Origin of the sequence: Shewanella sp. 3_MG-2023, from assembly GCF_030548765.1 — a bacterium.
GTDB lineage: Bacteria > Pseudomonadota > Gammaproteobacteria > Enterobacterales > Shewanellaceae > Shewanella.
The window spans coordinates 57672-173014 of record NZ_JAUOSH010000003.1 but is presented as its reverse complement, the minus strand read 5'-3'; the positions used below and the strand labels follow the sequence as shown (position 1 = coordinate 173014).

The 115343-nt window shown below is 40.9% G+C and carries 103 protein-coding genes, 1 pseudogene and 1 riboswitch (1 of these 105 only partly in view); of the genes and pseudogenes, 77 read left to right on the top strand and 27 right to left on the bottom strand.

Annotation, left to right across the window (positions count from 1 at the left end; translation table 11 throughout):
• Positions 1-160: 160 nt before the first annotated feature.
• The 6 genes from Q4591_RS03005 to Q4591_RS02980 all read left to right on the top strand — a co-directional run bounded on the left by Q4591_RS03005 (position 161) and on the right by Q4591_RS02980 (position 8855).
• Positions 161-2752, top strand: coding sequence for a TonB-dependent receptor (locus Q4591_RS03005; protein ID WP_303459297.1), 2592 nt, complete (start codon positions 161-163; stop codon positions 2750-2752).
• Between the two features lie 788 nt (positions 2753-3540).
• The gene (locus Q4591_RS03000) at positions 3541-3954 is read left to right on the top strand and encodes an N-acetyltransferase (RefSeq protein WP_303459295.1); all 414 of its coding nucleotides are present in this window, start codon (positions 3541-3543) and stop codon (positions 3952-3954) included.
• Positions 3955-3997: 43 nt separating this feature from the next.
• Positions 3998-4576: an HD domain-containing protein gene (locus tag Q4591_RS02995; protein WP_303445599.1), complete on the top strand. Its 579-nt coding sequence runs from the start codon at positions 3998-4000 to the stop codon at positions 4574-4576.
• 218 nt (positions 4577-4794) lie between these two features.
• Positions 4795-5985, top strand: coding sequence for a porin (locus Q4591_RS02990; protein ID WP_303459292.1), 1191 nt, complete (start codon positions 4795-4797; stop codon positions 5983-5985).
• A 448-nt stretch (positions 5986-6433) separates the two neighbouring features.
• Positions 6434-8059 (top strand): hypothetical protein, encoded by a 1626-nt coding sequence (locus tag Q4591_RS02985; protein ID WP_303459289.1) that lies wholly within the window; start codon positions 6434-6436, stop codon positions 8057-8059.
• A 202-nt stretch (positions 8060-8261) separates the two neighbouring features.
• Positions 8262-8855, top strand: coding sequence for a pentapeptide repeat-containing protein (locus tag Q4591_RS02980; protein ID WP_102476421.1), 594 nt, complete (start codon positions 8262-8264; stop codon positions 8853-8855).
• A gap of 99 nt (positions 8856-8954) precedes the next feature.
• Here Q4591_RS02980 and bioA read toward each other — a convergent pair whose 3' ends face one another.
• Positions 8955-10313: an adenosylmethionine--8-amino-7-oxononanoate transaminase gene (bioA, locus tag Q4591_RS02975; RefSeq protein ID WP_303459286.1), complete on the bottom strand. Its 1359-nt coding sequence runs from the start codon at positions 10311-10313 to the stop codon at positions 8955-8957.
• 111 nt (positions 10314-10424) lie between these two features.
• Between bioA and bioB the strand changes: the two genes are divergently transcribed.
• The 36 genes and pseudogenes from bioB (at position 10425) to Q4591_RS02805 (ending at position 50097) form a co-directional block, all read left to right on the top strand.
• On the top strand, positions 10425-11477 hold the full coding sequence (bioB, locus tag Q4591_RS02970) for a biotin synthase BioB (RefSeq protein WP_102438017.1): 1053 nt from the start codon (positions 10425-10427) through the stop codon (positions 11475-11477).
• Positions 11478-11511: 34 nt separating this feature from the next.
• The gene (locus tag Q4591_RS02965) at positions 11512-12696 is read left to right on the top strand and encodes an 8-amino-7-oxononanoate synthase (RefSeq protein ID WP_102531573.1); all 1185 of its coding nucleotides are present in this window, start codon (positions 11512-11514) and stop codon (positions 12694-12696) included.
• Positions 12696-13487, top strand: a complete 792-nt coding sequence (locus tag Q4591_RS02960) for a methyltransferase domain-containing protein (protein ID WP_303459282.1) — start codon at positions 12696-12698, stop codon at positions 13485-13487. The genes Q4591_RS02965 and Q4591_RS02960 overlap by 1 nt, the downstream gene beginning before the upstream one ends.
• 44 nt (positions 13488-13531) lie before the next feature.
• The gene (gene bioD / locus Q4591_RS02955; RefSeq protein WP_198589311.1) at positions 13532-14248 is read left to right on the top strand and encodes a dethiobiotin synthase; all 717 of its coding nucleotides are present in this window, start codon (positions 13532-13534) and stop codon (positions 14246-14248) included.
• 699 nt (positions 14249-14947) lie between these two features.
• Positions 14948-17218 carry a TonB-dependent hemoglobin/transferrin/lactoferrin family receptor gene (locus Q4591_RS02950; protein WP_303459279.1) on the top strand — a complete coding sequence of 757 codons (2271 nt, stop codon included), beginning with the start codon at positions 14948-14950 and terminating at the stop codon, positions 17216-17218.
• A gap of 656 nt (positions 17219-17874) precedes the next feature.
• On the top strand, positions 17875-18738 hold the full coding sequence (gene htpX / locus Q4591_RS02945; RefSeq protein ID WP_102438007.1) for a protease HtpX: 864 nt from the start codon (positions 17875-17877) through the stop codon (positions 18736-18738).
• A gap of 286 nt (positions 18739-19024) precedes the next feature.
• Complete coding sequence (locus tag Q4591_RS02940) at positions 19025-19360, top strand: cytochrome c3 family protein (protein WP_102438005.1); 336 nt, start codon at positions 19025-19027, stop codon at positions 19358-19360.
• Positions 19361-19737: 377 nt separating this feature from the next.
• Complete coding sequence (locus tag Q4591_RS02935) at positions 19738-22542, top strand: nitrate reductase (protein WP_102531571.1); 2805 nt, start codon at positions 19738-19740, stop codon at positions 22540-22542.
• Positions 22542-23399: a uroporphyrinogen-III C-methyltransferase gene (gene cobA / locus Q4591_RS02930; protein WP_102438001.1), complete on the top strand. Its 858-nt coding sequence runs from the start codon at positions 22542-22544 to the stop codon at positions 23397-23399. The genes Q4591_RS02935 and cobA overlap by 1 nt, the downstream gene beginning before the upstream one ends.
• Positions 23392-24567 carry a glycosyl transferase gene (locus Q4591_RS02925; protein WP_303459276.1) on the top strand — a complete coding sequence of 392 codons (1176 nt, stop codon included), beginning with the start codon at positions 23392-23394 and terminating at the stop codon, positions 24565-24567. Before cobA ends, Q4591_RS02925 begins: the two co-directional genes overlap by 8 nt.
• Before the next feature lie 4 nt (positions 24568-24571).
• Positions 24572-25216, top strand: coding sequence for an ANTAR domain-containing response regulator (locus Q4591_RS02920; RefSeq protein ID WP_102476412.1), 645 nt, complete (start codon positions 24572-24574; stop codon positions 25214-25216).
• A 398-nt stretch (positions 25217-25614) separates the two neighbouring features.
• The gene (nirB, locus tag Q4591_RS02915) at positions 25615-28230 is read left to right on the top strand and encodes a nitrite reductase large subunit NirB (protein WP_303459273.1); all 2616 of its coding nucleotides are present in this window, start codon (positions 25615-25617) and stop codon (positions 28228-28230) included.
• On the top strand, positions 28227-28550 hold the full coding sequence (gene nirD, locus Q4591_RS02910; protein ID WP_303459271.1) for a nitrite reductase small subunit NirD: 324 nt from the start codon (positions 28227-28229) through the stop codon (positions 28548-28550). Before nirB ends, nirD begins: the two co-directional genes overlap by 4 nt.
• A 70-nt stretch (positions 28551-28620) precedes the next feature.
• Positions 28621-30030, top strand: coding sequence for a NarK family nitrate/nitrite MFS transporter (locus Q4591_RS02905; RefSeq protein WP_303459352.1), 1410 nt, complete (start codon positions 28621-28623; stop codon positions 30028-30030).
• 117 nt (positions 30031-30147) lie between these two features.
• A complete protein-coding gene (locus Q4591_RS20145) occupies positions 30148-31317 on the top strand; it encodes a protein phosphatase 2C domain-containing protein (RefSeq protein WP_368501197.1) in 1170 nt (389 codons plus the stop codon).
• A 3-nt stretch (positions 31318-31320) separates the two neighbouring features.
• A complete protein-coding gene (locus Q4591_RS20140) occupies positions 31321-31977 on the top strand; it encodes a serine/threonine protein kinase (protein ID WP_368501196.1) in 657 nt (218 codons plus the stop codon).
• 171 nt (positions 31978-32148) lie between these two features.
• Positions 32149-32703 (top strand): curlin, encoded by a 555-nt coding sequence (locus Q4591_RS02895; protein WP_303459268.1) that lies wholly within the window; start codon positions 32149-32151, stop codon positions 32701-32703.
• A 28-nt stretch (positions 32704-32731) separates the two neighbouring features.
• Positions 32732-34309, top strand: coding sequence for a hypothetical protein (locus tag Q4591_RS02890; RefSeq protein ID WP_303459265.1), 1578 nt, complete (start codon positions 32732-32734; stop codon positions 34307-34309).
• An 89-nt stretch (positions 34310-34398) separates the two neighbouring features.
• The gene (locus Q4591_RS02885; protein ID WP_303459262.1) at positions 34399-35238 is read left to right on the top strand and encodes a hypothetical protein; all 840 of its coding nucleotides are present in this window, start codon (positions 34399-34401) and stop codon (positions 35236-35238) included.
• A 572-nt stretch (positions 35239-35810) separates the two neighbouring features.
• A complete protein-coding gene (locus Q4591_RS02880; RefSeq protein ID WP_102531777.1) occupies positions 35811-36341 on the top strand; it encodes a curlin in 531 nt (176 codons plus the stop codon).
• Between the two features lie 33 nt (positions 36342-36374).
• A complete protein-coding gene (locus Q4591_RS02875; RefSeq protein WP_303459258.1) occupies positions 36375-37958 on the top strand; it encodes a curlin in 1584 nt (527 codons plus the stop codon).
• Positions 37959-38087: 129 nt separating this feature from the next.
• Positions 38088-38720: a LuxR C-terminal-related transcriptional regulator gene (locus tag Q4591_RS02870; protein ID WP_102439587.1), complete on the top strand. Its 633-nt coding sequence runs from the start codon at positions 38088-38090 to the stop codon at positions 38718-38720.
• On the top strand, positions 38717-39370 hold the full coding sequence (locus tag Q4591_RS02865; RefSeq protein ID WP_241901032.1) for a curli production assembly/transport protein CsgE: 654 nt from the start codon (positions 38717-38719) through the stop codon (positions 39368-39370). The genes Q4591_RS02870 and Q4591_RS02865 overlap by 4 nt, the downstream gene beginning before the upstream one ends.
• 15 nt (positions 39371-39385) lie before the next feature.
• Complete coding sequence (locus Q4591_RS02860; protein ID WP_102439588.1) at positions 39386-39793, top strand: curli assembly protein CsgF; 408 nt, start codon at positions 39386-39388, stop codon at positions 39791-39793.
• 2 nt (positions 39794-39795) lie between these two features.
• Positions 39796-40647 carry a CsgG/HfaB family protein gene (locus Q4591_RS02855; protein WP_076536135.1) on the top strand — a complete coding sequence of 284 codons (852 nt, stop codon included), beginning with the start codon at positions 39796-39798 and terminating at the stop codon, positions 40645-40647.
• Between the two features lie 581 nt (positions 40648-41228).
• On the top strand, positions 41229-41585 hold the full coding sequence (gene hinT / locus Q4591_RS02850) for a purine nucleoside phosphoramidase (protein ID WP_102439590.1): 357 nt from the start codon (positions 41229-41231) through the stop codon (positions 41583-41585).
• A 10-nt stretch (positions 41586-41595) separates the two neighbouring features.
• Positions 41596-41979, top strand: a pseudogene (locus tag Q4591_RS20135) (PaaI family thioesterase); the annotation flags it as partial.
• A 171-nt stretch (positions 41980-42150) separates the two neighbouring features.
• Entirely contained in the window at positions 42151-42621 is a 471-nt protein-coding gene (locus Q4591_RS20130; RefSeq protein WP_347230783.1) for a PaaI family thioesterase, read from the top strand.
• 89 nt (positions 42622-42710) lie between these two features.
• Complete coding sequence (locus Q4591_RS02840; protein WP_102531778.1) at positions 42711-43100, top strand: YcfL family protein; 390 nt, start codon at positions 42711-42713, stop codon at positions 43098-43100.
• A 158-nt stretch (positions 43101-43258) separates the two neighbouring features.
• Positions 43259-43367: riboswitch (TPP riboswitch) on the top strand.
• Positions 43368-43515: 148 nt separating this feature from the next.
• Positions 43516-45702: a TonB-dependent receptor gene (locus Q4591_RS02835; protein WP_102476405.1), complete on the top strand. Its 2187-nt coding sequence runs from the start codon at positions 43516-43518 to the stop codon at positions 45700-45702.
• Positions 45703-45872: 170 nt separating this feature from the next.
• Positions 45873-46133, top strand: a complete 261-nt coding sequence (locus Q4591_RS02830; protein ID WP_076536145.1) for a hypothetical protein — start codon at positions 45873-45875, stop codon at positions 46131-46133.
• A 40-nt stretch (positions 46134-46173) separates the two neighbouring features.
• Complete coding sequence (gene pnuC / locus Q4591_RS02825) at positions 46174-46824, top strand: nicotinamide riboside transporter PnuC (protein ID WP_102439594.1); 651 nt, start codon at positions 46174-46176, stop codon at positions 46822-46824.
• A 14-nt stretch (positions 46825-46838) separates the two neighbouring features.
• Entirely contained in the window at positions 46839-47849 is a 1011-nt protein-coding gene (locus tag Q4591_RS02820) for a phosphotransferase (RefSeq protein ID WP_303459254.1), read from the top strand.
• A 44-nt stretch (positions 47850-47893) separates the two neighbouring features.
• Complete coding sequence (locus Q4591_RS02815) at positions 47894-48742, top strand: DUF6279 family lipoprotein (RefSeq protein WP_102531781.1); 849 nt, start codon at positions 47894-47896, stop codon at positions 48740-48742.
• Positions 48743-48822: 80 nt separating this feature from the next.
• Entirely contained in the window at positions 48823-49410 is a 588-nt protein-coding gene (locus Q4591_RS02810) for a DoxX family protein (RefSeq protein WP_102476402.1), read from the top strand.
• A gap of 138 nt (positions 49411-49548) precedes the next feature.
• Positions 49549-50097: an NAD(P)H nitroreductase gene (locus Q4591_RS02805; RefSeq protein WP_102439615.1), complete on the top strand. Its 549-nt coding sequence runs from the start codon at positions 49549-49551 to the stop codon at positions 50095-50097.
• Positions 50098-50284: 187 nt separating this feature from the next.
• Here the strand turns inward: Q4591_RS02805 and Q4591_RS02800 are convergent, their stop codons facing one another.
• Positions 50285-50491 (bottom strand): hypothetical protein, encoded by a 207-nt coding sequence (locus tag Q4591_RS02800; protein WP_076536156.1) that lies wholly within the window; start codon positions 50489-50491, stop codon positions 50285-50287.
• A gap of 202 nt (positions 50492-50693) precedes the next feature.
• Complete coding sequence (locus tag Q4591_RS02795; RefSeq protein WP_303459251.1) at positions 50694-51383, bottom strand: glutathione S-transferase; 690 nt, start codon at positions 51381-51383, stop codon at positions 50694-50696.
• A gap of 290 nt (positions 51384-51673) precedes the next feature.
• Between Q4591_RS02795 and Q4591_RS02790 the strand changes: the two genes are divergently transcribed.
• The 4 genes from Q4591_RS02790 (at position 51674) to Q4591_RS02775 (ending at position 55393) form a co-directional block, all read left to right on the top strand.
• Positions 51674-52654, top strand: a complete 981-nt coding sequence (locus Q4591_RS02790; protein WP_102439599.1) for a rhodanese-related sulfurtransferase — start codon at positions 51674-51676, stop codon at positions 52652-52654.
• 249 nt (positions 52655-52903) lie between these two features.
• Positions 52904-54268 (top strand): molecular chaperone, encoded by a 1365-nt coding sequence (gene yegD, locus Q4591_RS02785; protein WP_102439600.1) that lies wholly within the window; start codon positions 52904-52906, stop codon positions 54266-54268.
• 144 nt (positions 54269-54412) lie between these two features.
• A complete protein-coding gene (locus tag Q4591_RS02780) occupies positions 54413-54868 on the top strand; it encodes a CreA family protein (RefSeq protein ID WP_303445646.1) in 456 nt (151 codons plus the stop codon).
• 42 nt (positions 54869-54910) lie between these two features.
• Positions 54911-55393, top strand: a complete 483-nt coding sequence (locus Q4591_RS02775; protein ID WP_102439601.1) for a zinc ribbon domain-containing protein — start codon at positions 54911-54913, stop codon at positions 55391-55393.
• A gap of 122 nt (positions 55394-55515) precedes the next feature.
• Here the strand turns inward: Q4591_RS02775 and Q4591_RS02770 are convergent, their stop codons facing one another.
• The 3 genes from Q4591_RS02770 to Q4591_RS20125 form a co-directional block, all read right to left on the bottom strand.
• Positions 55516-56997 carry a peptide MFS transporter gene (locus Q4591_RS02770; protein WP_303410007.1) on the bottom strand — a complete coding sequence of 494 codons (1482 nt, stop codon included), beginning with the start codon at positions 56995-56997 and terminating at the stop codon, positions 55516-55518.
• 397 nt (positions 56998-57394) lie between these two features.
• A complete protein-coding gene (locus Q4591_RS02765; protein WP_303459249.1) occupies positions 57395-57982 on the bottom strand; it encodes a YrhK family protein in 588 nt (195 codons plus the stop codon).
• On the bottom strand, positions 57948-58112 hold the full coding sequence (locus Q4591_RS20125; protein WP_368501194.1) for a YrhK family protein: 165 nt from the start codon (positions 58110-58112) through the stop codon (positions 57948-57950). Before Q4591_RS20125 ends, Q4591_RS02765 begins: the two co-directional genes overlap by 35 nt.
• A 328-nt stretch (positions 58113-58440) precedes the next feature.
• On the opposite strand from Q4591_RS20125, the gene Q4591_RS02760 reads away from it, so the two are divergent.
• Positions 58441-58785 carry a hypothetical protein gene (locus tag Q4591_RS02760; protein WP_303459246.1) on the top strand — a complete coding sequence of 115 codons (345 nt, stop codon included), beginning with the start codon at positions 58441-58443 and terminating at the stop codon, positions 58783-58785.
• 128 nt (positions 58786-58913) lie between these two features.
• Here Q4591_RS02760 and Q4591_RS02755 read toward each other — a convergent pair whose 3' ends face one another.
• The 3 genes from Q4591_RS02755 to pdsR all read right to left on the bottom strand — a co-directional run bounded on the left by Q4591_RS02755 (position 58914) and on the right by pdsR (position 63048).
• Positions 58914-60110: a cystathionine beta-lyase gene (locus Q4591_RS02755; protein WP_303459243.1), complete on the bottom strand. Its 1197-nt coding sequence runs from the start codon at positions 60108-60110 to the stop codon at positions 58914-58916.
• An 80-nt stretch (positions 60111-60190) separates the two neighbouring features.
• The gene (gene pdsS, locus Q4591_RS02750; RefSeq protein ID WP_102439605.1) at positions 60191-62356 is read right to left on the bottom strand and encodes a proteobacterial dedicated sortase system histidine kinase; all 2166 of its coding nucleotides are present in this window, start codon (positions 62354-62356) and stop codon (positions 60191-60193) included.
• Complete coding sequence (gene pdsR / locus Q4591_RS02745; RefSeq protein WP_102439606.1) at positions 62356-63048, bottom strand: proteobacterial dedicated sortase system response regulator; 693 nt, start codon at positions 63046-63048, stop codon at positions 62356-62358. The genes pdsS and pdsR overlap by 1 nt, the downstream gene beginning before the upstream one ends.
• Before the next feature lie 218 nt (positions 63049-63266).
• Between pdsR and pdsO the strand changes: the two genes are divergently transcribed.
• The 3 genes from pdsO (at position 63267) to Q4591_RS02730 (ending at position 67081) form a co-directional block, all read left to right on the top strand.
• Positions 63267-64076, top strand: coding sequence for a sortase-associated OmpA-like protein PdsO (pdsO, locus tag Q4591_RS02740; protein WP_102439607.1), 810 nt, complete (start codon positions 63267-63269; stop codon positions 64074-64076).
• An 81-nt stretch (positions 64077-64157) separates the two neighbouring features.
• On the top strand, positions 64158-66470 hold the full coding sequence (locus Q4591_RS02735) for a marine proteobacterial sortase target protein (protein ID WP_102531787.1): 2313 nt from the start codon (positions 64158-64160) through the stop codon (positions 66468-66470).
• Between the two features lie 26 nt (positions 66471-66496).
• A complete protein-coding gene (locus Q4591_RS02730) occupies positions 66497-67081 on the top strand; it encodes a class GN sortase (RefSeq protein WP_102476395.1) in 585 nt (194 codons plus the stop codon).
• Between the two features lie 48 nt (positions 67082-67129).
• On the opposite strand, the gene Q4591_RS02725 is transcribed toward Q4591_RS02730, so the two are convergent.
• The 3 genes from Q4591_RS02725 to Q4591_RS02715 form a co-directional block, all read right to left on the bottom strand.
• The gene (locus tag Q4591_RS02725; protein WP_102439610.1) at positions 67130-68149 is read right to left on the bottom strand and encodes a GGDEF domain-containing protein; all 1020 of its coding nucleotides are present in this window, start codon (positions 68147-68149) and stop codon (positions 67130-67132) included.
• 188 nt (positions 68150-68337) lie between these two features.
• Entirely contained in the window at positions 68338-69225 is an 888-nt protein-coding gene (locus tag Q4591_RS02720; RefSeq protein WP_241901034.1) for a hypothetical protein, read from the bottom strand.
• A 317-nt stretch (positions 69226-69542) separates the two neighbouring features.
• Positions 69543-69920, bottom strand: a complete 378-nt coding sequence (locus Q4591_RS02715) for a diacylglycerol kinase (protein ID WP_102439618.1) — start codon at positions 69918-69920, stop codon at positions 69543-69545.
• A gap of 186 nt (positions 69921-70106) precedes the next feature.
• Here Q4591_RS02715 and Q4591_RS02710 point away from each other — a divergent pair, with 186 nt between their 5' ends.
• Both Q4591_RS02710 and Q4591_RS02705 read left to right on the top strand, forming a co-directional pair.
• Positions 70107-71021, top strand: a complete 915-nt coding sequence (locus Q4591_RS02710) for a DNA ligase (RefSeq protein WP_303459237.1) — start codon at positions 70107-70109, stop codon at positions 71019-71021.
• A 43-nt stretch (positions 71022-71064) separates the two neighbouring features.
• Complete coding sequence (locus Q4591_RS02705) at positions 71065-71592, top strand: low molecular weight protein-tyrosine-phosphatase (protein ID WP_303459234.1); 528 nt, start codon at positions 71065-71067, stop codon at positions 71590-71592.
• Positions 71593-71721: 129 nt separating this feature from the next.
• On the opposite strand, the gene ylqF is transcribed toward Q4591_RS02705, so the two are convergent.
• On the bottom strand, positions 71722-72666 hold the full coding sequence (gene ylqF, locus Q4591_RS02700; protein WP_076536189.1) for a ribosome biogenesis GTPase YlqF: 945 nt from the start codon (positions 72664-72666) through the stop codon (positions 71722-71724).
• Positions 72667-72796: 130 nt separating this feature from the next.
• Positions 72797-73636, bottom strand: coding sequence for an isopenicillin N synthase family oxygenase (locus Q4591_RS02695; RefSeq protein ID WP_102439613.1), 840 nt, complete (start codon positions 73634-73636; stop codon positions 72797-72799).
• Positions 73637-73820: 184 nt separating this feature from the next.
• On the opposite strand from Q4591_RS02695, the gene Q4591_RS02690 reads away from it, so the two are divergent.
• Complete coding sequence (locus tag Q4591_RS02690; protein WP_303459232.1) at positions 73821-74735, top strand: bifunctional methionine sulfoxide reductase B/A protein; 915 nt, start codon at positions 73821-73823, stop codon at positions 74733-74735.
• Between the two features lie 78 nt (positions 74736-74813).
• Here the strand turns inward: Q4591_RS02690 and Q4591_RS02685 are convergent, their stop codons facing one another.
• Both Q4591_RS02685 and rne read right to left on the bottom strand, forming a co-directional pair.
• Positions 74814-76373, bottom strand: a complete 1560-nt coding sequence (locus tag Q4591_RS02685) for a SulP family inorganic anion transporter (RefSeq protein ID WP_076536194.1) — start codon at positions 76371-76373, stop codon at positions 74814-74816.
• A gap of 334 nt (positions 76374-76707) precedes the next feature.
• Entirely contained in the window at positions 76708-79983 is a 3276-nt protein-coding gene (gene rne / locus Q4591_RS02680) for a ribonuclease E (protein WP_303459229.1), read from the bottom strand.
• A 601-nt stretch (positions 79984-80584) separates the two neighbouring features.
• Here rne and rluC point away from each other — a divergent pair.
• Genes rluC through Q4591_RS02665 form a run of 3 tightly spaced genes read left to right on the top strand, consistent with a single transcriptional unit; the run spans position 80585 to position 82380 of the window.
• On the top strand, positions 80585-81541 hold the full coding sequence (rluC, locus tag Q4591_RS02675) for a 23S rRNA pseudouridine(955/2504/2580) synthase RluC (RefSeq protein WP_102520007.1): 957 nt from the start codon (positions 80585-80587) through the stop codon (positions 81539-81541).
• On the top strand, positions 81538-82194 hold the full coding sequence (locus tag Q4591_RS02670) for an HAD family hydrolase (RefSeq protein WP_303459227.1): 657 nt from the start codon (positions 81538-81540) through the stop codon (positions 82192-82194). The genes rluC and Q4591_RS02670 overlap by 4 nt, the downstream gene beginning before the upstream one ends.
• An 18-nt stretch (positions 82195-82212) precedes the next feature.
• Positions 82213-82380 (top strand): hypothetical protein, encoded by a 168-nt coding sequence (locus Q4591_RS02665; RefSeq protein ID WP_303459225.1) that lies wholly within the window; start codon positions 82213-82215, stop codon positions 82378-82380.
• On the opposite strand, the gene Q4591_RS02660 is transcribed toward Q4591_RS02665, so the two are convergent.
• Positions 82375-82983 carry a nucleoside triphosphate pyrophosphatase gene (locus tag Q4591_RS02660; protein WP_102440290.1) on the bottom strand — a complete coding sequence of 203 codons (609 nt, stop codon included), beginning with the start codon at positions 82981-82983 and terminating at the stop codon, positions 82375-82377. The two genes, Q4591_RS02665 and Q4591_RS02660, sit on opposite strands and share 6 nt — an antisense overlap.
• A gap of 240 nt (positions 82984-83223) precedes the next feature.
• On the opposite strand from Q4591_RS02660, the gene yceD reads away from it, so the two are divergent.
• From yceD to fabF, 8 genes are all read left to right on the top strand, one after another.
• The gene (gene yceD / locus Q4591_RS02655; protein WP_076536204.1) at positions 83224-83748 is read left to right on the top strand and encodes a 23S rRNA accumulation protein YceD; all 525 of its coding nucleotides are present in this window, start codon (positions 83224-83226) and stop codon (positions 83746-83748) included.
• A 17-nt stretch (positions 83749-83765) separates the two neighbouring features.
• Complete coding sequence (gene rpmF / locus Q4591_RS02650; RefSeq protein ID WP_011496728.1) at positions 83766-83936, top strand: 50S ribosomal protein L32; 171 nt, start codon at positions 83766-83768, stop codon at positions 83934-83936.
• 14 nt (positions 83937-83950) lie between these two features.
• Positions 83951-84979 (top strand): phosphate acyltransferase PlsX, encoded by a 1029-nt coding sequence (gene plsX, locus Q4591_RS02645; protein ID WP_303459222.1) that lies wholly within the window; start codon positions 83951-83953, stop codon positions 84977-84979.
• Between the two features lie 9 nt (positions 84980-84988).
• A complete protein-coding gene (locus Q4591_RS02640; RefSeq protein ID WP_102440291.1) occupies positions 84989-85948 on the top strand; it encodes a beta-ketoacyl-ACP synthase III in 960 nt (319 codons plus the stop codon).
• A gap of 106 nt (positions 85949-86054) precedes the next feature.
• Positions 86055-86981, top strand: coding sequence for an ACP S-malonyltransferase (gene fabD / locus Q4591_RS02635; RefSeq protein ID WP_102440292.1), 927 nt, complete (start codon positions 86055-86057; stop codon positions 86979-86981).
• A 9-nt stretch (positions 86982-86990) separates the two neighbouring features.
• Positions 86991-87737 carry a 3-oxoacyl-ACP reductase FabG gene (fabG, locus tag Q4591_RS02630; protein ID WP_102477237.1) on the top strand — a complete coding sequence of 249 codons (747 nt, stop codon included), beginning with the start codon at positions 86991-86993 and terminating at the stop codon, positions 87735-87737.
• A 160-nt stretch (positions 87738-87897) separates the two neighbouring features.
• Positions 87898-88131 (top strand): acyl carrier protein, encoded by a 234-nt coding sequence (acpP, locus tag Q4591_RS02625; protein ID WP_011496723.1) that lies wholly within the window; start codon positions 87898-87900, stop codon positions 88129-88131.
• A 197-nt stretch (positions 88132-88328) separates the two neighbouring features.
• The gene (gene fabF / locus Q4591_RS02620) at positions 88329-89564 is read left to right on the top strand and encodes a beta-ketoacyl-ACP synthase II (protein ID WP_102440294.1); all 1236 of its coding nucleotides are present in this window, start codon (positions 88329-88331) and stop codon (positions 89562-89564) included.
• 70 nt (positions 89565-89634) lie between these two features.
• Here fabF and Q4591_RS02615 read toward each other — a convergent pair whose 3' ends face one another.
• Both Q4591_RS02615 and Q4591_RS02610 read right to left on the bottom strand, forming a co-directional pair.
• The gene (locus tag Q4591_RS02615; protein WP_157936432.1) at positions 89635-90330 is read right to left on the bottom strand and encodes a TrkA C-terminal domain-containing protein; all 696 of its coding nucleotides are present in this window, start codon (positions 90328-90330) and stop codon (positions 89635-89637) included.
• Positions 90331-90684: 354 nt separating this feature from the next.
• Complete coding sequence (locus Q4591_RS02610) at positions 90685-91587, bottom strand: LysR family transcriptional regulator (protein ID WP_102477239.1); 903 nt, start codon at positions 91585-91587, stop codon at positions 90685-90687.
• Positions 91588-91821: 234 nt separating this feature from the next.
• On the opposite strand from Q4591_RS02610, the gene Q4591_RS02605 reads away from it, so the two are divergent.
• The 10 genes from Q4591_RS02605 to lpxM all read left to right on the top strand — a co-directional run bounded on the left by Q4591_RS02605 (position 91822) and on the right by lpxM (position 103411).
• Positions 91822-92034 carry a DUF1656 domain-containing protein gene (locus tag Q4591_RS02605; RefSeq protein WP_102437895.1) on the top strand — a complete coding sequence of 71 codons (213 nt, stop codon included), beginning with the start codon at positions 91822-91824 and terminating at the stop codon, positions 92032-92034.
• Positions 92035-92047: 13 nt separating this feature from the next.
• A complete protein-coding gene (locus Q4591_RS02600) occupies positions 92048-92911 on the top strand; it encodes an HlyD family secretion protein (protein ID WP_102437893.1) in 864 nt (287 codons plus the stop codon).
• A gap of 16 nt (positions 92912-92927) precedes the next feature.
• A complete protein-coding gene (locus Q4591_RS02595) occupies positions 92928-94325 on the top strand; it encodes an FUSC family protein (RefSeq protein ID WP_303459218.1) in 1398 nt (465 codons plus the stop codon).
• Positions 94326-94704: 379 nt separating this feature from the next.
• Positions 94705-96399 (top strand): hypothetical protein, encoded by a 1695-nt coding sequence (locus tag Q4591_RS02590; protein WP_198589307.1) that lies wholly within the window; start codon positions 94705-94707, stop codon positions 96397-96399.
• 239 nt (positions 96400-96638) lie between these two features.
• Entirely contained in the window at positions 96639-97124 is a 486-nt protein-coding gene (locus Q4591_RS02585; RefSeq protein WP_102437889.1) for an acyl-CoA thioesterase, read from the top strand.
• Between the two features lie 113 nt (positions 97125-97237).
• Positions 97238-98110: an NAD(P)-dependent oxidoreductase gene (locus Q4591_RS02580; protein WP_102437887.1), complete on the top strand. Its 873-nt coding sequence runs from the start codon at positions 97238-97240 to the stop codon at positions 98108-98110.
• 497 nt (positions 98111-98607) lie between these two features.
• Positions 98608-99591, top strand: coding sequence for a phenylalanine--tRNA ligase subunit alpha (gene pheS / locus Q4591_RS02575; RefSeq protein ID WP_076536230.1), 984 nt, complete (start codon positions 98608-98610; stop codon positions 99589-99591).
• A gap of 15 nt (positions 99592-99606) precedes the next feature.
• Positions 99607-101994 carry a phenylalanine--tRNA ligase subunit beta gene (gene pheT / locus Q4591_RS02570; RefSeq protein WP_303459215.1) on the top strand — a complete coding sequence of 796 codons (2388 nt, stop codon included), beginning with the start codon at positions 99607-99609 and terminating at the stop codon, positions 101992-101994.
• A 4-nt stretch (positions 101995-101998) separates the two neighbouring features.
• Positions 101999-102298 carry an integration host factor subunit alpha gene (gene ihfA, locus Q4591_RS02565; protein ID WP_102437883.1) on the top strand — a complete coding sequence of 100 codons (300 nt, stop codon included), beginning with the start codon at positions 101999-102001 and terminating at the stop codon, positions 102296-102298.
• Between the two features lie 177 nt (positions 102299-102475).
• A complete protein-coding gene (gene lpxM, locus Q4591_RS02560; RefSeq protein WP_102437882.1) occupies positions 102476-103411 on the top strand; it encodes a lauroyl-Kdo(2)-lipid IV(A) myristoyltransferase in 936 nt (311 codons plus the stop codon).
• 96 nt (positions 103412-103507) lie between these two features.
• On the opposite strand, the gene Q4591_RS02555 is transcribed toward lpxM, so the two are convergent.
• The 6 genes from Q4591_RS02555 to Q4591_RS02530 form a co-directional block, all read right to left on the bottom strand.
• On the bottom strand, positions 103508-104638 hold the full coding sequence (locus Q4591_RS02555; RefSeq protein ID WP_102477243.1) for a cupin domain-containing protein: 1131 nt from the start codon (positions 104636-104638) through the stop codon (positions 103508-103510).
• Positions 104639-104718: 80 nt separating this feature from the next.
• Entirely contained in the window at positions 104719-106089 is a 1371-nt protein-coding gene (purB, locus tag Q4591_RS02550) for an adenylosuccinate lyase (protein ID WP_102437878.1), read from the bottom strand.
• 55 nt (positions 106090-106144) lie between these two features.
• Complete coding sequence (gene hflD, locus Q4591_RS02545; RefSeq protein ID WP_076536241.1) at positions 106145-106765, bottom strand: high frequency lysogenization protein HflD; 621 nt, start codon at positions 106763-106765, stop codon at positions 106145-106147.
• Between the two features lie 3 nt (positions 106766-106768).
• Entirely contained in the window at positions 106769-107887 is a 1119-nt protein-coding gene (gene mnmA / locus Q4591_RS02540) for a tRNA 2-thiouridine(34) synthase MnmA (protein ID WP_102520013.1), read from the bottom strand.
• 120 nt (positions 107888-108007) lie between these two features.
• Entirely contained in the window at positions 108008-108484 is a 477-nt protein-coding gene (locus Q4591_RS02535) for an NUDIX hydrolase (protein WP_102437909.1), read from the bottom strand.
• Positions 108485-108523: 39 nt separating this feature from the next.
• Entirely contained in the window at positions 108524-109177 is a 654-nt protein-coding gene (locus Q4591_RS02530; RefSeq protein ID WP_102477245.1) for an rRNA large subunit pseudouridine synthase E, read from the bottom strand.
• Positions 109178-109459: 282 nt separating this feature from the next.
• On the opposite strand from Q4591_RS02530, the gene Q4591_RS02525 reads away from it, so the two are divergent.
• Positions 109460-111685, top strand: coding sequence for an NADP-dependent isocitrate dehydrogenase (locus tag Q4591_RS02525; protein ID WP_102437872.1), 2226 nt, complete (start codon positions 109460-109462; stop codon positions 111683-111685).
• Positions 111686-112044: 359 nt separating this feature from the next.
• On the opposite strand, the gene cspD is transcribed toward Q4591_RS02525, so the two are convergent.
• On the bottom strand, positions 112045-112251 hold the full coding sequence (gene cspD / locus Q4591_RS02520) for a cold shock domain-containing protein CspD (protein WP_055024439.1): 207 nt from the start codon (positions 112249-112251) through the stop codon (positions 112045-112047).
• Positions 112252-112444: 193 nt separating this feature from the next.
• Here cspD and clpS point away from each other — a divergent pair, with 193 nt between their 5' ends.
• Positions 112445-112753 (top strand): ATP-dependent Clp protease adapter ClpS, encoded by a 309-nt coding sequence (gene clpS / locus Q4591_RS02515; protein ID WP_102437870.1) that lies wholly within the window; start codon positions 112445-112447, stop codon positions 112751-112753.
• Between the two features lie 58 nt (positions 112754-112811).
• The gene (gene clpA, locus Q4591_RS02510) at positions 112812-115070 is read left to right on the top strand and encodes an ATP-dependent Clp protease ATP-binding subunit ClpA (protein ID WP_102437868.1); all 2259 of its coding nucleotides are present in this window, start codon (positions 112812-112814) and stop codon (positions 115068-115070) included.
• A 182-nt stretch (positions 115071-115252) separates the two neighbouring features.
• Here the strand turns inward: clpA and infA are convergent, their stop codons facing one another.
• Positions 115253-115343, bottom strand: the 3' end of a protein-coding gene (infA, locus tag Q4591_RS02505) for a translation initiation factor IF-1 (RefSeq protein WP_011496276.1). 128 nt of this gene lie beyond the right edge of the window; the window shows 91 of its 219 coding nt (coding positions 129-219); its start codon lies beyond the right edge, outside the window — the gene reads right to left on this strand; its stop codon occupies positions 115253-115255.

The window sequence follows — 115343 nt, the reverse complement described above, 5'->3', positions numbered from 1 at the left end:
TCGCTATAAATTAGTTGATATTTTATCCCACAGATATCCCAACCGAACAAATGTGGCAGTTTATTGTACAGCGCTAGCGTTACCCTCAAATTAACCCGTATTTCTTTACAAATAATTAACATGGGTTGAAAAATAATAATAGTCAATTTGGGGATTAACTATGTCAAATGTTCAAGCAAACGGAAATTTTAAAAAGTCGTTAATTGCGACAGTGCTGCTATCAATAATTCATGCGCCAGTAATGGCAAATGAGCCACAACAAGAACAAACTCAGTCAGAAAAAAAACAATTTGAAGTGATTGAAGTGACCGCGCAAAAACGCAGCCAGTCTATTAATGAAGTGCCTATGTCGATTTCGGCCTTTAATGCCGAGACATTAGATGAAATAGGTATCGATGACACCACTGATTTAGCCAATATTGTACCTGGGTTTAATTTCAGTGATAGCGCATTTGGGGCACCGGTTTATACCTTACGTGGGGTGGGTTTCAATGAGTCAAGCGCTCAAGCGACATCAACGGTTGGAGTGTATGTTGATGAAATTGCAGTACCATTTCCTATTATGACCAAAGGCACTAACCTTGACGTCGAACGGGTGGAGATTTTAAAAGGGCCACAAGGCACGCTTTATGGCCGTAACTCAACGGCTGGCGCGGTCAATTATATTGCGGCGAAACCCTCTAAGGATTTTGAAGCCGCCATCAAAGCGGGTATTGCTTCTTATGAAACCATTTCTGCTGAAGGTTACGTGACAGGCGGAATTAGCGACATGGTAAGTGGTCGTCTGGCACTTAAAACGATTCAGTCAGACGAGGGCTGGCAGGAAAGCATTAGCCGTGATGAAACCTTAGGTCGACAAGATAAACTGGCTCTGCGTGGTAGCTTAAACTTTGACTTCAGTGAGGCAACTCAAGCATTGCTGACTATCGGTTATGCTAGCGATAATTCAGAAACAATTGCGCCGCAAAATATTGATTATATTCCCGGTAAAGCAGGAGGCGCGCCGTTTACTGTTTCGATATATCAAACCCAGTTAGATATGGCACAAAATCCACAGAATTTTACCGGCTTAATGGATGATAATGCCAAAGCAGATTGGACTGCTGGGCGCACACCGAGCCTTGAACACACCAGCACGAATGTGTCATTGAAAGTTGAGCACGACATTAATGATCAAACCTTATTTACCTCGCTGACTGGCTACTCAAAATTTGAAGATGATGGTTCAGAATACGAGCGAGCTGGTTTTGCAGGGGAAACCATTGCTAATATTAAAAATAACCCACTGAGTGCCGCTACTGAACAAGCCTTTGGAGCAGGATTTGACGGCTACTTATTAGGTCGTTATCAAAATGCCGCCGATTCCGAATACGTTACCATGGACTATGTTTATCAAAATGGTGAAATTGATTCCATATCCCAAGAGTTTCGAGTTAGCCAACAACTTGATAGCCTGGTGTGGATTGCAGGGCTTTATTACAGTAAAAGCGAAGTCGATTACCAAACCCAGCAGGATTGGGGCATAAGTAGTAACGTAAATATTCTGCCAATTCCTGGCTTTGGCTTTAATATTGCTGAAAATGATATTAATCAACAAACCACAACCGCCTCAGTGTTTGCCAGTGCTGACTGGTTTATTACAGATCAATTCACGCTTACCACCGGCTTGCGTTATTCAAAAGATGAAGCGGATTTTACTGGCTGCTCAAGAGATGTTGATGGCGGTTTAGCTGATACTTTTTTTAATTTCTTTTTCGGAACAACGCCCACTAGTGACGTCATCAAAGGTGATGGTTACAACGCAGGCAGTTGCGTTACGGTATTAGATTTTGGAACGCCAGAGGCGAGTGTTGGGGAGGTTAGTGACACATTAAGCGAAGACTCACTTTCATGGCGCCTAGCTGCTAATTATGAGTTTAATGATGATTTATCAGTCTATGCATCTTATAGCCGTGGTTTTAAAGCGGGTAGCTTTCCTTCTTTAGCGGCAGTGACTGATCAACAGTTAGTTCCCGTTGTTCAAGAGCAACTTGACGCTTATGAAATAGGTTTTAAATCAAGCCTAGCCGAGCGTACTCTGCAGTTAAATGGCGCGGCTTTTTATTATGATTACCAAGATAAGCAATTGCTTACCAAAAAAATCGCCCCAGTATTTAACACCGTATTTACCCTGGGTAATATGCCTAAATCTTCGATCACAGGGGTTGAACTTGATGGGCGCTGGTTAGCGACAGATAACTTGACCTTAGGCGCTGCCTACGGCTGGTTAGATTCACAGATTAAACAAGGTGTCGGCTATAACCAACCAGGGCAATATTTAGACTTTAAAGGTTCGCCACTGCCTTTTACGCCAGAGCATCAGTTTAATTTATTTGCCCGTTTTGACTTTGAAATTTCAGCCGGGCTGCAAGGCTTTGTTGGCGCAGATGTAGCATATTCAAGTGAGTCACATGCCGATTTTGAAGGCTCAGTTGATCAAACTCTTGCCGTGTCAGATTTTGTTGGTGAGCCTTATGCCGTTGAAATACCAGCAACCGATTATGAGTTTGATGAGCGTTTTATTAACCCGTCTTATACCCTAGTGAATTTACGTTTTGGGGTTGAAGCTGATAGTTGGAAAGCCTTTGCATGGGGTAAAAATATCACTGACGAGTACTACACCAATACCACAGTCAAAAATAATGAAATGTATGCCAAATACCCAGCAATGGGCGCCCAATACGGGGTGACATTTGAATACACATGGTTTTAGTTAAGTATGAGTTAATTGTTAATCAGGCTTAATGCCGAACTAAAGTCATCTCAACAATTACTGCGTTTTGGGATTTTGTTGGGGTGATTTTTAACTTTTAGCAGCGCTAATTTTTACATCACAGTTTTAGGGCGGGGTATAACAAGTAAGTATCGCGAGGGAAATGTTGGTAGCTATTCAGGCCACCGAAGGAACTCGATGGCCACATCTTGCTTAATGCTCTAGAAAACCTTTGTTAGCTTTCTTGGCAGTCTTTGCTGCTTTCTTTTCTTTTGCAGTTAAAAGTGGTTGCTTTTTAGTGTTTTTCTTACTGTCTTGTCCTTTGCTCATGATACTTTCCATTTGTTGTCATGTAACACACCTGAGGCTAGTTTTAATCAACCGGAGGACCCTGTTACTAGTACATTAGACTCAATTGTCGAATATATAAGTAACCATCTTAGTATGGCCCTATAGCAGGGCAATTGATAGTAATAGTTGATATACACTCAGTATATTAACCCCTTTATGTGTTGCTAGGGGGTAGATAAAGCTGTTTGCGTTAAAGTTGGGCCGTAGATATTTTAGTAAACGATGGATCTAACAATTTGATAACCAAGCTTAATGTGTAAAAATATTGAAGACTGCTATAAACAAGGACATGGAGTGAGTCAGTTGCAAAAATGAGTTAAGTAATTACAGGTGTATGGCTTTAAGGCGAGTTTCAGTGGCAATAAAATTCACATTAAATTCGAAGGCTAAGCTAATTTAGTTTGAATAACCCAAGATATTGGCTTGGAGGCCAGCAAATGATGTTAGAAGTAAACCATCAAGAAGATAGCGTTATTTTTGACACCCTAGTCGCAGGGGTTAGAGAGCACAAATATGAACATATGGGGCCAGAAGAAACCAAGCCCTTATCTGTGGTTTGTCGTGATGAACAAGGCACTATTATAGGTGGAATAGCAGGGCGAACTATATACAGAAACTTTCTTATTGAAGTGCTCTGGGTCGACAAAGCAAGCCGAGGCTCAGGTCTTGGCCGTCAATTAATGGCATCGGCAGAACTGGAAGCCAAGAAAAGGGCTTGTGTTGTTGCCCAGCTGGATACCTTAGATTACCAAGCGCCAGAGTTTTATAAAAAGCTGGGTTTTAAAGTTGTCGGCAGTGTGGCAGCTTTTCCTGGTAGCCCTGAAAGGATTTTTCTCACCAAAGAATACTAATGTTCACTGAATATTATGGGATTCATTTACAAGGAGGTTAGGTTTGAATGAGATCAAAGGCATTGTTGAATTTATTGTAGAAATAGAAAAGTTAAAGTCGGTAACACGTAATACTAAACCTGTAGGTTTAGAACGCTATGAGAATTCAGCTGAACACAGCTGGCATGTGTGCATTAGTGCGCTGATGTTAAAAGAGTTTGCTAATGAACCCGTTGATATCAATCGGGTGATTAAAATGCTACTACTGCATGATCTTGGTGAAATCGATGCAGGCGATACCATAGTTTATGCCAGCAGCAATACGCATTCGATTGCGGAGCAGCAAGGAGTAGAGCGGTTATTCAAAACCTTGCCAGAATATTTAGCTGACGAATATTTACAGCTTTGGCTTGAGTTCGAAGCAGGTAAAACTGCCGATGCTATATTCGCTAAAGCCATTGATAGAGTGCCGCCGTTACTGCATAACATTCATGGCGGTGGTCATAGTTGGAAAAAGCATAACATTTCAAAGCAGCAAGTCATGTCATTGAATGGTGATCGAATCGCTAAAGGTAGTCATAGTCTATGGACTGAGCTTGAAAAACAGTTAATCAGCGCCGCTGAGCAAGGTTTACTTAAATAGCGCTGGCTCGCTTTAGGTAACAACCGATAATTTTTTCTCATTACTCTTATTACTCTTATTACTCTTATTACTCTTATTACTCTTATTCTCATCGCTCTTCTCACGACTTTTATTGAATAAAAAATAAAAACAATTTCTTGTGTATCTTTATAGTTGCGAAAAATTAGCTACATTTATAAAGAGGCGAAAAATTAGTCACAGAGAAGGATTTCGCCAAAATGACTACAAATGGGAGTGTCATTGAGATGATGAAAAAATTATTAGGGGCTTGCTTACTGGTAACCGTGTTACCGCTAGAGGCAGTTGAAGTTTATAAGTCTGATCTATTAAATTTAGACGTCGGTGGCAATATTCAATTAGGTGTTATCAATAGTGACACTAACGATGGTGACAATACCACCACTGTGTTTGATAACGGCTCTCGATTACATTTTGATTTTAGCAGTTCGGTAAATTCAGACCTAAAATTTAGAGGTTTTTTTGAGTGGTATATTAATGCGGTAGCCCGCAATAGCATTGATAGTTACAACGTTGGTCATAATGCAATCTCGCTAAGTGATGGCAGGAATGAGTTTATGTCACTCAGGCAAGGTTTCTTTGCTGCTCAGCACACTAAATGGGGAGAGCTGTCTATTGGTAAAAGAATGGGAGCTTATTCGGCAGTGACCTCGGTAACCGATAGGTTTAATGTTTATTCGGCGCTGGCATCATCAACTTATGTATACGGTGATGGTGGCTTAAGTGGCACGGGTCGAGTCGATAATGGTGTTTTCTGGAATAAGCCGTTCGATTTCGATAATCATAGTTTAACGGTTAACCTTCAAGGGCAGTTTATCGACGACACCACAGTGCTTAAAGACGATGAAGATATGCCAGTATTAGATGATGACGGTAATGAAGTCACTCTAACAGCTAAAGGCGGTGAAGCGGCCAGTGTTATTTATGCTTATGATGTAGACAAATTTACCTTTGGCTTAGCGTATGTTAATGACGAGGCTGAAGGGAAAGGTATTAGGATCAGTAACCCTAGGGCCTTAGCAGTTTCTTTTAGTTCAACCATGGGTGACTGGTATTTATCTGCGGTAGCCGCACATTCAGAAGGCATGTATCAAGACAACAGTAATCAAATTTTTGAAGGTAAAGGCTACGAAATAGCACTGAGCCGAGACATAGGAAATTGGACTCCAATGATCGGTTGGAACCATATCGAGCCAGATAATTATGATATTGCAGAGCAGAGTCAAGCTAGCCAATATGAGCTTGATTTGTTTATCCTTACCCTTAATTACAATGTGCCATCGTTGGGGTTTTTTGCCTTTATTGAGGGAGTGGTCGATAACGGTAAAAATGCCGACGGCAGCAATAGTAACGACGACTATATTTCAGTGGGTATGTATTACCCTTTTTAAGACAAAGAGGATACTCGCTTCACTCTACCATTGATGCTTTGAGCGTGGTAATGCACAGGCTCAAAGCATTGTTAGTTTGCCTTCAAATACCTTTAATAACGCCTAAATTCTACCGATTATTACCCGTAAGCATTTCCCCTTGTCATCGTTTAGCGTGTGGGTTTTAGTCACAGTTTTACCTTTATCGTTCAGCTTAATTGTTCTATTAGAACAACAGCTAATACTGCCAATCAGGTAAATGTAAAAAAATGTAGGTGAAACTTTGCAGTTTTGTTGTTAGCGCGTACAATTTACCTAGTAGCTCAATAAAAATGACTTTATGCATCAATTAGGTAGCGCTTATATGGATACTAATAAAAGATCGTTAAACGGAATAACGTTTAATTATGTTCTAGCAAAGGTGGGATTTTTCAGACTTAACAAGGTAATAAAAGTTTCAAGTTTAGTTGTGAGTTCATTGTTACTAAGTAATGTGGCTTTTAGTGAAGAAATTGCTAGTGAAGATATCAATAATTTAGAGTTTATTAGCGTCCCCAAGGGGATGAGTGTATTTGAAAAGTATGGTCTTTCTGATGATCTCCCAAAATTTGGAATGAGTTCATTATCCCAAGGTGAAAACCTGGTTGAACATGCATCTCGAGTCACTGAGTTTGAAGGGAAACAAACAACGTCGGACATATTTTTAGTCCAAAGTACTGACACTAAAGGCAATATTGATTTAAGAATTAAATATGACCCAATTAAGTTAGATAAAGACGAAGATGTCATTGCACGTATCGAAAATCTGACAAAAACCGAGTACCTTTTGCGCCAATACGCTAAAAGCTATGATGAGTCATCAGTTAAGGTGGCTGAAAAAGCCAATGGAGAAGTGGTGATTCGTTTTAACTACTCCAAATACCAACTTCCGCAAAACATTGCTTATTTTCGTTTTATGCAGGTATCCATCACGGCTAAAGACGGCAAGCCAATTAAAATGGAGATTACCAATTCAAAAGACTTCGATTACGAAGGCGTGAAAGTTAAAGACTATTCGCAAACGATTTATTTTACTGAATTGGAAAACGGTAAGCCTTATATCAAAAAGAAAATTGAAATTACCAAGGGCACTAAAAAAGACAAACCGATCACCTTAACTACAACGGTTACCACAATTGCTTTATATGATAATCAAGATGCCGTGGTGGTGATTGATGCTGACTTACTCGCAACGGTTTCAGATCCGCGCATGCGAGAAGAAAAAGTAGAGCTACAAGCGATGTTCCCAATACTTGCTGACTTGGTGCGTCGACAAGGGATTGATGTGCCATTACCTTACGGTATTTCAGTCGCCTATCGAGATCAAAGTATGGATGTAGGTTTCACTTCATTTGATATTATGGGGTTGGAGTTAGACGAGTTTTTTGACCCAGAAACCACCTTCGGAACCGTAGACGCTAAAAGTGTGTCCCTAAGGGCCGATTTAAATATTTTTCCATTTTGGAATGTGTATGCATTAGTCGGTAAAATTAAAGTCGATGCGGTTATCGATGCCCAGTATACCGGTAATATTCGTGATGTGTTTGTCGATAAATTAGGCTCAGAGTTTAAAGCTGATATTGCTTGTGCCTTTGCTGCTGAAGTCGGAGTACCACTTTGTGAGCCAACCCGTTTTGATGTTCCTTTGGAACTTAATTATGATTTAGTGGGCGCAGGTACCACACTTTCGGTGGGTTATAGGGAGTTTTTTGCTTCAGTTACAGGTACCTATTCGTTCACTAAATTAAGTGGCCAGGATTGGGGCGACGGTATTCTCACCGTGCAACCTATGTTGGGTTACCAGTTACTGGATTACCGTGCTCAGTTTTTTGTTGGTGCAGAATATCAAGCATTAAAAGCTAACATGGAAGGTAATTTAGGTTTTGTTGAAGAGTTGAACCGTGAGTTTACTTTCGATGTAGGTGTTAAGTTGAACCAATGGGCTTATCTAGTCGGCTTTAATAAGCAAATTGGTAAACATTACAATTTAAGTGTGCTGTATAACAAAGGTGAAACCCGTGATGCATATACAGTAAGCTTTAATTATCGCTTCTAAATTAGATAAGTAAGTATTCGGTATCAAGGTAACCGATAGTGAGTAAGTTTTTTACTTAACCACTATCGGTTTTTTTGCTCATTTTTAGTGAGGCCGTAGCAATCAGTGGGGTCTTAATAATATTTTTGCGCTATTTTCTCTGTTATCAGGGCAAGTGTTATAAAATACGCCTCAAGTTTGAATAATCGAGCATGGGGTTTTAATGAGTCAGATCGTCACACATGAGCAGTACTTTGATAAAAGCTTCAATAAACAACCCATAGACTCAACTGAGGGCTGTGAATTTGAAGAGTGTGAATTTAATGATTGCGACTTTACTGAAGCAGTATTAAAAAATACTAAGTTTTTAAGTTGTACGTTTAATCGCTGTAATTTGAGCTTAATTAAGGTGCCCCGTAGCCGTTTTTTTGAGGTAGATTTTAATGACTGCAAAATGGTGGGTATTGATTGGACTAAAGCGGATTGGCCGTCATTTCATCGTGATGCACAATTAAGCTTTAGCCGTTGTATTCTTAATGACAATTCATTTTTTGGCTTAGTACTAAATGAGTTAAAGCTGATTGAATGCAAGCTGCATGATGTGGATTTTCGTAATGGTGACTTTGCCAATTCCACCATGACTTTTTGTGATTTTACGAATAGTATTTTTATGAAAACCAATCTACAAGCTGTCGACTTTAGTGATTCAACTGACTTTACTATCGATGTGCTACAAAACCGCATTGCCCAAGCTAAGTTCTCACGTTTTGAAGCGCTAAACTTACTTGAGAGTTTAGCTATCGAGCTGGTGGATTAATACAGAATATAAAAAGCGCTATGAGTACACTCTCACTGTCATAGCGCTATCAGTTTTACACTGCTTTTACGTCAATCAACCAGCTTATTTACACCCCAACTAACCATTACTAAAGCTATCTGCAGCGGCTTGCTCTTGAGTAATATTTGCGGCAATAGTTTTCATGGCTTGGGTTAGTGTCGTCAGTTGCTCTTTGGTAATAGTATAAGGCGGAGTAATGTATATCACGTTGGCAAAAGGTCTTATCCACACACCTAACTCAATAAAGTCTTGCTGCAATTTAGCCGTGTTAACCACGCTATCCATTTCAATTACGCCTACTGCGCCTAATACTCTGACATCCACCACATGTTGATAATCAATAGCTTCAGCAAGTTCAGTCTTCATTTGCAACTCAACATCGCTGACCTGTTGTTGCCATGCGCCAGTTTGTAAAATACTCATACTGGCACTGGCTGCAGCGCATGCTAGCGGATTGCCCATAAAGGTTGGTCCGTGCATAAACACACCAGCAGGGGAGTCACTGACGCCTTTGGCGACTTCATCACTACATAGTGTGGCGGCTAAGCTGATGTAACCGCCGGTTAAGGCTTTACCTAAACACAAAATATCGGCTTCGATATTGGCATATTCATAAGCAAATAACTTGCCGATACGGCCAAATCCCGTAGCGATTTCATCAAGAATGAGCAGGACATGATACTGGTCACATAAGGCTCTAATGGCAGATAAATACTCGGCTGAATAAAAGTGCATTCCGCCAGCAGCTTGCATCACAGGTTCAATAATTATGGCGGCAATATCTTGATGATGCTCAGCTAAAATAGCCTCAAGCGCATCAGTATCACCTTGCTTTAATGCTTCACCGAAAACAGATAGTGGCGCTGGGGCAAAAAGGTGTTCAGTAACCGCTGCGCTAAACATGGTATGCATGCCATTATCAGGATCGCAGACGCTCATCGCGGCAAAGGTATCACCATGATAACCACGCTTAACGGTTAATAAACGCTGCTTTTGTGGTAGCTGTTTACCTTGCCAGTATTGCATGGCCATTTTAATGGCCACTTCAACGGCAATAGAGCCAGAGTCGGCTAAAAAGACTTTGGTTAAATTGGGGCTGGTCATCGCCACTAATTGCTTGCAGAGGTTAACTGCAGGGGCGTGGGTAATACCGCCAAACATTACATGGCTTAGGGTCGTGAGCTGCTGCTGCATCGCTTCAATAATTTCTGGGCGGTTATAGCCATGAATACAGGCCCACCAAGAGCTGGTGCCATCAATGACCTTTTGACCGCTGCTTAAGGTCAGTTCACACCCATCGGCACTATGGACTCCAGTTACGCTGGCAGCTTGACTCATCGAAGTATAGGGATGCCAAATATGCTGTTTATCAAACTCAAAGTCTATAGCTTGAGAATCGATTGTCTGGGATGCTTGCTGATAAAATGAGTTGTTCATATTTTAACCGTTAGTCAAGGTGTAATGCGCGATAGCATTGACAGTTTACGTGCTGAAGGTATCCTAACCCAATATAAAGTGAATATAAAACGAATAACAAAGGATTAATCAATGTCATCATTAGCCATCCGTCATGACTGGACCAAAGCTGAAATAGAAGCGTTATTTGCTTTACCAATGAACGATTTACTGTTTAAAGCCCACAGTATTCATCGTGAGACGTTTGATCCTAATGAAGTACAAATTAGTCGTTTATTATCAATTAAAACCGGTGCTTGTCCTGAAGATTGTAAGTATTGCCCTCAAAGTGCCCGTTACGATACCGGTCTTGAAAAAGAGCGTTTATTGGAAATCGAAAAAGTCATCACCGAAGCCAAAAGCGCGAAAGCAGCGGGAGCATCACGTTTTTGTATGGGCGCTGCATGGCGTAACCCTCGCGAGCGCGATATGCCATATTTAACCCAAATGGTTAAAGATGTAAGAGCATTAGGCATGGAAACCTGTATGACACTGGGTATGCTGTCAAAAGAACAGTCTGACGAACTTGCCAAAGCAGGTCTTGATTACTATAACCACAACCTTGATACCTCACCTGAATATTATGGCGATGTGATCACCACCCGTACTTATCAAAACCGTATTGATACTTTAACCAACGTGCGTCAGTCAGGCATGAAAGTGTGTTCTGGCGGTATTGTCGGTATGGGCGAAAAAGCGACAGACAGAGCAGGTTTATTACAACAGCTAGCTAATTTAGAGCAGCATCCTGATTCAGTACCGATTAATATGTTGGTTAAAGTTGCAGGTACGCCATTTGAAAAGATAGATGACTTAGATCCCTTTGAATTTGTGCGCACCATTGCCGTTGCACGTATTATTATGCCTAAATCTCGAGTGCGTTTATCAGCTGGGCGTGAAAGCATGACTGATGAATTACAATCTATGTGTTTCTTTGCTGGTGCTAACTCTATTTTCTACGGTTGTAAGTTACTGACGACACCCAACCCTGAAGAAAACGATGATATGAGCCTATTTAGACGTTTAGGGCTACATCCTGAGCAAGGACCATCAGCTGACATTGAATCTGACACTGCGTTATTGGCTAAAGCCAATGCAAAAAAAGATAAAGCAACGCAACAATTCTTTGATGCCGCGGCGTTATAAAGCGATGCACATTTGTCAGTAGAAGGCAGTATTCATGGCAAATCACCCAATATCATCACGAATAAGTCATCGTTTGCAGCAGCTGCAAACCGATGGCTTGCTGAGGCAAAGAAAGTTAGCTGAGTTAGACAAGGCATCGGCTAACAACTTAGCTCCAACAATTCCCAATATTATTGATTTCAGTCACAACGATTACCTTGGGCTGGCCAATGATCCTGAGATGATTGCCGCTATTCATGCTGGCGCGATAAAATATGGTGTTGGCAGTAAAGCATCGCCATTAGTATCTGGATACAGTGAAGCCCACCTAAAGCTTGAACAAGGTTTATGTGAGCTGACCGGTCATGAAGCAGGGCTATTATTTTGCTCTGGATTTAGTGCCAATCAAGCGTTAATCAAAACCTTATTTGAAGCAGGCGATGTGATTATTGCTGATAAGCTTATTCATGCATCAGTGATAGACGGTGTAAAAGACAGCGGCGCTGCACTTAAGCGCTATAAACACAATGATATAACCCATGCAGAGCAGTTACTTAATCGATTTCCTAATAGCGCCTTATTTACCGAAAGCGTTTTTAGTATGGATGGCGATCGTGCGCCATTAGATGCGTTATCGAACTTGTGTAAGCAGCATAATAGTTGGTTAGTGGTTGATGATGCCCATGGTTTTGGAATCAATTATGAAGAGCTTGCTAGCAATCGCTTTAACGTCAGCAGAGCGGCAGTTACACCACAATGCGATATTCAAGTCATTACCTTTGGTAAAGCCCTCGGCTGCCAAGGCGCCTGCGTTTTAGCGTCACAGCAAATTATTGATTATATGGTGGCGCAATCACGGCATTACATTTATTCAACCGCACTGTCACCTGCCAGTGCTCATTTAGCGTTAACAGCGGTTAATTTAACTCAGTCGCAACCTGATAAAGCATCAACATTGTTTGCCAATATTGCCTTCTTTAGGTCGCTTTGTAATGCTAAAAACATTGCGCTAACAGAGTCAACAACCGCCATTCAGCCTGTAATTATCGGTGACAGTGAACGAACTTTAGCAATAGCAAAGGCATTAAAGCAACAAGGTTTACAGGTCGGGGCAATCAGGCCGCCAACAGTGCCTAAAGGGCAGGCAAGGCTGAGAGTGACCATTAATGCCAGCCATAATGCCGAGCAAATAACCCAATTAGTTGATGCACTAGCAGTGCAGTTACCAAGAGAATATTAATGAATCTAGATAACCCCGTAGCGGTTAAATTCTCCCAAGCTGCAGCTACCTATAAACAACACGATGTATTACAGCGCATCACGGCTAGCAGGTTAATAAAACTTGCTAATACTGAGTATAATGCCGATAAAAAAACAGGTTTAACCGGGCATTTATTGGATTTAGGCTGTGGCCCAGGTACTGACTTTGAATCAAATCAGGGCCAGATATCAAATGTCACAGCGGTTGATTTATCGCCTCAAATGTTACAAGTGGTGCAGCAGTCTTTTCCGCAATATCACACTGTTTGCGCCGATGCGGCGAACTTACCCATAGCTGCAAACAGCATGGACAGTATTTATTCCAACTTAGTCTTGCAGTGGTGTGATGATTTAACCCAAGTGTTTAGTGAACTAAATCGGGTCATAAAACCTCAAGGCCAAGCATTCATTAGTGTGGTGAGTGAGGGCAGTCTTTCAGAGCTTGAAACTCTAGGTCTAGGCCATAATAGCTTTAGGCATCTAGATGATATTATAGCCGCGATTGATACCACTCAATGGCAAATCCTATTTGCTGAGACCACTACCGAACAAGTATATTTTGCCGATTTAAAGGCATTACTTTACTCAATTAAAGGGGTCGGGGCGTCAGTAAATGAATACCAAGATAAAAGCTTAACGGATAAAAAAACTAATCGTTTGCGCGGTCGTAAAGATTGGCTCGCGTTAATGGATAAAGCGGAAAGCTTACGTGAAGCAAACGGCTTACCTTTAAGCTATAACATCAGCTATTTACAACTTGTTAAGCGTTAATTTTCATACAATTGGATATAAACAGTGAAGGGGTTATTTCGATGATTTATTTTGTTACTGGCACTGATACTGACAGCGGAAAAACCCTGATTTCATCGGCGCTACTTAATCTTGCAACAAGAAAAACGGCTCTAGCTAAAATAACTGTCGCTAAAACCACAGAAGCTAAAACCCTCGGCGTCAAACCTATTGCCTCAGGTTGTATTGAAACAGACGCAGGGCTTAGAAATAGCGATGCGCTAAGCCTAATTGAACAATCAACTATCACGCTCGATTACAATCAAATTAACCCTATCGCATTTAAACCCGCCATTGCACCGCATATTGCCGCAAAGCAACAAGGGGTGAGTTTAACTGCCAGTGGCGTTGTTGATTTATTGCCACTTGAAGCACTAAACAGTGCCGAGTTTGCATTAATTGAAGGTGCTGGTGGCTGGAGATTACCTTTAAGTAAAGGCCAATATTTATCGCAATCAGTACAGCAGCTGGCTCAGCAAAATGATGTTGGGGTTATTTTAGTGGTGGGCATGAAGCTTGGTTGTCTTAACCATGCATTATTAACCCAAGAGGCCATTGAAGCTGACGGGCTTAATATTGCAGCTTGGGTCGCTAACCAAGTTGACCCTGAAATGAGTGAAATAGAAGAGAACTTATCAAGTTTAAAAGAGTTAATGACGGCGCCATTCTTAGGTTATGTGCCGTACTTAAGTGAGCCAACAGCTATAAATGCCGCTGTGCATATTGATAACTCGACCTTATAGAGACTTAAGTTTTGATTTTTAGCCTTTGTCTTTTTGCTTACAAGTAGTTGTTTTAGCATTTGATATTTTCAAGGAGAGAAATCATCGAATTTGCACCAGAGTTTACCAAGGCAGAAAAAATACGCAGGGTGGTATTGTATGCCTTGCTGGGCCTTTTCATTTATATCACCCATCAAAAGTGGCTATTTCCTTTTATTTCTTGGTATGCGACTACCGCTCACTGTCACACGCCTTTTGGTTTTTCTGGCATCAGGTCAACTCATACCCACCAATGTATAGCGTTCAGTTCGCATGGGAGTATTTATATTATACGATTTTAGATTAGTCGTTTTATCAAGGTAAACTTACCCTTTAAACATGTATTTTGGTTTTTACTGTTCACTCCCCCGCATATTTTTAATATCGCTATGATCTTCTCTTTAAAACCTTATGGAAACCCTACGGCATTGGCCAACCGCTTTGGGTGTTGGGATCTTGAGTTGTTAATGATGCTCAACTGTTAATTATTGTTGGCTTTATTTTGCAGCTAATTAAATATCCGTGACCGCTAACAATGTAAAAATAAGAAAACCCTTAAGTTTGAATATCAACAATGAATATTGAGATCATGATCGCTATGTGAAAATTTGTTCATGCTAGAATCCTGCGCCATTAAAGATGAGATTAATTCCTATTAAGGTTTTTTTAAGGATAGTGTTGATGAAGCAACTTTCGATCAAGTTAATTAGTGCCGCGATTGCCGCGGCATTGTCCCCTCAAGTTATTGCGGATACTGGTGAAATTGTATCGCAAGAAGAAATCAAACAATCTATTTCAAATTTTCATGATGTAATTGTGATTTCTGGTTCTCGTATGGAGCAAACACTTGATCAAGTTGCCGGTTCGGTTGTGGTTATTGATGAAGAATCGATAGCGCGTAATATGAGCACCGACTTTGCTTCATTATTTAGAACAGAAGCTGCCGTTGATGTTAAAGGCGGCGCAGGTAAGCCAAGCTCGGTGACTATTCGTGGTATTGGCGGCAACCGCGTGATGATGGTTAAAGATGGCGTTCGGGTTAATAACCAGTATGCATCACCATTAGGCCCAGGCGCTGAAGGCACAGGCCGCGGATTAACTGAAGTTGAAGGCTTAAAGCAAGTTGAAGTGTTAAAAACTGCAGCATCGACTATGTATGGCTCCGATGCTTTAGGTGGCGTGATGGTCATGACCACTAAAGATGCGGATGATTACTTACGTGGCAGTGATTATTATTTCTCTGCAAATGGCGGCTACACAGGTATGAACGATGAGTTCAGCGGTGGCTTTACTAGCGCATTTGCAGCAGGTGATTTTGATAACCTAGTCAGTTATCAACGTCGTAGTGGTGAAGAACAGCAAAACTACTACAACACATTACCAGATAGTGACTTAGTCACAGACAGCTTATTACTAAAAAGTAAGTATCACTTTAATGATGATACTAACCTGCAATTAACCGTTGATTACATGAATCAACAGCTTGACCGCTGGGAAACCTATGCAGGAGATCCTGACAAAGGTGAACAAGATACTTCAATCGATTACGACCGCCAAACTCAAGCGTTAAATACCTCATTACGTTTACGCTCAACGAAAGACCGTATCATTCATGACAATGTTGATTTCGTACTCTATTACGGTAAAACCGACCAAAGTGAAAAACGTGACTACTTTAATGGTATCAGTGGTGCAGACCGAGTAATAACGGAGCACCGTGATTACCAGTTTGATGAATACCGTTTTGGTTTTGCCAGTACTTTTAGTAAGGCATTGTCACTACCCGGTCATGACCACAATATTATTTATGGTGTGGATGTAGAGCAGTCTGAAATGAGCCGCCCACGCAGCTATCAAGATATCGATGAAAATGGCAATTCTACGCCATCAGATATCGATACCTTCTCATTTGCTGATACGAAAAGTTTACGCGCTGGCATATTTGTTCAAGATGATATGACCTTCTTAGACGGCAAACTGAACGGTATTGTGGGGCTGCGTTACGATTACTTCAAAAACACGCCTGATCAACAGCAAGCTGAAGATGCTGGCCGTGATCCTGAAGATTTTGCCGCGATGAGTGATGGTTTTTGGTCTCCTAAGCTTGGCCTTGTATACCACATGACTGAAAACGTGAATGTGTATGCCCAATATGCTTATGGCTACAAAATGCCAACCCCAGATCAAAAGTGGGGTGAGTTAGAAGTCAAAGATGGCGCGATGCCATTTCCGGTTATCATTGAGGCAAACTACGACTTAGAGTCAGAATCTAGTAACACCATTGAAGTGGGTGTTCGTGGTGATCATGGCGACACACGATATGAATTTACCACTTTCTATACTCAAGCTGACAATTATATTGATTGGGAATTTGTTGGTTGTAGTGGTAAGACTGGGCCATTAGCATGTATTGGTATGCCGAAGTCTCTTGAATATCGTTATATCAATTTTGATAAAGTCACTTTATATGGTGCCGAAGCATCATTTGGTCATTGGTTTACCGATGAACTTGAATTGTGGGGTAATATTGCTTACACCCATGGCGAAGATCAAAACGGCGATTACTTAAATAGCGTAAGTCCATTAAAAGGTAACTTGGGAGTAAATTATTATACTTACCTAGGTAACACTGAAGCTGACTTTGGCTTAACCATGCGCTTTGCTGATCAAATGGACCGTACTACAGATTTGAATATTTTTCCAATAGGAGCAGCATTCAATGAAGTGTATAACACGGCAGGCTACGCAGTATTTGATTTGACGGCTAACTTCCATGTGAATGATAACTGGACGGTACGCGCTGGCGTATTTAACCTGTTTGATAAAGAATATATTGAGTATTCTGATGTAGCGGGTCAGTCAAAGTTCTTAATGGGTAATATGGGCGTGACTGAAGAGACTTATTCTCAACCAGGTCGCTACTTTAACGTTAAACTGAGCTACACTTTTTAATGAATTAGAGTCAGTTTACTGAATGAGTTCACTGGATTGAGTGATAAAGAAAGCGTTAAATTCTTATGGGATTTAACGCTTTTTTATTGGCTGATACTCTTATGTAGACATGAGTGCTCCACTCACTTAAATGGGTATTTATAAGTTGACGGCATGCTGATTAATGTCAATGACCGGGAAGCCCCATTATGAATGAATAGCCATTAGCTAAACTTAACAGTTAACTCACTCGCAGCGTTCAAGGTAAGGTTATGAATAAAAGGGATACTGGGCTGAATGAGGGTTATAAATTGCTAACTAATTAAATTAGTTATTGTTCTGCTCCTTAGTGACGATATTAACAAAGATTAATCGCCATCTATCCGCTAAACACTAGGCTTTCTAGCAAATGCTGGTTAGATTTAAGTTTCGATTAATACTAGCTGCCTAGACTCTGCCCGCTACTAAGTTAAGCATTTAGCTGAGGTTAGGCTTAGTGTGGTATTTTTAACTAATCTGTCATTTTATGTCAGTTTTTTCTATTAGACGCTTGAAATATCTTTTTTAGGACATATTATGTCGTTAAGTGTTTAATAATATTTTTGCGTTCAAGTCAGCTTGAGCATTGAGCTCAGGCGTTGAGTTTATGTCGGCATGAATGCCAGTTAGGAGTTGTAATGTTACGTATCGGTTTACTAATCGCCACCAACTTAGCCATTTTGCTAGTTGCTTCGATTGTGATGTCTCTGCTTGGTGTAAGCACATCAAGCATGAGTGGTTTATTAATTTTTGCTGCTATGTTTGGTTTTGGCGGCGCATTTATCAGTTTAGCTATCTCTAAGTGGATGGCGAAGAAAACCATGGGTTGTGAAGTTATTACAAACCCTCGTGATAATACTGAACGTTGGTTAGTTGACACCGTTGCTCGTCAAGCGCAGCAAGCTGGGATTAAAATGCCAGAAGTGGCAATTTACCAATCTGAAGAGATGAACGCATTTGCAACGGGCCCAAGTAAAGATAACGCGCTAGTTGCTGTGAGTTCAGGCTTACTTTACGGTATGACCCAAGATGAAATCGAAGGCGTACTGGCTCACGAAGTTAGCCACGTGGCTAACGGTGACATGGTCACCTTGACCCTTATTCAAGGTGTCGTGAATACCTTCGTTATTTTTGCCGCTCGTGTTGTTGCAGGTATTGTGAATAACTTCGTTGCGAGTAATGATGAAGAGGGTGAAGGTCTTGGTATGTTTGCATACATGGCTGTGGTTTTCGTACTTGACATGTTATTTGGTATTTTAGCGTCTATGGTTGTGGCTTACTTCTCTCGTATTCGTGAGTTTAAAGCCGATGAAGGTGCGGCCAAGCTTGCTGGCAAAGATAAGATGATTGCGGCATTAGAGCGTTTAAAAACTGGCCCAGAAACGGGTGCAATGCCAGCGCAAATGTCAGCATTAGGTATTAACGGTAAACGTTCAATGACTGACTTTTTAATGAGCCATCCACCACTAGAAAAACGTATTAGCGCCCTTAGAAATAGTTAATAATGTGATCTTGGTTATAAAAGGAGCTTAATAGCTCCTTTTTTATTGCTTCCCTTTTTATTTTAACTCGTTAATATAACCTTCTTTTCAAGGTGATACATTATGTAACGCTTTTTAGGTGTCAGAGATGATGATTGAATTTTGCCGCTGACTATTTAGTGTTGCTAAATTAACCAGTGTTAGCTAAGTTTATAACTGAGCCTAAAAAAGTCGTTCTGAAAATTGATATCGATTAAAGGTCTCTCTATTAGAGCCTTTTTGACTATCGTAACTGGAGGGTATAATAGTGAGCAATAAAATACTTGTAGCAATGTTTGCAGCAGCTTTAGCTGTAGTAACTTTGTCATCAAATGCATTCGCTGCAGATGAAGTTTTAGCTGATTTCCACGCTGAAATGGGTGGCTGTGAAAGTTGTCATGCTGATGGCGAGCCATCTGCTGACGGTGAGCATGAGTTCGCGCAGTGTCAAGACTGTCACGGAACACTTGCGGAAATGGATGAAAACCATGCGCCACATGATGGCATGTTAATGTGTCAAGACTGTCACGCACCACATGACATGAATGTTGGTGAAAAACCGACTTGTGATAGCTGCCATGATGATGGCCGCGTTGCTAAATAACTGATGATTATTTAGCTTTAAGCAAAGTTTAAAAGCGCTGAAATTCAGCGCTTTTTTATTGCCCCAGTTTTGCTGTTTATAAATAACTTTTATATTTCCGCCGACATTAGCTCAAAGAATAATTCCACATGAATATTCAATTCATGGCTTAGCATTTATCACACTACCTATACGGTATACCTCTAAAGTGGTATTAATTTTCTTTTGTTTTCAACGACATGTGCGTTATTGGTGCGGCTTGGTGCACTTTTGTTGAACAAAAGTAGCGATTTTAAATTTGCCTTATTTGTAAACGGTTTGTAAATCATTAAGTTAGCAATTGGCACGAGATTTGCGACGTTATTGTCATTGAATTTGAGTCACTGAAGGGAAGTTGCATGTCTAATATCCAATCTAGTTGTGCTTATTGCGGCGTCGGCTGCGGAATAAGTGTAACCCCTAGCAGTCTTAACGACATTGGATTTGAGCTTGAAGGTGATCGTACTCACCCAGCCAATAAAGGTCAGTTATGTGCCAAAGGTGAGCGTTTATTAGAAAGCTTAGTCCAGCCAAATAGTTTACGTTATCCCAAATATAAGTCTGGTAAGTCAGTTGCTTGGCCTGAAGCTATCACGACAATTGCTGACACCTTTAAACAAACTATTGCGCAATATGGACCAGACTCAGTTGCATTTTATTTATCAGGGCAACTTTTAACTGAAGATTACTATGTGGCTAATAAATTGGCCAAAGGCTTTATTGGCACGGCGAATGTTGATACCAATTCACGCCTTTGTATGTCTTCTGCTGTAAGTGCGCACATGCGCGCATATGGAGAGGATGTTGTAGCGGGTTGTTATGACGATTTTGAACAGGCACAAGTAATAGTATTAGTGGGTTCAAACGCAGCGTGGACCCATCCGGTTTTATTTCAGCGGATGATTAAAGCCCGCCAGCGTTATGGCACTAAAATTGTCGTAATTGACCCAGCTAAAACTGCTACGGCAAGCCAAGCAGACTTACATCTTCAAATCGCGCCGGGGACAGATACGTTATTATTTAATGGCTTACTGAATTTCATTGCCAAAAATGAAGCGTTAAATCAGCCATATATTGATGCGCACACTGAAAACTTCACTCAAACCTTAGCACACGTTGCCAGTCAAGCCACTGATGTTGAAACACTTGCCCAAGCGTTATTAGTGCCTATTGCTCAGTTGCAGGATTTCTATCAGTTATTTATCTCTCACGCAAAAGTCATGACAGCTAGCTGCCAAGGGGTAAACCAATCTATTGCAGGCACTGACACTAGCAATGCGATAATCAATTGTCACTTAGCTCTTGGTCAGGTTGGTAAGGAAGGTTGTGGTTTCTTTTCACTTACAGGCCAACCGAATGCCATGGGTGGGCGTGAAGTGGGCGGTTTAGCGACACAACTTGCTTGTCATATGGGGTTTTCTGAGCCGGAGCGTCAAGTGTTAGGAGATTTTTGGCAGTCTGAGGTGATCGCGACTGATAAGGGTCTCACAGCCGTTGAATTATTTGATGCTATGGCAGATGGAACAATTAAAGCGGTGTGGATTATGGGCACTAATCCAGTGGTGTCATTGCCTAATACTGCAAAAATAACTGCGGCATTAGAAACCTGTCCTTTTGTGGTGGTGTCTGAGATAACACAAGACTCTGCGACTGCGCAATTAGCCGATGTGTTATTACCTGCACAGGGTTGGTCTGAAAAATGTGGCACTGTCACTAACAGTGAGCGAGTGATTAGCCGCCAACGTGGCTTTATACAAGCTAAAGGCACTGCAAAAGCTGATTGGTGGGCCTTGGCAGAAGTCGCAAAAGCGATGGGTTTTGAACAAAGTTTTAGCTTTAAAAACAGTGCTGCCGTTTTTAAAGAATTTGCCCAGTTATCTAAGCTTGTAAAGCAATCTTTTCCAGGCAAGCAGTTTGATTTAAGCGGTTTGGCTGATTTAACGGATGAGCAATATGATGAGTTACTACCGACGCAGTGGCCTGCTGCTAACCATGGTGCCATAGGGGGCAATAAGCAAAGATTGTTTGCCGATGGCATATTCGCCACCGCATCATCAAAAGCGCAATTTATTGAAACCACTGCAGATTGCCAAATAGCCCCTTTGCCAGCTGGGCAAGTACGCTTAAACAGTGGTCGCAGCCGAGATCAATGGCACACCATGACCCGCACAGGTCATATTGCGGCGCTTAGAGCCAGTATCCCAGAGCCTGTTATTGCTGTTCATCCTTCGACTTTAGCGCAATTAAAATTAATTGAAGACGACTTGGTAACTTTTGCTGCCCCCAATTTATCAATAACCAATTTTGCCGTGGCAAGAGTGGTTGCAGATGACTCCCAAGCGCCAGACTTGGGGTTTATGTCAATGCATTGGTCTGAGCAGTTCTCGTTAGGTAAGGGCGTTAATACCCCACTTGATAGTCAGTTTGACCCTTACTCAAAACAGCCAGCGTTTAAATGCCAACCCGTGTCGTTAACTAAAGTTGCTGTGACATTGCAAGGGATCGTTTTTGGTCTGCATGATCCACACATGCAAGGCCTGAACTGGAATGTTCAGCAAACATTAACCACTGGCAGTTGTTATCACATCGGTTTTGAAAATACAGATGCAGCATTTGCTTATCAGTCAACGGTACACGCTTTAAAATGGACAATTTCCCTTGCTAGTCAGCAAATTATCCATGTGCATTGCAATATCAGTAACGGCTTGTTGGTATCACTGAAACTGTTAAGTCGCACAAAGGTCGCTGTTTCCCTTGAAGCGATGAATTTGCTTATTGGTCAAACAGTAGATGTTGCATTAATGCGTCAATTACATCAGCTGATTAAAGCTGGTAACAGCCCACTAATTTGCGCCTGTACCGGTGTCACACAAGCCAATATTGAATATGCCATGCTGCAAAAACTTGATAATGCAGTATTCAGTAAACGTGCCTTAGCATCTGATTTTACTAGCGCCACAGCGATTAACACTGATATCACACAAGCAGATTTTGATAAGGCGTTAGATGAAACCCAAACAGAGCTAGGCTGCGGCAGACAATGTGGTAGCTGCCACAGTGAAGTGGGTCAATGTGCCAATGATATTTGGCATATTGCTTTAGCTGAGATAACGACTGAGTTGTCAGAGCAAGAACGTAAATCAGCCCAAGAGGAGGTGGCGTAATGAGTCATACATTGAATAAGCTAATTAACTTTAATAGCGCAGCCGCTAATAATGATTTGATTTCGGGTGATGTCGAAATTGTCGGTGCAGGTTGCGGGCAATTAGATTTAATGACCATTAAAGCCGCCAGAATAGTGTCTCAAGCTGAGGCGCTGGTTTATGACAGCTTGGTCAGCAGCGATATTCTTTCATTAGTCTCTGCAGATTGTCAGCGCCACTTTGTGGGTAAACGTTGTGGTCAGCCAAGTTATAAGCAAGATGATATAAACGCTTTACTAGCAAAGCTTGCCACACAAGGACTCAAAGTTGTACGTTTAAAAGGTGGCGATCCGCATATTTTTGGGCGCGGGGCTGAAGAGTCTCTGTATCTTGCTAAATTAGGGATCGCTAGCCGATTTACCCCTGGTATTACAGCAGCTTTAGGCTGCGCCTCAACCACAGGTATTCCGCTAACGTACCGCGGCATGGCTCGTTCAGTCACGTTAGTCACTGGTACCCGCATTACAAATGATGGGCTAGATCAGGCTCCAACTCATTGGAAAGGCTTATTAGAAGCACAATCTACCTTAGTTTTTTACATGGGCAAGGAGCAAGCAGCAGCAATTTCAGCAGGACTTATGTCTGTTAAAGCTGAGGCAAACTTACCCGTGGCACTTGTCACCAATGGCGGCAGACCTAATCAGTTAATCACTTATGCCAATGTTAGCAATATGGCCAAGCAAGCGACATTAATTAAAGACAGTGGCCCAACCTTAATCATCATTGGTGAAGTGGTTGCAGTGGGTCAAGAATTAGCTGGCTTATTGTCTGATATAAAAGCCAAGCCAACAGATTTTGTGGAGGTGGCTTATGGTTGAGCAACAAACGCAAGATATGCTTAATGCCGCTGATTTTGATAGCCGTAAGCTCATCAAAGCAATGGGCAAAGGGGTTAAAGGTAGCCGCAGTTTGAATTTTGCTGAAGCCGCTTACTTGATTAAAGGTTTTGCAAGTGGTGACATTTCTACTGCGCAAATGGCGGCAGCGATGATGCTTATGCGAGTGCGAGGTGAGTCAGTTGAAGAACTTGCTGGTGTAGCGTCTGGGCTAAAGCAGTTGGTTTCTTCTCAGTGGAAAACTATTAAAGCAGATATTGATTGGCCGGTATATGCCGGTAAGCGCGAGCAGTTACCTTGGTTATTATTAGCGGCAAAAATGCTGGCTAAACAAGGTAAAACCATTGTATTACATGGAGATAGTCAATCATTACCTCATCGTCGTCATGTTGAATCATATATTGCGGCTTTAGATATTCCTAAATGTGACAACGCCGAAACCGCCGCAGAAATGTTAGCGAAAACAGGGCTGATTTACCTTAACAGCGCAGATGTTATTCCAGTATTAAATGATTGCCGCGCTTTACATCAAGAGTTGGGTTTACGAAGTTTTATTCAAATGTCTGCTCGCTGCGTTAACCCGTGTAATGCAGCATTTAGCCTACGCAGTTATTTTCATCCTGGATTAGATAAATTGCATCATCAAGTGGCAGCGCTTTTGGCAAAGGATAGCTGCCAAAGAGAAGCGGCAGATATTGCTATTTTTAAAGGCCTGCAGGGGGAGACAGAAATCAACCCTCGTGTCAGTACTCGGGTAGGTTTACTGCGTTTTAATGGCCAACATGAAGCTAACTTTGCAGAGATTAATCTGCCTACCCAACTTGAGGCATTTGTGGGGGCAAAGCTTGGTCAAGCTGATTTGTCTGCTGCTGTACTGGCGCAACTTTGGCGGGCTGAAGACATTGCTGAGGCCGATTTATCAACGGCACAATTACAGCAAGCGATAGCCAGTGTCACCGCCACGATAGCGCTGGTAAATGTGCTATGTAATAAAGGATTAGCTATTAATGATGCCTTAGAACATGCCAAAAAAGTCTGGTTTGAGCGAAATAAATATGTCATTCAAGACTCAAATGTCATGGGGTCGTCCCTTTGGCAACATATTGAAAATAACGTTATTCCGTCAACTCGTCATGCAGTAAGGAGTTAAGCATATGGTTAATTATATCTATTGTGACCCATCATTTAATAACAATGCATTGCTGACAGATTATAAAATCCAACTAAATCAGTTTCAGGCATGTGTAGAAGTAACAAGCCTCAGCCAACTAGAACAAAATGTGCTTAAAGGAAACGGATCATGTTTAGTATTTCTAACCAATGAGTTACAACCCTTGCAGCAAGCATTTATTGAGCGTTTGTTATCGAATACGGCTTTACCCATTATTGTGAATGCTCAGCATTGGGATGAAAATCATCTAGCCAGTTTGTTACTTTGTGGCAGGGTGACTTTCGTACCCGAGCAGCTGTCAGCAAAACGCTTAAGCTCTTTAGTTAACCTAGCAAAAATTCGCTTTGATAATGCTTCAAATATGCTCGAAAAAGTGAAGCAATTAGATGAGAAATGTGTCGCGATGAAGCTGGTGTCAAAAGCCAAGTCGTTACTGCAATTGCAGGGTATTAGCGAAAAAGTAGCGCATGAATTGATCCAAAAACAGGCTATGAGCAAGGGGGTAACCGTAGCTGAAATGGCAAAAAGTATCATTGCAGCGGCAAAACAAATTGAAGCAAATCAAAGAGGGACGAACCGAATGCAACAATTTGGTGCGAGTGCGCCTGTGGTGACCAGTATAGCCTAGTATCTTTTTAGGCTAATACATTATTTTGTATATTTACAATGACTTACGATTTTATGTTTGTTGGCATAGTCAATGCTTAGTATTTGCTAGATCGTGTGAGCAATTAAGTTGTGTGAAGCATTAGCTGGCATTAATAAATCGCTGTGTAAATAAATAACCGTGGAAATAAAGAGTTTAGGTCAAGCGTTATCATCATGACAAACTGTAGCTTGAATCTCTAACTTCTAAATGCAATGGCGCGTGCACGTAATCGTCGTTAATCGAGACGCTATAACAGTGTAGTTTAAACAGTTTATAGTTAAAATTTGAAGGCTTTTGGCAATGGCGCCAGCTCTGTTAACCCAGAGGCTGGCGCTTTTTTGTTTTTAGGGCTTCAACAAAAATTCAAGGAGCCTTCTATGGCAAATGCAAAATCCAAGCTGGTAGTAATAGGTAATGGCATGGTGGGTCATCACTTTATCGAGCAATTATGTAGTCAAGGGTTGCAGCAGCAATTTGATATTGAAGTGTTTGGTGAAGAGCCCCGACCTGCATACGATAGGGTGCAACTGTCAAAATATTTTGAAACCGGTAGTGCCGATGAATTGATGCTAACTAGCGCTGAGGATTATCAAGATTGGGGGGTAAAGTTGCACCTTGATAGCCGAATTACCGTGCTAGATACCGCCAATAAAACCGTGACCACAGAAGCGGGCATAACGACAGCCTATGACAGTTTAGTCCTTGCAACAGGATCTTATCCATTTGTCCCACCTATTGCTGGTAACGATAGAGAAAGCTGTGTGGTGTACCGCACCATAGAAGATTTACAAGACATTGAAGCTGCGGCGAAAAAATCTAAAGTTGGCGTGGTAGTCGGTGGCGGCTTATTAGGCCTTGAAGCGGCAAATGCATTAATGGCCCTTGGCGTAACAACTCATGTTGTTGAATTTGCACCACAGTTAATGCCAGTACAATTAAATGATAAAGCGGGTGACTTACTAAAAAGTAAAATTAATGACTTAGGTGTATCAGTACATACCTCTAAAGCCACCACCGCCATTATCGATGGTGAGAGCGCACAGCACCGCATGACATTCAACGATGATAGTTTTCTTGAAACTGACATGATTGTGTTTTCTGCCGGTATTCGACCTCAAGATGCATTAGCGAGAAGCAGCGGTATGCAAATGGGTGATCGCGGCGGCATTGCAATTGATGATAACTGCTTAACCTCAGCTCCCGATGTTTATGCCATCGGTGAATGTGCATTATGGCAAAACCGCATTTTTGGCCTAGTTGCCCCAGGTTATCAAATGGCGCGAGTCGCTGTGTCGCATTTAGCGGCAGGAGTTGCTAAGGCGCCTGCGCCATCATTGGCATTTACTGGTGCGGATATGAGCACCAAACTCAAGCTATTAGGTGTTGATGTTGCCGCTATTGGTGAAAGCCGCGGTTTCGACAATGCGCAATTTGTGGAGTTATCTGACAATCAATCAGGCATATATAAAAAGCTGTGGTTAGATGAGTCGGGTCAATATCTTAAAGGCGCAGTATTAGTGGGCGATAACAGTGATTATGCCCGTTTACTGGATTTGTATTTATCGCAAGATGCAATTGAAGGCAATGCGGTTGAATTATTAATGACGGGTGATGAAACGGCGCTTGAATTAAAAGACAGCTCAATAGTTTGTTCTTGTCATCAAGTGACTAAGGCTGATATCGCCACTTCAGTGACCAAAGGCAATCATACCATTGCTGCAATCAAGACCTGCACCCGAGCCGCATCTGGCTGTGGTGGTTGCGCGCCATTGGTGAAGAAAATCATGGATGAAGCGCTCGTAGCAGAAGGGGTTGAGTGCAATACTGGCATTTGTGAGCATTTTGAACAGGATAGACAGTCTTTGTATCACTTGTGCCAAGTTGAAAACATTACTGACTTTGAGACGTTAATTACTCGCCATGGTAAACACGCTGGTACCAATGCTGGGTCGACGTTTGGTTGTGACATTTGTAAGCCCGCAGCAGGGTCAATTTTTGCTTCATTGCAGAATAAATATGTTTTAAACCAAGAGAGCAGTCATGTTCAGTTGCAAGATACTAACGATGCCTATCTTGGCAATATACAAAAAGATGGTACTTACTCTGTGGTGCCGCGAATTGCAGGTGGTGAAATTACCCCTGATGGTTTAATTGCCATTGGCGCCGTAGCCAAAGAATATGACTTGTACACCAAAATCACTGGTGGTCAGCGAATCGACTTATTTGGCGCAAAATTATCAGAGTTACCGAGTATTTGGGGCAAATTAATTGCTGCCGGGTTTGAAACCGGTCATGCCTACGGTAAATCGCTGCGTACGGTTAAATCTTGTGTGGGTAGCACTTGGTGTCGTTATGGTGTTCAAGACTCTGTGTCTACAGCCATTGATTTAGAGAACCGCTATAAAGGCTTACGTGCGCCCCATAAAATTAAGTTTGCTGTCTCGGGTTGTACTCGAGAATGCGCAGAAGCCCAAAGCAAAGATATTGGTGTTATCGCAACCGATAAAGGTTGGAACTTATATGTTGCTGGGAATGGCGGTATGCGCCCACGTCATGGTGATTTATTTGCTACCGATTTAGATACCGATACCTTAGTCAAATATATCGACAGAGTTCTGATGTTTTATATTAAAACCGCTGATAAATTACAACGCACTTCAGTGTGGATGGAGTCGCTTGAAGGTGGTTTAGCATATCTACAGTCGGTGGTGATACAAGATAGTTTAGGCCTTGCTGCAGAGCTTGATAGTCAAATGGCCAAAGTGGTCGCGGCTTATCAATGTGAGTGGAAAACCAGTCTTGAAAAACCTGAATATCTTGCCCGTTTTAATGAGTTCGTTAACCCTGATGCTCAGCCTGAAGGTGAAACACACCTGTATCATCGCGCCCGTCAGCAGCGTTTTCCTGCTATGTCGTCTACCGGTGCAGGAAACATTGCGATTAAAGAAATTGAATCAGAATTAGAATCAGAAATTGCGGAGGAGTTGGTATGAGTTGGGTGAATGTATGTAATGAGTCAAGCTTACCTCAAGGCACGGGGATTGCGGCGTGGGTTGCAGGTAAAGCCGTCGCCATTTTTGATTTAGGTAAACACGGTTTGTTTGCCATTGATAATGTTGACCCTGCAACAGGGGTGAGTTTGTTAGCGCGTGGGCTAATTTGCGAGGTTGAAGGTAAGTTATGTGTTGCTTCTCCGCTATATAAACAGCATTACAGCTTAGCAACAGGTATCTGTCTAGAAGACAATGCTTTGGTTGCCTCGCCATACGAAATTAAAAAGGAAGCTGGCCAGGTATTGGTTTTAGCTAAATAAAAGGACGTGCAGTATGAGTTCTCAGAAATTTAATCTATTTTCGTTTTCGGGCAAGATGAAAGTCTAGCATCTGAGTTGGGTGGCATTTTTTATCACTTTTGTGGTGTGGTTTAACGCTGCACCTTTACTCAGTGTTATTGCAGACAGCTTAGGACTAACAAAGTCACAAATCAAAACCTTACTTATTTTGAATGTGGCGTTAACGATTCCTGCTCGGGTTATTATCGGCATGGTGACCGACAAATACGGCCCGAGACTGACTTATTCAGTATTAATGGGGGTCTGTTCCATACCTTGTTTTATATTTGCAGTTGCCGACTCGTTCGAGCAATTAGCCATGGCTCGGTTCCTGATTGGCTTTATTGGTGCGGGTTTTGTTATTGGTATTCGTATTGTCAGTGAATGGTTTCCTGCAAAAGAGTTAGGCACGGCCGAAGGTATTTATGGCGGTTGGGGCAACTTTGGTAGCGCAGCTGCAGCGTTTACTTTACCTGCGGTGGCCATTTACTTTGGCGGCGAAGATGGCTGGCGTTATGCCATTGGTCTTACGGGAGTTATGAGCTTCTTATTTGCTTTTGTCTATTATTTTAACGTCACAGATACTCCAAAGGGCTCGACTTACTTTAAACCGAAAAAAGCGGGTGGCTTAGAGGTAACCAGTAAAGGTGATTTCGCACTGCTAATTTTCATGAAGATCCCGATGTATGCAACACTTGCTCTACTGGCATGGAAGTTATCTCCAGCAGGCGTGAGTATGCTTGAGCAACAAATGACCTATATCATTTATGCTTCATTAGTCGTCATTTTCATTTTTGATGTTTATAAAACCTATGAAGTGAATAAAGATATTTTTGTTAAAGAAGTGCCTGAGTTTGAACGTTATAAGTTTAAACAGGTGGCTGTACTTAATGTGCTTTATTTTACGACTTTTGGATCAGAACTCGCCGTAGTGTCAATGTTGCCACTGTTTTTTGCTGAGACATTTGATTTAGGGATGGCACAAGCGGGTATGGTTGCCTCTAGCTATGCCTTTATGAACTTAATGTCTCGTCCGGGCGGTGGTTGGTTAAGTGATAAGTTTGGCCGTAAGACAACATTGATGATTTTAACTGCCGGTCTAGCTGTTGGTTACTTTGCCGTCAGTCACATTGATGGTACTTGGTCATTACCTTTAGCTATTGTGGTGGTAATGGCGTGTTCATTCTTCGTTCAAGGCGGTGAAGGTGCTGTGTTTGCTGCAGTGCCACTGATTAAACGTCGATTAACAGGGCAAATAGCAGGCATGACAGGTGCTTATGGTAATGTCGGCGCGGTGTTCTTTTTAACGGTCTACTCTATGGTACCGACACCCGTGTTCTTTAATGTTATTGCTGTCAGTGCGGTGCTAGGGTTTATTACTTTATTCTTCATGACTGAACCCAAAGGCCATATCGCTGAGGTGAATGAAGAAGGTGAAGTTACCTTGATTAGCGTTAACTAGTTTATATTATTGGCTATGACTTAATATAAATAATGCTAAACGCTATTGTTACTAACCCTGAAAACACCGCTAATGAATTTAGCGGTGTTGTCGTTTTTATTAAAAGGTGGACATTGGGTGATTAATGCTAATTTTGAGTCTAAATCAGGGTCTGAACTTAAGACTGAATCTAATGTAAAGCTGCATGAAGAAAATAGAACCCAAGATCAACTGCCTATATCGGGCGTGTTGGAAGTAAAGGCGGGTCAAGTCTCAGATAAAGGCAGAAAAGCGGATAATGAAGATGCTATAGGCATTAAAATTCCTTCAGGTTTAATGTTAACCACCAAAGGTATTGTGAGTGTTATCAGCGATGGGGTTAGCGCAGCTGAAGGTGGTGCAAAAGCCTCTGCCATCAGTGTGAGTAACTTTATCGCTGATTACTATTCAACGCCTGAATCCTGGAGCGTTCAAACATCCAGTACCCGTGTTCTTACGGCGTTAAATCGGTGGTTGTATGGCTTAGGGCAAGATTATCGCGATGCCAGAAAAGGCTATGTGTGTACGTTTAGTGCATTGGTTTTCAAGTCTTGCTCGGCGCATATGCTGCATGTTGGTGACTCACGAATCTATCGTTTTCGCGATGGTGAGTTAATGAAGGTAAGTCGTGATCACAGCACTTCAGTAAATCAATTTTCCAGTTATCTTACCCGCGCTATTGGCATGGATGTAAAGTTAGATGTTGATTATAAGCAGGTTAACCTTGCTTTAGATGACATGTATTTACTGACGACGGATGGTATTCATGATGTGGTGACCGATCATGAATTGTCGAAAATGTTGATTCATCTACAGCAAAGCCACGCTGAAATTACTGACGAATTATGTGAAGCATTTTGTCAAAAAATGGTCGATAAAGCCTATCTGTTAGACAGCCAAGATAACCTCAGTGCGCAGTTAATTTCAATCTCACAGCTGCCAACTCAAGCTATTGACGATGTTTATCATAAACTCGCCAGCCGACCTTTTCCGCCGCCACTATCAGTAGGGATGAAGTTAGATGGCTATGAAGTGACGGGGATTATTCATCAAAGTCAGCGCAGCCAAGTTTATGTGGTAAAAGACAAGCAAGGTATTGAAAAGTGCATGAAAACGCCGTCGGTAAATTACATTGATGACGGGGCTTATATTGAACGTTTTATGCTTGAAAGTTGGATAGGGCACCGTATTAATAGCATTCATGTGGTTAACGTTGTCGATCATCATATGCCTAAATCAGCGCTGTACTATCTCACTGATTATTTATAAGGGTTGAGCTTAGCTGATTGGATGACGCAACATAAACGCGGCCCGGTTGAAGATGTGCTGCAGCTTTTAAAACAAGTTGAGGCGGGTATTCGCGCTTTTCATCGTAAAGAAACCCTGCATCAAGATTTAAAGCCGGACAATATTTTCATCACTCGAGAGGGGATTGTTAAAATTATCGATTTTGGTGCCTGTTACATTAAAGGTATTGCTGAAATCACCACCCCGCTTAAACGCGATACCATTCTGGGCACTGCAGATTATACTGCGCCTGAGGTCATACTGGGTTATCAATCTGATGGCCGTGCCGATTTATTCTCTTTTGCTGTTATCGCTTATGAGATGTTGGCCGGTGAACAACCCTTTAAAGGCCAATTAGGTAAATGCTTAAGCCGAAAAGATTTTGAAAAACTGGTTTATATACCTGTTTATGCAACCAATCCTATGGTGCCTGAGTGGATGGATAAAGCATTAGAAAAAGCATTATCCATAGAACCCGCTACACGTTTTGCTGATAGTAGTGAATTTTTACATGCGTTAACGACTCCTGCCTCAACCACTTCAAAAACGTCTATTCCGTTTATTCAGCGTAATCCCATTAAGTTTTGGCAAACGCTGAGCGTGACATTATTTCTTTGGTCGATGTATTTATTATTTAAATAAACAACTCAGCCAGCATTGTTTCTCATCTTTTTATCGTCCTAAAGTTTTGATTTTAACTCCTGGTAAGATTTTAATACTAGAGGATGATTCGAACAAGAAATAGTCAGCCCATACTCTTATGGTGAAGGTATTGAAAGAATAACGTCTTTCATTCTAATAAGGATATGAAGCATGGATATGCAACCGCCAATAATAACAACTCATCGAAAAAACCGCCCCAGAGCACATTCTACAATATTCGCCGCGTTACTATTTTTGGTGATGAACCTCGTGAGCCTACCGAGCTATAGTCAGCCAGATTTGAGTTACTTTAATGAGCTTTCTAGCTTCGAAAATACGACTCAAGTGAACCAAGATGGTTTTGATCATGATTTAACACTGGATCAATCAGGTGTTGGCCACCAACTTTATGCTCAACAATTGGGGCACACTAATTCCATTCAAGTTAACCAACAAGGGTCGCAACAATATTCTGCTGTTTATCAGTCTGGTGCCAATATCGAAGCTGAAATTTTGCAGATGGGGGCCGGTAATGTGCTGGTGTCATATCAAGATGGTGACAACCTTTATGTGGATATTATGCAAACAGGCACTGCAAACGTGGCGTTGATAAAACAAAGCGGATTCGATAATTCAATTGGCATAAAACAGTATGGTTCTGGCCTTGCCGTAGGCGTGCTGCAATGGGGTAATGGGCAACATGTTGCCATAACCCAAGGGAAGTAACAAACAAAGCGTAAAAGGAAATACCACGATGAAACAAACATATATAGCGATATTGATTACAGCAACATTAGGTTTAACTAGCGCATTTGCCAGTGACAGTAATACGGCAATTGTGGATCAATGGGGCCAGGATAATGCCGTTACAGTGACCCAGCAGCTTAATAGCGAAGGTAATACAGCGATCATTGATCAAGATGGCTCATTAAATACCGCAGACATTGTCCAACAAGATACCTCGGACTCTTCAGCAACTATCACCCAAAAGGGTGATGAAAACCACGCTGAAATTTATCAGCATCATTCAACAGAAACTGCATCGGCAGTAATAAACTCCGAAGGTAACGGTAATAGCGCTGAAATCGAGCAGCAATATTATAATGGCTTTAATGCGACCGCGACGGTGAATCAACTGGGTGATAGCAATAGTGCTAAAGTCATGCAAAATAATGCCGATGGCGCGCTATCTACCATTAATCAAACGGGTAATGGCGATAATGCCGAAATAAGAAACTACGTGTCAGACTTTGCCGATGCCACCATTAATCAATCGATTGGCAGCGGTAATGATGCTTATATTAATCAAGATAATTCCGATGGCGCATCAGCCACCATAACCCAAGCGGGGATGGACAATTCAGCAGATATTTTCCAACAAACGGGTGATTTAAGTGATTCTGTCGTTGATGATACGTCTGCGATAATAACCCAAACGGGTGAGTCTAATCGTGCATATATCAGCCAAGGTGAGTTTATTGACCCAAATGCTGCGGGTAACCAAGTGGCAGGTTATCAAAGGGGTAATTCGGCAGTAATTGATCAAGATGGTTTTTTAAATCACGCTGATATTTCTCAGCAAGACGCCTCAAATACAACAGCGGTTATCACTCAACATGGCGATGAAAATACAGCCCAAATAATACAATATCCCGCTGCAATGAATATGATTTCTGAAGTCACTCAAATGGATCAAAGTAATGACACCTGGATTTATCAAGTGGGTGAGACTAATTCGATAAAGGTCAATCAAAGTGGCTCAAGCTTAGGCATGGGTAATCGCGTTAGGGTGGAACAAGATGGTGGTAGGGACAACAATATTACTATTGAGCAAATTGGTAACTTAAACTCGGTCAGTAGTTACCAAGCTGACGGTATATCGACCACTGTGAATATTAATCAAGTGGGTGATGGTAATCAGGCTAGTACTGCACCATATGGTGGTAGTTCTGGGCTCAGTGTCTTCACTATTGATCAGTATGGAAACAATAATAACGCAGGTATAGACAGCTTTCAGGGCGGGGCAGAAGGAATAATTGTTCAGCAGGGCGATGACAATCACGCATTAGCATTTATATCGTCGGATCAAACCAGTATCGACATAAATCAAATAGGGGATTTGAATATCGCTGATGTTGAGTCATGGCAAGGCTCGAGCAATGATATTGATATCGCTCAAATTGGCGCAGCTCATCAAGCATATGTAGTTATTGACACCGGAGCTGGCAGTAACCATGTTGCGATTACGCAAACCGATTCAAACAATTATTCATCAGTGGTTGTAAATGGTGCCAATAACTCTGTAATCATCAACCAGGGCTCGGGATTGTAGTGTGATGGTTTATTAATGGGGCAACTCTTTTAAAGGAAGCCTCATAAATGATAAGAGAGAACTTAACACGAAAATAATGGAAAACGAGTATGAAAAAATCACCAGTAGCATTATTTATCTCAACCATATTACTGACTTTAACAAATGCACATGCCAGCGACACTAATACCGTGATAGTTGAACAAGAAGGAGGAGGCCATCTGGTTAACCTGACTCAAGAAGGCAGCGATAATCAAATAAACTTAAGTCAAAGTGGCTATGATAATACTTCGATGGTTATTCAACAGGCTTATAGTAATAAGGTTGATCTGCATCAGCATAATGATGACAACGTCATTGTTATTAACCAAAAGGGGTCTAATCAAGGCATGGGGAATAGCGCCAGAGTGCATCAATGGGGTTTGAACAACACACTATCTATTGAGCAAGATGGTAATGAGAACACGGCCTACGTAGAATTTGATACTTTTAACAGTCTTATTACCATTTCTCAAACGGGTGACAATAATGCCGCTACTGCATTTGCCGATTATTTTGAAAAAAATACCGCAATAGTCACTCAAGAAGGAAATAACAACATAGCAATTAGCCATAGTGATTGGGGCGACAGTATCGCAGCGGTTGTACAAGAAGGTAACAGTAACTACGCGTGGGCATATGCAAATGATATATCAAACAATGTTCATATCAATCAAACTGGTGATTTTAATACTGCAAGAGGTGTGGCTGATTTAGGCGAAGATAACGATATTGATATCGAACAAGTTGGTAATCAGCACACGGCTAATATTTATGCCGAGCAAGGTTTTTGGCATGGCATTGGCAATAATATTTTAGCCGTTTCACAAACGGATCAAGCCAATAGCGCGATGGTTAGAACTCTGGGTCATGGTAATTCAGTCAGCATTAACCAAGGAACTAGTTTGTAATTTTATTAATTATTTTAAATAAGGCGTTTCTAATATTAATAAGGATAGGGTTGTAATAATTAATCAATAATTTTTATTTTAAAATTTTGTGTTAATTGACTGTGTGAAATGATTTTTGTAAATTATAAGGTAACCATTTTACCCCCCCTTCCTTATATTATTTATCATATCCACCATAAAAAGTGCTAATAAATATCTATGCAATTCACTCCTTCGTATTTTTATCGAATTTATTAAAATCAAAACTAATAATTCTCACATTGTTTATGTCAGTTTCCATGTTTTTTTAATTTTAATTGCAATTTTAGCACATACAACCCCAAAGAAAGTACAAAATCTTCAATGTGAAGTTGGGTTTAACTACATGTATTTACTCATTAATTCAATTATAAATGTTGATATTTCGATTTAAGGAATAGTACTAAAGTAGGGGGGGCGATGATTTTTTACCTATTAGTCTATGCAGTTTTAATACTCGAGGAGGATTCAGAATAAATATTAATCATCAATACTTTACACACTGAAAATGTGAAGGGAATTCTCCTTTCAGTCAGTTGTTAAAGGCAGAAAGCATGGACGTATTAAAAAGTAAGTATTTACATCGCTTAACTAAGATAATAGCAATTTCATTTGCCTTTGTCGTCTGTCTAGCTTCTTTTCCTACTTTCAGTCAGTCTGATTTAAGTGATTTTGATGAACTTGCCAGTGGGGCTAATTTAGCTCGAGTTTCACAAGATGGCAGTGATAGTTCATTAAGCTTATATCAGTCTGGTAGCGCTAATCGTTTTCAATCTCAACAATTCGGTTTTAATAATTCAATAAATGTTAATCAGCAAGGCTCGCATCATATTGCAGGCCTTAGGCAGTCTGGTGCCAATATTGAGGCTGAAATCTTGCAGATGGGTTTTGGAAATGCGGTTGTTTCGTTGCAACGCGGAGAAAATTTATACCTCGATGTGATGCAAACAGGAACTGGGAACCTAGCTTTAATTAAGCAAAGTGGTTACGACAATTCGATAGAGATCCAGCAGCACGGGTCTGGAAACGCAGTGGGTGTACTTCAATGGGGAAACTCACAAGATGTTGTGATCACCCAAAGATAATTTATCTAACTAAACGTATAGGGAAAGACAATAATGAAACATTCAAAATTAGCTTTATTAATTTCAGCTGTACTATTTGCTTCAACTAGTGCGCATGCTAGTGATGGTAACATGGCAACTGTGGACCAAGTTGGTAATGATAATTCTGTCATGATTACGCAGCAAGTCAATAGCGAGTCAAATGCAGCAACAGTATCACAATCTGGTGATGAGAATTCTGCAGAAGTGACTCAAGCTGATACTTCAAATACTGCAGCTTTTATTACTCAAGTGGGTAATGGGAATGAAGGGGCAATCTCTCAGCATAATTCAACCGCTACAGCATCAGCGACTATTGATACTGAAGGTAGTTTGAATAAAGCGAATATAGTGCAGAAATATTACAATGCCCAAGCTGCAGAAGCGGCAGTAAATCAAGTGGGTGACAGTAATATTGCAACTATTACGCAAGAAAATGCCGATGGCGCTTCATCTACCATCAATCAATTAGGTGATGGTGACACTGCAGAAATTAACAATTATGTGTCTGACTTTGCCGATGCCACCATTAATCAGTCTGTTGGCACTGGTAATGATGCCTACATTGAGCAGGATAATTCAGATGGTGCAGAAGCGACCATATCGCAGGCTGGAGCTGGCAATACAGGTAGCATATTTCAGCAAACAAATACGCTAACAGATAATGCTTTGGAAGAGACAGTCGCGGTAATTGATCAATCTGGCGATAATAACTGGGCAGATATTGTACAAACAGGCTTGTCGAATGATGCTGCAGTGATGCAAATGGGCAATGGTAACGAGGCATTTGTTACTCAATCTAATTTGAATAATGAGGCTGATGTTAACCAGTCTGGTGATAGCGGTTTGGCTACTGTGATGCAAAGTGGTGTTAATGGTCAAGCTACTGTGGAGCAATCAGACTTTAACCAAACTACAACCGTAACTCAGTCTGGTGACGGTCAAATGGCATTTGTTAATCAAAGTAATGCTAACAATACTGCAACTGTTACCCAAAGCGATATGAGTAACTTAGCGACAGTCAATCAAGCTGGTAGCGGTGATACTGCAACTGTTGTTCAAGCAGGTATTTCAAACGAGGCATTAGTAGATCAAACGGCTGGTAGCGTATCAAATACAGTATCTGTATACCAAACTGGTAATGAAAACTATGCTGGTGCAAAAACAGGGTTTAACGCTAACAACACTATTACTATCACTCAAACCGGTAATAATAATTCAGTGACAGATAATGCTAATACAAGTGGTTTTTATGGAACGGGTTTTGGTGCCGGTGTTTGGGGAAGTGATAACACTGTGAATATCTCTCAAACTGGTAATGACAATACTGCTTATGCCGATGGTGCAAGTAATGGCTCTATGGTTGATATTGTACAGGTAGGCAGCATGAACGAAGCGATTGGAGAGTCTTGGCTTGGTTCAACTAATGATCTTGATATTAGCCAAACCGGTACAAATCACTTTGCTTATGTTTATATCAGTGGCAGTACAAATGTTATTGCAGTAACACAAACTGATATGGGTAATAATTCGTCAGTAAACACCTTTGGTAATGGTAACTCTGTGACCATTAATCAAGGCGCAGTGATGATGCCTTAATAGTACAAAAGTATATTTAAAATAATTTAAACACTCTTTTGGCTAATAGTATATGTCAGGTTGGCTTGCTAACCTGACTTTATACAATTTCTACAGGTTTGTTTAAGTAATAACATGGAGTGAAGGGTGATGTTTAAAGTTATCAATTGGATGATCGTTTCTCGTTCGCAATTGCTTGTTGACCTACTTGATTGTCGTTGGCCCCAAGAGTTTTTGGTCAAGCTAGCTAAAGCAACTCCAGCAACTATGAGTACTAAATTAAATTCACATGAAATCTCTTTAGTGGTGTTTGATTTAGCTACCATAGATTTACAACAAGCTTATCAATTACAGCGTTTAATCGAACGCGAACACAGCTCGGTGAAAACGGTATTTATTAATTTCCCCAAACAAGTTGATGCAAAATTTTTGATCCACCCAGCTACAACGTTTGGTGTATTTTACAGTGATGCTGAACTTACCGCTATTAGCAGTGGATTTAACGAAATACTTAAAGGTCGCAGCATTATACCCCATGATTTACATAAATCAGTCACTGGTGATGAAGCTGACGATGATAGTGAGCATTTAACCATACGTGAAAGAGAAGTACTTCAAGCGTTACTGGCTGGCAGTACAAATTTGGATATCGCCAATCAATTGTTTGTCAGCGAGAGTACAATTAAAACTCATTTATATCGCGCTTTCAGAAAAATTGGGGTATCCAGTCGCGGTCAAGCAATAGCTTGGGCACAGACTCACATGCATGAGGTTAGAGTATGAAAAGCATCTTATTGATGTTTTTTCTGTTCATCTTTTCAAGTCATGTCATTGCCGCTGGTAATTCAGTAACAAAACCTTTAGTTACTGAATCAAGGTTATCTACAGAGTCAACACTAGATATTAAATCAACTTTAGTGACTGAACCTTCTTTAAAGCAAATCAGCACTAAAAATAAACCGCCAATAGATCAAAGCCACGCAGAAAAGCTTAAGAATGCCAAAGAGCCAACAACGTCAGCGACAGATAAGAATATTCAAAAAGCTCCCAAAACTAAGCCTATTAATATTAATGATGCCGTCCCTAAGGATGAAGCTGATTTAATTGATGGGTTAATCTTAAACCGTGCGATGACCCGACTCGGCCATCGCTTTTACCGTGAATTTGTCGCGGCATACAGAGATATTGGTGGCGAGTCTAAACATACCGGGCTCACCGTTATTGAACAAGCTACAGCAAGAAGTGGTAGCAAAATATTAATACAACAAAACAGAAAAACCGTTTTTGTGACTTTTGTGTCGCCTATTAGTCGGAATATAGATGACCAAGCCAATTATGCCGCTAAACGCGTTAACTCTGCGGTAGTTAAGCAAAATGAACAAGCCGTTTTAGGAGCGTTGTTTGACCCAGATCTCGCACCTGACGAATTCTAAGCATGGAAAGCCAAAATGAAAAAAATAACATTTACTTCAATATTGCTCATTCTTTCAGTTGATTGCTTTGCCACTCAACTTATTTATCAACCAGTAAACCCAGCCTTTGGTGGCAGCTATTTAAATGGCTCATATCTACTGGCTAATGCAGCTGCGCAAAATGACCATGAAAGTAGTGGTGGCTCAGGTTATGTGGCCCCAACAGCATTAGAACGTCTCTCAAGTTCGTTACAGTCTCGGTTGATGAGCCAACTTTTTAATGATGCCGCCAATGGGGGGGAAGGTTATCTATTAACTGATGATTTTGAAATTAATGTCGTTAATGAAGACGGCTCATTGATTGTTCATATTACCGACGTATTAACCGGTGAAACCACCATTATTGAAGTTGGCGGTATTGTTGATGACAGTGTCGGGGGTTAATAATGAAAAAATTAATTATTAGCTTGTGCCTACTATCTTTAACAGCTTGCTCATCAATTGATGAAGAATTTGAAAATATAGATGCCACTTCAAGTTTAATGCCTAAAGGTGAAACTTATTACGATCTAACCAGTTTACCTTTTCCACAAGGTGCGATGGTTGCTGCAGTATATGATTTTCGCGATCAAACAGGACAATACAAGCCCATTCCATCAAGTAACTTTTCAACGGCAGTGCCACAATCCGGTACGGCATTTTTAGCCCAGTCACTTAATGATTCAGCATGGTTTATACCCGTTGAGCGTGAAGGACTGCAAAACCTATTAACAGAACGTAAAATTTTACGGGCAGGACTTAAAGGTGATGCCAGTAAATTACCGCAACTTAATAGTGCGCAGGTATTAATGGAAGGTGGCATTGTTGCCTATGACACAAATATTAAAACGGGCGGTGCTGGAGCACGGTATTTAGGCATTGGCGCTTCAGGTCAATACCGAGTCGATAGCATTACCGTTAATTTACGCGCTGTGGATATTCGAACTGGCCGATTACTCAGTAGTGTTACCACCACCAAATCGGTGATATCAAAAGAAATTACCGCGGGTGTATTTAAGTTTATTGATGCACAAGATTTGTTAGAGGCTGAAGCGGGTTATACTTCCAATGAGCCTGTGAGTTTATGCGTAGTCGCAGCCATTGAGAGCGCTGTTGTGCATCTTATTGCCGATGGCATTTGGAAAGGGGCTTGGAGGCTAGGGGATGCCACTACAGGTTTGCAAAATACTACCTTGCAAAAGTATTGGTTAGAAGCCCATAAAGAAGCGCAAGTCAGTGCCAGAATTAAGCGTGGCTAATTATCCGTCCTGAATAAATAGCCCCTAATTAACAGTCCCTTATGTTTCAATCACGATAAAGGTGCCAATGGCGCCTTTTATGTTTTCTGGGGGTAAACTTCTAGATACACAGACGCAGCCCTTAAGGCGATAACCACATAAGCAGCTTAGCTTTCATTATGGTTAAGTTAAGCCAAGCTTTCATTATGTGGTGATCAAAAAGATGCCTAAGAAGTCTAATTGCATAAGGTTTAAAGGTAACCACCAAGAAATATAGCGCTTTTTTTAGCGACTTCAATGTTAATTGCTGGGGATACTTCAAATAAATCCCCTTTAGCATTGATAACAATGATGTGATAATGCCTAGATAAACTCTAAGTAAGTGAGCGTTGCTATAGTTAATCGAGCTGTCAAAATTGGCTTGATAGTGCCAACAACATTCAACAGTGATTAATAGCAAAGTGTTAAACTTGCTTGGCTTAAGTGACAAATGCAGCAGTAGCTATTATATAGTTAAGCAAGCGCTTAGTTGGCTGCTTGATTAGCGCATTCAACAATGATTTTCACTACTTCGATTATAATAACCAAAAGGATGATCAATCATGGCTGAAGAAACCATTTTCAGTAAAATTATACGCCGAGAAATTCCTGCCGACATTTTGTTTCAGGATGAGCTCGTCACCGCTTTTCGCGATATAAACCCACAGGCACCAACACATATTCTGATTATTCCAAACCATTTGATCCCCACAGCCAATGATGTAAAAGCATCTGACGAACTGGCATTAGGGCGAATGATGACAGTTGCGGCAAAGCTGGCTGATGAAGCGGGTATTGCACAAGATGGTTACCGCTTAATCATGAACTGTAATAAACACGGTGGCCAAGAGGTTTACCATATCCATATGCATCTACTTGGCGGTAAGTCACTTGGGCCAATGCTAAGTCGGTTGGATTAATACTAATAACATGAAAATAAACAGTGATTTTTTTCCGTTAACCGGCGTAGCAAGCCGATTTGTTAATCAGCTTGCCCATTGCCGTCGATTGAATATTAGTGCGTTAGAAGCCAGTGAACATCACGTATTACTGGAGTTGCCTTATAGCCAAGATATCATTGGTGACCCAGATACTGGGGTGATACACGGCGGTGTGGTGACTACGATCATTGATACCGCATCCGGCACTTCTGTTGTATGCGCTATTTTAGAGAAGTATAAATCCTTAGAAATATCGCCAACCTTAGATTTACGGGTTGACTACATGAAACCGGCTGAGCCAAACAAACCGCTGTATGCATTTGCAGAATGTTATCGTTTGTCGGCCAATGTGGCGTTTACCCGTGCGATTGCTTATCAAGACAGTATTGATGATCCTATTGCGCATGCTGTTGGCTCATTTATGCGTATTAGTCCAGAAATGGTGGGTGAAGAGTTTAGACAAGCTTTGATGGGCTGCGCTGATGAAGCAAGTGCAGTCAATTCAGCTGCTAATAACCAGCCTGATACTCAAAGTGTTGAAGTTATGCAGGCAGGCAATGCCAGTTTAACTGTGGGCGATATTAATGTTCATGATGTGGTTAAGCGGGCCATTGATTTAAATGACTATAGTTATTTATTAGAGAAAGTCCCTTATACCCAATTTATCGGGATGAGTGTTGATCGCTTTGGTGATGAAATGGTATTTAAGCTGCCAACTAAAGATGACAACATTGGTAATCCTATTCTGCCAGCCATACATGGCGGGGTTATTGCTGGCTTTATGGAAATGTCGGCGATTGTGCAGTTAATGGTATTTATGCAAGCTAAGAAAGTGCCAAAAATTATCGATTTTTCAATTGATTATTTACGTGCGGGTTTACATCAAGATACGTTTGCTGAATGTAAAATTACTCGTCAAGGACGCCGAGTTGCTAATGTTAGCATTAATTGCTGGCAGAAAAATCGTAAGCAGCTAATTGCTACTGCGAGAGCGCATTTCTTGCTTGATCAGTAGAAGTAACACACAGTTGATGCATAGATGAGCAAGCTGTTTGACACTGAGCCGACCATTTATTTTTTAATACTTAAAAAAAGGAATTAATGATGACATTAAGAGTAATAATGATATCGCTAGCGTTAATGCTATCAGCCTGTGCTAATCATACCGCGGGAGTCATGGTTAGCTCTAATAGCGAAGTGAGAGTTGATAATAATTCTTTTGCGAGAAAAGTCGCTGTTGAGCAAGTCAATGTCAGAACGCAAGCGGATTTATTGCAAGGTTCTGCATTAATCATTAGCAAGGTGTCAACGGATTTAAGGCTGCAATATAAGTTTACTTGGTTTGATGTTGGTGGCTTTACCATTGAAGATGAAGCAAGCAGCTGGAAGTCATTAAAGCTACATGGCAAACAACAAATGCAGGTTAGCGCCGTTGCCCCTAATGCCAATGCAAGCCGTTTTGAAGTATATGTAAGAGAAGCATTCTCTAACTAAGTGTATCTTTTAAAATATAAAACACGCTTAATTGCGTGTTTTTTGTTTTATAGGCTTAGCTAATCATAAAAATATCTATGTGATAATTTTTTGTACTTAAATAGTTAATAAAAAGTGCCTGTTAGTGCTGTTGCACAGATGAAGGATAGTTTATAATCCGCCGCGCCAAGGGGTGTTTATCGTGTTGATAAACTGAGATGTCTAAAGACAAACCCTTAGAACCTGATCCGGCTCATACCGGCGTAGGAATAGGCTGCATGCTTTGCCGTAAATGTTAGTCATTAACTCAGTCATAAACCAAGTCGTAAACGAAAAACGACACCAATTTAATAACTGATAATTGTAATGACAGTCATGGATGCACATAACTAATTCACTATGCTTGCCGGATCTCAAAATTATAATTTGAGGTCCTATGTCTGTAATAAAATCTAAATCGCCACTAGCGATTGCCATTCTTGCCGTTTTATCCACTTCCGTTGTCGCTCAAACAGAAAATGTTGAACGCGTGGCGCCCGCTGCTGAAAAAATGGAAGTCATAGTGGTTAACGCTGACTTTAGTAATATAGCGCTAGAAAAAGTGCCATCCAGTGTTACCGTCATCGATAGCCAACAATTGCAAGATGAGGGCGCTCAACATTTTGAAGATGTATTAAACTCTATTGCTAATTTTAACTGGTCTGGCGGCAGCTCTCGGCCAAAGTATTTCCAAATTCGTGGTGTGGGTGAGCAAGAAGAATATCAAGGCGCGCCAAATTCTTCTGTTGGCTTCATTGTTGATGATATCGATTTATCTGGGATCGGCATGGTGTCGAGCATGTACGATATGCAACAGGTTGAAGTTCTTCGTGGCCCACAAGGTACACAATATGGCGCCAATGCGTTAGCGGGTCTTATATACCTTAAAAGTAACGATCCCACCGATGTGTTTGAACATGGCGCACAAGTCTCTCTTGGTGACGATGACTTACAAACCTTCTCCGGTTTTAGCTCTGGCCCAATAACTGACTCTGGTAAGCTACTTTATCGGGTGTCTTTAGAGCAACATTCGCAAAATGGTTACCGCGACAATACTTATCTAGAGCGTGAAGATACCAATGGCCGTGATGAATTCACCGCCCGTGCTAAATTGCGTTGGTATGCTGCAGATGATGTGCAACTGGATTTAACCTTTTTACATGCTAATTTTGATAATGGCTATGATGCCTGGACGTTAGATAATAATGGCTTTGAAACAATTACCGATAAGCCTGGTGTTGATGCGCAAAAGACCACTGGTGCTGGCTTAAAAGCCACATTCAGCAGTTTTGAAAAGTTCGAACTCACCTCGTTAACTTCATTTGCACAAACCGATCATCACCATAATTATGACGGCGATTGGGCCAACCCTGATTACTGGGATTCGAAACAATGCAGCATTTATGATGATGACTGGAACGTGATTGGGACTGAGCCATGTGTTTATGATTACACCTGGGATAAACAGGGTGAGCGTAAAACCGTGTCACAGGAACTTCGTATCAGCTCAAACGAAGCTGGCCGAATTTTTAACGATTCGACTGATTGGTTAATGGGCTTATATGGCATGAACCTTCAAGAGGATAATGACTTATATTCTGAATACAATGGCTGGCCAGATGAAGTGCTGCAATCGGAATATGAAGCGACCAACTATGCTATTTTTGCTCAAACCGATACCCAGTTTAGTAATGGTTATGTATTTTCAGCTGGGGTGCGTTTAGAGCGTCGAGAAAGTGAATATTCAGACAGTAATGGTGATAAATTCTCACCTAGCGAAAACATGTGGGGCGGTCATTTAGCGCTATCTAAAGCCATAAACCAAGACCATAATACCTATCTGCGTATTGCTCGAGGCTATAAGGCGGGTGGCTTTAACATGAGTTTGCCAGCTGAATTAGCCGATAAAAAAGAGTTTGATACTGAAATCTTATATAACTACGAGTTAGGGCTCAAATCTTCGTGGTTACAAGGTCAATTAGACACCAACTTGGCATTCTTCTATATGGATCGACGCGATCAGCAAGTGGCGGCATCACAACAAGACCCTGATGATCAGCAGCGCTTCATTCTATTTACCGAAAATGCAGGTAGTGCTGAAAACTACGGCGCCGAAATCGACTTTACCTACTATGCCACCGATAACATTCAATTCTACGGTAGTGCAGGTTGGTTAGAAGCCACCTATGGTGATTATCAATACAAGGATAAATATGGCAATGTCGTAGATTTAACAGGTCGAGAGCAAGCCCATGCGCCAAAATTTACTTATAGCGCAGGCATGAGCTATGTCAGTGATTCTGGCTGGTTTACCAATTTAAATGCTAGCGGTAAAAGTGATTTTTACTACTCTGATAGTAACGAATCAAAGTCAGACGCTTATACTATTTTCAATGCTCGAGTGGGTTATGAAACACAAATGTGGTCAGCGTATTTATGGGGCCGCAACTTATTTGACGAGCAATATGGCACCAGAGGCTTCTACTTTGGTAATGAACCAGACTTAGATTGGGCCGATAAGCAATATGTACGTTTCGGCGATCCACGTCAGCTAGGTATTACCTTAAACGTCAAGTTTATGTAGCTTGGCTGCAAACTATGTTAATTAAAAGGGGCTGTTAACCTGTTGGGTTACAGTTGATTTATTTAATAATAACAATACTTAACACTAAATTGCCGTCATGTTTTGAAAAGTTTTTTACCTTAAACTTTGATAGACTATGACGGTATTTTTATCACGATTAAGGAATTTCCATGAAATTGACTGCCGAAATCAGCATGTATCCATTTAATGAAAACTATTTAGACCCGATAAAGTGGTTTATTGGCCGAGTAGATAGCTACCCTAATATTGAACGTAAAACCAATGCGATGGCGACTCAGGTGTGCGGTGAATACGCAGATGTGATGGCCATGCTAGCAACCGAAATGGAAGCGGCCCATCAAAAATGGGGCAAAGCAGTATTTGTATGTAAATTTATTGGTGGCGAGCTTGATTTAAGCCACACCGAATAACCTGTAAATTCATCATAGTAATGAAATAGTAGCCAACGTTATGTTATCTGAGATCGTTCAATCAATACAAATTGCCATTACTGAAGTGTCTGTAATGACAGGCTGGGAAGCTGTTGCAGTGATTCTGGCAATTGCGTATTTGATATTAGCCATGAAAACCAATATTTGGTGTTGGGCGGCAGCCTTTGCCAGTACTGCCATATACACAGTGCTGTTTTGGAATGTGTCATTGTTGATGGAATCAGTGCTAAATGTATATTACATGGCGATGGCGATTTATGGCTTTTGGCTGTGGCGCTATGGTGCTGACAGTCGTCATCAAACTGAACTGCCAATTATTAGTTGGTCTCTAAACAAACACTTAGTGATTATTGCCGTTACTAGTGGTGTATCCTTGATTGTGGGCTACTTAATGGCCACAAATACAAGTGCTTCGTTTCCATATCTTGATGCATTAACAACCTGTTTTGCGGTGATGACTACTTATCTAGTGGCGAAAAAGGTAATAGAAAATTGGTATTACTGGATGGTGATTAATTCGCTATCAATTTACTTATACCTTCAAAAAGGTTTAATGCTAACTTCTGGTTTACTTATCCTGTATTTATTTATGGCTGTCAGCGGTTACTTTATGTGGCGTAAAAAAATGCTGCAAAATCATGCACCAGATGATGCAGCCTTAGCAAGCTAATGGCTATTTAGATAATGAGTCACTTTAACCCATGGCAATGGCTACCTGCGGATATTAAACGCCAATTACCGAATATATTAGCCGATAAGATTGAAGCAGATTGTCATGGGGTTAAAGTGTTATCTGATGGATTAAGTAACCAAAACTTCCATATAGCCTTAAGTGATAGCGATTGGGTATTACGGGTTAATCAAGATAATGCCCCGTGGTGTGAACGAGACAACGAAGTGAGCAGTTGGCGCTTGGTTGAAGCCATTAATCGGGCGCCTAAATTAATTTGGCTTAGTGATGATAAACGCTTTTACCTAAGTCAGTTTATACCTGAAAATAATCACTTATGGTCAAATTATGTCGCCGAGTTTAGTTTTTATGATAACAAGCGCCCACAGCAGTCGGTGTTTGCGGCGCTAGACCCTGTTGCTCACCTACTGGGGTTATTAACCCCGCTATCAAAATTACCTTTGCCGACGAAACAAATTACCATGACTCAGCAATGGCAAGTTTATGTAAACTCATTATCTGACTTAGGCAACTCAATTGCTGATGCAAGCGCCGCAAACAAAGGCGATGCTGATGAAACTCAGGCGTTAGTGACATGGCAGCAGCTTTATCGAAAATTAACCAGTAAATATGCCCAAATGGCTATTTGGCTTGAACAACTAGAAACCTGCGTGATTTCGCCGCAGTTCTGTCACCGAGATTTGTCGCCGTATAATTTACTGTTTGATGGTAAACAACTTAAGTGTATTGATTTTGAATATTGCGCTGCCAGTCATCCGCTGTTTGATTTAGTCGCCGTGGTGGTGACGCATCAATTAACTCAAGAGCAAGTAAAACAACTGACGGAAAAATATCTACAACATCAGCTGAATTTGACTCATGATTGTACTGACTACCTTGCTGAAATGGCTCATTGCTTTTGGCTATTTGCCGCAGCTTGGGCTTTAATGATGGCAGCTAACCAGCAATTATCTCCTCAGCAATATTTTAACTTATTCAACAAATACCTATCTTTAGTGCCATAAGGCTATTATTCTTAACTTATGCTGTTTGTAGGGGAGAATGACCGTTGAAAAAGCCATTAATTCCAATATTACTTGTTATCTTTTTAGCAGGATGTTCCACCAAATTTAGTTACTTCTTTCTCGACTGGGCCATTGAGTGGCGCGTTGATGAATATGTAGAATTAGATAAATCTCAACAAGCTCAATTTGATAAGCTGCTAGATAAGTTTTTGCTTTGGCATCAACAGCAAGAATTGGCTCGCTATAGCGAGCAGCTGCAGCAACTTTCCGACAATATTAATAAACACACGCTCACCATTGAAATTTGGGAGCAACAAGTTACTGCAGCTAAAGCCCATTGGTTTCGTGTTTTTGAATTTTTACTACCCGATTTACTACCTATTATTACTAGCTTAAGCGATCAACAAGTTAAATCTATTATTACTCAGCTTAAACTTGATAATGATGAATTAAATGCCAAGTATGCAGGAAAAAACCAACTAGAATTAGTCGCCGATGCCAACAAAAGAACCATCAATCGGGTTGATGATTGGTTAGGAAGCACCACAGCAGAACAAGAAGTGTTAATTAAAGCGTTTAATCAACAGCGTTTAGCAACCCTTGATATGTGGCTAGAGTATCGACTTGAATGGTTACGTCAGTTTGAAACTGCGCTGAGTCAACGAGATGATACAGCCTTACTTGAGCAGAGAATGCGGTTATTAATGACCCAGCCAGATGAATTAAAATCGGCAATCTATCAGCAAAATGCAGATAGAAATACTCGATTATTTGGTCAGTTAATGATTGAAATTAATCACAGTTTATCCAGCAAGCAGCGCCGTCATTTAAACAAAAAAATAGTCACGTTAATTGAGGATTTACAAGATCTGTCTGACGATGTGGAGCGTTAATTTATAGCTGATGTAAATAGATGAAATAAAACTTGTTATTCCAAGGTCTAATGATGTAATTATCGCAGCAAGGTTAAGGAATTATCATGGTGAACCTATATCAGCAATTTTTAAGTTTATTAAGGCACATTGAAGGCATAGCACCACTGGCTTTGCGACTTTATTTAGCCCCAGTATTAATGCAAGCAGGTTATAACAAGTTATCTAATTTTAGTGACACAGCGGCTTGGTTTGGTAATCCTGATTGGGGTTTAGGTATACCTATGCCTGAAGTCATGACCGCATTAGCTGCCGGCACCGAATTATTTGGCGGAGCGCTACTGCTGATAGGCTTAGCTACACGTTTAGTGGCCATCCCTATGATGGTAACCATGTTAGTTGCGGCGTTTGCGGTGCACATTAATAATGGCTGGTTGGCCATTGCTGATGCCAGTTCCTGGCTTGCTAACGATAATGTCACCGCTTCTGCTGAAAAGCTTGCTGCGGCTAAAGCACTTTTACAGCAACATGGTAATTACGAATGGCTCACAAGCTCAGGCAACTTTGTTATTTTAAATAATGGTATTGAGTTTGCCATAACCTATTTCATCATGTTGCTTGCGCTGTTATTTATGGGCGGAGGCCGATATACCAGCGTGGATCACTTTATTGCCAAGCGTGCTAGCTAGCGATTAATAACCTCATCTAACAATTTATCATGACATGTAAAAATCCCACTTTAATGTGGGATTTTTGTTAATATTCTTGAGAGATTAATTATCGGCGTGGACATGTGTCTGCGCAATGAAAAGACAGGGATTTTGCAATTGGACGCTTCAGAATTATTACTTACTCGCCAGTCAACACCTCGTTTAACAACGCCTGCGCCGAATGAACAACAATTGGACTTCATTCTTAATGCTGCTGCCAGAGTGCCAGATCACGGCGCTTTAACCCCTTGGGAATTTATTATCGCCACTGATGCAGGGTTAGAGACCTTAGCAGAGATATTTGTTACGGCGGCTAAGTCTAAAGGGGCCGATGAAACCTTTTTAACCAAAGTGAAAGGGATGCCACACCGAGCGCCAATGGTCATTACTGTCGTCGCCAAAAGTCAGTCACATCCTAAAGTGCCATTATTAGAGCAGCAGTTAGCCGCGGGCTGCGCCACCATGGCAATGCAACAAGCAGCGTTTTCTTTAGGATTGGGCGCAGTTTGGCGTACTGGTGACTTTGCTTTTAACGCGATGGTTAATCAAGGTTTGGGTATTGCCGCTGAAGATCAAATCGTGGGCTTTTTGTATATCGGCACCCCTGCGGTTAAAGCGCCGCTTAAACCGTTAAAACCAGGCCGACAATTCGCTCGATATTTATAACCTGTTTCTATGAAGTGGGCTTATCAACTTAATTGCTGAGCTCGAGAACAGTGCTAATTATAAAGGCGATCAAAAGCGTTAATAAAAATATAGTGACTCCAGTTGTGGAATCACTATATTTAATATTTTTAAATAAAAATGTTTGAGTTACCTAGGTCGGTGACTTTGCTCGTTATAATTAAATGTCTTAGTCGCTTGGGTCTAATGCATCTAACGGCAGCAAGTTCTGATATAAGTAATAGCCTAACGGGCCTAAAAATAGGCTTATTGTTCCCCATAGATAACGTTTAACGTTATCTATCTTTGCTGCTGTGTTAATCGCGCGGTAGCAAAACATAATATGCAATACGATTAACAGTGGTATGAGCACAAGCACCAAATCCATTTGTTCCATGTCTACATCCTTGGTTACTGCATGAGAGACTAATCTAAGCATAATGCTATTTTTCAGATTAACCGTTCAATCATTATAAAATCCATCTTATAGTTGACTTAACATAGCGCATTTACAGTGCTTTTATCAATCATATATATGAATAACTATACAAAAGATTGATCTGTTGTTACTAATATAAGCAGTTAGTAATATATCGACGCTATTTGAGGTAATGTTGCTGGGTTAAATCATCTAACCAGAGAGAGTGTTTTTTCATAACCATTTTAAATAAATCACTTTCTAGATGGATTTTGAGCCATTGTTTTACATTTTTATATGGGCTTTGCTGGAACCAGAGCTTATTAACATGTGCAAATTGTCTTACAAACGGAAAAATAGCGTAGTCAGCCATCGAGGGTGAGTCTGACAACAGTTGTTTTTTATCAGACAGCTTTTCTTCTAAAATTTCAATGAATTCACAGGCTTTAATGCGGTAATACTCTTCAGGATACTCAAGGTGTCTATCAGCATACTTGTATTTGTCTAGCCAAGGTTTAAATTGAAAATCATTCAATTCAATCAGATCAATTGCTGCTTTATCGGTTATAGAGCAGACTAAGCTTACATAAGCACTGTTGCATAAATATTCAGTATCAGCACAAGAATAATGACTTAATACATACTTGAAGATATCAATGCTTTCGTCTAATACTTTAGGACGATTAATTTGCGGATCATTCAGTACTAATACTGGTACTGTGCCTTTTGGCGACAGCTTTAGCATTTCTGCAGGTTTATTACGTAACTCAATTTCTCTTAATTCAGGATTTAACGAACTTAAATGCAAGCCTATACGCGCTCTCATCGCATAAGGGCAGCGCCTGAAGGTATAAAGAATAGCGGAAGACATATATAACTAGACCTTGTTATCGTGAAGTAAACAATGAGTGAGCTTATTCTATGTTTTTTATCTGTGGGTGTGTGAACTTTTTGCTTAGGTTGTCGATTGGTTTTGCGGGTTTGTTGAAACATATGTGTTTACTGACACGAACTGAAGACGCTGCATTACGCCTAGCTATGGTTGTGTGATTAAGTTACAATTTCGCGCCATAATTTGAGGTTGATCACTCTTTTGTGCTTATTTGTCCTTAATCGTTATTAATTGCACTGGAAATTAAGTTCCAGCTAGCGGAGATATTCATGTCACAAGTTGTCGTTTGCGCGTTATATAAGTTTGTTGCTTTACCGCATTTTGAATCAATAAAAGCGCCATTATTAGCCCATATGGAGCAACAAGAAATTAAAGGCACTTTATTACTGGCCAGTGAAGGTATTAACGGCACAGTAGCAGGCTCGCAACAAAGTATTGATAGCCTGTTAGCCTGGTTGGCGTCACAAGATGGCTTAAATGAAATTGTGTATAAATTATCCTTTGACGACAACATGCCATTTTACCGCACCAAAGTGAAACTCAAGAAAGAAATTGTCACTATGGGGGTTGAAGGGATTGATCCAAGGGAAGTGGTAGGGACATACGTTAAACCAAAAGATTGGAACAAACTGATCTCAGATCCTGAGGTGTTATTAGTCGATACCCGTAACGATTATGAAGTACAAATCGGCACCTTCAAAAATGCAGTTAACCCTGTAACTGAAACCTTCAGAGAGTTTCCTCAATACGTCAAAGAAAACCTCGATCCAACTAAGCACAAAAAAGTCGCCATGTTCTGTACCGGTGGCATTCGCTGTGAAAAATCCACCGCTTACCTTAAAGAGCAGGGTTTTGATGAGGTGTATCACCTTGAAGGCGGAATTTTAAAATACCTTGAAGAAGTGAACCAAGAGCAAAGCCTGTGGCAAGGTGAGTGTTTTGTATTTGATAATCGGGTGGCGGTAAATCATGATTTAGATAAAGGTATTTACGATCAATGTAATGCTTGCCGCATGCCAATCACACAAGAAGAAATGCAGACCCCAGCTTTTGTTCAAGGCGTCAGTTGTCCACACTGTATCGATAAAATTTCAGATGAGCAGCGTCAACGTTTTATTGAACGTGAAAGACAGGTTCAACTGGCTAAACAGCGTGGCGAAGCCCATATAGGTAGTGACGTTAAACAAGTTATTCAGCAAAGACGTCAACATAAAGAAAGCGTGAAGCTAGCCCAAAATGAAGCTAAATAATTAGAGTCACTAAAGGTCGATTAAGCCAGTTTGATGAAAGCATCCATTGTCATGTGGGTGCTTTTTTGTATTGATTTTAGCTTTTTGAGGCCGATGTTATTTTTACTGTGCCTAAACAAGTCATTATTATAAATGAAACAGGTTGCTGGATTTAGCAGCGAAAGATTTATTATTGCTAAAGTGAATAACAAATCTTAATCAGCTTATGTTATTTTTAGCATTGATCTAGAAATATAAAGTTGGAAGTTAATGTTTATTGGTTTTGATTACGGCAGTGCAAACTGCTCAGTGGGTATCGAGCAAGATGGTCAGGTGACACTTATTCCGATTAATGGTGATAGTTGTTTCTTATCTTCAACCTTATATGCCATGGATAGAGAACTTATCGCTGAAGCTGTTTATCACCGCATTGCGGATGAGTTAAAACCACAATATGGCCACTTGCGTTCATCGCAATTAAGCCGCGCCAGACAAGTCCGCCATGAGTTGGATATTTACCCAGACGAGCAAGTGGTATTTGTTGGTCCAGAAGCAATTGAAGCCTATTTGGAATTACCCGATGAAGGTTTTTACGTCCGGTCACCAAAATCATTTTTAGGCGCCAGTGGTTTAAGGGTCGATCAAGTGGCGTTATTTGAAGATATTGTCACCTTAATGATGCTTGAAGTGATGTCTCGGGCTAAAGCAGTAATTAAAGAGCCGATCACCAAAGCTGTCATTGGCCGACCTGTTAACTTTCAAGGTGTTGGCGGTGAGGAAAGTAATCAGCAAGCACAAGCTATTTTAGAAACAGCGGCTAAAAGAGCAGGCTTTGAACAAGTAAGCTTTTTATTTGAACCTATGGCTGCTGCGATGGATTATGAAGCGTCAATGACGTCCCACAAAACCGTACTAGTGGTTGATGTTGGCGGCGGCACCACCGATTGCTCTATGGTAAAAATGGGCCCAGAGTTACAACATAAAACCGATCGTAGTGATGATGTGCTTGGCCATAGTGGTCAGCGTGTTGGCGGTAACGATCTTGATATTGCCGTTGCCATGAACTGTTTTATGCCGCATTTAGGCCTAGGCTCTACATTAAAAAATAACCTTACAGTACCGCGACAACCATTTTGGAATGGCGTTGCTGTTAATGACATTAGTGCTCAGCGAGAATTTGGCTCTATTGCGACGGCTAAATTAATTGACGAACTCATTAAAGATGCCGAGCAACCAGCGCTTCTTAAACGACTTAAATCATTACGCTTGCATCAAATGAGCTATCAATTTGTTCGTCAAGCAGAGCAGTGCAAAATTGGCCTGTCACAGCAGACAGATTTTGATACAGATTTATCCTTTATTGAAGCGAACTTTGAGATTAATGTCTTACAGGATGCCTTTGAAGCTGCAGTTCAGCAACCTGTTAGCAAATTAATCACTATTATGAAGCAAGCTGTTGAGTCAGCAAGCGCCGAGCCTGATGTGGTTTATGTCACTGGCGGCACCGCAAAAAGTCCGGTGATCCACCAATGTATTTCAAGCCAATTTAGTGAAGCAGAAATTATTGTCGGCGACCATTTTGGCAGTGTAACCAGTGGTTTAGTGCGTTGGGCGGGTAAAGTTTTTCAGCACTAATTTTTTTAGCTGTGATTTAACTGTAAGCATTTAAGCATAAGCCAGTTACAACAGGTGTTATTAATCATGTTGTAGCCAGTAAGGATAAACATCAATATGGTTCGAGCAATGATTCAAAACACGCCGGTAAATAAAATAACTGCAATGGCATTAGTGCTAGGGACTAGCTTATTAACCATGAGTTGCAGTGACGATGTTGGCAAGGTGAGTTTAGGGATGTTTACCACCAAAGACATTAAACTTAATAAGATGGTTGACCCACTAGTACCTGGGGTAACTTGTCATGTTGCCAGTATCGAAGCGGATTTAAGCTTTTCAGATCCATCCGATTCATCTATTTCATGTCGTCAAACCGGTGAAATTACCTCGCAAATGATCGACACTATTGATAAGTCGGCATCAGGTGAGATTGTATTTAAAAAGTCTAAAAGTATTTTCTTTAAAACCATGAAAATCAGACGTATTTTAGATGCAGAAAATCAAACTCTGATGTATGTGTCTTATTCGACCAAGGAAACATCGGGTAGTTACAAACACAGCTTATCGACGGTGCCATTATGGGGCACTAAAGCTTATCAACAGCCACAAGCGGCGTACTAGTTTTTAAGCTAACTCACACGATTATTAGCATGAGGAGGGTAAATGGATTGTCCTTATTGTAAACAACAGCTTCATGTTGACGCACTAAAGTGTTGCCATTGCTTAGAATATCTATCTGATCATATTTGTCCAGATTGCCACAGTAGCTTGCCTAAAGATGCTGTGGTGTGCCGCCATTGTCATTATCGATTCAGCCAAATTTCAATCAGTGCGACTGAATTAACCATGGCATTTAAAGCCGAATTATTGGCATCGGTTTTATTTCGATTTAGATTGTTACCCCAAGAAATCGAAACTGATGTGGATAAAATTTGCATCAATGCACCGGGGCTATTTCGTTTGTGGAATAACACCGATGAAGTCCCGTGGAATAAAGTTGCCGGATTTAATTATCGCAGCGGCATTATTTGGGACCGCATCGAAATTGAAACCCGCGGTCAAAAGCCCAGTGTCATTTTGGGCTTGTCAAAGCACAATAGTGAGCAGTTACGAAAATTACTGCAATCTATTGTTAATGCTAATTAATTTTCTACTCGTCACATTATTATTAAGCGTGTTCAGATAATAATGTGACGGGGTTAAAGTGAAAATTGACAAGCCTCTCCATCCATAAGCAATGTTTTAAATTGCCGCTAAAAATGCATCCTTTAAACTGTCGTCTCTACTTCAGGGTGATTTACAGCATCATGTTGCTCTGCTCTACGTAGCATTAGCGCAATCACTTTAGAACACACTAAAGCCACTGCGACCATCACTACCGCCATGATAGTTAACATTTGAAAATAGTCACCATACATGTTTTGGGCGATGTCTTGGGTCAAGACTTGTCCTTTTTCAAGGGCAATATGAGTTGATAGCACTGCGCCCACAATCCCACTTAAAGCGATTGCCACTGAAAATAGGCTAACAGAAAAGTTTTCAATATGTGCGGGGGCAACAGACAAAATAAATGCCACTACCATTGAGCCGACAATCACTTCAGCAAGCGCTTGAAAAAAGTGCACTGCAAAAAAGACTTCAGGTCTAATGGTGACATCTGGGCCGATGTTTGAGATGAAATAGGTTAATATCCCAAATGCGATAGCTGTCATCACAAACGCCACCGACACCTTGGTTGCAGTCGACAGGTTAATGCCTTTTTTCTCTAAGGCAGAAAAAGCCATGGCGACCACAGGACCGCCAACCATACACCAGAGTGGGTTCATCGCCATTGCCGCTTCTGGTTGCAGTGGAATAAAGCCAAACAAATTGCCGCTCAGGGTATTAATGGCAACAATGTTCATTGATGTCATCATTTGTCCGTAATACACGAAAAAGCAGGTCGTTAAAAAAGTGGCAATTAAAATGGTGCCCATTCTAAGTTTTTCTGCGTGACCTACCTGAAACATCAAAGCAATGAAGTAACCAATTGCCATTAAGCCAATGGCATAAACGATATTTTGTCCAATTTCCATATTTGAGAACATGAAAAACACTAGGCCAACCATGGCGAAAGAAATAACAGCAAAGCCAAACCAGGCTTTAATTGATAGTGATTTTTGATCGATAGGTTTTCCTAAAGCTGAAAAAGGCTTTTTGAGCACCACAAGAACGAATAGGGCAACAGCTGCCAATATGGCAGAAAGCATGAAACCGCCAGTAAAACCAATATACAGAATTAACATCGGGAACAAATACTGCCCAGCAAAGGCGCCAATATTATTGACCGAGTAATTGATTGGGAAACCTTGTTCAAACTCTTTTTGAGAGTTAAATGTTCTTCTATAAAGGCTTGGGTAAGATGGCGACATTAACCCGCGGCCATAACTAGCGAGTGCTATACCAGCCATTGCGGTAGGGACATGTAATGAGGATGCGCCCACGACCAGTAAAATATAACCGGTAACAAATGCAGCATAACTAATGGTGAGTGAGCGATAAGCACCGAGTAATTTATCGGCGATAAAACCGCCTGCAATAGCAAATAATGGCCCGATAGCGGCGAATGCGCCGACAACCATCATGGTCTCGGATTCACCGTAATTGAGTTCTTCTAGAAAAAAGCGCGTAAGGCTGACGAGCACGCCATAAAAAGATAAGCCAAAAAGCATTTGGCAGACCATCATCGACTTGTTGAGTTTATTCCACATTTTTTAGGCCCTGATATTTGTATGTCGCTAACGACAATTGCCCACGAGCACTGTGACTCATGAGAGAAAGGTCGTTGTTCACACCTTGATTGCAGCAAGGGAATTGAGGGAAATTAGCAATTGTTTGATGAACTTCTGAATCGCTTATGTAGGACGCGACCCTACAAAAAGGGCTAAGGATTTTGATGCTGACGATCCAAAGTGATTGGCTTAAAATAGCGTATAGGTTGATTAATTCAGCAGTGACGCCATGGGGGCATTATAAAACAGTCACATAAGCTATTTTCATTGAGATATTTACTGACGATAAATCAGCTTTATGCCATAAAGCCGCACAGCACAGAGCCCTAGGGTATTGAAGCAAGCTTAGATATTTGTTTGATTAAATTATTAGGCTTTACACGTCTGGATGATTTTTCAGCGCATTTTGAACCAGTAAGTAGGCGCGCCAGTAATTAAATATGCCGCCTAATAAAAATAGGATACTGCCCAGCATATATTGCCAAGCAAGAAAGTTGAGAATAAGCAGGTGATCATTTGGCGATTCAAAAGCCCACAGATAAGGGATAGAGGCCATACCATAGAGAACTGAGCCGACAATAAAGGTGATTGCTGTTAGGTTCATCAATTGCAGTAATTGCACCGATTCAGCCTTGATAATCAGTAACACATTGGCTGCAGCGCCAAGCACAAACAATGTGCTGCCAATGATAAACAACCAAGTGCCGAGGATCAGATCATCAACCGCAGGGAAATAAGATATTCGGCCAAAAACAAAACATAGGGTACCCAGCAGATAACTGATACCTGCAAAATATTCTAATTTTAAATCAATCCCGTGGGATAGCTGGCTTTTCCAATGTCGCCTGATCTCAGCCATATCGTGAACATTAACCGCTAAGTAAATCAGTGAAGCGGCAAGAAAAAACCAACCGCCAATATGGGCATATTCAGCCCGACTTGGGAAAAAAAAAGAAACTGCCAATAACAAAAAGAATACCGCCGACTTTATAAGCAATTGCGTTGATGGTTTCCCAGCGAAATTGTGCTCTAAGTTCTTTCTTATTTGCAGTTAAATTAAGAATACGTCGACGATTTGAAAATATATGCGGCATGTAAGTTTTGTCTCGGTTCTGGGGGGAAGAGGTTTCTTAAGTTAGTTTTGCTCATAATCTACAAGTACATCAATAAATGTGTTTTACTGACGTTTGTTTAACCTAGGTGCCTAAGCGTCTAAATTAACACTTCGATTTAAAAATTCTGCTACAACTGCCAAAGGATGATAAACCACAGCTGTGAATAAGTGAAATATTCAACTCCACATCAGCCTAATTATAATCGCTAGTTACATTTATTGTTAAAACGAGTTGTCGCGACAAGAGTTGGCGGTTTGGATACAAGAAACCCTTGATAAATGGATAAAACTGGATTGATGTTCGTATTATGCACAATCAAGGTGTCCTAGCAGAGGATGATTGGCACTTAATCGCTTGGAATAATGCCTTAACTTATAGTCCAATATTTTCAGAAAATATAGTAGATAAATTTTCGCAAATTAGTAGTGAAACCTTTCTAATCATCGGCACTAGGGATAGAACAGGCCCTGGCCGAGGTTGGTTAAAAAAAGGTGTTAATAGAAAACTTGGAGATGACCAAAACCTTGGCAAACAAGCTCAGGTAATGATTAAAGGTTCAAGCCTTATTGAGTTGGAAGGTTTAGGTCACATGCCAAAATATGAAAATTATAAAGCTTTTCATGCGGCATTTACTCAAGTGATTGATGAATAGTTTACTTTGTTAATTAGGGTGACTTATCTATTTTAGCCATTCAAAACATTAAAAAGGCCGAACATATTACACTGTTCGGCCTTTTTATTATCGATTATTTGTGTTGTTGATAAGCTCTAAATCAGGGCTTAGCGCTTAGATTCAACCTCGTTATAACGCTCAAATGCTGCGGTTAAGTCGGCTATAAGATCATCGGGATCTTCAAGGCCAATATGTAGGCGAATAAGCGGCTTGCTGGTGTCCCATGTGGTGGCAGTTCTAATTTTATCAATGCCAAAGACACCGAGAATTAAACTTTCATAACCACCCCAAGAAAAGCCCATTTTGAAATGACGCATGTTTTCTACAAAAGCGGTCACAGAGGCTAAGTTGCCTTGTTTGAGTACGAATGAGAATAAGCCATTACCGCCACTGAAATCTCGCTGGTAAAACTCATGGCCCGGACAAGTTTCAAACCCAGGGTGGCGCAAGTGATCCACTTCAGGTCTGGTGGCTAACCAATTAGCGACCTTTAAGGCATTTTTGTCATGTTGGGCCATTCTGACGCCTAAGGTGCGTAAACCTCTTGCGGCAAGATAAACATCATCTGGTGAAGTGGTTTGACCCATGATGTAACTGTTTTCACGCAGTTGTTCCCAGCAGGCTTCATTAGCGGTTGCTGTGCCCATCATCACATCAGAGTGACCAACAATGTATTTAGTGGCAGCTTGAATTGAAATATCAACGCCCATCTCAAATGGACGACAATTGATAGGCGAAGCCCAAGTGTTATCGAGCATGACGACCATATCATGTTCGTGTGCGATACGACTTAAAGTGGGAACATCTTGAATTTCCATGGTGATAGAGCCTGGTGATTCAAGGAATAACACCTTGGTGTTGGGTTTAATCAGCGCTTTAATCCCTTCACCAATTAACGGATCGTAATAGGTGGTTTCAATGCCAAAGCCAGCTAACAGCTTATTACATAAATCGCGGGTGGGTTCGTAAGCATTATCAACCATTAATAAATGGTCACCACTTTTTAAAAATGACAGTAACGCGCTGCTTATTGCTCCCGCACCTGACGGATACAAGGCGGTACCTACGCCACCTTCAAGTTCACTGATGGCTTGCTGAAATGAAAAATGCGTTGGGGTGCCACGGCGACCATAAAACATTTCGCCATTGGTTTTATTTTTAATGGCAAAACGCATGTCATCCATGGTGTCAAACACTACGGTTGAGGCGCGAAACACCGGTGGGTTAATAATCCCTTTGGTGTATTTTTTGTCTCTGCCGACACTGACGATTTGCGTGGCTAATTTGTCTTGCTGATTGCTCATAGATTCATTCCCAACTGGCACAACGGATGTTATGAATTATTGTTTTAGCCATCCTAACATCTATACGGCTAAAATAAAGGTTATTTTGAGTCTGCTAAGGGGAATATCAGCACGAACTTAACCCCACTGCCATCGGCTAGATTCTCAGCCTTAATGCTGCCTTGGTGAAACTCAGTCACTAATCTTGCAATGTACAAACCTAGCCCTAGATGCGGCTTGGCTTGCACGCCTTGTGGACGTATTGACACCATAGATTCAAAGATTTGCGCTGTCATGTCTGCAGGCAATAATGGCCCTTGGTTAGCCAGTTCGATAATCGCAGTTTTAGCGGTGCGTTTAAGTGTCAGCCTAATAGGATCATCAGTACTGAACTCAATGGCGTTATTAATCAGTTTATCCATCAGCTGCGCTATGTATTCAGGTACACCGAACATGATCATTGGGCCATCATCAATGTCTAGGGTAAATTGAGTTTCAGGGTAGGTATATTGATAACCTTGCATGCAGCCGCTAATGACTTCTGTTAAAGAAAACTGGCTTTGCTCTGCATGGGATAAACTGGCTTCTAAGCGGGTTGCTTCACTTAAGTTGTTTAAGATTAAATGCAAACGGCTGACACCTTCTTGAGCGCGAGCGACGTATTTTTCACTGCCAGGCTCAAGTTGTTGCAAGCTTAAATGCTCAAGGGATGAACGCACTACGGCAACTGGGGTACGTAGTTCGTGTGACAGCCTCGATGACATGTTCTCTAAGTAGTGGGTGTATTGACCTAAACGGCCAACAATATTGGCAAAGCTGCGAGATAAATCGCCAATTTCATCACGGGTTTTAGAGGGGACAATTTGTTGTCTCACTCGGCCTTGGCTATCGATAGCTTGTTCAGATTGATCTCTGAGTTTGCGAATGCGGCTTGAAATGCTGGATGCAAAGATAAACAGCGCCAAGGTGCCCATACTCATGATGGTTAAAATCACATTAAACAGTTTTTCTAGCGCGCGGTTACGCAGGGTACGAATTCCGTGGGTGGTTTCTTCAGCAATGACGGCGCCCATGACTTTATCATCAATCCAGATAGGACTGGCCGCGGCTAATACCACAGCTTTACTATCAGGGGTTAAGCGCCAGGTTGAGCCTTGTTTTCCATTAAGGGCTTGTTGTATATGACTGCCACTTAACTCGGTTGAGTCTTGCAATGAATCGACAAAATCCTGCGGCGGTTTAGTGAGGATTTTATAATATAGCGGCAATAGGTAATCAGTTTTAAATTGCCCCCAAATGCTAGGCTCACGGGTGTCATCTAAGCTTGATGACCAAAGATTATTGCTGGCGCGAATGTCACCCGATTTAGCTAATACCCGGCCATGATTATCAACCACCCAAATACGCGAGCTGTTATGACTCATACCTTTGATAATATTTTCAATTTCAGGTGATGGCACTAAGACTGTGCCTAAATGCGCCACAGAATCGATAGCTGAGGTACCGATAATAGTATTCACTGTACGGGTTTGGCTGTCATCAACATTGTAAATGGCGAACCCGAGTTTACTGCCTAGCATATTTAGCGGCATTCTAAATTCAATGTTATAACCTCTATCGGTGGCAAGCCATTGTCCTTGAATGCGAATTTCTGGTGTTACGGGCATTGATTGAGTTGGATCTTGTGGCAGCTCAAAGGCACTTAACCAACCGTCTTGAGTGTTGGCGACAATATAACGCTTAAATTGGCCATCAGGTGTTTGAGTGGCAATCACTAAATGATCGTTTTTATCTACCCGTAAGCTATTTTTACTACGATAGACCAGATGCTTATCGGCAACCTCAAAAAATCCATATAAATAGCCGGCGTATTTACCCACCATGTGACTAAAGTGAATATCAACGACTTGGTTTTCATTACGATTAAAAATCACGTGATCAGTGCCATAATTGATCACTCTATGCTGATATTGCTGCCAATCAGTCAGTTTACCATCAAGTTGAATTGGCCCCGAAAGTGGATAGGCGTATAAGTCGCGGCCTTTTTCAACCTGACTTAAAAAACTGGCTTGGTGATTAAACAGTTTCGGGCGTTCATGCAATGCGGTGGCTAAGGCTTGAGTGGTGCCCACCAAGGTTTTTTCTTGGCCGTGGCGCAGGTATTTTTCCATTTCCCACACGTATTCATAGCCAAGCCAAGGTAAGCACAGCAAAAATAGCGATAAGATAACGACTTTAGCGCGCAGCCCTATGGGAATATTAAACATTAACTGACACTGTCCCAGCGGTAACCCATGCCATACACGGTATCGATGCAATTAAAGTCTTTATCTGCGCTTAAAAACTTTTTACGAATACGTTTAACGTGGGAGGTAATGGTACTGTCATCGACAAATATTTTAGCTTCTTGCATTAAGTCTTGGCGACTTCGCACATGACCTGGATGTTTTGCCATCGCGTGCACCATCCAAAACTCTGTCACGGTCAACTCTATAGGTTGCTGCTGCCAGTACACCTGAATACGGTTGCCATCAATGGTGAGCTTGCCGTGTTCAATCAGGTTATCTTCAACGATGGCTGCGCCAATCAGTTCTGAGCGTCTAAATAAAGCGGCAATACGAGCAATTAAGTGCGGAAAGCTGACATCTTTTGATAGGTAATCATCAGCGCCTAATCTAAGGCCGCAAACGGTATCAAAGTCACTGTCTCGGGCGGTTAAAAAGATAATCGGTAAACTGCTAGACATAGATCGCAGCGACTGACATAAGGTAAAGCCGCCATCTATTTCGGTCTCAAGGCCAATATCAATAATGGCTAGGTCAGGTAAACGGGCATTAAAAGCCAACATGGCAGCAGGGCGGTTGGCATAACCCTGCACGCTATAGCCTTGTTGTTGCAGTAACTCTTTATAGTTTTCTCTAATGGCTACTTCATCTTCTACAATCGCAATTCTTTTCATATCACCATCTTTGTTTTGTCTTATATGGCTGACTATACATTATTTTTATGGCCAAAAAAGCGCTCCCTAGCAATTGCCATATTGTTGCCACATTTCATCGCTACATTGCCACTTTTACGCCCCTTAATTGCCATTTCAATGCTGTTTAATAGTTTCATCGAATGAGCAAACGCACTTCATTCAAATTTAATTATTAATCTGAAATAAAGGACAACACCATGAAAAAGCAATTAATCGCCATCGCAATCATCAGCAGTTTATCGATCGCCAACATCACTCACTTACACGCAGAAGAAATGAAACCAGCGATTGATTCAACCATTGATTCAAGTGATGTTTTAGCACAAACACCAGAAAGAGAGCACACAGAAGAGTTAGTCGGCTTGTCATCTGGGGCCATATTAGGCGCTGTGGTAGGCGGACCTGTTGGCGCCATCGTTGGCAGCTTTGTTGGGGTACTTATTGGTAAGACTGTGGGTGATGATTCTGAGATTGAAACTCAAAATGAGTTACTCGCCAAGCAACAACAGGCACTCGAGCTGCAAACTTATGAACTTACGGCGCTACATGAAAAGCAACAGTCTTTGGCGGAGGTCAATGATGAATATATACAAGTGCAGACGCAATTAGCCGATTTGCGCCATGCTCAAGAGCAAAAAATGCAAGAGCTGGCCATCGGGCTAAATGTGCAATTCAAAACCGGCTCAGCGACTATCGAGCCTCATTTTGAACAACAACTCGATGATGTTGCTTATGTGATGGCATTATCACCAGATTTGATGTTGGATTTAACCGGTTACGCTGACCGCCGCGGTGACAGTAAATTTAACCAAGCACTATCAGAGCAGCGTTTAATAGCAGTGACCAAGTATTTGGCTAATCAAGGCATAGCTGATGAACGCTTACATGCCAAAGCCTATGGCGCGACAGCGCCTTTACATGAGCAACAAAATTTTGAAAACGACTTTTTTGATCGCCGCGTGACTTTAAAAATTATCCCTGTGGGTGAAGCTTTAGCCGCTAATTAATATGACGAAAATTCAGTGTAAACCTTGGACTGGTGAGAATGCTGGTTTTGAGGTTTACGCTAATTTCATGGAGAGAAAACAATGAATATTAGTGTTAATCGTCATAGGGTGCATTACCTTTGCTCGAGCTTAATTTTACTGGGTTTAGTGATTTTGAATGTGCTATTTCCAGTATATGCAATGCCAACAAGTAAAGCAGATGGGCGCTCTGCTGAGATAACCCAGGGTGTGCTTGAATATATACAAGAGGGTGAAATCCACTATAGCTTGCCTTTATCCACCGATGTGTCAATGAAAGTATCTGGCTGGGTTAATCGCGTTAAGGTTAAGCAAACCTTTACCAATAACACCCAAGGCTTTATAAACGGTAAGTATCATTTTCCGTTATCCCACAATGGAGCGGTGGATCAAATGCGGTTAGTCATTGGCGAGCGTATTATTGAAGGCGAAGTACAACCAAAATTACAAGCCAAAGCCACCTTTGAAAAAGCCAAAGCTGCAGGTAAACGTGCCAGTTTAGTGAGTCAGCAAAGGGTGAATATTTTTACCACAGAAGTGGCGAATTTAGCCCCTAACGAGACTTTAACTGTTGAGATAAGTTATCAAGAAAAACTTAATTATAAAGAGGGTCAGTTTAGTTTACGGTTTCCAATGACCATTACGCCGCGTTATTCGCCAACAGCTTTATCAGAGCAAGTTTTAGTCGGTAATAGTGCTAGCAGTCAGAGTTCTAGTGAAAGTCCTAGTCGGCAACAGCGCCATAACCATTTGGGCATATTTGATTCTATTGCTGAAATGCTACCTGAGATGCTAACCGGCTTTAATTTGAATAACTTTGCAGAAGGGGCTGTAACTGATGATGCCTCTTCGGATTCTGCTGGTAATATCATGGTTAATATTAATGTCGAATTAAATACAGGTTTTGAACTTGGTGCGGTAACCAGTCCGTATCACAAAATTAAAGCAGCGCCAGTGGTAGGCAAGCAACAATGGATGGTAGAACTTGATCGCGCTGTGGTCGCCAATCAAGATTTTGTATTGAATTGGAAGCCTGTTGATGCAGCTAAATCGCATGCTGCAAATCATGCTGAAGTTGCGTTGCCGCTGCCATCAATGTTCATTCAACAAGGATTAACTCATCAATCAGCTGAACTTAGGTCAGCTAAAAATAGTATCAACAATCAAGATTATTACGGCTTAGTGATGTTAACGCCGCCACAAGTTAAAACGTATAATGGGGTCACTCCTCGGGAGTTAATCTTGGTTATTGATACCTCTGGCTCTATGGAAGGGGACTCTATAGTGCAGGCCAAACAGGCTTTACTGTCTGCGCTTGCAGGTTTAAGAACGAAAGATAAGTTTAATATTATTGGATTTAATCATCAGTTAACAAAACTATCTGCATCATCTTTGAAAGTTAACAGCCGTAATATTGCTAAAGCCAATCAATTTGTCCAAGGATTACAAGCCAATGGCGGCACTGAAATTAGCATGGCGCTTTCTGCCTCTTTGCTAATTCAAGATCAAAGCAATCAAATCGGGAGTGAAAACGCGCTACGTCAGGTGATATTTATTACAGACGGCGCGGTGGCTAACGAGCAAGGTTTATTTAAGCAAATAGAAGCCGACTTAGGTCAAAGTCGATTATTCACTGTCGGGATAGGCTCGGCCCCGAATACGCACTTTATGGAGCGCGCAGCCATGTTTGGCCGTGGCATTTACACCTACATTGGTAAAACGGCTGAGGTAAAACAAAAAATCGAAGGGTTACTGCAAAAGATTGAGCAACCAGTGGCAACAGATGTAAAAGTCACTTATCAAGACGGCACAATTCCTGATCATTGGCCTGCAAGAATCCCTGATTTATATACTGATGAACCAATCTTAGTCAGCTTTAAATCTCCGGCATACAATCAGCAAGATATTGTTATATCAGGCGAGACTCAGGGCGAATATTGGCAACTACAGATACCTAATCCACACCAGACTCGTCATTTAGATAATTCAGACATTGAGGCCCCAGGGTTAGATCTTATCTGGGCTAATGCGCAAATCAATGCCATTGAAGCCACCCAAACTAGGGCGAACAGTGAAAGAATAAAACAGCAAGTTAAAGCATTAGGAATGAAGTATCACCTGGTGACCTCACAAACAAGTCTAGTGGCGGTCGATAAAACCCCAGTTAATTTTACCCCTGAATTTAACGCTGATTATCAAGTTAAGCCACATTTACCAAAGGGATTACAAAAAGCAGGTGTCTTACCGCAAACAGCAACATCGAGCCGTTTGAATATACTCATTGGATTAAGCTTTTTATTGATTGCGCTTTTGCATGGACTTTGGCTTAAGCAGTGTCTTCCTGGTCAGCGGTTAACCATACCTAAGCATAAATAAGGAGCGCTGCGTTGATAAGTTTAAAAATGCTCATCCCTGGTTGTTTAGCCGTCTTAGGAGTCAGTTTTTTATCACATGGAGCCTATATGCAAGTTAAAGCGAATTTTGCGCAATATTTAATTGAGCAAGCATGGAATAAAACCTTGCAAGACCAAACACCCCATAAGCCTTGGAGCTGGGCTGATACGCATCCAGTTGGCAAGTTAATGCTTTATGCAGATAAAGAAACAGATGTTTATCCTGTAGGGGATCCTATGTTTGTGCTAGCGGGGGCTTCGGGCCGAAATTTGGCGTTTGGCCCAAGCTTGATGCTTAAAGGTGCAGGGGTTGGAGAGGTTGGTAATACAATCATTGCTGGCCACAGAGACACCCATTTTTCACACTTAAAAAATGTTAAAAAAGGCGACATCGTAGAATTAGAAACCGCAATTGGGCAAATACAAAGTTACTTAATAACCGGCATCGATATAGTACATGAAACGCAAACAGAGATACTCGATATGACGGCGGATAATCAGCTAACATTGATAACCTGTTACCCGTTTGAAGACTTGTCTGCAAGCAGTGATTACCGTTACGTGGTAACGGCAAAACAAGTAAATCACAGTTAGTTGTTTTAATTGGACGGTTTAATTTAACTCGCTACTTAATCGCTTTAACTATATAGGCATGACTCTATTACGCCCTAATCTTTTTGCTTGATATAACAACTGGTCAGCAGCCTCAATTAGCTGACTAGTTGTTTGATTTTCTTGCCACTGCACCACACCAAATGACGCATTGACATTATCAATTCGAGTGTCACTGCGCCTGTCTTTGACCCTGAGTTTTTCAATGGAGCGTCTCATGGCTTCGGCTAATTGTCTGGCGATCCTTAATTGGCTATTTGGGACGATAATGGCAAACTCTTCACCGCCAAAACGGTATAACTTTACCCCTTCTCGACAAGATTCCTGTAGCCGTTTGGCTACCACTCTAAGTACTAAGTCCCCAAGCTGGTGGCCATAAGTATCATTAAATAGTTTAAAGTTATCAATGTCAGCCATAATCAAGCAGCAGCCTTGGGGCGATTGTGCAATAACCGCATTAATATCGTCATTAAAGGCGCGACGATTTAACGTTTCGGTGAGTGCATCATACAAAACATCTTTTTCTGTTTTAGCCAGCTTTTGTTTTAAAATATTAATCTCGGACTGCGCTTTATTGAGTTGTTCAGTAAAACTCTTGCTACTTGATTGAATACGCGAAGATTCTTTAACCATACTGCGCACCACAGTGACCAATTGTTCCAGTGAAAAATCTTGGTTTTCAAACTCAGTTAATTTACGGACATTTTTTTGTATTTGAGATTGAAAAGTACGGGTGTCATGATGGGTATCTTTGATTGATTGAGATAACTCGCACACCATAGCATCAAGATTTTGACGCATAGTTCTGACATCTAACTCAACAGGATCGGCGATATGTTCTCGATACAGTAACTCACTTGAAACGGGTGAATATTGTTGATTTAGCTTAATATTTTCATCAAGTGCCAGATTTAGCTTAGGATTGGTTTCGCTAACATAGGCATACCAAAGTGCATAATTGGTTGGTGTTGTTGGAATGCTGTGTTTTAGCATTAAAGGTACGGCTTTTTTTAGATGAAGCGCGGCCGTTTTCAATAAATCGTTAGACATTCAATCCCTCAACAAAATAGGTAATAAAGCGAATGAACCAATTAGGTTTATCAATGAAATATAACAATTAATTAATGTGATAGATATTTTGTTAGTAAGTTTTTTGATAAACAGGCAAACCTTAAATAAAGTTTGCCCGTTTATTGATTGAAGATAAGATATTTTGCCGTGATTAAAAATGTAGTTGTTTAAAAGCGGTAGGACACTGCAAACATAGGGCCGGTGAAACCATAGTTTATGTTGTAATCTAGGGTACGATATTCTTCATCTAAAATACTTCTAGATTGTTCAATATCAACATCGACATCATAATAGTTATACGCCAGTGCTAATTGCCAGTTATCGCTAATTTTTGCCTGCACGCCAGCCCTGATGTCGACTAACGAACCTTTAAAATTATCATATTTGATCGCAAAATATTGAACATGGGCGCCAAATGTCCAACCAGGATAAAATTCATAGTTACCATATAAGCCGATATTAGGCAGAGGCGCAGTGATTGCGTTATCAACAACTTTTGGAGTAAAGGTCGTCGTATCACACAAACTATTGGGGTCACTGTGACCTTCACATAAACTAATATTGCCTTCGAAAATGGTTTCAACAAACATGGTGTGAATACCAATCGATGCGCCGACAAAATATTGTTCACCTTGCCAAATATCATAACCATAACCTAAACGGAGAATATCGATATTTAACGTGGTGGAAATAGTGGCACTACCATCAATAAGGTAATTCTGATCATTATCGCCAAATTCAGGGATTTCAATATCAAACCCCAGTTGTGGGGTTTCAGCATCTCGATGTAGAGATTTCCAATCAAGGTAAATATTATGACGGTCTTTGAAGTGATAGCGGAATTCGAAAAAAGGTAGAAATTGATCTTCTGTTAAAAGTAAGTCGTCTTCAAAATCAAGCAAATAGTAATTACCTGTATCTCTGGCACTTTTAACTAACATGGTGGAATCTGTATTGGCATAAAAAGCCCCGAGAGTAAATTTATACTCGTCAGCAGACACACTGTTAGATATACATAGGGCTGTCAATAGACCGATAGGGACTCGCTTTAACATTATTTCTCCGCACTCTATGGGGCTCATTTGGGGTAATAAATGAGGGTCGTGCATTATTATTTTTTTAGTTTTACTAGGCTAATATCTTAGCGCTGAAATATATTAGCATTATGTAAGCAAATGTGAAGTTTTTGTTGCTAAAGCGGTGGTTTTTTTGATCTAGTACAGGTTAACAAGCGTATTGGGCTAAAAACAAACGAAAGTCGCATTAAACCAGCTTGTTTAATGCGCATTTATAACCATACCTGATAATAACTACATCGTAGAGGGGCGCAGAATTGCTGTGGCTGATTGACAAGATTAAAAAGTAAAAGAGACTAATTCAGCACATAGGCATTAATCAAAATACATGCCCAAGTGATCCCACATAGGGCTAGGCTCATAAATACTGCTGCAGAGGCAGTATCTTTGGCTTGGCCACTTAAGGGATGAATTTCATCACTAATGCGATCCACTACAGCTTCAATTGCAGAGTTAACTAATTCGGTGATCAGAACAATAAATAAAGTCATGATTAACAGCAACTTTTCAATAAGGCTGACATCGACCATAATAGCCACTGGCAGTAAAATCCCCGCTAAAATCAGTTCTTGTCTGAATGCTGCTTCGTTAACCCATGCACTTTTAAGCCCTTTAAATGAAAAACCTGTCGCACGTAAGACACGTTTTAATCCATGATTGTTTTCTGGTTTCATATTGGCTGACTTAGTCCCTAAATGGTTTGGTGGATGATGGTCCAATTGATGACAAAAGTAGCCAAACATTGGCTAACTTATGGCAGTTTATTGATCATGCACTAAAATTGCTAATCAATTTGTTTAATTATTAGTTTACTTTTACGGCAACAGGATGTTGTTCCAAATACCAGCAAGGATGCAGCTATGTCTATTTTTTTTTCAAAAACTATTGCTACGCCAGTGTCAGCTCTGTCGTTGATAGTATTTATATTGGCTGATTTTATAAGGCGTAATATATCAATCATCATGACAGTATTGAGTCTCTTTGCGCCCCCCATATTGTTTGCTGCAGATAAGCCAGCAATCCAACTTGCTACCAAAATCACTGAAGGAATTGATATTAATCAATATTATGTCAGTGAAAAGTTAGATGGTGTACGTGGTTATTGGACTGGGGACAAAATGCTTTCACGTTCAGGTCGAGAGTTCATTTTACCGCAATGGTTCGTGGCAGATTTTCCCAAGCAGGTTTTAGAAGGGGAGTTATGGCTAGGAAGAGCAAGCTTTGAAGCCATGTCAGGGCTTGCACGAAAAAATATCCCAGACAGTGAAATGTGGCGGCAAGTGAAGTTTATGCTGTTTGACTTACCTGAACATGGGGGCATGTTTCGTGACAGATACATAGCACTGCAACAGCTGGCCAAGCAGTCTAAATATCTGCAAGTCATACCCCAAGAAACGATAACCTCTGACACCATGCTGTATAAAAAACTGGATTTAGTCGTGAGTGCCCAAGGTGAAGGGCTAATGCTTCATCGCAAGCAAGCTTTTTATAAAGTAGGTCGCAGCCAAGATATTATGAAATTAAAACCCAAATATGATGCTGAAGCCATTGTTATTAAGCATATTGAAGGCAAGGGGAAATATACCGGTACGCTAGGGGCAATAGTTGTCAGCATGCCCGATGGGCTTGAGTTTAAAATCGGTAGCGGCTTTAGCGATGAACAAAGGCGTAAGCCGCCCCAAATAGGCGCAACGATAACTTATCAGTACTTAGGTCTAACCAAAAATGGTGTGCCACGATTCGCTCATTTTTTAAGAGAAAGACCTAAAATGTGATAGACATAAAAACAATTTTTAATACGCTGAAAAAGGAACTTATGTGAATACAATTAACTCGGTACTATTCGTATGCCTAGGTAACATCTGCCGCTCACCTAGCGCTGAAGCTGTGTTTCGTAGTAAAGCGGCTGAATATGGCTTAGTCATCGAGATTGCCTCTGCTGGCACCTTAGCTTACCACCAAGGTAATGCGCCCGATCCGCGCGCGATTAAAGCGGGCAATGCCAGAGGCTTAGACTTTTCAGGCATGTATGCAAGGCAAATCGCTCAGGCTGATTTTGAAAAATTTGATTTAATACTGGCTGCAGATAATTTTAACTTAAAGGACTTGCAGGCAATATGCCCGCAAGAACATCAACATAAGCTTAAATTAATGCTTAGTTATATGAGTGACGATATAGCTGATTTTGATGAACTGAGTATGGATAAGTTTTCCCTTGAGCATGTGAATCATGCCAAGGAAGTTCCTGACCCTTACTATGGCGGCGCTAATGGTTTTGAAACGGTTTTGGACTTACTGGAGTCTAGCCTTGATAATTTAGCAAAGCAGATAGCGAAAAACCGTTAATATTATCTATACATATTCGCTTTTTAACGGGTAAAAACAATAAAGGCTTAGCATTGCTGCTAAGCCTTTATTTTAAATATGTCGTTTATCAAACACATTGCAGATAAGCTGGATGTTTTTGTTAAAGCCTTATTCGCCTTGGTGACGTTTACCTGATCGTTTCAGATTTTCTTGCTCTAATTTCTGCTGCTTAATAGCTTCTTTTTCAGCCAACACTCTAGCGACTTCTTCTTTCTCGATTTCGGCCATTTCAGGGGTTTCAAGGGTAAGTAGCCCTGTTTTGCCAGAGCGGAATTCATGTAACAGTAATTCTGATGCTTTATGTAAATCGATACGGCCACCAGGTCTTAGTGCTCCGCGCTTACGGCCAATTTCTTCAAGTAATTCAATGTCGGTTTCTGGCAATGATTTAAGCTTATAACGCTCACAAATTTCTTGTGGGTAAGCTTTTAAGAAATATTCAGCAGCAAACATGGCAACGTCTTCATATTCCATTGCGGTGTCTTTAATTGCACCAGTAACAGCAAGGCGGTAGCTACTGGCTTCGTTATCTACTTTAGGCCATAAAATACCCGGCGTATCTGATAGTACGATGCCATTTCGTAAATTAATTCGTTGTTGACGTTTAGTTACAGCTGGCTCATTACCGGTTTTAGCAATGGTTCTACCTGCAAGTGTATTAATGATGGTAGATTTACCAACGTTAGGGATCCCCATGATCATGGTACGAATATCTTTTTCGATTTTGTCTCTGGCAGGTACCAGTTTGCGGCAGATATCAGGAATGTTTTTGACCTGACCAGGTTGTAGTGTGGTGATAGCAGTGGCTTTTACGCCTTGTTCCTGCTCAAGGTACTCAATCCAACGCGCCGTGACTTTTGGATCTGCTAAGTCAGACTTGTTCAGTAGTTTGATACATGGCTTATCGCCCCTTAGCTTAGAAACCATTGGGTTTTCACTACTGTAAGGAATACGGGCATCAAGCACCTCAATAACAAGATCGACTTGAGGCATTGCCTCTTCAATCTCTTTACGAGCTTTATGCATGTGACCTGGATACCATTGAATTGCCATGATTTTGCCTTTTATAAATCTACTACTAACAAAGGGGGCATATTCTACCTTGTTATGAGTAAAAATGATAAAAAAAAGCGCCTATTGGCGCTTTAATATCATTAACGATGTCACTAAATAAGCAGTAGGGTTAAATAACCCCAAGCTCACGCAGTCTTTCCATTAAGTAGCTGTCAGCGGTGTGACGCTCTGACAATACTACTTCTGGATTTGGGTGTAAGAATAGTGGTAATGAAATTCTTGATTTAGTTTTATCACTGCCTTGAGGGTTAATCACCCGATGTGACGTTGAAGGGTAGTAACCTGCTGATGCCTCTTGTAGCATATCACCGATATTGATAATGATATTACCAAAGTCACTGGGTACATCAACCCAGTTACCTTCTTTGGTTTTAACTTGTAGTCCTGGCTCATTGGCAGCAGGTAGTACAGTAATAAGGTTTATGTCCTCATGTGCAGCAGCTCTGATAGCGCCTAACTCTTCATCGCCAAGCATTGGCGGGTAGTGCAGTACTCTTAATAATGTCTTCTGACTATTTTCAATCATTTGTGGTAATGGCATTGAGAATTTGTCAGCAATATCCTTAGGTGCGTACTCTTCAATCCAGCCGAGTAACTCTGCTGCTAGCGCGTTGGCATGTGCATAATAGGCTAAGATATTTTGTTTTAACGATTCAGGAATACGGCCCCAAGGATAAACGTGAAAATATTCTTTGATATCTTTTACGCTATGGCCTTTAGCGGTTTCTGAAATTGAAGCAGGGAAAAATCCATCTTGTGTTTCTGGTTTAAATAGATAATCATTTTTTTGTTCAGATTGAAAAAAGGCATACCACTCTTGATAAATTTTTTCGACCAGTTCTTGACTGACTGGGTGGTTAGAAAGAACGCCAAACCCGGTTTCTCTTAATGAAGCGACAAACTGTTGTGGACAATCTTTTGCGCGGTAATCAATTGTTTCTAGTTTCATATTTTTCTTCTATTGTTTTTATTTGACCCAGCGCGATTCTAACCTTGGTCACACTTTGTCGCAATTTTTTGATGCGAAATATGTCTTGGCCAGTCGAAATAGTGATCTTTATTGTGCATACTGCCATAGTTGTAATACTTGCAGTACAGTAAACCTAATCAAAACAGAAGTAGAGATGGAACTCATGAAGCAGTTAACGGAATTCGAAAAGTATGTGATTGAACAAAAAGGAACTGAGCAACCTTTTAGCGGCGAATACGTCAAACATGATGTCCCAGGGGTGTATTTATGCAAAAAGTGCTTAGCGCCTCTGTATAAAAGTGAGCATAAATTTAATGCTCATTGTGGTTGGCCTGCTTTTGATGATGAAATACCGGGAGCAATTGACCGAACTCCCGATGAAGATGGCCATCGAATCGAAATCACCTGCCGAAAATGTGACGGCCACCTAGGGCATATATTTGAAGGCGAAATGTTAACCGCTAAAAATATCCGTCACTGTGTCAATTCTGTTTCGATGATATTTCAAACGGCAGATGAATTACAAAAAGTAAATAGTAATCAGTTTGCTACTTTTGGCGCGGGCTGTTTTTGGTGCATTGAAGCGGTATTTAATGAGTTAAAGGGAGTGATTGAGGTAACGCCAGGCTACAGTGGCGGTAGTGGTAGCGATGCAAATTATATGGCGGTATGTTCTGGTGATACTGGACATGCTGAAGTTATATTGGTGGAATTTGATCCTAGTATCATTAGTTACCAAAGCTTACTGGCGGTTTTCTTTGCCATTCACAATCCCACCACCTTAAATCAGCAGGGTAATGATAAAGGTCCGCAATACCGTTCAGTTATTTTTACTCATTCAACAGAGCAGGTTGATCAAGCGACCATCGCTATTAGTAAACTAATTCAGCAAGCCATTTGGCCTAAACCTATAGTGACCGAAGTTGCCATGTTCGAAGCTTTTTATCCTGCAGAAAGTGTTCACGAAAATTATTATGCTAATAATGCTGAGCAGCCATATTGTGAGTTAATTATTAAACCAAAATTTGAAATGGCGATGAAACGATTTGAGCAGTTGTTAAAGGACACTGATAAATAATGACTAGCTAAGGTTAGTTTACATCGGCAACAAAAAAGGCGAACTGAGTTCGCCTTTTTTAATGTGTAAACCTAACGATTAAGAGTCTAATGCGTCGTCAGCCACTTTGTAATGGGGATCTTCAATCACATTGACCTCGACTAACGCTCTAGCTTTATGGAGTAAATCTTTACAATCACCGCTCAAATGGCGCAAGTGTAACTTCTTACCGGCAGCAAGATAACGCTCTGCTAAGGTGTCAATTGCATCGAGGGCAGAATGATCTGCAACCCGTGAGTTTTGGAAGTCTACGATAATGTCTTCAGGATCATTCTCTGCGTCAAACAGCTCTAAGAAATTAGATACCGAACCAAAAAATAACGGTCCATTTAATTTGTAAACTTTCCAACCGTTGGCATCAATATTGGTTTCAACATTAATATGTTTGGCATGCTCCCAAGCAAAGACTAATGCAGACACAATAACGCCGACAAATACTGCGAAGGCTAAATCTGTGAACACGGTTACGGTTGTTACTAACACAATGACAAACGCATCATGCTTAGGCACTTTGCCCATGACTTTGAAACTGGCCCATTCAAAGGTACCTAAAACGACAATGAACATAACCCCAACTAATGCAGCTAACGGAATTATTTCAATAAAGGCTGCACCAAATAAGATAAATGCCAATAAAGCGAGTGCTGCAGTGATCCCTGATAATCGTCCACGACCGCCAGAGTTGATGTTAATCATCGATTGTCCAATCATCGCACAGCCACCCATAGCGCCGAAAAAGCCACTGGTAATATTACCAACACCTTGACCAACACATTCTTTGTTACCTTTACCACGGCTGTTAGTCATTTCATCAATAACGGTTAGCGTCAGCAATGATTCAATCAAGCCTACAGCAGCAAGAATACAGGCATAAGGCAGAATGATATAAAGCGTTTCTAGCGTGAATGGGACACTTGGGATAGCAAAGCTTGGCAGGCTACCTGCAATTGTTGCTTGTTCATCGCCGCTCATGGTTTTTAAGAAATCGAGTACATTGCGAGTATCTAAATCTAAGCCTACAACCAATGCCGTTACCGTTAAAATAGCCACCAATGAAGAAGGGATAGCAGTGGTTATTTTGGGTAAGAAGTGAATGATCGCCATAGTTAGTGCCACTAAAGCTAACATAATCATTAGGGGCTCTTGTGCAAGCCATACCATGTTGCCAGCAGCATCTTTTACTTTAAATTGGCCTAATTGTGCAAGGAAAATCACAATGGCTAAGCCATTCACAAAACCTATCATCACAGGATAAGGAACAATACGGATAAATTTACCCAGTTTAAAAATACCGGCAGAAATTTGTATTATCCCTGCCAGTACTACTGCGGCAAATAGGTATTGAACACCATGTTCAACCACCAGTGATACCATAACAACAGCCATCGCGCCGGTAGCGCCAGAAATCATCCCAGGACGGCCACCAATAACAGCAGTAATTAGCCCCATGATGAAGGCTGCGTAAAGTCCTACCATAGGCTCAACTTGTGCGACAAAAGCAAAAGCAACGGCTTCAGGAATAAGCGCGAGTGCAACGGTTAAACCAGATAATATATCTGCTTTGCCGCTACTGGTTTTATGACGTAGTAGATCGAACATTTAACCTCTGAAATCTATTGATGTGTTTGATAATAAAAGTGTGAGCATGTTAACAAAAATGACAAACCTTCTAAACCTGAAATTAAACTTAATTTGTGCTAATTCGTATCGTTAGGGTTTTAGAGAGAATTTTTAAGAGGATAAGCTAAGCTTGATATTTTCGTTAGTAACAGAAAAACTAGATCACAGCTGAGGTTTTATAATCAGGATTAATATCAAGGCTTGATAAGGGCTGGTAGTTTGAACAGTCTCTAAGTTTTTAGTAAAAGTTAAGCATAAAAAAACCACGCTAAGAAGCGTGGTTTTTATTACCATCAAAGGTGAATGCTAACAGTTATGCTTTAGACATATCTGCTGAAGCACTATTGGCCACTTTTGACTTAACGCTATTGGCTTCAGTTTGCGAAGCTTGATACTCGCGGCCTTTTGGCACAGCTTGCTGAGTACGAACCTCTGTTACTGGCTTAGTCGTATCTGACATGACCATAGAGCCGAAGCGGCTAGCGACAGGTGCTTTTTTAACAGCTGGTTCAGCTTTAACTTCGGTTGGTGCGACAGTTGTTGGTGCGACTGCGGCTTTACGTTGTATTGCAACAGGCTTAGTCATAGGTGCAGATGCAACCGTTTTAACTTCAACTTTAGCTGTTTCAGGTTTAACTTCAACCGCTGGCGTTTCAGTTTTCACTTCAACCGCTGGCGTTTCAGTTTTCACTTCAACCGCTGGCGTTTCAGTTTTTACTTCAACTGCTGGCGTTTCAGTTTTAACTTCAACCGCTGGCGTTTCAGTTTTCACTTCAACTGCTGGCGTTTCAGTTTTCACTTCAACTGTTGGCGTTTCAGTTTTAACTTCAACTGCTGGCGTTTCAGTTTTCACTTCAACTGCTGGGGTTTCAGTTTTAACTTCAACCGCTGGGGTTTCAGTTTTAACTTCAACCGCTGGCGTTTCAATTTTAACTTCTACTGCAGGTGTTTCGGCTTTAACTTCGACAGCTGGCGTTTCTACAGTAGGTGCAGCTTTAGCTTCGTTAGCTTGCTCTGCATCAAGTTGTTTTTCTAGCTCATCAACAGATGTAAATACAGCAGGGCTTGACGAGGTATCATCTTCATCACGACGACGACGTTGACCCGCTGCACGAAGGTGGCGAGGGCTACGACGGCTACGGCGCTGTCCTTCACGCTTGTCATCAGCATCTTCATTTACGGTTTCAGAAGCATCTTGAGTTGCAGTGATTTCTTCTGCAGATGTTGTGTTAGCAACAGCGGTTTCAGTAACAGGCGCCTGAACCGGTGCTTGCGCTTCAACTGGCGTTTCAGCTTCTACTTTAATGTCAGTTTCAGTGCTAACGTCTTTAGTCACTGGAACAGTAGCCTTAGCTTCAGATTTAGCTGAATCATTTTTAGTGATAACTTCAGCGTCTTTTCTTGGGCGGCGAGTACGGGCAGGTTTTGAATCCTGTTTGGTCTCTGGCTTAGCTTTAGGTTCAACTGCAACTTCAACCTGTGAAGTGGTGGTTTCCGCTAATTTAGCTTCGTTTTGCTCATTTTCAATTCGCACTTTACGACGCATGTTACGACGTTGACGACGCTCTCTCGCTGCTTCTTGCTTAGGCGATTTCTCAGCATCTTGACGTGGCTTTTCTGTCTTCGCTTTTGGCTCTGCTTTAGTTGGACGCTTATCAAGTTGTTCTTTATTAGCTACATCTCTGTCCGACTTTTTATTGCGCGCTTTATTATCACGACCTTTATTATCAGCGTCGTTGCGAGTATTACGGCGGTTGTCATTTCGAGAATCGTTACGACGACTGTCATTACGAGAGTCGTTACGACGATTACGACGGTTGTTTTGTGCTTCTTTACGGTTCTTATCAGCAGATTTAGTTTCAGTTTTAACTGGCTCTGGTGAGGCGAATAAACCACTAATAGCAGCAACAATTTTTGAGAAGAACCCAGGCTCTGCAGGCGCAGCCGGTTTGGCTACTGCAGCAGGTTTAGCTGCAGTTGTAGCTGCTGGCGCCGCTTTAGGGGTACCGAAGCCTTTAATTGCTGGCTGTTGTGCTTCCGCGCGCTCTAATTTGCGAGGCTCGTAAAGTTTTGCAGCAGGCTTTTCAACACGCTTGTAGCTTGACTCAACCACTTCATCATCGCTTCTGAGGCGTGATACGCGGTAATCTGGTGTGGTCATATGTGCATCTGGGATGACATAAACTTCAACTTTATGGCGCTCTTCAGTAATACGAATTGCTTTACGCTTTTCATTTAACAAGAAGGCCGCTACATCGACAGGCACTACTGCTTCTATTTGAGTGGTGTTTTCTTTAATTGCTTCTTCTTCCATTAAGCGAAGAATAGAAAGCGCTAAAGACTCAGTGCTACGAATCGTACCTTGACCGTGACAGCGAGGACATAAATGGCCAGCTGATTCACCAAGAGAAGGACGAAGACGTTGACGAGACATTTCCATCAGGCCGAAGCGTGAGATGCGACCGAGTTGAACACGGGCACGATCTAAATGAACCGCATCACGCATTCTATTTTCAACTTCACGTTGGTGTCTAACAGGGGTCATATCGATGAAATCGATAACCACTAAACCGCCTAAGTCACGAAGACGTAATTGACGGGCAATTTCATCAGCAGCTTCTAGGTTAGTGTTTAATGCTGTTTCTTCGATATCACCGCCTTTGGTTGCGCGTGCAGAGTTAATATCGATAGAGGTCAACGCTTCAGTTGGGTCAATAACGATTGAACCACCTGAAGGCAAACGTACTTCACGTTGGAAAGCCGACTCGATTTGAGATTCAATTTGGAAGTGAGTAAATAACGGCACTTCTGATTCATAACGCTTAACGCGCTCAACAAAATCTGGTCGAACTAAACCTATGTGCTGTTTAGCTTCTTCAAAAATGCGCGGGTGGTCGATTAGAATTTCACCGACATCACGGCGTAAGTAGTCACGTATTGCGCGAACAATAACGTTACTCTCTTGGTGAATTAAGAAAGGTGCAGGTTTGGTTTGCGCGGCCTCTTGAATTGCATCCCAGTGATGTTGTAAAACTTTCAAGTCCCACTTTAATTCAGCAGCATCTTTACCAACACCTGCAGTTCGAACGATTAAGCCCATACCGTTTGGCACTGATAACTCAGACATTGCCGCTTTAAGTTCAGTACGCTCATCACCTTCAATGCGACGAGAAATACCGCCAGCACGTGGGTTATTAGGCATAAGTACTAAGTAAGAACCTGCAAGACTGATAAAGGTTGTTAGCGCAGCGCCTTTATTACCGCGTTCTTCTTTATCAATTTGAACGATAACTTCTTGACCTTCAGATACCACTTCTTTGATATTTGGACGGCCTTGGAAAGAGTAACCTTTAGGGAAGTATTCGCGAGCAATTTCTTTTAGCGGTAAGAAACCATGGCGATCAGCACCATAGTCAACAAAAGCAGCTTCTAAAGAAGGTTCTACGCGGGTGATAGTACCTTTATAGATATTTGATTTTTTTTGTTCATGGCCTGGGCTTTCGATGTCCAGATCATACAATTGTTGCCCATCAACTAGGGCAACACGCAACTCTTCAGACTGAGTTGCATTAATTAACATACGTTTCATGATGACTTAATTCTTCTAATAAGGTCATCAAACAAAGTAAATTCGCTGCATTACGGGCCTAAAATGGTTATGCACAAAGCCTCGCGGCTGGTTTTTAGGCAAGTTAGGTGCGCATTACTGTAAGACGCATCGCTGCGTGTCGCATCCTATTTATGGCTTATTTTTTAATAATTACAAAAACAAGGAATTGGTTGTTCATTATCAACCAACCCCATAAATTTAATATTTCTTCCGATAATGCCCAAGTCGAATTGGTTTGTTTGATAACAAGCTAAAATTTGTTCGAATTTGGGATGGTATTTTTCAGGAAAACTTTTAAAATAAAGATGACACCGACGGTTTAATTGTAAAAACGAATTATTTCGTTTTGTGATGTTTACAATTTGCAAATCAATGACTTGCTACCAGTCTTGTTCATGAATTCTACTGAAAAAACACCGTAATAAATTGAGTTTGTGAACATTTTATCCACTGTTTATCCTCAATCACAGCGCAAATATAGCAATAATCAATTTAGACAGCAATCAAAACTCTCATTCTTATTGTCCCATCAGGTAGAAACTTAGGTTACAATACGCGCCGTAATAACTTAAGGCGCATCATGAATACAGAAACTCCCACAAAAGTTCAATTGGTCACTATTGATGAAGACCATTTCGAACAACGCATTGACAATTTTCTTCTCACCAAATTGAAAGGTGTACCTAAAAGCATGATTTACCGAATCGTGCGTAAAGGTGAGGTGAGGGTTAATAAAAAAAGAGTGAAGCCAGAATACAAGCTTCAACTTGAAGATGTTGTTCGTATTCCGCCAGTTAGAATTGCGGAAAAAGACAACCGCACAGCGCCGTCTGCAAAACTGTCTAAAGTAAGCCAGTTAGAAAGCAGAATCATTCATGAAGATAATCACCTTATCGTGCTGAACAAACCTGCAGGTATCGCAGTTCATGGTGGTAGCGGTGTCGATTACGGTGTGATTGAAGGATTACGTTCTTTAAGGCCACAGCAAAAATTTTTAGAGCTAGTACATCGTTTAGATAAAGACACCTCTGGCGTGTTGCTTATTGCCAAAAAGCGCAGTGCACTTAAGCATTTGCATGAGCAACTTAGAAACAAAACGATGCAAAAGGATTACCTTGCATTAGTTAGAGGTGATTGGCAGGCAAAAGACAAAGTGGTTAAAGTGCCTTTGCTAAAAATTACCTTAAAATCCGGCGAACGTATTGTTCGTGCCAATCAAGAAGGTAAACCTTCTGAAACACGATACAAAATTATGCAGCGTTACCAAGGATGTACCTTAGTCAAAGCCAGTCCAGTGACAGGTCGAACTCACCAAATTCGCGTGCATTGTCAATATGCCGGCCATGCTATTGCGTGTGACGACAAATACAGTGAGCAAAAATTTGACGATTCTATGCGGGCTAAAGGTTTAAATCGTTTGTTCTTGCATGCTGCAGAGCTTAAATTTAAACATCCTGACAATGATGAAGTCACCACAGTCAAAGCGCCACTTGATGATGTTTTGTTAGCCACTTTAGATAAATTGACTCGTGCATGAAGCTAAATAATATAAAGCAGTACCAATTAGTGATTTTTGATTGGGATGGCACCTTAATGGATTCAGTCGGTAAAATTGTCGATTGTATGCAAAGCGTGGCGCAATCATTAGCACTTGATATTCCCTCTGAGCAAGCGGTTAGGGATATCATTGGCTTGTCTTTATTACCTGCGTTAAAAAAATTATTTCCTCATCATGGGAATAAGTACGATGAATTAATCGCAGGTTATAAACACTATTACCTTAATGTTAATCTAACACCATCGCCTTTGTTTGACGGCATAGAGCATTTACTTGCACAACTCAAAACCGCTGGTTACACCTTGGCAATTGCCACTGGTAAAAGGCGGGCGGGCTTAGACCGAATGTTGGCTGAAACTGGTTTAGGGCAATATTTTGTCGCGACTCGCTCAGCCGATGAAGCGCATTCGAAACCGCATCCATCGATGATTTTATCTTTGCTCGAAGAGTTAAATATTAACGCGGATCAAGCGGTGATGATCGGTGATTCAAAACTTGATATTGCGATGGCGAACAATGCTAAGGTAAACAGTATTGCGGTCACCTATGGCGCCCATAGCCTAGAGGATCTGTTAACTGAAGGGCCCACAGCCACAGTTAATCAGCCGAAAGATATTTTATTACATATATAAGCAGAGCCAGAATACGCTTTGCTTACTTTTGTAATTCATAAAGCCGATGTTAACCGCATCGGCTTTTTTGTGAGCCAATTACCAGTTGAACTGACAGCTAGCCAAAGCGGCATTGTGCAAGCTAAAGACGGTCTTGTTGAAAATTTAGCATTGTGTAAATATTTTTTAGCATCAAAAAGTTTATAGCACGTTTATATTATGGCGCTTTAATAGCTCGATTAAGCGGATTAATGGCAGACCAATGAGGGTATTAGGGTCATCTCCCTCAAGGCGTTCAAATAAAGCAATACCCAGTCCTTCAGATTTAAAACTACCTGCGCAATATAAAGGCTGCTCTAAATCAACATAACGCTCAATTTCTGCAGTCGTTAATTTTTTAAAGTGCACAGTGAAGGGTTCTACAATGCTATAAGCTTGCTGTGTGACATTATGGATAACACTTAAGCCAGTATAAAAGGTAATAGATTGACCTGAGGCTTGCTTAAGTTGTTTAACTGCGTTTTGTTTGTTTAGTGGTTTACCAATGATTTGTCCATTAATGACGGCCACTTGATCAGAGCCGATGATCACAGCAGGAATATGCGCTTGCTGACAGCTCGTTTGATTAAATAACTCAACACCAGCTTGTGCTTTTAATTGCGCTAAACGCAAAACTAATTGCTGCGCTGTTTCATCTTTAAGCGGCGTTTCATTGGTTTTTGGGCTGACACATTCAAACGGCAGTTGTAATTTTTCTAATAACGCTTTGCGATAAATAGAGGTGGAAGCTAGGATGATTTTAGTGTTCATGGCTCACTATTCGGGGAATTAGACAATTACTTCTATAATACGATAAAAAAGCGACTGAATGGAGTAATTTTAGTCGGATCGCGCTTGTGATCGCGGGCTGTGACAGGTAAAATTTCGCTTCGATCCATTTTAATGTTGGTGTTTAAGTAATGAGTCTATTTTGTTTGGTTAAGTCATTAACCACAATTTGGATAAATTTTCTTTGACTCTAGCGTTTTCAAACTATAATATGCGCGCCTTATGCAAACAGTAAAGATACCAGTATCAATTGATCCTATTCGAACTGCAGCCAGTGGTCTTCGTTATGAAGGCATAGTGCCTGGGGTTCAAAATAAGCGATTAAATGAATTATGTGCTGGCGATTGTTCCGATGTGACAGTGTCGTTAGAATGTGGCGTCGATATTCAGGGGATAGTCTACCTTCGCGGGAAGGCTGTGACGGAGCTCACTCTGCTATGTCAACGTTGTATGACACCATATACCACAAAGGTTACGGTCGACTTCAGCTTTGGTCTTTGTAAGACCCAAGATGAAATCGATGAGCTCCCGGATGCGTATGAGCCGATTGAGTGCAATGAAATTGGTGAAGTTCGTCTACATCAATTGGTTGAAGATGAATTGATAATCGCTATGCCAATTATTCCTATGCATCAGAATGATGATTGCAATTTAGGAACGAGCGACGTAGTTGTAGGCGAGATTGACCCCTCTCATGAGGAGCGTCCAAATCCGTTTGCAGTGTTAGAAAAACTGAAGAGCAAGTAATCTAGGAGACAGGTCAAATGGCTGTACAACAGAATAAAAAATCACGTTCAAAGCGCGGCATGCGCCGTTCACACGATGCATTGAGCACAGCTCAATTATCTGTAGACGCTACTAGCGGTGAATTACATCTACGTCACAATGTGACTGCTGATGGTTTTTACCGCGGTAAAAAGGTTATCAACAAGTAATTGTTGCTAATCTTATGACGAATCTGACGCTCGCGTTAGATGTGATGGGGGGCGATCATGGCCCCCTCGTCACAGTGCCTGCAGCCTTGCAGGCACTGAAATTTAACCCTCAATTATCAATTTATCTAGTCGGTAATCAAGCCGAAATAGACCCATATCTAATTGATATTGAAACGGCTATTCAAGCAAGAATTCAAATTATCCATACCACTGAAGTCATCACTATGTGTGATCGACCAATTCATGCTATCCGTTCTAAAAAACAAAGTTCAATGCGCTTAGCATTAGAATTAGTTAAAGGTGGTAAGGCTCAGGCCTGTGTGAGTGCGGGTAATACTGGCGCGTTAATGGCGCTATCAAAGATCTTATTAAAAACCTTGCCCGGTGTAGATAGACCTGCATTAGTCAGTTGTTTACCTGCTATGACAGGTAAACCAGTCTATTTACTCGATCTGGGTGCTAACGTTTCTTGCGATTCTGAAACCTTGTTTCAGTTTGCTGTCATGGGCTCGGTGTTATGTGAAGTTGTGCATAAACGCTCTAGACCAAAAATTGCGTTACTTAACGTCGGTATTGAAGACGTTAAAGGTAACGATCAAGTCCAACAAGCAGCTCAGCACCTGATACACACTTCTCAAGTCAATTACGATGGCTTTATTGAAGGTGATGAGATATTTACCGGCAAAGTCGATGTTATCGTCTGTGACGGCTTTGTTGGCAACATTACATTAAAAACATCTGAAGGTATTGCTAAGTTATTAGTTCATCAATTAAAACATGGATTAACTCAAGGCTTTTTCGTTCGTTTGTTATCAAAATTCCTCGCTCCACGTATCCAAGCTGTACTGAGTAAGATGAACCCCGACCACTACAATGGTGCAAGTCTGATAGGATTGCGCGGAATAGTAGTAAAAAGTCACGGAAATGCTGATGAAGCCGCTTATTTACAAGCAATCAATTTAGCTGCAACGGAAGCAAAACGTCGTTTACCGGAAATGATTAAAGATCGTCTGGAGACGATTCTTTTAGACATCAATAGCTGATCTCATAATATGTATACAAAAATTCTCGGAACTGGTAGTTATCTGCCGGTGCAAGTTCGTAGTAACCACGATCTAGAAAAAATGGTCGACACCTCTGACCAATGGATTGTGGAACGTACGGGTATTTCAGAGCGACGCATCGCTGCTGAATATGAATCTGTGACTACCATGGGTTATCAAGCTGCGCTGAAAGCCTTAGAAATGGCAGGTGTTGAAGCAAGCGAATTAGATATGATTGTCTGTGGTACAACCAGTGCCAATAATGCATTTCCAGCTGCGGCTTGCGAAATACAAAAATTATTAGGCATTCATACTATTCCTGCATTTGATATTGCTGCCGCATGTTCAGGCTTTGTTTATGCATTGTCGGTTGCAGATCAATTTATTAAAACCGGTGCCGCTAAGAAAATATTGGTGGTGGGCGCTGACGTGTTGTCACGCCTGTGCGATCCTGAAGATCGCAGTACCATCATATTATTTGGTGATGGTGCTGGCGCTGCGGTTATTGGCGCCAGTGAGCAACCGGGTATTATTTCAACCCATATTTATGCCGATGGCCGCCAGGGGGATTTGCTAAAGTGCACATTCCCGCCTCGGGCCAGCGAAACATCAGAAGCTGTGAGCTTTATGACCATGAAGGGCAATGATGTCTTTAAGTTTGCGGTGACGCAATTATCCCATGTGGTGACAGAAACCCTGCGAATTAATAATATCGACAAGTCTGAAATTGATTGGTTAGTACCACATCAAGCCAACTTTAGAATTATTAAAGCGACCGCCAAAAAGTTAGATATGAGTTTAGATAAAGTGGTATTAACGCTGGCAAAGCACGGTAATACTTCAGCAGCTTCTGTGCCTATCGCGTTAGATGAGGCAGTAAGAGATGGCCGTATTAAACGCGGACAGCTTATTTTACTTGAAGCATTTGGCGGTGGATTTGCTTGGGGCAGTGCGCTAGTTAGATTCTAGATATCATTGATAAATAGCAGTAGGATATAACGCGATTAATTTATATTTTACAGCTAGCAAAAAATAAAAAGTTGTTTTTCAAAAACGAATAAAGGTAATAATTATAATGGAAAATATAGCGTTTGTTTTTCCAGGTCAAGGCTCGCAATCAGTTGGTATGCTTGCTGATTTAGCAGCTGATTACCCTGTAGTAACTGAGACATTTGCTCAGGCGAGTGCCGTATTAGGTTACGACTTATGGGCATTGGTGCAAGATGGACCTGCTGAAACTCTAAATGAAACAGATAAAACTCAGCCAGCATTATTAACCGCAAGTGTGGCTATCTGGCGCGTTATCGAAGCAAGTGGCACGATTAAACCTGCTGTTTTAGCAGGCCATAGTTTAGGTGAGTATTCAGCATTAGTGTGTGCTGGCATTATTGCCTTTGAAGATGCGGTAAAATTAGTTGAATTGCGCGGTCAATTAATGCAGCAAGCAGTACCAGCAGGTACCGGTGCTATGTACGCCATTATTGGTTTAGATAATGATGCAATTGCTAAGGCATGTGAAGAGTCAGCAAATGGCGCTGTTGTTAGCCCTGTGAATTTTAATAGTCCTGGCCAAGTAGTTATTGCGGGTGAAAAAGAAGCCACAGAAAGAGCCGCTGGCGCATGTAAAGCTGCTGGCGCTAAAATGGCAGTTGCTTTACCTGTGAGTGTGCCGTCACATTGCGCATTAATGAAACCTGCAGCTGATAAACTGGCACTTGCATTAGAGAATATCAAGTTTAACTCGCCGGTTATTTCTGTGATTAATAACGTTGATGTAGCAAGCCCTAATGATGCAGCTGCAATTAAAGATGCGCTAGTTCGCCAATTATATTGCCCGGTACGTTGGAGTGAGACAGTTGAGTTAATGGCAAGTCAGGGGATTACTGATTTAGCTGAAATTGGCCCTGGTAAAGTATTAACTGGGTTATCAAAAAGAATTAATAAGTCATTAAAAGGGCAAGCAATTAATAATGCAGCCACTTTATCAGCTTTAATCCAATAAGGAATATTCATGAGCATTAGCTTTGATTTAACAGGTAAAGTCGCGTTAGTTACTGGCGCAAGTCGTGGTATTGGCCGTGCCATCAGTGAAACACTGGTTGAAGCAGGCGCTACCGTGATCGGCACTGCAACCAGTGAAAAAGGTGCCGCTGCAATTCAAGATTACCTTGGTGATAACGGCTTTGGTTTAGTATTAAATGTGACTGATAGTGAATCAGTTACACAATTATTTAGCCAGATAAAAGAAAAAGCCGGTGATGTTGATATCTTAGTAAACAATGCTGGTATCACACGTGATAATTTATTAATGCGCATGAAAGATGATGAGTGGCATGATATTCTTGACACTAATTTGACATCACTGTTTAGATTATCCAAGCCGGTTATGCGGTCTATGATGAAAAAGCGCAGCGGCCGTATTATTAATATTGGCTCTGTGGTCGGAACCATGGGTAATGCCGGGCAAGTAAACTACTCAGCAGCTAAAGCTGGTTTGATTGGATTTACAAAATCTCTTGCAAGAGAGGTTGCATCTCGTCAAATTACCGTTAATGCTGTTGCCCCTGGATTTATCCAAACAGACATGACAGATGAGCTTAATGAAGAGCAGCAAAAAGCTTTCATGGCGCAAGTTCCAATGGCTCGACTCGGTCAGGCGCAAGAGATTGCCAATGCGGTATTGTTTCTAGCTTCTGACTCTGCAGCTTACATCACTGGTGAAACTTTGCATGTAAACGGCGGAATGTACATGGTCTAAGGACCATAATTGATAACGACTTTTATTGAATCTCGTTTGATATCAAAGTATGATAATTTTCGTGGTTAGACCACGAAAACTAAGCTTGCAATGTCAGCTGGATCGAATAAACTACTCTCAATCTTACGCAAGTGTGTAATTTGAATAGGAAAGAAAACTAATGAGCAACATCGAAGAACGTGTAAAGAAAATCATTATTGAGCAACTTGGCGTTAAGGAAGAAGACGTTAAATCAGCTGCATCATTCGTAGACGATTTAGGTGCAGATTCTCTGGACACTGTTGAATTGGTTATGGCTCTAGAAGAAGAGTTTGACACTGAGATCCCTGATGAAGAAGCTGAAAAGATCACTACTGTTCAAGCAGCGATCGATTACGTTTCAAAAAATCAGTAATCCCTGATTCACTAAAACAGGTGGCATTTATGCCGCCTGTTTTTGTTTGTGGCGTCGAATAAATGTCGACTTAACTCTCTATAAAAGTGAGTTAACCCATCATTTCTTATCATCCGTTTGATCTTTTTCCTTTGATTGGTGGTGGGTTAACAGAATATCTCTTGGCGAATGCCTAATAAAATACAAAGGTGAATGCTGTGTCTAAACGTCGTGTGGTAATTACAGGTTTAGGACTAGTTACTCCAGTGGGTAACGATGTCGAATCTTCTTGGCAATCTTTATTAGCTGGTAAAAGTGGTATTGCACCTATTACCAAATTTGATGCAACTGAATTTAGTACTCGTTTCAGTGGCTCGGTAAAAGACTTCGATGTTGAGCAATATATGTCTCGCAAAGATGCCCGTAAAATGGATTTATTTATCCAATACGGCATGGCTGCAGGTATACAAGCAATGACAGACTCAGGTCTTGATATGGAACAAGAAAATCCAGCGCGAGTTGGCACAGCGATTGGTGCTGGTATGGGCGGAATGCCATTAATTGAGCAAAATCATGCAGCATTGCTTAAAGGTGGCCCTCGAAAAGTGTCGCCATTTTTTGTTCCTAGCACCATTATTAATATGATTTCTGGTCATTTATCTATTAAGTATGGCATGACTGGGCCAAACTTTGCAGTGACAACAGCTTGTACAACGGGTGTGCATAATATTGGTTTTGCAGCGCGTACGATTGCCTACGGTGACGCCGACGTTATGGTTGCTGGCGGCGCTGAAGATGTTACTTGTCCGTTAGCTGTTGCTGGTTTTGGCAGCGCCAAAGCCTTGTCAACTCGTAATGACGATCCAACCGCTGCAAGCCGCCCATGGGATAAAGACCGTGATGGTTTTGTTATCGGTGATGGCGCAGGTGTGTTGGTGATGGAAGAGTATGAGCATGCTAAGGCGCGCGGCGCTAAAATTTATGCAGAGCTTGTTGGCTTTGGTATGAGTGGCGATGCTTTTCATATGACATCACCACCAAGTGATGGTGCGGGCGCTGCTGCAGCAATGGTTAATGCCATTAATGATGCGCAAATTGCCAATGAAGAGGTTGGTTATATCAATGCCCATGGCACTTCGACTCCAGCAGGTGATAAAGCTGAAGCGGCTGCGGTTAAGTCGGTGTTTGGCGACCATGCTTATGATTTACTTGTAAGTTCTACTAAATCTATGACCGGACATTTATTAGGTGCAGCGGGCTCAGTTGAAGCAATTATTACAATCTTAGCGTTGCGGGATCAAATTGTACCGCCTACCATTAATTTGGATAACCCTGATGAAGGTTGTGACTTAGATTTTGTACCGCACGTAGCCAAACCCCATAGTTTTGATTATGCATTGTGTAACTCATTTGGCTTTGGTGGCACTAATGGTTCACTTTTATTTAAAAAGTAACGTGATTAAAATGTAATAAAAAGGCAGTCACTTTAAAAGTGACTGCCTTTTTATTTAAATTAATTAAAGCTTACAGTTTTATTAGTCGCTGCTGTACTCGCTCAATGTCGTTACTCTTACCCACTAATTGAATATGATCGCCTTCTTCAGTTATCAGATCAGGAGTAATCAACATATCAAATTTATTTCTGGCAAGTGCTGTAATACATACTGAACTGTCGGTATTGGCATTCAGCATTTTTTTAATCGCTTTTAGTGACAGACCAACTAAGTGGTTAGGCTTAATCACGTATTCAAATGTCGTTTCAATAATGTTGCTATCATCAATAGCGATTTCAGTACCAATGATATTATCATCATAATAATAAAGTGCATTATTAGGTCCGGTAATGGTCACAATATCACCTGCTGCAATCATATCAGGCTGTTGTTTATCAAGGTTTTGGCTTAAGGTTAATTCAAAACTCACATCAATTGCTGCCTCATTAAGTTGTAACAAGGTTTTATCGACGACCGTACTATCGTTATTTACTTCAAATGAGCGAGAAACAATATTTTTAGTGGTATTGATATTTTTTGGCTTAAATGGATCCATTAACAAGAGTTTACTCTCTGTATATTTAGAGCCAGATAAAAAACCAATGATATAGATAAATATACCCAATAGCAGTACACCAAGTTCTGGCTCTAAATGGAGATGAAGCAGTGTGATGGTGATGCAACCACCGATAAAACTAGCCAGAATACCAAACACAACTCTGTGCATGCTAATTAAGCCGATTAAAAAACCTATTACTAATGTTAAAACAAAAGTGATGTATGGGTTGGAATGAAATAAATTTTCAATTGTTTCCATAATTATGACTACTTTATTTTGGAGCGATTTATGCCAACAATACTCATTACTGTATATATTAATTACATAGTAGGGATATTCACCCTTGGTAAAATATCACCAACGATAATCAATACAGTGTGGTGTTATGCAGTCATAATAAAGTGCAGTCAGTTTTATAGACAATCTCATTTGAAGGATGAAACCCTGCATTGAAGTTGCTGAAGATAACTAAAGGGATGAAAGCCTCTTAATGCAGAGGCTACTAATACAAATATGATGCTATTATTTGGATCTAACTCTATTTATATAGTTAGCTATGGCTGATGTGATAGACTTTTTGGCCGGCATAATTTGTTTTGAGTGTGGGTTCCAAAGTGATATAGGTACTTGTAATGCGTCTTGTATTTGTTCTATTTCTATCGGTATAAGATCGTGTGCAGTATATTCCATGGAATTGATTAACAATGGGAAAATGCTCCACCCAAGACCTTCTTCAACCATTTTAATGATGAGAGTCAGTTGATCTACCACTTCATAATTGGAGGAGACAATGATTTTTTTACTCATATCATCATCAAGCATGGATTTTAAGATAAACTGACGGCTAGTCTTCATTTTAGCCAAGGTTGCTTCAGAGTTTAGTGTTGCTAGGTCAGCGTCTTTGTTGGTGAAAGCGGCAAATGACATGTTACATAAAAAAGTATGATCGATGCTGTTTAGCACTTTGCTTTCGTATATATTCACAATTCCAAAATGAATACTGCCGTCTTGTATTCCCACTTTAATATCATTTTTGGTTCTGACGAGGAAGTTAACTTTTAATGATGGGCTGTCAATTAGCAGTTGTTTTCTAATCTCAGATATCACTTGTTGCGGTATAAAACTGCAATACCCAATTGTAATTGAATTAAGCTCACCAAATGCCAAGCTCATGGCCACTTGGTCAAAGGTTTTGGATTGCTCAATAGCCTGTTTGGCATAGTTATAAAGTAGTACTGCATCTTCAGTCGGTTCAACGGTTCTACCGATCCGTTCAAACAGGGTAATGGCTAATTGATCTTCAAGGTTATTAATGACTTGGCCAATAGTTGTACGATGTTTGTCCAGTTTCACCGCTGCTTTACTGAAAGCTTTCTGCTCATAGACAGTTACAAAGGCAAGAAGTTGTTCCAAACTAAAGTTCATAGTTGTCTCTTCAAATAATGAAAAATGCGATGTGGTATGCATTTGGGGTTATACCGTCACTTAAATCACAATTTATCACACATAAAAACAATTGTTTATAGATTTCGATGGGTGAGATCCATCATAGATGATTACAAGATTTTCTCTGCCGCCATTAAAATATATGCATAAATGAGTAAGAAGACATTAAGTCAATGTTTTTTAAATAGTTAATATTATTTAGGTGATAGGCGTATGAGCATAATGCCCCATGAAGTGGTAATCGGTGATGTGTATTTTCCGCCATTATTACTGGTTGCCGCTATGGCATATATATTAACCGGCGTAGTTACCGCTATTGGTACTAAAATTGGTTTACATAAATATGTCGCAGCTCCGGCCATAGTTGAATTGTCTATGGTTATTCTTTTTATCGGCTTAATTAGCCAATTTATTTCCATATTTTAAGTAGGTAACGCCAATGTTTAAACGTTATTTTATTACCCTGTTGCTGATGGCGGCGGCAATAGGTGTTTTGTATAGTCAGTATCAAACTTACACTGATAATCCTTGGACAAGAGACGGTCAAGTCAGAGCCTATGTTATCCAAGTAACCCCACGAGTGACAGGTCAAATTGTAAAAGTTAATGTCATTGATAATAGTCATGTACAAAAAGGTGATGTGCTTTTTGAGATTGACGCTAGCCTATACCAAACCAGTTTACAAAAAGCGGTAGCAACTGAAAAGCAATCACAAGCATTAGTTCGTAAGGCTCAGAACGAGTCTAGTCGTGCTATTGAATTAGAAAAGCTAACCCCTGGTGCTCAGTCAGTGTTAACCCTTAATAATCTACAAAATGCAGTTGAAACCGCACAAGCGAACTTGTTAATGGCAAAAGCCCAAGTGGCAGAAGCTAAATTAAATCTAGCTTACACTAAAATTACTGCACCAACAGATGGCTATATTACTAATTTGAATTATCGAGTAGGCTCACAAGTCGTTGCTAATTCGCCTGTTGTTGCTTTGATTGATGAAAACAGCTTTTGGATTGACGGTTTTTTTAAAGAAACTGATTTAAAAGATGTGGCTATTGATAATAAAGCCCAAGTCACATTAATGATGCATGACCAAGTCACTTTAGAAGGTAAAGTACAAAGTATTGGTTACGGCATTTCGAAAACTGATGGCAGTACCGGCAATTCGTTACTACCTAATGTGAACCCGAATTTCGAGTGGATCCGCTTAGCACAACGCATTCCAGTTAAGATAAAACTTGATAAGTTACCTGAAGATATTCAGCTGCGAGTTGGTATGACGGCATCGGTAAAAATTCTGAAGCATTAAATTTTATAGAGTGAGAATGTGTATGCTCAGTTTACCCGTTAAGGAAGCGATAAAAGTTTCTGTCTCTGTCGGTATAGCAATTGCCTTAGCATTGTTTTTTCAATGGGAAAAACCGTATTGGGCTGCTATTACCGTTATTGCCATTGCTTCAAATGAAACTCTTGGGCATGGCTTACACAAAGGTAAAAACCGCCTTATAGGTACAGTTTGCGGCGTTAGTGTGGCGTTATTTCTGGTGAGCTTTTTTGCCCAGACTCCGATGTTATTCATTGGTTGTTTACTGTTGCTTTTGGCTGTTAGCGTGTGGTTTGCTGATAATTTGCGTTATGGTTATGCATTTACCATGGGCTTTACTGTGTGCACTATTGTTGCGGTAATGGGAGGCTTTAATGGTGAAGCTTCATTTGATATTGCGGTTTTACGAATACAAGATAATTTACTTGGAGTGCTAGTTTATTCAATTGTTTATCGTTTTATTTGGCCTTTAAACACTGAATCTTTATTCTTTAGCAGCGTTGACTCTGCGTTAAATGCTTTTCATAAAATAGATAACGCGCTTAACGAGGCTGCAAAAAGTGCTCATCATGATAATATTCAAGACTTATTAGTCGATGCACAATTACTGATTGATAAATTAAGTGACTTGATCAGTATGCCATTGAGTTCCAGTTATAAACTTCAACATGAAAAAGATAAATGGACTGTCATAGTCGATGGTTTTTCTCACGTTCTGCAGCATAGCAAATCCACCATCAAGTGGTTATCCAGTGATAAACCCAATGATGATAAGTTGCAACAGTTAGGTTATTTTTCCCAAGAAATTAAAATGCTTGATAATGCCATTAATGGCGAAAAGTTAGATGTTGAAATTTTAGCTAACTACTGGAAGCAAGAGAGCATAAAGCCCCAAAACTCGAAAGAGGCTGTAAAAGAAAATTTATTGAAAGTGAGAATTAACAGAGTTATAAAGGCGGTTGCAATAGCCTCAACTTGTTATGGCGCATGGATATATTTTGCCTTACCTGGTGGTATTTTTATCCCTATGTTTGGTTCAATTTTTGCCAATATAACAGTCAGTTTACCATTTCCTTTAATGAAGCAGGTGATATTATCTGCACTGCTATGGGGAGTGTTTTTTTTACTGCAATATATTTTTATAATGCCCGCATTTACAGAGCTTTGGCAGTTAGTTGGTTTTTATATGATTAACGTTTTCCTCATTTGGGGACTTTTTCCAAAGCCTGCAATGATGCTAGTGCGTATGCTAGGTGGCAATTTACTTATGGTAATGACTATGAGTGCATTACATTTAACGCCTAGTTATGACATTAATACGCCATTGCTGATACTGGTCATATTAATGATTACCGTGATTGTTGCACGTTTCTATAATCAATTATTTATGCTCAAATAAGAGAAATAAGATTTCCTCATGACGCTCAATACAGCATTGAGCGTCATTAATAGCCTCGAATTTACATTCTTTTATATATAATTCCAGTTTAACCCCCTAATCCTTCTATTGGTTTTGATCCGTTTTTATTTTATCTACTTAGGTAATTTTGATGCTGATTTGCTGTTTATCTCAGTAGTGGTTTTTATTCATGTAGGGTTTAATCCATCAATAGCGATTAAATATCTAATAAATAAACACATACAATATTCCCATTGAACGGAAAAAGCGCGTTAGCCAATAACGTTTGCTGAACTTGCATTATGTTTTTCCGAAATTTGAATCAGGAAATGATTCGATAACTTATTTGCCATAGATTGGCTTTCAAAGGGTACTATTAATGAATCAAACGCTATTTTGTTCACTTAATCATTTTTCTACTTCTCGCTGTATTCTAAAAGCAATACCAATAGCCATATTGTTAACACTCTCAAACGTAAGTTATGCGCAGGAAAGTATTTTTGTTGAAGATAAAAACAACAAACAACTCATTAATTCAGCGGAGCAAAATGTTTTTCAACAATACGGCGTTTCAGAAGATATTTTGAAATTAGGCTTAAGCTCGCTGTCACTAGGTGATCAGCAAGTTGAGCGTGTGGTTAGAACCTTGGAAGTCGGCGATAAGGTAAAAAGTTCAGATGTGTTTTTGGTTCAAAGTACAGATACTCGCGGTAATATTGATCTGAGAATTAAATATGACCAATCTAAATTAGATGATAATGAGGATGTCATAAAAACTATCGAACAAATAACTAAAACAGAATATCGCTTGAAAAATTACATGGAAAGTTATGATAAGTCTTCCGTCGTTGTTGATGAGATATCTGCCAATGAAATAGAAATAAGCTTTAATTACTCTAAATATGGTTTACCGCAAGATATTGCTTATTTTCGTTTTATGCGGGTTAAGCTTACTGTAGTAAATGGTGTTGCAACCAAAATGGTCATGACCAATTCAAAACCATTTGATTTTGATGCGTTTAGTGTCGAACATTATCGTCAAGAAGTTGATTTAATGACACTGGTTAACGGACACACAGCCATTGCAAATAAAGTGATTCACGCTACTGGTAAAAAAGGTAACAAAGAAGCAAGTTATCACGCAACTATCAAGCCCGTGGCATTTTATGATGATGAACATGGTGCATTAGTTTTTGATGAAGCGTCATTAAAAATGGTTTCTGATCCGCGCATTCGTGAAGAAAAGGTCGATTTAGATAGACTCTTTCCGTTAATGAGTGATTTAGTTCGCCAGCAAGGTATTGATGTGCCACTGCCATTTGGTTTTTCGGTCGCTTATCGAAATCAAGATATGGATTTTGGTTTTGATAGTTTTAATATTATGGGGGTAGATTTGGATGAATGGTTTGATCCATCGAGCTCAGTTGGCACTGTTAATGCTGAAAGTTATTCATTCAGAGCTGATGTCAATATTTTACCGTTTTGGAATATATATGCTTTAGTGGGCAAGGTGAATGTGGATGCAGTCGTTGATGCCCAATATACCGGAAAACTTAAAGATGTGTTTGAAGATAAGCTCGGGGTTATCGGTGGCAGTTTGGCATGCAGTTTATTAGAAAATCAGGGCGCTGATTTATGCTCACCAGGAAGAGTCGAAGTGCCGCTACATTTAGAATATGATCTGGCAGGTTTGGGGACAACGCTTTCTGTCGGTTATAAAGAATTTTTTGCATCTGTTACTGCAACTTACTCTAAAACTCGTCTTGATGGCCAGGATTGGGGAGATGGTATTGTGACTATCCAGCCAATGCTTGGTTATCAATTCCTTGAGTCGCGAGCACAAATTTTTATCGGCGCAGAATATCAAGGCCTTAAGCCTTCGATGACTGGTAATTTAGGCGATATATTGGGAACCGGTGAAGACTTTACTTTTGATGTGGGTGTAGGGTTAGAACAATGGGCTTATTTAGTGGGTTTTAATAAACAGATAGGTCGTCATTTAAATTTGACAGGGCTGTACAATAAAGGTGAAACAAGAAGTTCATTTACTTTAAATTTAGGTTATCGTTTTTGATGTATTCAGTGGTAATTCAAGAGCCACCCATTAGCTAACCCTTTATAGTGTCAGTTTTAGTAAGCACAACTTTTTTAAGTTGTGCTTTTTTGTTTTTTGAAACTCAGCAGTATTTTTTTGAACTACCAAATAGCAATTAAGTACTCTTTCATCAAATATTTTCATTTAGGCATAATTTTTACTCATTTCTTTGATTAATTATCGTAAACTGACATTAATTAGCTGAATTAGGAGTCGTTATGGCCGGATTAGAAAGAGAAATTACCTTAAGGTTTTTAGCTGAACCTGCAGATGTGAACTTTGGCGGCAAAGTGCATGGTGGCGCGGTGATGAAATGGATTGATTTAGCTGCATATGCTGGTGCTGCAGGTTGGAGTGGTAAATATTGCATTACCGCTTATGCTGGTGGTATTCGTTTTGTAAAGCCTATCCATGTGGGCAATATTGTTGAAGTAAGCGCCAAAGTTATTTATACCGGCACATCGTCCATGCATTTTGGTATAGCGGTTAAAGCGGGTGACCCTAAAGAGCCTGAACGTCATCTTACTACCCATTGTATCGTGATTATGGTCGCAGTTGATGATGATGGTAAACCTACATCAGTACCTGAGTGGGTCCCCCAAACAGATGATGATATTCGTTTGAGGGATTCAGCATTACGTTTAATGGATATGCGCAAAAAAATTGGCTCTGAAATGGAAGCCCATGTAAAACCGGCTTTGTAATCAATGTATTAGCCAAAATTCAATCGCTTACTCATAAAGCCTAACTCGTTTTGGCTTGTAGCACAATCAACACTATTTTTAATAAACAACCACAATAATAACGAAGGAATGATATGGCTAAAGTAGCATTTATCGGCTTGGGCGTGATGGGATACCCAATGGCAGGGCATTTGGCTAACCAAGGGCATCAAGTTACGGTTTATAATCGCACCACAGCAAAAGCGCAGCAATGGGCAGCGCAATATTCTGGTGAGTTAGCATTGACCCCAAAACTTGCGGCAGTAGAGCAAGATATCGTGTTTACTTGTGTGGGTAATGATGACGATCTTCGCCAAGTGGTTTTAGGGGAAGATGGCATTGTTCATGGGATAAAAGCTGGGGCAATTTTGGTCGATCACACCACCGCATCTGCCGATGTTGCTCGTGAACTGGCAGCCGTGCTTGCTAAGCAAGAGGTTGAGTTTCTAGATGCGCCCGTATCAGGTGGTCAAGCCGGTGCTGAAAATGGCGTGTTAACTGTGATGATGGGCGGAAAAGAAGCCGTTTTTAACCAAGTAAAACCGGTCATTGAGGCCTATAGTCGCTGCGCAGAATTATTAGGGGAGGTTGGCGCGGGCCAGTTAACCAAAATGGTCAATCAAATCTGTATCGCAGGAGTGGTGCAAGGGCTTGCCGAAGGGTTACACTTTGCTAAAAGTGCAGGTCTTGATGGTTTAAAAGTGGTTGAGGTGATCAGCAAGGGCGCAGCTCAAAGCTGGCAAATGGAAAATCGTTATCAAACCATGTGGCAAGGTGAGTATGACTTTGGCTTTGCCATTGACTGGATGCGTAAAGATTTAGCTATTGCTTTAGATGAAGGGCGTCGTAATGGTAGCCAGTTACCAGTTACTGCCTTAGTGGATCAATTTTATTCTGAAGTACAAGCCATGAAAGGTAACCGCTGGGATACTTCAAGTTTGTTAGCGCGTTTAGAAAAAAACCGCTAGACGCTCTCAATGGTGATAACTTATTAGCCATTGCACAATTTTGTCGTTTAAGTTGCGAATTTAGTTTGTTGGTAACATAAAAGCTCGCTGGTATTTAACATTGCCAGTGAGCTTTTTTGTTATCGTATTAGCCCTTGGTATTTGTAAAAAATTCAATAATTTACTATCACTTGTTGTAATAATGTTCATTGGTTCTCAAGGTGATTGATTAGCTTATAAGCATTTGCTGCTCATAAATGGCGCTTAAGTTAATAGGTCGTTAATTTGTATTAAATTATACTATCGGAAATATAAATTCGATTTAATTTAAATGCCGCATTTTACTCAATAAAATCGTAATAAATGCTAGTAAATTAAGCTTAGCTAACGTAAAATTCCAGCTTTTGTTTTACCCCCATGCTTTAGGCATAAAGTTGACTTTGTGCCTAGACTACTATGTCGCCTGATAATCAGGCGCCCAATAGCATTTGATATGCAAAAATGCAGTGGATGAGAAAATGCAGCAGTTAACAGAGATCGTAGAACAAGCCTTAGAAGTAATAGGTAAGGCCAGTGATCTAAAGACACTGGATGATATCCGTGTCGACTACCTTGGTAAGAAAGGTAAGATCACTGACATGATGAAAATGATGGGTAGCTTAAGTCCAGCAGAGAAACCTGCCTTTGGACAAGCAGTCAACCAAGCTAAGCAAGCGGTACAGAAGCAACTTTCTGAGCGTATTGAAGGCTTAAAGGCTGCTGAATTAGAAGCGCAACTTATCGCAGATAAAATCGATGTAACCTTACCAGGTCGTACGCTTGAAATGGGCGGTTTACACCCAGTAACACGTACGATTGAACGTATTGAAACTTTCTTTGGCGAGCTTGGTTTTACCACTAAGCATGGTCCTGAAATCGAAGATGACTTTCATAACTTCGATGCATTGAATATTTCTGAGCATCATCCAGCTCGTGCTGATCATGACACCTTTTATTTCAATCCAAAAGTGATGTTGCGTACGCAAACTTCAGGGGTACAAATTCGTACCATGGAGCATGAAAAGCCACCTTTGCGTATCATTTCTCCAGGTCGTGTTTATCGTAACGACTACGATCAAACTCACACGCCAATGTTCCACCAAGTGGAAGGTTTGTTAGTTGATGAAAAAGTTAACTTTGCAGAGCTGAAAGGCATTTTGCATGACTTCTTACGTAACTTTTTCGAAGAAGATTTAGAAGTGCGATTCCGTCCATCTTACTTCCCGTTTACTGAGCCTTCAGCTGAAGTTGATGTTATGGGTAAAAACGGTAAGTGGCTTGAAGTATTAGGTTGCGGCATGGTGCACCCTAATGTCCTTCGCAGTGTCGGTATCGACCCAGAAAAATACTCTGGTTTTGCTTTTGGTATGGGTGTTGAGCGTTTGACTATGCTGCGCTACGGTGTTAACGACTTACGTGCCTTCTTTGAAAACGATTTACGTTTTCTTAAGCAATTCAAATAACGGAGCAATATAAAGATGAAATTCAGTGAATCTTGGCTTCGTGAATGGGTTAGCCCATCTGTAAGCCGTGAAGAATTATCACACCAAATCACAATGGCCGGTCTTGAAGTTGACGGTATTGATGCCGTTGCAGCCGAATTTAGCGGTGTGATTGTTGGTGAAGTGGTTGAGTGTGGTCAGCATCCAGATGCTGACAAATTACGCGTAACTAAAATTAATGTTGGCGGCGATGAGTTAATTGATATCGTTTGCGGTGCACCAAACTGCCGTTTAGGCTTAAAAGTTGCGGTAGCAATGGTTGGGGCAGTGCTACCTGGCGATTTTAAAATTAAAAAAGCCAAACTACGCGGCCAGCCATCATTTGGTATGTTGTGTTCATACGGTGAGATCGGTATTGATATCGAAAGTGACGGTATTATTGAATTACCTGCAGATGCGCCGATTGGTAAAGATATCCGTGAATATCTTCAACTAAACGATGCCATCATCGACGTTGATTTAACCGCTAACCGTGCAGATTGTTTAGGTATGGCAGGCTTAGCGCGCGAAGTTGGTGTATTAAACCGTCAAGCGGTTGCTGAGCCGACGTGGGATCCTGTTACTGCAACTATCGATGATAAAGTTGAAATTAACGTTATTGCAGCAGATGCCTGTCCTCGTTATTTAGGCCGTGTGGTTAAGAATGTAAACTTAGCGGCAGCAACGCCTTTATGGATGCAAGAGAAGTTACGTCGTAGCGGTATTCGCTCAATCGATCCCATTGTAGATATTACTAACTACGTATTGATTGAATATGGTCAGCCAATGCATGCGTTTGATTTAGCAGCCTTAAATGGTGCTATTCAAGTGCGTTTAAGCGACGGCGTTGAAAAGCTTACTTTACTTGACGGTAACGAAATTACAGTACCAAGTGACACCCTAGTGATTGCTGACGATAAAGCAGCCGTTGCCTTAGCGGGTGTATTTGGCGGTGAAGCGTCAGGCGTAACTGCAAAGACCCAAGATATTTTATTAGAGTGCGCATTCTTTGCGCCTTTAGCCATTATGGGTAAATCGCGTCGCTTAGGCTTACACACAGATGCATCACACCGTTTTGAACGTGGTGTAGACCCTGAGCTTCAACATAAAGTGATGGACCGAGCTACGCGCTTAGTACTTGATATTTGTGGTGGTGAAGCAGGTCCTGTTGCTGAAGCAGTGTCTGAAGCGCATTTACCTAAGCCGGCTCAAATCACTTTGCGTCGCAGCAAGTTAGACAAAATTCTAGGTCATCATATTCCTGATACTGATGTAACAGAAATTCTTGAGCGTCTTGGATTTACTGTTGCAGTAACTGCTGACGCTTGGAATGTGACCACGGCAACATATCGTTTTGATATGGCCATTGAAGAAGATTTAATCGAAGAGGTTGCCCGTATTTATGGATATAACAATATCCCAAATATTGCACCTGTTGCTTCATTAAGTATGTCTGATCACAAAGAAGCGAATATTCCATTAAGCAAAGTGCGCAGTGTATTAGTGGCGCGCGGTTTCCAAGAAGCGGTGACCTATAGCTTTGTTGATCCTAAGTTACAAAACATTGTTCATCCAAATGAGCCAGCAATGATTTTACCGAATCCTATTTCGGTTGAAATGTCAGCGATGCGTTTATCGATGTTCACGGGTTTATTAACTTGTGTAGGTTATAACCAAAGCCGTCAACAAGGTCGCGTACGTTTATTTGAAACCGGTTTACGCTTTGTACCTGATGCCAAAGCAGATTCTGGCGTTAGACAAGAAGCGATGATTGGCGCGGTTATTTCTGGTGTTCAAAATGATGAACATTGGTCTATGGAATCTAAAACTGTCGACTTCTTTGATTTAAAAGGCGATTTAGAATCAATTATCGGCTTGACAGTTTCGACTTCTGAATTTACTTTTAGAAGTGCAACACATTCAGCTCTTCATCCAGGGCAATGTGCTGAAATATTGAGAAATAATCGAGTCATTGGTGTTATAGGTGCTATCCATCCGAGTTTGGAGAAGCCTTTTGGCCTTAATGGCAAAACAATTGTTTTTGAGTTAGAACTGGACGCTTTACTGCAAGCCAGTTTGCCGCTAGCCCAGGCTGTATCTAAGTTTCCTGCTAATCGACGTGATATTGCAGTCGTTGTAGACGAAGAAGTTTCTGCAACTAATGTTATGGATTTGATAAGAAAAGTTGGCGAAAATCAGTTGGTTGGCTTAAACTTGTTCGATGTATACCGGGGTAAAGGTGTTGACGCTGGCAAAAAGAGCCTTGCAATCGCACTTACATTACAAGACATTACTCGTACACTTGAAGAAAAAGACATCACTGAAACTGTTGATTCAGTTGTCTCGGCACTTAAGAGCGAGTTCAACGCATTGTTGAGGGATTAAAAGTATGGCACTTACCAAAGCCGAAATGGCAGAACATCTTTTCGAAACACTTGGCATGAATAAACGTGTAGCCAAAGAGATGGTTGAGTCTTTCTTTGAAGAGATTAGAGAAGCACTTGAAAGTGGTGAGCAGGTCAAGTTATCTGGCTTTGGAAACTTTGATTTGCGCGATAAAAACCAAAGACCGGGAAGGAACCCAAAAACTGGTGAAGATATTCCTATTTCAGCTCGCCGTGTAGTGACGTTCCGTCCGGGACAAAAACTCAAAACACGTGTTGAAGAAGCAAATGCTGAAAAGAAGTAGTTTCACTGTTTAATAAAAAAGCCACTCATTGAGTGGCTTTTTTATTTTAACAAATTAAGCAAGATTCAAAGTAGCAATTTTACAATATTCAGATGTTGTCCCGCTGATAAATTGGTATTATGGCCAATTCCTTAGGCTCTTTGTTTCACTGTGTTAATGTAATCTTTGAGGTTTCTTTTGGCTAGACAAGCAAAACATTTCGATCGTCGCTTTACCCTATCTTTATTGCACCCGAAATATTGGGGTACATGGCTAGCCATTATGGTGTTATTTATGTTTGGGGTGATGCCTGCTTGGTTGCGAGATCCTATAGCGCGACTATTAGCCAAGCTGGTACTGTCTTATGCGAAAAAACCCATCAATATTGCGCGTATCAATATTCAAACATGTTTTCCTGAGAAGTCAGCGACTGAGGTGGATGAGTTAATTAACGCCAACGTCGATATGTTTGTTTTAACCTTGGTATCTCAAGCTGAATTATTAATTCGCTCAGATGCGCATCTAAGGCGTCGAGTCAGTATTACAGGTTTTGAACATGTGCAAGCCGCGCGTGATGCTGGCCAGCCGATTATTTTTATCATGCCCCATGTATGGCCGATTGATTATGCCGGGCTGCGTTTAAATATCGAACTGCCTATGGTTACCATGGCCAAAGCTCATAATAACGGCTTATTCAATTGGTTTAGTAATCGACTACGCAGTAGTAAGAATGGCCGCGTTTACATGCGAGAGGCGGGCATACGCGCGCTAATCACTGAATTAAAGCAAGATAATAGCTTCTTTTATTTACCAGATGAAGATTTAGGTCCTGAGCAAAGTGTATTTGCTCCATTGCTGGCAACAGAAAAAGCCACCTTACCGGTAGTAGGGCGTTTAGCGCAAGCAGGTAAGGCGCAGGTTTTACCGGTAAAAATTGGTTACGACAAAGCAGCTTACCAGTTTAAGTTGACCGTGATGCCGCAAGTTAAGCCTGAAGATATGCAAGGTAAGGATAACGAAGCCATTGCTTTAAATAAAATGGTTGAGCAAGTTATTCAAGCTTACCCTGAGCAATATATGTGGTTTTTGAAATTCCTTAAAACCCGTCCAGAAGGGCAAGCAAAAATCTATTAATTTGAATAACTAATAAACCAAAAAAGCACTCGATGAGTGCTTTTTTTTGGTTAAAGGAAAATTAGTGTGGCGCTAAGATGTCACTTTAATTAACGGTTACTCTGAAAAGTAATACCAACCTTGATTGATAAGCTGGGTTAATACCGTCATGACTTGCTGATCATTGAGCCAGTTTTGAAGCTGCGATTGAGTGAGTAGGTGATTATTGGCGATCTCGGCGATGATGTCTTGTTCAATCCCTGCGGCGCAAACCACTTCACCATTGATATACAACTGCGCTTGGGTATCAGCCTCTAGGCTTAATACCTTTAAGCCGCCAATACGTTGCATGTTAGCGCCATCTTCAATGGCTTCCTTAACATCTGTTGTTGAAATTGGCGCTTCAAAGGGATTGATATCGAGTTCAAAACGATTTTGGCTGAGTAACTTACCTAGCATAGTTTGGTATTGGGCAGGATCAGTTGCTAATTGAGCCAGTAAATCCATGATCCCTTGCTGCTGAGTTTGACTGACTAGGCCATGGCTTGCAGCTTCTTCGCTAGAGGTAAATCTATGTTGGCCAGCACTGTTATCAATCAGCGAATCAGCCAACTCAGTTAATAATTCTTGCTGACTTGGCGCTCTAAAACCAATAGAATAACTCATTGCAAGACTTAAGGTTTCACCGCAATGAGGGTAGCCTGGCGGAATATATAACATATCGCCTTTGCTGAGCACCACATCAATAATGGGTTCAAAGTCATCGACTAATGGACTTGATGGATCTCCACCACGGCATTGATGTTCGCCATTATGGCCCACTTTCCAGCGGCGTTCCCCTTCTCCTTGGATCAAGAACACATCATAATTATCAATATGTGGCCCAATGCCGCCTTGTGGGGTGGCAAACGATACCATTAAGTCATCAAAACGCCAATCAGGTAAAAATCTGAATGCTTCAACCAGTGGTTGAGACTCCGGATACCAATGGTTTACCGCTTGCACAAGTAACTGCCATTTGTCATCGCCATGTTCGTCATAGTCTTCAAACGGCCCTTGAATCACTTTCCAGTCATCGGTTTCAGTTTTAACGATGCGAGAAGAGATATCTTCTTCCATGGCTAGGCCTGCAAGTTCATCGGCCGATATTGGATCTTCAAATGCCTTAAAGGCATTTTTGATGACTATAGGTTTTTGTTGCCAATATTTACTGATGAACTCAGCAGTATCAAAATTTAATGTATACATAGTATTAAAAAAGGCGGCAATCCTTATGGAACTGCCGCCTATCCTTATTCAACAATCAATAGTTGTTATTGAGTGGAAGATTATTTTAACTCGTCAACAAATGCTTCAGCACGACCAATGTAGTTGGCTGGCGTCATTGTTTTAAGTTCAGCTTTAACGTTATCAGGTAACTCTAGACCATCGATAAAGACTGCAAGTTGATCGCCGTCGATACGCTTACCACGGGTTAACTCTTTTAATTTCTCGTATGGCTTTTCAATGCCGTAGCGACGCATCACTGTTTGTACTGGCTCTGCTAATACTTCCCAGTTTTTATCTAACTCAGCGCGAAGGTTTGCTTCATTCACTTCAAGCTTGCTGATGCCTTTCATTGTTGCTTGATAAGCAATTAATGAATGCGCCATACCAACACCTAAGTTACGCAATACTGTTGAGTCAGTTAAATCTCGCTGCCATCTTGATACAGGAAGCTTTGCGGCTAAATGCTGCATTAACGCGTTAGCAATACCTAAGTTACCTTCAGAATTTTCAAAATCAATTGGGTTAACTTTGTGCGGCATGGTTGATGAACCAATCTCGCCAGCGATAGTGCGTTGCTTGAAGTGACCTAATGCAATGTAGCCCCAAATGTCACGATCGAAATCGATTAAGATGGTGTTGAAACGGGCAATAGCATCAAATAACTCAGCGATGTAATCATGGGGCTCAATTTGAGTGGTGTATGCGTTCCAGTTAATACCTAAACTTGTCACAAAGCGTTGTGACAGCTCATGCCAGTTAACTTCTGGGTAAGCAGAAAGGTGAGCATTGTAGTTACCCACAGCGCCATTGATTTTACCCATGATTTCTACTGCATTGATTTGGTCTAGTTGGCGTTCTAAACGAACGGCAACGTTAGCCATTTCTTTACCCAGCGTAGAAGGCGAAGCCGGTTGACCATGTGTACGTGACATCAATGGTACTGATTTGTTGTCTCTTGCTAATTGCTTAAGCGCATTGACAATTTCTAGACACTGAGGCGCTAATACTAATTCACGTGCTTCTTTAAGCATTAATGCGTGAGATAAGTTATTAATATCTTCAGAAGTACAAGCAAAATGTACGAATTCGTCGATTGCAACTAATTCAGCGTTATCTGCAATTTGTTCTTTGATGAAATACTCAACCGCTTTAACGTCATGGTTAGTGGTTCTTTCAATCGTTTTAACGCGCAAAGCGTCTTCTTCACTGAAGTTATCCTTGATGCTATCTAGTAACGCTAATGCGTCTTCACTAAATGGCGGAACTTCTTCAATCTCTGGGCAACTTGAAAGTAGTTTTAACCAGTTAATTTCAACTTGAACACGGTATTTTGTTAAACCGAATTCGCTGAAAATACCTCGTAGAGAGGTGGTTTTACTACCGTAACGACCGTCTATCGGCGAGATAGCTGTCAGTGCAGAAAGATCCATTTGAAGCTCCTTGATGAACTTTTATTGTAAGTTGGAATATTTGTAGGGTGAATCGTTAATTATTTTTACGGCTACTGATAGCGGTATCCACAATGGCTTTACGGGCAAAAACTAAGTGACGGCGTTTGCCTCCCAGTTGTCGCCATAAAACGGCACTGCGCATCGCTGCTAGCAATAAAGCACGAATTTTTTGTTGTACTTGCGGTTGTTGTAAATAAGCTGGATTCCCAGAAATTTGCAATTTAGGTCCCAGTTCACTGATGGTATCACTGTAAATACTGGCAAGACTGGCGATGATTTGTTCATCAGTAATCGCAAAATGGTGTAGTTGTCGATGCACTTGGTTGATGCGTTCAGCTAACATGCCTAAGCCATTTGCTGAGCGAGCCAGTTTGCGCTCCAGTGCTAACATACCAACAAGGTAGCGGGTGGTTTCCACATCCTTGCTATTACCATCACCCAATTGGTTTTCAATGAGCTGATAACCTTTATTAAGTGCTTGCTTATCGGTATAGATATCACTAATAGAATCAGGATCTGTGACCATGATGGTGTTCAGACTTGCAGCAAGTGCGCTTTCATCTGAATCACCATGACGAGCAATATGTTGTACTTGAGCAATAGCTTGTAATATTCCGGCAAACGCCATAGTGCGTTCAAATAAGACTTGGCTCACAGACTATCCTCTAATTAAACAATCAATGATTCCGCCGCCAAGGCAGACTTCACCATCATAAAATACTGCAGATTGCCCCGGCGTTACCGCAGCAACGGGTTCATCAAAAATAACCCTTAAGTTACTGTCATCATCATAAGTCACAGTGCAGTGCACATCTTGCTGACGATAACGAGTTTTAACGGTAATTTTTGCTGGTGCGCTTGGGCCTTTGCGGTCAACCCAATGTAATTGATTGACCAACATGCCAGTAGACATTAACCGTGGATGCTTACCACCTTGGGCCACAACGAGCACATTGCGGGTTAAATCTTTATCAACCACATACCAAGGATCATCGTTACTATTTTTCAAGCCACCAATACCCAGACCTTTACGCTGGCCTAGTGTGTGGTACATCAATCCTTGGTGGGTACCAATCACTTCACCTTCATCAGCGGTTTCAATATCACCAGGCTGAGCAGGTAAGTAGGTTGCTAAAAAGTCAGTAAACTTGCGCTCACCGATAAAGCAGATGCCAGTACTGTCTTTTTTATCATGGGTGATTAAGCCCATTTCTTTGGCGATATCACGAACTTGGTGTTTTTCTAATTCGCCCACAGGGAATAAACTTTTAGCCACTTGCTCATGACTAAGGGTATAGAGGAAATAACTTTGATCTTTATTGCCATCAACACCACGTAACATTTGAGTTCCGTCAGCACTGTCATAACGGCGAACGTAGTGGCCCATAGCAATATAGTCAGCATCAAGAATTTCGTCAGCGAATTCTAAAAATGCTTTGAATTTGATTTCTTTGTTACAGATGATATCGGGATTTGGGGTACGACCTGCTTTATATTCCGCTAAGAAATACTCGAAAACATTGTCCCAATACTCTGCCGCAAAGTTAACTGTATGAAGTTTAATGCCTAATTTATCACAGACGGACTGGGCATCTTTTAAGTCTTCAGAAGCCGCACAATACTCATCGGTATCATCTTCTTCCCAGTTCTTCATGAACAATCCTTCTACTTGGTAGCCTTGCTGCATAAGCAAATACGCAGAAACAGAAGAATCTACACCGCCGGACATGCCAACGATGACTTTTTTACCATTTGGATTGGGAGTACTTAATGTCATAAAACCTAGAAACCATGAGTGTTTGGGTAGTTAGAGATCATAATGTGGTCGCCGTTAGTGCATTTCAAGTGCGCTGACAAATGAACCTATAAATCTCCAAAATGTGCGGCGCATATTCTATCATGCATTATTGGTTGCGGCTATGATCTGCAGTTCACTATTAATCAGTGATAATGGGCTGTGGGGTTTATGTAAATAGTCTTCAATAGATTTGAGTACTAATGGGCTGCGAAGTTGATTTTGACGGGCTTTTACCTGTTCTATAGTTAACCAATGGCAGGCACTAATAGCAGGATCTATTGGGGTGCATTCAACGCATTTGTTTACTTGTGCGCAAAAAGTAAATCGCATAAAAGACAATGCGTTTGATGCACTAAATTGGTAGATGCAAACGAGTGCCGAAATAGTAATATTTAATCCGGTTTCTTCTTTTACTTCCCGAATGCAGGCATCAATGATGGTTTCATTGGCTTCTAAATGCCCTGCAGGTTGGTTAAAGCGCACTTCACCATCAATAATTTCTTCAACTAATAAAAATTTATTATCACAATGGATAACACAAGCAACAGTGGTATTGGGTTTATAACGTGGTTTCACCATGACTTATCCTATTGCCTAAAAATCTTGTGTGACAGATTAACTTTCTTGTTTGTGGACTTTATATTCACCACAATTAATGTCATCTAAACTCCATTGACCTATTTTATAGCGAATTAATCTTAAAGTAGGGTGGCCGATATGCGCGGTCATGCGTCTCACTTGTCGGTTTCTGCCTTCACAAATTTGAATTTCTAACCAGGTTGTTGGAATAGACTTTCGCTCACGCACTGGCGGGGTTCGCTCCCAAACCGCAGGTTCATCGATTACTTTTGCTTTTGCTGGCAAGGTCATGCCATCTTTTAGTTCAACCCCTTGGCAGAGTGCTTTTATTGACGCTGCATCTGGCTCACCTTCAACTTGAGCCCAATAAGTCTTAAAGGTTTTCTTTTTCGGCTGGGTCAATTTCGCCTGCAGTTTACCGTCATTAGTGAGTAGCAATAAGCCTTCACTGTCTCTATCTAAACGTCCTGCAGCATAAACGTCTTTTACTGGAATAAAATCTTTTAAGGTTTGGCGACCAGATTCATCGGTAAATTGACATAAAACATCAAAAGGTTTGTTAAACAACACAATTACGGGATCGGATACTGGCTTAGCTACTGGGCGTTTAAAGCCTTTTTTCATTGGGCGAGTTGATGTTGGGGATGCAAATTTATTACTGAAACGTTTTGGTTTGCCATTGACTGACATATAAAAGCCTTTAATGATGAAATTGATTCATTTTGTATAGTTTACTCGGCATTGGGCCTTAGTGGAATTTGAATCTTGCACATAATGGTCTATGATGTTGGCCTAAAAATGTGATCTGTACCCGTTTTTAAAAAACAAGCAGCCACTATTTATTTTTCAAATTTCATATGGATTTGTGCCGCAAAATTACACTTTAACAATAGATTAAAGGTCTTTTTAGGTAGATACTTATTACAATAATAATTTATAAAAACTATTTATTTCAATAATGTAGGAAAAAGCATGAAAGATAATTCTCCAACGATCATTTATACTGAAACTGATGAAGCCCCCGCATTAGCTACGCTGTCATTACTCCCTATCATCCGCACATTTACCAATGCTGCAGGTGTAAAAGTCGAGACTAGAGATATATCTTTATCTGGCCGTATTATTGCTAACTTTCCTGAAAAGTTAACTGCAGAGCAAAAAATTGCTGATGCACTCACTGAGTTAGGCCTAATGGCAAATACGCCTGAAGCTAATATTATCAAGTTACCTAACATCAGTGCGTCAATTCCACAGTTAAAAGCCTGTATCGCTGAACTTCAAGCGAAAGGTTACGACATACCAAACTACCCAGATGAGCCATCGACTGATGCAGAGCGTGAATCTCAGTCACGTTATGACAAGATTAAAGGCAGTGCAGTAAACCCGGTATTGCGTGAAGGTAACTCTGATCGCCGCGCGCCAACATCGGTAAAAAATTACGCTAAGAAAAACCCGCATTCAATGGGTAAATGGGCAAGTGATTCAGCATCACACGTTGCGCATATGAATGAAGGTGATTTTTACGGTAGTGAGCAATCAGTCACCCTGACTGATGCTGATACTGTAGATATCGTGCTAACCCAAGCAGATGGCCAAAAAGTAGCTTTGAAAACGGGCTTATCTTTATTAGCCGGTGAAGTAATTGATACCGCAGTAATGAGCAACAAAGCTTTAGTTGCCTTTTACGAGCGAGAAATCGAAGCGGCTAAATCTGAAGATGTACTATTGTCATTGCACCTTAAAGCAACAATGATGAAAGTATCAGACCCGATTTTATTTGGTCACGCTGTAAAAGTTTTCTTTAAAGAGGTTTTTGACAAGCACCAAGTGCTGTTTGATGAATTAGGCGTTGATGTTAACAATGGTTTTGGTGATGTATACGCAAAAATTGCCACATTACCAGAAGCCCAGCGCGCAGAAATCGAGGCTGATATTGCTGCGGTTTATGCTAAACGTCCAGCATTGGCGATGGTTGATTCAGATAAAGGCATCACTAACTTACACGTACCAAGTGATATTATTATTGATGCATCTATGCCTGCAGCTATTCGTTCTTCAGGTAAAATGTGGGGCCCTGATGGCCAACTTAAAGACACCAAAGCAATGATCCCTGATCGTTGTTATGCCGGTGTGTATCAAGAAACAATTGCATTTTGTAAAACCAATGGCGCATTTAACCCAACCACAATGGGCAGTGTGCCAAACGTCGGTTTGATGGCTCAAAAAGCCGAAGAATACGGTAGTCATGATAAAACATTTGAAATTGCACAAGCAGGTGTTGTTAACGTTGTTAACCGTGCTGGCAAGGTGTTGATGACGCATAATGTTGAAGTTGGTGACATTTTCAGAATGTGCCAGGTAAAAGATGCACCAATCCGCGATTGGGTTAAGTTAGCAGTTCGACGTTCACGTTTAAGTGCCACGCCTGCAATTTTCTGGTTAGACAGTAAGCGTGCTCATGACGCTCAATTAATCACTAAAGTTGAAGCTTATCTTCAAGATCATGATACTGACGGCTTGGATATACAAATTCTTGCACCAGTAGAAGCAACTCGAGTGACACTCGCTCGCGTTAAACAAGGTTTAGATACTATTTCTGTAACGGGTAACGTACTGCGTGATTACCTGACTGATCTATTCCCAATTCTTGAATTAGGCACTAGTGCTAAAATGCTATCAATTGTGCCGTTAATGAATGGCGGTGGCTTATTTGAAACAGGCGCGGGTGGTAGTGCACCTAAGCATGTTCAACAAGTTGAGAAAGAAGGCCATTTACGCTGGGATTCACTGGGTGAATTTTTGGCATTAGCGGCTTCCTTAGAGCATTTAAGCCAAACGGCAAATAACCCTAAAGCACAGGTGCTAGCGGATACGTTAGATATTGCTATCGGCCAATTCCTTGATAGCAATAAATCACCTTCACGTCGTGTTGGTGAGCTTGATAACCGTGGTAGTCACTTTTATTTAGCCATGTATTGGGCTCAAGCTGTCTCAGTGCAAACTGTTGATACGGAATTAGCTGCGCAGTTTACTGAACTTGCTGAGTCGCTAACATCTAACGAAGCGGCAATTGTGGCGGAATTGAATGCATCACAAGGCCCTGCTGTTGATTTAGGTGGTTACTACCGTTTAGACGCAGCAAAAGCTGAAGCTGCCATGCGTCCAAGTGCATTACTAAATCAATTTATTACACATTAAGCGTTTTTTTGTGGCTAAATTGAAGGCATAAAATTGATGCCGTAAAGCAGAGGGCTTGCTCTCTGCTTTTTTGTGCCTGTTTGCCGCCATAGCCAGTTCGACTGATTTTAATCGCACTCAGTTAATGGGATAAGCTTTCAAGGCTTGAATACTGAAACTAGGCTCAGTGAGATTTAGCCTCTGTCAGCAAATTTGTTAACGCCGGAGGTTGAAGTTGCTTAAGTTAAGATGAATTGAACCTCAGTTTTATTTACGATTAGGTGTTTTTTTGGGCAAACAGTTTAATATTTACTTTTTATTTGCCCAATAAAAAAGGCAGAGATTAAAATCTCTGCCTTTTTGATTTATAGTTTCACCGACTATTTTGTTGGTGAAATGGCTGAAGCATGCATGCCCTTTGGGCCCTGCTCAGTTTCGAAATCGACAGGCTGACCCGCTTTTAGCGTTCTGTAGCCTTCCATTTCAATAGTTGAATAATGTGCAAAAACATCTTCGCCACCCTGATCTGGGCATATAAACCCGAATCCTTTGGCGTTGTTGAACCATTTAACAGTTCCGCTTGCCATACTTCCACTTCCTTCTGTTGCCTACTTACCAGTAAGATAGTAAAACTTATTAAGAGCGGTCTACATGTGCCGCCTGCAAACAGAATGAAATTTGTACGAAAAGATGTCAAGTAAAAATTAACAAAATGACAACATTTAATTAATTTAATAATATCAATTGGTCTTGTACCAAACTAGAGGCTAGTATTAACACATGGGTAGATTAGGCAGCGTAGAGCACACTAAAGAGCGTGTTGAATCGGAGCTACAACCACCTTCAATGTATAAGGTCGTGTTAAATAACGATGATTACACACCGATGGATTTTGTTATTGAAGTGCTTCAACGCTTTTTTAACAAGGATGAACAGCAAGCCACAGACATCATGTTGGCTATCCATCACCAAGGTAAAGGAATATGTGGTGTTTTTTCATTTGGGATCGCTGAAACCAAAGTCTTACAAGTAAATCAATTTGCCAGAGAAAACGAACATCCGTTGCTGTGTACATTAGAAGCCGCATAGTGAACTTGCTGTTCACAACCGGTAACTCTGCAGTATTTGAGTATTTTTAGGGGGTGCTATGCTAAACAAAGATCTTGAAGTCACCTTGAATCTCGCTTTTCAACAAGCTCGAGATTCACGTCATGAATATATGACAGTAGAACATTTATTATTAGCATTAATTAATAACCCATCGGCTAAAGAAGCACTATTAGCCTGTGGTGCAGATCTGTCTCGTTTACACGAGGAAGTATCTAACTTCATCCAACAAACAACCCCATTAATCGCTGACACCACAGAAGAACGTGAAACTCAGCCTACCTTAGGCTTTCAACGTGTGCTTCAGCGTGCAGTATTTCATGTGCAGTCATCAGGTCGTAATGAAGTGACAGGTGCCAATGTCTTAGTTGCTATTTTTAGTGAGCAAGAGTCTCAGGCTGTATATTTACTGCGTCGCTGCGAAATAACGCGTTTAGATGTGGTTAACTATATCTCCCACGGTTTACCAAAAGACGATAGTGACGAAGAGATAAATAACCCAGAAGCCAGCGAAGAAGGCACTGAAGCCGGTGAAGATAGAAGTTTATTGGCTCAATTTGCTACAGACTTAAATCAATTATCTAAAGATGGGGTCATAGACCCACTCATTGGCCGTGATGATGAAGTTGAACGAGCGATTCAAACCTTATGTCGTCGTCGTAAAAATAACCCATTATTGGTCGGTGAGGCTGGTGTGGGTAAAACAGCCATTGCTGAAGGTTTAGCCTACCGTATCGTTAATGAGCAAGTACCTGATGTTATCAAAGATGCGACTGTGTATTCGTTAGATTTAGGCTCATTACTCGCTGGCACTAAATACCGTGGTGATTTTGAAAAACGCTTTAAAGGGCTATTAAAAGAGCTGGCCAAAAATGAACATGCGATTTTATTTATTGATGAAATTCATACCATCATTGGTGCAGGTGCCGCTTCAGGTGGGGTAATGGATGCCTCAAATCTGTTAAAACCTTTGTTATCCAACGGCTCACTTCGATGTATGGGCTCAACCACATTCCAGGAATACCAAAGTATTTTTGAGAAAGACAGGGCTTTAGCCCGTCGTTTCCAAAAAATTGATATTAACGAACCTTCGGTTGCTGAAACCACTAAGATTTTACTGGGACTTAAATCAAAGTATGAAGAACATCATGGGGTTCGTTACACTCAGGCTGCAATCAGTTCTGCGGCCAGCTTGTCAGCTAAGCACATTAATGATCGTCACTTGCCTGACAAGGCCATTGATGTGATTGATGAGGCGGGCGCTAGAATGGTGATGCTGCCAGCTAGCAAACGTAAAAAAACCATCGGTCAGCCAGAAATTGAAGCCATTATTGCCAAAATAGCACGTATTCCTGAGAAGTCCGTATCGTCTACTGACAAAGATTTACTTAAGAACCTTGAACGTAACCTTAAGATGTTGGTATTCGGGCAGGACAAAGCCATTGAGGGCCTTAGCTCTGCCATACGTTTATCTCGAAGCGGCTTAGGTGCAGAGAAAAAGCCTGTGGGCAGTTTCTTATTTGCCGGCCCTACTGGGGTGGGTAAAACCGAGGTGACTAATCAGTTGGCATCATGTTTAAACATGAAGCTTATCCGTTTTGATATGTCTGAGTATACCGAAAGACATACGGTTTCACGTTTAATTGGTTCACCACCCGGTTATGTCGGTTACGAGCAAGGCGGTTTACTTACTGATGCCGTAATTAAAAACCCGCATTGTGTGGTGCTGCTAGATGAAATCGAAAAAGCTCACCCTGACATTTATAATTTGCTGTTGCAAGTCATGGATCACGGTACCTTAACCGATAATAACGGTCGCAAAGCAGACTTTAGAAATGTGACCTTGGTGATGACCACCAATGCTGGCGTTCAAGAGTCTATCCGTACTTCAATAGGCTTTAAGCAACAAGACAACAGCCTTAATGCGATGTCAGAAATTAATAAAGTGTTTTCACCAGAGTTTCGAAATCGTTTAGATTCGATTATTTGGTTTAATCATCTTGATATGACCATTATTGCTAAGGTTGTCGATAAGTTCCTTATTGAGCTGCAAGCGCAGTTAGATGAGAAGCGTGTCACCCTCGAGGTCACTGATGAAGCGCGCACTTTATTAGCTGAAAAGGGTTACGATAAAAATATGGGCGCTCGCCCGATGAGCCGTGTTGTTACTGAGTTAATCAAACGACCATTGGCTGATGAAATCTTATTTGGCAAGCTTGAAGCTGGTGGAATAGCAAAAGTTGATGTCAAAGATAATGAGCTGGTGATCAGTTGCGAATGTGAAGAGAAAGTCTCTTAAACCTTGTTAATTATTTGGCTCAAATAAAAATGGCTATCTGTTTTCAGATAGCCATTTTTTTCTTGACGTTAATCGCCTAATTACTATTACTAAAAATTACTGCTAATTCTTAGTATTTGCCAGGATAGCTAGCAAATAAAAAACCCGACATTAAAGCCGGGTTTTTAATATATGAGGCAGGATTAACGTGCGCGGAAGACGATACGACCTTTACTTAAATCGTAAGGAGTCAACTGAACAGTGACTTTATCACCCGTTAAAATACGGATGTAG

Coding starts and splice junctions, on each gene's coding strand:
- Q4591_RS02615 (WP_157936432.1), bottom strand. CDS start 90,330: ATGCACAGAGTTGTGTTTGGTATTCTGGCTAGTTTTATCGGTGGTTGC.
- Q4591_RS02695 (WP_102439613.1), bottom strand. CDS start 73,636: ATGAAACTAGAAACAATTGATTACCGCGCAAAAGATTGTCCACAACAG.
- Q4591_RS02830 (WP_076536145.1), top strand. CDS start 45,873: ATGAAATTGACTGCCGAAATCAGCATGTATCCATTTAATGAAAACTAT.
- pdsO (WP_102439607.1), top strand. CDS start 63,267: ATGAAAAAGCAATTAATCGCCATCGCAATCATCAGCAGTTTATCGATC.
- Q4591_RS02525 (WP_102437872.1), top strand. CDS start 109,460: ATGAAAGATAATTCTCCAACGATCATTTATACTGAAACTGATGAAGCC.
- Q4591_RS02890 (WP_303459265.1), top strand. CDS start 32,732: ATGAAACAAACATATATAGCGATATTGATTACAGCAACATTAGGTTTA.
- ihfA (WP_102437883.1), top strand. CDS start 101,999: ATGGCACTTACCAAAGCCGAAATGGCAGAACATCTTTTCGAAACACTT.
- ylqF (WP_076536189.1), bottom strand. CDS start 72,666: ATGGCAATTCAATGGTATCCAGGTCACATGCATAAAGCTCGTAAAGAG.
- Q4591_RS02605 (WP_102437895.1), top strand. CDS start 91,822: ATGAGCATAATGCCCCATGAAGTGGTAATCGGTGATGTGTATTTTCCG.
- Q4591_RS02670 (WP_303459227.1), top strand. CDS start 81,538: ATGAAGCTAAATAATATAAAGCAGTACCAATTAGTGATTTTTGATTGG.
- pnuC (WP_102439594.1), top strand. CDS start 46,174: ATGTTATCTGAGATCGTTCAATCAATACAAATTGCCATTACTGAAGTG.
- Q4591_RS02710 (WP_303459237.1), top strand. CDS start 70,107: ATGTCTATTTTTTTTTCAAAAACTATTGCTACGCCAGTGTCAGCTCTG.
- Q4591_RS02640 (WP_102440291.1), top strand. CDS start 84,989: ATGTATACAAAAATTCTCGGAACTGGTAGTTATCTGCCGGTGCAAGTT.
- htpX (WP_102438007.1), top strand. CDS start 17,875: ATGTTACGTATCGGTTTACTAATCGCCACCAACTTAGCCATTTTGCTA.
- bioA (WP_303459286.1), bottom strand. CDS start 10,313: ATGAACAACTCATTTTATCAGCAAGCATCCCAGACAATCGATTCTCAA.
- Q4591_RS02595 (WP_303459218.1), top strand. CDS start 92,928: ATGTGTATGCTCAGTTTACCCGTTAAGGAAGCGATAAAAGTTTCTGTC.
- plsX (WP_303459222.1), top strand. CDS start 83,951: ATGACGAATCTGACGCTCGCGTTAGATGTGATGGGGGGCGATCATGGC.
- Q4591_RS02855 (WP_076536135.1), top strand. CDS start 39,796: ATGAAAAAATTAATTATTAGCTTGTGCCTACTATCTTTAACAGCTTGC.
- pheT (WP_303459215.1), top strand. CDS start 99,607: ATGAAATTCAGTGAATCTTGGCTTCGTGAATGGGTTAGCCCATCTGTA.
- fabD (WP_102440292.1), top strand. CDS start 86,055: ATGGAAAATATAGCGTTTGTTTTTCCAGGTCAAGGCTCGCAATCAGTT.
- Q4591_RS02730 (WP_102476395.1), top strand. CDS start 66,497: ATGCTCATCCCTGGTTGTTTAGCCGTCTTAGGAGTCAGTTTTTTATCA.
- Q4591_RS02530 (WP_102477245.1), bottom strand. CDS start 109,177: ATGTCAGTCAATGGCAAACCAAAACGTTTCAGTAATAAATTTGCATCC.
- Q4591_RS02860 (WP_102439588.1), top strand. CDS start 39,386: ATGAAAAAAATAACATTTACTTCAATATTGCTCATTCTTTCAGTTGAT.
- Q4591_RS02950 (WP_303459279.1), top strand. CDS start 14,948: ATGAAGCAACTTTCGATCAAGTTAATTAGTGCCGCGATTGCCGCGGCA.
- Q4591_RS02600 (WP_102437893.1), top strand. CDS start 92,048: ATGTTTAAACGTTATTTTATTACCCTGTTGCTGATGGCGGCGGCAATA.
- Q4591_RS03000 (WP_303459295.1), top strand. CDS start 3,541: ATGATGTTAGAAGTAAACCATCAAGAAGATAGCGTTATTTTTGACACC.
- pheS (WP_076536230.1), top strand. CDS start 98,608: ATGCAGCAGTTAACAGAGATCGTAGAACAAGCCTTAGAAGTAATAGGT.
- Q4591_RS02660 (WP_102440290.1), bottom strand. CDS start 82,983: ATGAACACTAAAATCATCCTAGCTTCCACCTCTATTTATCGCAAAGCG.
- Q4591_RS20130 (WP_347230783.1), top strand. CDS start 42,151: ATGCAGGCAGGCAATGCCAGTTTAACTGTGGGCGATATTAATGTTCAT.
- cspD (WP_055024439.1), bottom strand. CDS start 112,251: ATGGCAAGCGGAACTGTTAAATGGTTCAACAACGCCAAAGGATTCGGG.
- fabG (WP_102477237.1), top strand. CDS start 86,991: ATGAGCATTAGCTTTGATTTAACAGGTAAAGTCGCGTTAGTTACTGGC.
- purB (WP_102437878.1), bottom strand. CDS start 106,089: ATGGATCTTTCTGCACTGACAGCTATCTCGCCGATAGACGGTCGTTAC.
- bioB (WP_102438017.1), top strand. CDS start 10,425: ATGTCATCATTAGCCATCCGTCATGACTGGACCAAAGCTGAAATAGAA.
- yegD (WP_102439600.1), top strand. CDS start 52,904: ATGTTTATTGGTTTTGATTACGGCAGTGCAAACTGCTCAGTGGGTATC.
- rpmF (WP_011496728.1), top strand. CDS start 83,766: ATGGCTGTACAACAGAATAAAAAATCACGTTCAAAGCGCGGCATGCGC.
- Q4591_RS02835 (WP_102476405.1), top strand. CDS start 43,516: ATGTCTGTAATAAAATCTAAATCGCCACTAGCGATTGCCATTCTTGCC.
- Q4591_RS02875 (WP_303459258.1), top strand. CDS start 36,375: ATGAAACATTCAAAATTAGCTTTATTAATTTCAGCTGTACTATTTGCT.
- Q4591_RS02965 (WP_102531573.1), top strand. CDS start 11,512: ATGGCAAATCACCCAATATCATCACGAATAAGTCATCGTTTGCAGCAG.
- Q4591_RS02685 (WP_076536194.1), bottom strand. CDS start 76,373: ATGTTCGATCTACTACGTCATAAAACCAGTAGCGGCAAAGCAGATATA.
- Q4591_RS02715 (WP_102439618.1), bottom strand. CDS start 69,920: ATGAAACCAGAAAACAATCATGGATTAAAACGTGTCTTACGTGCGACA.
- yceD (WP_076536204.1), top strand. CDS start 83,224: ATGCAAACAGTAAAGATACCAGTATCAATTGATCCTATTCGAACTGCA.
- Q4591_RS03005 (WP_303459297.1), top strand. CDS start 161: ATGTCAAATGTTCAAGCAAACGGAAATTTTAAAAAGTCGTTAATTGCG.
- Q4591_RS02840 (WP_102531778.1), top strand. CDS start 42,711: ATGACATTAAGAGTAATAATGATATCGCTAGCGTTAATGCTATCAGCC.
- pdsR (WP_102439606.1), bottom strand. CDS start 63,048: ATGAAAAGAATTGCGATTGTAGAAGATGAAGTAGCCATTAGAGAAAAC.
- rluC (WP_102520007.1), top strand. CDS start 80,585: ATGAATACAGAAACTCCCACAAAAGTTCAATTGGTCACTATTGATGAA.
- rne (WP_303459229.1), bottom strand. CDS start 79,983: ATGAAACGTATGTTAATTAATGCAACTCAGTCTGAAGAGTTGCGTGTT.
- Q4591_RS02980 (WP_102476421.1), top strand. CDS start 8,262: ATGAGTCAGATCGTCACACATGAGCAGTACTTTGATAAAAGCTTCAAT.
- Q4591_RS02780 (WP_303445646.1), top strand. CDS start 54,413: ATGGCATTAGTGCTAGGGACTAGCTTATTAACCATGAGTTGCAGTGAC.
- Q4591_RS02580 (WP_102437887.1), top strand. CDS start 97,238: ATGGCTAAAGTAGCATTTATCGGCTTGGGCGTGATGGGATACCCAATG.
- mnmA (WP_102520013.1), bottom strand. CDS start 107,887: ATGACATTAAGTACTCCCAATCCAAATGGTAAAAAAGTCATCGTTGGC.
- hinT (WP_102439590.1), top strand. CDS start 41,229: ATGGCTGAAGAAACCATTTTCAGTAAAATTATACGCCGAGAAATTCCT.
- Q4591_RS02865 (WP_241901032.1), top strand. CDS start 38,717: ATGAAAAGCATCTTATTGATGTTTTTTCTGTTCATCTTTTCAAGTCAT.
- Q4591_RS02820 (WP_303459254.1), top strand. CDS start 46,839: ATGAGTCACTTTAACCCATGGCAATGGCTACCTGCGGATATTAAACGC.
- Q4591_RS02760 (WP_303459246.1), top strand. CDS start 58,441: ATGCACAATCAAGGTGTCCTAGCAGAGGATGATTGGCACTTAATCGCT.
- Q4591_RS02770 (WP_303410007.1), bottom strand. CDS start 56,997: ATGTGGAATAAACTCAACAAGTCGATGATGGTCTGCCAAATGCTTTTT.
- Q4591_RS02790 (WP_102439599.1), top strand. CDS start 51,674: ATGTCACAAGTTGTCGTTTGCGCGTTATATAAGTTTGTTGCTTTACCG.
- Q4591_RS02755 (WP_303459243.1), bottom strand. CDS start 60,110: ATGAGCAATCAGCAAGACAAATTAGCCACGCAAATCGTCAGTGTCGGC.
- Q4591_RS02690 (WP_303459232.1), top strand. CDS start 73,821: ATGAAGCAGTTAACGGAATTCGAAAAGTATGTGATTGAACAAAAAGGA.
- Q4591_RS02590 (WP_198589307.1), top strand. CDS start 94,705: ATGAATCAAACGCTATTTTGTTCACTTAATCATTTTTCTACTTCTCGC.
- Q4591_RS02990 (WP_303459292.1), top strand. CDS start 4,795: ATGACTACAAATGGGAGTGTCATTGAGATGATGAAAAAATTATTAGGG.
- pdsS (WP_102439605.1), bottom strand. CDS start 62,356: ATGTTTAATATTCCCATAGGGCTGCGCGCTAAAGTCGTTATCTTATCG.
- Q4591_RS02925 (WP_303459276.1), top strand. CDS start 23,392: ATGGTTGAGCAACAAACGCAAGATATGCTTAATGCCGCTGATTTTGAT.
- Q4591_RS02870 (WP_102439587.1), top strand. CDS start 38,088: ATGTTTAAAGTTATCAATTGGATGATCGTTTCTCGTTCGCAATTGCTT.
- Q4591_RS02775 (WP_102439601.1), top strand. CDS start 54,911: ATGGATTGTCCTTATTGTAAACAACAGCTTCATGTTGACGCACTAAAG.
- Q4591_RS02895 (WP_303459268.1), top strand. CDS start 32,149: ATGGATATGCAACCGCCAATAATAACAACTCATCGAAAAAACCGCCCC.
- Q4591_RS02555 (WP_102477243.1), bottom strand. CDS start 104,638: ATGTATACATTAAATTTTGATACTGCTGAGTTCATCAGTAAATATTGG.
- Q4591_RS02935 (WP_102531571.1), top strand. CDS start 19,738: ATGTCTAATATCCAATCTAGTTGTGCTTATTGCGGCGTCGGCTGCGGA.
- Q4591_RS02720 (WP_241901034.1), bottom strand. CDS start 69,225: ATGTTAAAGCGAGTCCCTATCGGTCTATTGACAGCCCTATGTATATCT.
- Q4591_RS02920 (WP_102476412.1), top strand. CDS start 24,572: ATGGTTAATTATATCTATTGTGACCCATCATTTAATAACAATGCATTG.
- Q4591_RS02610 (WP_102477239.1), bottom strand. CDS start 91,587: ATGAACTTTAGTTTGGAACAACTTCTTGCCTTTGTAACTGTCTATGAG.
- Q4591_RS02735 (WP_102531787.1), top strand. CDS start 64,158: ATGAATATTAGTGTTAATCGTCATAGGGTGCATTACCTTTGCTCGAGC.
- Q4591_RS20125 (WP_368501194.1), bottom strand. CDS start 58,112: ATGCCGCATATATTTTCAAATCGTCGACGTATTCTTAATTTAACTGCA.
- Q4591_RS02960 (WP_303459282.1), top strand. CDS start 12,696: ATGAATCTAGATAACCCCGTAGCGGTTAAATTCTCCCAAGCTGCAGCT.
- Q4591_RS02725 (WP_102439610.1), bottom strand. CDS start 68,149: ATGTCTAACGATTTATTGAAAACGGCCGCGCTTCATCTAAAAAAAGCC.
- acpP (WP_011496723.1), top strand. CDS start 87,898: ATGAGCAACATCGAAGAACGTGTAAAGAAAATCATTATTGAGCAACTT.
- nirD (WP_303459271.1), top strand. CDS start 28,227: ATGAGTTGGGTGAATGTATGTAATGAGTCAAGCTTACCTCAAGGCACG.
- Q4591_RS02585 (WP_102437889.1), top strand. CDS start 96,639: ATGGCCGGATTAGAAAGAGAAATTACCTTAAGGTTTTTAGCTGAACCT.
- Q4591_RS02800 (WP_076536156.1), bottom strand. CDS start 50,491: ATGGAACAAATGGATTTGGTGCTTGTGCTCATACCACTGTTAATCGTA.
- clpA (WP_102437868.1), top strand. CDS start 112,812: ATGCTAAACAAAGATCTTGAAGTCACCTTGAATCTCGCTTTTCAACAA.
- cobA (WP_102438001.1), top strand. CDS start 22,542: ATGAGTCATACATTGAATAAGCTAATTAACTTTAATAGCGCAGCCGCT.
- Q4591_RS02885 (WP_303459262.1), top strand. CDS start 34,399: ATGAAAAAATCACCAGTAGCATTATTTATCTCAACCATATTACTGACT.
- clpS (WP_102437870.1), top strand. CDS start 112,445: ATGGGTAGATTAGGCAGCGTAGAGCACACTAAAGAGCGTGTTGAATCG.
- nirB (WP_303459273.1), top strand. CDS start 25,615: ATGGCAAATGCAAAATCCAAGCTGGTAGTAATAGGTAATGGCATGGTG.
- Q4591_RS02795 (WP_303459251.1), bottom strand. CDS start 51,383: ATGTCTTCCGCTATTCTTTATACCTTCAGGCGCTGCCCTTATGCGATG.
- Q4591_RS02880 (WP_102531777.1), top strand. CDS start 35,811: ATGGACGTATTAAAAAGTAAGTATTTACATCGCTTAACTAAGATAATA.